Below are 115,343 nucleotides of genomic sequence, written 5' to 3' on the forward strand. Positions count from 1 at the left end.
CCACTACGTATTTTACTACTTTTATCCAAAAATTCAAAATCAGCATAAACATACGGTTCCAAAAACATTGATAAATACAAAGACTCCAAACCATTTTCTCCTGGCCTTTGATTGAATTAACTATGAGCATAAATAAAAAAACCGCGGCACAGTTGCCACGGTACTGATTTCAAACCCACAGTTAATAAAAAAAACCGTGTTTTCTAATTGCCTTCTCCAACTATACGCTTTTTAGTTGTGTAAGAACAACTATTTTTAAATTCCCTGGTACAAAGAGACCAACAGTAAACAAACCCACAAGTGCGAAACACACTATTTAAGATAACAGACACAAACACATACTGCCACCCTTGATTTCCATCTTTGTCAAAGGGAAATTCTTTCCTAAAGGTGTCGCACAGCTGGTACACCCCGAGACGTTGCAGATTTCTTAAGCAAAAAGCATTAGTTCTTCTTTCCAACACCTCACCTCAGCCTAAATACGTACCATTTTGTAAACAAGCCCGATGAAAAAAGCTGATGTTCCGAATATACGCAAACCTAAATTTACCTACTTAGTATATAACTAAAAAGCTCACATAAAAAACTCTTCGCTCTGTTATCTTGAGATAACTGCTTGGAGGTAGCCTGTATGTGTTTTACTAACGTGCTGAAGCAAAAGTCCATTTGCTGAGTATTCATAAATGGCGACTTTTACTCCGCCGATATAAATCCCTGTTTGGATTCCTCCAAATTGACCTTGCCCTTCAACAACCCATCTGAAACCTACCTCTGGTATGTTAACGATTTCTCCTTTAAGCAAATCTGGGTTGATGTATGAAGGACCTAAGACATTTGTCCCAAGAATCTGTTTTTGGGAACTTCCTAAGTTTGTAAGATTATTAACCATGAACGAATAAAATCCTTCAGAAATCGTTTTTGAGTAAACCACACTCATTTGTCCATACAGCATTGTCGCACCCGTCATCTGTTCTATTACAACATACTGATAACTAGGATTCGCCTTTATGAGATTCTCCGACAAACCACGGAACTTCAAATCTACATCTTTCACAAACACAAGCTCCATCTGACCAACAGAAGAACTCGAACCTGATTGTTCAAGGAAACCTGAAGACACTAAGATTCCTTCTCTATTAAATTTATAGTTATATCTCGTAAAGCCTTGGTAATCTCCACTTGCATATGCAAAGTAAAAACCTCCGTCGGGCAAGTACCCTCCTTGGACTTGTACACCATAGGGAGCTGTTTGAGAAAGGTCCGCGAGAAATTTTTCCAAAGAACTTAGTTCCACAAATTGTTCAGAGATGATTTGGCTTGTGTAGTCTATGTTCCCACGCAAATCTGACATTATCTTCCATTCGCAGACAGCAACATAATTCGAAGTCTTATCAATTCCGATAACCATTCTGATAACATACCCTTGTGTGGTGAAACCACTCTCTCCTTTTGTCCCAGCACCAACTTGCATCCTGTACACAAACGTCGTACCGACTTTGACCCAACTTGGTGGTAATGGCAATCTCCCGTTTGTTTTATAGTATTCTTGGATATAAAGACCCAGCGGCTCAGCTGCTTCTACCAAAGTCACGGTTGCAAGAAACAAAAAAAGAACGACGATTAATATCTCTTTCTCAAACAACTTCCAGGTCTTCATACCTCTCCCTCCTTCTACACCTGGATAATGTTAAGCATAGATCATTGAAACTTTCAAAAAACCTCATTATTCTTTAAAAAGTGATGCCACATCCAAATCTTAACAAAACCAAGTTTCCCAAGATAAATAACCAAACACCTTCTTGCCCAAAGTGCGATTTTCCTAACTTTAGCAATAAAGGTCGCTACAAATACAACAACCAGCAATCTAAGTTACTTCCTACTAATTAATTTGACTCTCAACACATACAAAAAGTTCAAAATCACCCGCAAAAGATGAAACAATCGCACTTTTCCTTGTCTTCCCAAACAGGTAAAACCTCTTTGCCCTTATTTGTCTTATCTGCCTTACTCACTTCTGCCTTTCGTCTTTCCTTTTCCATTGAGCACTTACGTATACTGTGGACTTATTAACCCTTATAGTTATTCCAGAAGCCTTGTCAGCGAAAGTTACTAAGGTACTACGAGAGTTTCCATCTCTTTCAGAGAGTAGTTCCTTCCTAAGAGTAGCCTTTCCAGGGTGCGCATAAATAGATATGTTCCGGAAGGCAATTTTTCCTAACTCCTAAGTTAGGCACTCTGAAAAATGTTTTGAATTGACTAATATTTGTGCTGAATCATTTATTCATGCAGATTTCCAACTGGTAAATCGACAAGTTCCTTATTGCATAGCTTAGATACGAGCTTTCTGTTATCTTTTCAATTTGAAATGTGGTGGTAACAATAGGTAGGGAAATTGGTGTTAGACGTTGTGTAAAATACGAAAATAGGCTTAATTTCTTGATTATTGAAAAATCTGCGGTGTGAAAATATGTTGTTTTCTCAGTAAAGTCAAGTGTAAGTAATCTGTAGTCATTCAACTGAGAGTGGTATACTTACCATTGGTTTTTGTTATCCGTCCTTCCTTAACTAACTCCTCCAACAGTGCCTCAAATGTTTTCATTCCTGAAGATTTTTCTTGTCTCCACGGGTACTTGCGCTCAATAGTTACTGCTTTTATTTGTTGCACGGTCATTGGCTTCTTATTCTTTTTCAATATGTTCACTAAGAAATTTTTATAATCGGACTCGTATTTATTGTTTTGCATTGTGCTTTTGGTTTTTGTTCCTATCTGTTCTGAAGTTTCCTTTCTCAAATTGATCGTTGCGTATACTATTTTCTTAATATTGTTTGCCTTGTATCTGCAGCTGTTTCCTTCATCTCCAACTTTGGTAAGTACTTTGTATCGAACAGCGTCTTCAAGCAGTTCTTCAAATTTTCTTTTTAGTTTTGATTTATGTGGTTCGTATATAAATCCATTATTCCTCATCATTAGTTTAATTGATAATGGTGTTTCTTCAGATTTTGTTTCGGATAGGATTTTATGTAGTTCTTTAATGTATTGAAATTCAAACTCCGAAAAGATATGTGAAGGAAGGTAAGCAACTGCCAATCCTGATTTGTTACTTTGTTTGTCATTTGCAATAATCTCTTTTTCTGTCGCTATTCTTTTGTTTATTATTCTCAGAAGCGTGGAATCTACGCTGTTGTGGAGTACATTCATCCAGTGTCCTCTAACATATTCAAATGAAAGCTTACAACCCAAATGCCTGACAATTTCACGAAATTGTGCGATTAGTGCTTCTTGGAATTTTTTCTCCTTAGTAGCATCAGAGTTTTTTTCACTACTATTTTTTTGGTCAATTGAGATATAAATTTGATTTTTAAATGCATTTCCATAAAAGTTTCGAACCTCGGTTAAATCTGAGGCAATTACTACTCGTTCCCCTTTCAACGAACAATATAATTCCTTCAGCTTCGTTAATGCAGCCATGACAGCAAGAAGTTCCGCCTCAACGTTTTTCAACGAAGTCTCTGGACGTCTTAAACACAGGTATTGGATAGTTTCCATCCCTCATAGTCACTTCTAAAACGATTTTAGAACATGTTGAATGGAGAACAAGTTCAATGGTCAGGTTTCCATCCCTCATAGTCACTTCTAAAACTAAATAATCCTGTCATCCTTAAACAGACTATACACAAATGTTTCCATCCCTCATAGTCACTTCTAAAACGGTTTGTAAGCGGATTCATCGGAGGATGGTATGCGTGTTTCCATCCCTCATAGTCACTTCTAAAACCTTACAATATTGGTTAACATAGATAAATATCTTCAACAAGTTTCCATCCCTCATAGTCACTTCTAAAACGGATATGATCAGAGGATCACTACTTGATAACGTATTTGTTTCCATCCCTCATAGTCACTTCTAAAACAAAGGTTCGGTATTGAATACCGGACCACACCAAGGAAGACTATAGTTTCCATCCCTCATAGTCACTTCTAAAACTGAGGAAGGTAAGATTCTCAATGAGGATGAGCTTAGAGTTTCCATCCCTCATAGTCACTTCTAAAACTTTTACAGTAAGGAATTATTCACAACAGTAAGTAGTTACATTGGTTTCCATCCCTCATAGTCACTTCTAAAACCCGTCAAAGAAGCGTTCTACTTTTTCGACTTGCATAAGCACGGGTTTCCATCCCTCATAGTCACTTCTAAAACCTGGAAGAAATCGCGGTTTGGTATGTTGGAGCAGTTGAAGAGTTTCCATCCCTCATAGTCACTTCTAAAACAGGTGGGTATTTAGAGGGTTTAATAAAGACTTCGGTAATTGGGCGTTTCCATCCCTCATAGTCACTTCTAAAACTTTCTTGCTTCTCTTTCTCAATCTTTCTCATCGCTTTGTTTCCATCCCTCATAGTCACTTCTAAAACAAAAAACTAGATGTAGATTTAGAAAAGTATGATATTTCAAGTTTCCATCCCTCATAGTCACTTCTAAAACCTCTATGCCTACGACGGAGAAAACGTCGTAGAAGTTCCACGTGTTTCCATCCCTCATAGTCACTTCTAAAACTCAAGTCAAGGCAAAAAAATCAGCTGTACGATTGGCTGTTTCCATCCCTCATAGTCACTTCTAAAACCGGACGGTATATGAGGGATAAAAGCGATTTCTTCAGGTACTAGTTTCCATCCCTCATAGTCACTTCTAAAACGAAAATACTTGAAGGGTTAAGAAGTTTAAAAAGTCAAAAAGCCAGTTTCCATCCCTCATAGTCACTTCTAAAACTTTCTTGCTTCTCTTTCTCAATCTTTCTCATCGCTTTGTTTCCATCCCTCATAGTCACTTCTAAAACAGTGGAAAATTCCAGGAAAGGAACAGCCAAAGCTAAGAATGTTTCCATCCCTCATAGTCACTTCTAAAACGATAGTATGGTGTTAGGAGGAAGAGTGTCGGTGGAAGTCTTGTTTCCATCCCTCATAGTCACTTCTAAAACTAAAAATGGCGAGGGTAAACTCGCCCTCGCCATGGCAATTCGTTTCCATCCCTCATAGTCACTTCTAAAACCCTGTACAGTGACAGCGAATTAGCTTTCGTAGACAATGTGTTTCCATCCCTCATAGTCACTTCTAAAACTGTATAGGGTGTTCAGTAAAAGATATTTTGATGTTGATAGTTTCCATCCCTCATAGTCACTTCTAAAACTGGTGTTGGGAGGTAGGATGGAGATCACAGTGAGATTTGTTTCCATCCCTCATAGTCACTTCTAAAACTGCCAAAGTCGAAAAGGAGGGCGAAAGTATGAAGATTACCGGTTTCCATCCCTCATAGTCACTTCTAAAACCTGATATACAAGCTATTGCAAACGAAACTTTTTACAACACAATGTTTCCATCCCTCATAGTCACTTCTAAAACGGTTGAAAACTACGGCTTGTTGTTAAATGAATGTGTAGATTTGTTTCCATCCCTCATAGTCACTTCTAAAACTGAAAACATACGGTTCGCTTGAATTTGGTCGCTACCAAGTGGAGTTTCCATCCCTCATAGTCACTTCTAAAACTTACAAGTGATAAGACAAATCAGTTAGGTATACTCGAAGCAACGGTTTCCATCCCTCATAGTCACTTCTAAAACGAAGGTAAAATCTGAAAATTATTTTGAAGTGAAAAAGCTTGTTTCCATCCCTCATAGTCACTTCTAAAACTTTCCCACTCATCATATTTGTCTGGGTCAATCCGTTTCCATCCCTCATAGTCACTTCTAAAACCAGTTGTTGCTTGCTTTCGCCGTCCTCCTCGGGTTAAGCCCTGAGTTTCCATCCCTCATAGTCACTTCTAAAACTAACCATTCGTTAAAATACCATAGTACGAAACCTACGGTTTCCATCCCTCATAGTCACTTCTAAAACGGTGACAAAGCGCTTTTGATTATTGATTCAATGTACTCAAGAGGTTTCCATCCCTCATAGTCACTTCTAAAACTAAAACTATAAGAACGAACTATTATGATTCAGCAAAACTTTATGTTTCCATCCCTCATAGTCACTTCTAAAACAACTAGTGTGTATCCCCGGGGAAAGATAATGGAATAGTCTGTTTCCATCCCTCATAGTCACTTCTAAAACAAGTTAATAGCTTAGCGATTTGAAACCTGCCGGATTTCTTGTTTCCATCCCTCATAGTCACTTCTAAAACGGTTGGCTCCAGCGAGAATATCGTGGTTTCCGAAAAGATGCGTTTCCATCCCTCATAGTCACTTCTAAAACGTGTGAGTGTGACTTCAAGGGAACTCAGGTTTTTAGAACGGTGTTTCCATCCCTCATAGTCACTTCTAAAACATGGAAGTTGAAGGTGCAAACTATCAAGGCTCAAGCAACATAGTTTCCATCCCTCATAGTCACTTCTAAAACTTTACGTGGTAGAAGGTAAGAACGGGGTGTATAGGTTTCCATCCCTCATAGTCACTTCTAAAACTTTGAAGATTTGGAGAGGGCTGTCGAGGTGAGTAATATGGGCTTGTTTCCATCCCTCATAGTCACTTCTAAAACTATCATTACGATTAGTGACGTTCAACAATTAAGAGTTTCCATCCCTCATAGTCACTTCTAAAACGTTATTGAAAAGACAAATGAAGGCTACGTTGTTCGTTTAGTTTCCATCCCTCATAGTCACTTCTAAAACTACAAATTGTCCGATAAGGTTTGAATGTGCGGAATTCGAGTTTCCATCCCTCATAGTCACTTCTAAAACTAGTAGGGGAGTTCGGCGTTTACAAACTACACAAAGAGTTTCCATCCCTCATAGTCACTTCTAAAACTGTATCTTCAAACAAGGAGGTGATTACATTGCGATTGTTTCCATCCCTCATAGTCACTTCTAAAACTGGATCTAAACGAGGAGGAAGAAAAGCAGTTAAACCTTGCGTTTCCATCCCTCATAGTCACTTCTAAAACGATTTTTTCTGGTTTGAAAGTGATACAATCGCTGAATGGTTAGGTTTCCATCCCTCATAGTCACTTCTAAAACAAAGAACTGGTACAACATACGTAAGTGAAGATGGTAGCGTTTTCGTTTCCATCCCTCATAGTCACTTCTAAAACTCATACGAAACTGGAATAAGCATTCAAAAAATCGAAAAAAGTTTCCATCCCTCATAGTCACTTCTAAAACTTGTTGAAAGTCTGAATCCTGCAACGCTTTCCGGAAAGCTTACGTTTCCATCCCTCATAGTCACTTCTAAAACACGAAGATACCAGAGTGTATGTAGAAGCGTACGTAAGTTTCCATCCCTCATAGTCACTTCTAAAACTTTGAAGCTTTACAAAGACGATGTTTATATTGACTTTTTCAAGTTTCCATCCCTCATAGTCACTTCTAAAACTTATTCCTAAGCCAGATGTTTCGGGTTGGAAGGGGGGAGTTTCCATCCCTCATAGTCACTTCTAAAACGGGCTATGTTTGGTTCTCTTGTGCAAGCGGCATATAGTAATTGTTTCCATCCCTCATAGTCACTTCTAAAACAGTTTTATGAAGCTGTTTTAAAGTATTTTGAGAATACCGAGTTTCCATCCCTCATAGTCACTTCTAAAACACCCCACGTCGGCGGCAGGACGTGGGGGGGTATGGGAAAGTTTCCATCCCTCATAGTCACTTCTAAAACCAAGTTGAATGCTGTGCTATCCTGCATTAATTGGTATGATAGTTTCCATCCCTCATAGTCACTTCTAAAACACACTTCTAAGCTTCGCGGCTTTGATAGAGTCAGCGTTAGTTTCCATCTCTCATAGTCACTTCTAAAACTGGAAAAGGTTCGAGTCAACACATTTTATGGCGAACTAAAGTTTCCATCCCTCATAGTCACTTCTAAAACGGGAGGTATGATTATGGAAGAAAAAGTTCAAGTGGAAAACACAGTTTCCATCCCTCATAGTCACTTCTAAAACTATACTCATGTCTTGTTACTCCCTAAATGCTTTATGAGTTTCCATCCCTCATAGTCACTTCTAAAACCAATCCCGAACTGAATAAAGTTTTGCCAATCATTGGTGTTTCTCGCAGTTTCCATCCCTCATAGTCACTTCTAAAACAAACGGGAGGTCGGAAAAATGTTGCAAATACCCATGAGTTTCCATCCCTCATAGTCACTTCTAAAACAAACGGGAGGTCGGGAAAATGTTGCAAATACCCATGAGTTTCCATCCCTCATAGTCACTTCTAAAACGAAGTTTTTATTTTTTTTACACACGTAATACACGTAATACGTTTCCATCCCTCATAGTCACTTCTAAAACGAAAACTTACTTATGTGCCCTTCCAAGCGGAGTTTGATGTTTCCATCCCTCATAGTCACTTCTAAAACGCATTTTATAGTTGGTTTGTGAATAACTATTTAAATGGCGTGTTTCCATCCCTCATAGTCACTTCTAAAACAGGTTGAGATGAAGTTGCATCACGATGGGGGGTTAAATTGTGAGTTTCCATCCCTCATAGTCACTTCTAAAACTATTACGTTGACGTTTAGAGATGATGTTTCAGATAGTGATGCGTTTCCATCCCTCATAGTCACTTCTAAAACTAGTTTCTCAGTTAAAGCCTGCTCCGTACAATCCAAGTTTCCATCCCTCATAGTCACTTCTAAAACCATCAACAATCAAATCAGCAATATAAAAGAAGGAAAATTTGGTTTCCATCCCTCATAGTCACTTCTAAAACGGTGATAATAGACGTCAAAACGTACTATCCGAGTAAAAGTTTCCATCCCTCATAGTCACTTCTAAAACCCTAACCAAAGAAAAAAAATGGAGGTGTTAAACATGGGTTTCCATCCCTCATAGTCACTTCTAAAACTCGTAAAACCCTCATAGATATTATACTACTATTTTTGTTAAATTTGACAGTTACATTTGTAAAAATTAAAAATCTCGTGTTTATGCGTTTTTAGGTTAATCGTGACCGGGAACTATCCCCCGAAAAAATGGCTAAATTTTGTGTGTTTACATAATCGTTACAATATGTGTTTTGGGCAAGTATTATTAGTGCGGTTTTAGGAATTTTATTAATGATATATGAAGGTAAGTTTGGAATTCCTGGCATTTTTTGTTTGCGTTTAAAATAACCTGTATTTTTAGTTGTATTGCAATTTTATGTATTATGGTATATGTTTTTTCGAATAAGCTGTATTTTCAAAGATTTTGGTAAATATGTTTTTCAGAATGTGAGAATGATTGTGTTACTGTTATGTTCTTTCGTGGTATGTAACAAAAAGATGTGATGTATACTAATAGTGTAATAAAAGCTACGTGCAAGGTGTAAATTTGTCAAGTGAGCTAAAGTAAAATGAAACTGAAGAAGAGCTCGGCAATTTACATTGCGCTTTTTTATATTGTCCAACACACCAACCGATATATTGCTGTTCGTTAATTAATATGCGCTTTATTTTGCGCTACACCTCGTGATTCTGGAACTGCCACAGATAACTTTAATGTTCATTGTTTATCCTCGGGTTTCATATTTCTTTCCCCAAGGTAGTTTTCCAAATTCAAGGTGAGATCTTGCACCCAGGTTCCTTTAGGTTTCCTCGCGTAAAGTACAACATTGCTTTTGGCAACGGTTCGCATTACAAAGCGGACTTTCTCTCTCAAAATGCTGTTTATTGTCAGGCATGCCAAATAAGTGGATGTTTAAATTATCCTTAATTAGTTCCTTTTTAAATGTGGATGGTAGAATAAAAAAACCCCAAGCCAGCATTGGCTGTAGAACACGCACTGGCTTGGGCATATAAGGAGTGGATTTTTAAAATGGGTTTTGGGATATTAATTTTCCGTTTGTGTTTCGAATCTGCCGTATCCGTAGTTTGTTTTAGCACCTATTCCATAGAGTTTTAGCATGTTTTTGAATTCAGTTTTTATTCTATTCTTTTCTTCCTCGGTAAAGTCGTTTTCTTTGTCTAGTAGTATTGTAAATCTGTAAGTCGATGCTCCTACGACAAAGTATTGAACTGGAACAGGGTTGTACCAATCGTTTGGTGGAAAGTCTTGACCCATATAATAAGGCTGGAAATGATTGTTTATTAAGTCAATCTCAAGTCTCAAATCTCCCTGTGGAAGTGCATCAAGAAATATGACTAATCCTCGCTGATTTTCTTTTGCGTTGTTCAAATCTGTTCCGAAGATTTTTTTGTAAAGTTCTTTTGTTATTGTTTTGTCTTCTTCCATTTTTTCTAAGAGGTAATGAGCAAAAGCACCTTTTATTGATGTTGCCGGTACAACTGGAATTCCATAGTTTCTTGATAGATGTATGCCTACATCTATTAACGACGGTAAGCCACTTCCAAGAAGTAGTTTGGTTTTTAGTTTGAATGTTCCGTCGATAAGCGTGTGTTTTTTACTATAATTTTTTACTATGTTATTTCTGCGTTCATTAAGTGATTTTATTGCCTGGTTGATTGTGTCATCAATTCTCATGTTATGGACAATCTCTTTAATTATTTCATTTTTCTGGAAATTCTCGATTATATCTTGGCGAAACTTTTTGTAGATTATTTTATCCCAATACAAACTTTTGTTTTTCACTACCTCGTTATTTTTGTTCCCGTGCACTTGTTGAGTCATCTTCTTCACCTCCAAGGTAGATGTCGGCGTATCTTCTAAGCCATTTCACCCCCTCGAGCGCTGCATATTGTATTTTGAAGTATTTTGAGTTCTGCTCAGCAGTACCATCGATAACTTGTTGAGAAAAGTTCTCTTCACCAGTTTGTATTTGTACAAGAGTATCTAGGTGTTTTATCAGTTCATCATGTCCCTTAACCTTTAGAAAGAGTATCGTGCCATACAGACCGTTCTGGATAATCATACTGCCTAAACCTTTAACTGTGCTAAGGTATTTGTCTTTCTTTTCTTTTGAGGATGTTTTATCTATTTCCCTTACACATTCCACAGCTTTTTTGATTACTTCTGTCATTGTCCATTCACCACCTTTAATGCAACTAATCCTTTTCCAACTGTTTCTTTTCCACCGATGTTTATAACTGCGTTGTCAATTTTGGTTTTCAGTTCGTCAAGTATATCTGAGTTGTCTGTCCCTTGTGCTTTTCTATTTGCATATAGTGTTTTTCTTGCTACGAAGTACATTACTGTGTCTTGTGGTAAGTATTCTTCGTACCAAAGCGCTCCAGTAGCAACTGTTCCTGTGTTTTTGTCAATTTTGATTCTTGGAATGATTTCTGTCATTGTTTCAACGATTGCAGAGAATATTTTGTCATTCACGAGAACTATGTCGGTTTTGAGTTTGTTTTTTATGTAATCAACTGTAGCTACATTTTTTGAAATGATTTCCGCAACTTCTTTTAATGTTTCATTCTTTACCGCTTTGAATTTGAAGTCTTCAAGCATTATTTCGTTCTGTCCTTCTGCTCCTATAACGAAAGCCGTTTCATCGTCAATATTCAAATTTTGAATTTTTTCGATTAAGACTGCTTTTCCGATTTCTCTTAGGAACCTTATTAATACAAGTGGTGATGTTACCCACACGAACAGTTTTTCAAGGTGTCTTACTGGGAAGAGTAAAATTTTCGCTTCCGAGAATGCGATTTGTCCGGGTGTTGATTCTTTGTTTTCGTCTGAAGTTGATGGATCACTGCCAAAAATGAGTACTTCTGTTCCTTTTTCGAATGCTAGATTTGATCTGAGAGAACCTTTGATGCCTTGAATTATTGGAAAGCCTGTGGTTCTTTCTCTTTGAATTGGTAAGTCTACGATTCCAACATCCATACCTTTTCCAGCATGAATTTGTGATTCAGCATACATAGTAACAACAACTTTCTCCAAGTTTTTGTTTTCCATACTTCCCAACCTCCTATTTATTGAATATTGGCTTTGAATTTTTCATATGTTGTATAAATGAAACTTCCAAAACCAAAAAGGTTATGCTTACTTTTTTTGATTACGTCTGTTTCTGACGGTATATTTTCAAGATAATACACGGTACCTGGCGCAACTGCATGATAAATAGGTTTTGGACGACCAAAAGCATAATCCCAACCAGAAATAACCATCTTTTTTCCAGAAGCTATGGCAAGTATCTGAGAGCTCCCAAATTTGAGGTCAGAAGGTGCGACACCCCCATCGTATATGGCCGGGGTAATGAGCATTATTGCTGTTTGTTCATAATCTGTGTTTTCAGGTTTGTCAAAAAGTGTTGTGGTTACTTTTTCTACACTTATTCTTGCCCATTTTTGTTTTGCCCCTAAGAATACTCCTTCAAGTTTTTCAAGCTCTTGAACTGTCTCTTTGCTATCAGTTATCATGAAGAATCCACCGTTTTTGAATCTGTAGACATTCATCGTATAAAGCATTGATTCTCTGACTTTTTTGTAGTCTTTTTCTAACGCAATGCCAACTTTTGATTCAATAACAAAATTCTTTGGTGAGCTCAGTTTGAAGCTTTGCCCTTGTTTGTATTTTTCGAGCTCTCTTAGTTCGATATATACTTCTTCTGCTTTTTCGATATTTATCATTTCCGGAATCCAAGCCAAGCCCTTCAATGTAAAATTTCCAACTTTTGTTTCAGCTTCAAAGTACTGCATTCTTTTGTACTGTTTCTCCTCGTTGTTCTGCTTGAGATATACATTCTTTGGTGCGGGGAAGTAATGTTTTTTCTGACCGTTTTCTTCGGAGTAAATAAACGGACCTATTAGTTTTATTTTCCCAGGGTTGTTCTCATCTCCAACGAGTTCTTGAAGTTGTTTTGGTATATTTGGTTTTTTATGATACTGTAGCTCGATACCATGGGCTTTTAGTATCGCACTACGTATTGCTCCATAGAATGGATAAGGTGATGGATACACTGTTTGTGCATAACCGCCTGAACCAAATTGTTTGACTTCACGAAATGCTACCCATTCTTCTGGTTCGAAGTAAACAAAATAGTATTCTTTACTCATTAATTACCACCTCGCTTATCTCCTCGTTTTGTAAATCTAACTGTTAGTATTAGGTCAAATGGATTGGATGGTTTTTCTAATATACTTGAAGTAGCGAACACCCTTTTCGCGTACTCCTTTAGTTCTTTTGTAAATCTTTTGAACTCTTCGGATTTTTTTGACTTGGCATCAGATTTTCTGAGTATATAATCAATAACCCGCTCAAGGAATCTTTCGTCTTCTTTAGCGAGTTCAAGATCACTTTCCAAGATTTTGTAAAATGAGCGATGCGATAGTTTGAATTGCTCTGATTTTTGATATAACTCATAAGATTTTTCTATGACATCCATACCATCTATTTCCCATTTTGAACCAACCTCTTGGATTTGCCCTGACCTTCTAACTATTGCTATGCTAAATGCGTTTCTGCCAAGTTTTTCTTTTGCTCTGTGTTCTTGTTTTCGTGCAAGTTCTATTGCTACTCTAAGTGGTGATTTGTGATTTATTATCGATATTCCAGCACTCATTGTTGCAGTTGGTCCCATCATTGTTGTGTATGGGATGTCATTTTTGTAAAGAATTCCGTTATCAAATTTGTACGTTGTGTTGTCTATTTTGAGTTCTACGTTTCCTATTCCTGAATACATTTTTCTTATTTTGTTTGCACACGGGAGTACTTTGTCTGCTGGCAAGATTGCAAGTACATCATCTCCACCTGCGTATATAAGCATTCCTTGGTATTCGTCTTCAACCACATATTGAACAAGTGAAGAGAAGATTCCAAGTGTTCTTGAAACAGCTTTTTGGTATGAAGGAGTTAATATCGGTTTATCAAAGAAAAAGATTTTGTCTGGGGTATTATTTTGAATTTCTTTCAGAGTTTGAACTGCTTTATCGTGTAGCATTTTGTCCATAGTTGGTGCACTTTCGCCAGAGACCAACTTTCCCATTCTGTCTCCATCCATCATGAGAACAGCAATGTATCCGTTTTTGAGCTTTTGCTGAGTTTCCACAGCGTCCAATTCCAATTCTCCAGATTCAACTTCTTCAGCTATTTCTTTGTTTACATCATTTTCTAATGCTATTTCAAGCACTGATTTAAACTTAACTCTCTCATCGAAAAGCTTTTTGCTTACTAATACATCCCTGAGGAATCTTTTGACCGTATTCACAGTTCCAAGGTAATCTATTTTTACCTCATTTCCTGCTGTATCTAAGACTTCTACACATGCCCTTACTCCAGCTCCAAAATCGTCTGGAATTCTCTGTGCCCCGATTTGTTCGTCACTTTGGTACGGATAGAAATACCTAATAGTTTTTATGGCATTTAATCTCGATGTTAGCACTTTGAACACGTAACGATAAAAACTACCGGCATTTATTTTGTAACCACCTTTTGACTCGATAAACTCAATGAATGAAATGTAGCTTTCAAATTCGCTTATGAAGTTTTCGTCGGTAGTTACGTATTCTATGATATTCCTTACTCCACTTACACTATCAGGTAATGGAATCATTGTTGAGTTGATTATCGGAAATAGTTCGATTTGTTTTTTGTATTCTTCAATATTTTTGAGCCCTATTGATTTTTCGTCTGGGTTTTTCAATCTTTTTTCTAAGACATCAGTTGCTAATTCTTCCCAGGATTTTTTCACAACTTCCTCGCACATATTTATTACTTTTTTTGCTTCCCAAGCCGGAACTATTGCAAGGAATACGTTAGGTATGGAAGCTATTTTTTCGTCCATGAGCGGTTCAGTAAATAGCGTAACACCTAGTCTTTGCAGAGTTCTATAAGCAAAAGCGTTTCCTCTTAAGTATGGATAGACGATATTGTCAAATCCGTAATTGATACCTATAAACTCAATTGCTTTATATGTCAGATAAGAAAGCAAGTAACTACCTGCCCATAAATCTACAGTTTTTCTTGCTTGAGCTATAAGTTCCTGGACTGGTCCTATTGCGAACATAACAAGAGCTGCATCGATTTGCGCACTTTTTTTGCATGATTGCAATGCTGCCGTTATTTCAAGGTGGTCAATGATTGAATGGTTGGGAACACGTGTGTCTGCAGGCATGAAACCAACAAAGTCTGTCAGATAACCAAGTTCCCACCAGAGTGCATGGTAAAATTTTTCATCATCGGTATTTTGCTCTCTTATCATTTTTATTTTGTTTTTAAGTTCTTCTGTGTGTTTTTTCTGTGAGTTTTCATCAGCTATCTTGGAATAAAGTTCTTGTTCTAAAACTGTGATTTTTTCTCCGCTTATTGGATGAATAAAGTATTTAAGTTCGTTCATACCTACTCTAATTTGTCTTCCATATAGTTCATTAGGTAATGGGATTCTGTCGAGTGAACTTCCAACTATGTCTTCTTGACCTCGAATGCTTGGAACACCTGCAATGCTACATAGCTCATTTGCAAGATTTTCATGCGATTTTATGTCAAACGCCTTGAAAACTGGGTCATGAAGTAAGGCTGCTGCTTTTTCTTTCCAATTAATTGCTGGCATTATTGTCACCTCCTAATGAAGAGTACATTTTCTTGAAATCTTTGATGGCTTGAACAAGTTCGTTCCAATCTGAATTTACATAAGCACTTCCCTTATCAATTAAAGTTTCTTTACGTTTCTTTGCCGTGAATCTTAGTTTATAGTACTGGTTAGATAAGACTGCTGAGATGTTACTTTTTAAAAGGATTCCATAAACAATGTATTGGTTATTGTCATTTTTCAGTACAGTGAACCTTATCGGACTCTGTTTTCTACCCACGTTATTTTCAGAATTATCGATGTAGGGTTCGAATTTTGCTGTTATTTTTGTTTCTGGGAAATAATATTGCAATGGCAAGCCAAGAAGTGCCGGTGGAATCTCTAAATGCTTGGTTTTCATTTTCAACATTTCAGGCTGGTCCAGAACACTTTTAAGTTCTTTTACACAATCAGAACCATCTTTTGTTCTTTTTCTCAGGTAATATTTCAATGCTTTGTACCATCCTACAGGTTGGCCTTTACTATTTTTGGAAATATCGAAAAGCTTAAAAAAAACATCAGGAATATTATTCGCTGTGATTTCTGTATTAACAACAACGAAAGCATCATCACACAAGTTTGGAAAATCCAGAAGTTCCTTCATTGGTTTATTAAGGAGTATGAGTACATTCTGAAGAGGTGTATTATTTGTTATTTTTTTGTATTTGATGAAATCTCTTAATGCTTGTTCAACTTCTGCTAAAGTTTCATCAATACGTTTCTCAAGCTTCACATCTTTTGGTAGTTTTTTCACAAACACTATTTCTTCCTTTGGTCCGACGATTTCAAAACCACCGAAACCATTCGTCGTCTTTGCACCAAAACCACCAAGTAAGCTTGTCAATTTTAAAAGGCTGAGTATAACTTTTTTTGTGAAGATGTCTTTAAATGTAAAGTTTAAGGTGAAGCTTTTGGATGGAACTAAGTAGTATGAAGTAACAGGGTTTTTCCTATCAATAATGCCGTACAATGCATAGTTTAATTTTCGTCCACCTAAATCTTTTGAGATGTTTAGACCGTTATTGAGTTGTTTCAAATCTGCCGTGTTATATTCCACCCAAACTCCAAATGGTGCTTTTTTCTTCTGGGAACCGAATATTTCATTTTCAAGTAGTTTCAGTCCAGCGTATTTTTCTTTTTCATAAGTTTGGTAAAGTTCATATAGTTCTTTGTTTTCTTTTGGAGATTTCGGTTTATTAACCTCGTTGAGTTTGTAGATATCAATAATCCTTGGTGCTACTGCTCGAAACCAAAAATGTAGAACGCCTTTAACACTTTGCCCTGTAAGGTCGAATTTTCCAGTTTGTGGGTCTTTTCGTGAAATGATAGGAGTTACAACTCTACACTTTACCTCGGTGTAAATCATATATTCACCTCCTATTTAGGCTAAATATTAACTTTTTAACTTTAGCTTAGTTGTCCGTTTTCTTTTTTTGTTTATCTTTCCATTTTTGGTATTCTTCGTACTCGTTTTTAAAAATCGCATAGACCACACTGCAATCCCTCCCCAATACTGATAGCTATCATGCGAACCAATTTTATTGTATCATTTTTTTGTAAAAACATTTACACTTTTTTGGAAAAAAGTGCGGCGGCGGAACCGCCGCAAAACCGGAAGTTTGTAGGTAACCCTTAGAAGGAGAACGCAAAATCAATTATTGGAAGTATGTAGATTGTGTAGAGTGAAAATGTAAAGCTGTTGTCGTTGTTTACGTATTCTGTCCCGATTCCAATGTAAGGTATAAAGAGAGCGATTGTTCCCCACTGCCAGAAGTTGTTCCAAGAACCTGGTTTCATTGGATTATAGTAGTTTCTACTAACGTATCCTAAAAGAGTAAAGCTGATACCTTTGTAGCCAATTGTCTCGCCTTGTGTGTTAGAAACTGGTGATAGATACGATAACGTCGGAAAGGTTAGTCTGTCTGGAGCACTTTTTGAAGCAATCACTGTCTCAAAATCAATTTCCATCTTTGCATACTTTTTGACGCTATTGATTTCATAGGCTATCATTAACGTTCTTTTTCTAATATTTCCGGAAATTCCGGTCACAAACCAACCGCTTGACGAAGAATACGTGATATGGCTTTGTGGAACGGCTAAGAACGATGCTCTTTCACCTGGTGGAAGTATTGAAGGAACTTGTGGTTGGTCCGATACTATAAACCTTTGCCCTTCTTTGATGAGTCTTGCTGGTTTTCCGTTGTTATCTGTGAAAACAGATTCGTCCCAAATGATTTTTATAGGAACTTCTTGTTTGTTAACGAAGGTAATCTTTAAAACTTTTTGCGCCAGTTGAATAAGGTTCGTGCTACCATAGTGCTGAAGCTCTACCAGTATTTGCAAGTCTTCGTTCTCGAAGATTGCTATGTACTTATCTTCTGAAGTTACGGAACTTGAAACGTTTGTTGCGCTTTGTGCCAAAACAAGTGCTGAAAACAAACCGAATAGGAATACTGCTAAGCTAACCTTCTTATCCACCATGTTAAAAATTCCACCTCCGCTTGATTTTAAGGTTTCTTATGAAAGCAATGTTTGATAACAAAAGTCGTTAACTCAATTTCTAAACTTGCTTCTTATAGTTTCTATCGCCTCCTTTGCTCCTTCGAGTGGAAATTCAAAATAAACCAATCCATTCCCATACCAGTCGAGTTCAAGTAATAGCCTTTTGTGTTGCATAATTTTGGAGATAGAATCGTCATAATTAGCAAAATGTAAGAAGTTTGAACCAACTTTTTGATAGAATGTGGTGTAATTTGGTTCCAACTCATCCCATTTAACTCTTGTAGTTATGATTAAATAACCGTTTCCAATGCTAAAGTCTTCAATATTTGGAATAGTGCTGAATCCAATGTAAATCCATTCGTTCGTTCCATCGTTTCCAATGCCTATCCAAGCTTCTGTGTCGTTGTAAGGGAAAGACATAGGTTTGAGTGATTTAACTTTCGGAGATATGGCGTACCAGACTTCCTTTCCGGTCATTGGGTCTTTTTCACTTACAATCTTCCATTGACTTGAAGAACCGTTACTTGGGGTTTGAACACACGACACCAATAACATAACTGTGAAAAATAATAACACCACAACAGCCCAAGCTTTTGACTTTATCACCGCAATCTACCTCCTTCAAACATACAAATAGTTGAGAAACAAGCCAACCGCACAAATCAGCCCGCAATTTCTAAAAAGTTTCCGTAAACTTCCCACCCCCTCCTATCACATATGAGGTATTCAACGTTTTCCGAGTAATATAACGTTTTGGAAGGAAGAATCTGACATATAAAAACAAAAAAGCCTGGCAAAAGCCAGGCCAGTTTTTTGAGTATTTATATCATTTTTCAATCGTTCATTTCACTTTCAAATCGTTCCGTTGATTCTATTCTTTTCGCTTGCCACAATCCCATAGTCACTTTGTAACCAACCCCTGAGTAAAAAGCGAATTGCGAAAGCACATTAGCAGCGACAAGAAGTTCATCGTCTGAAGGCACCCAGAATACAACTCATCCATTAATCTTTTTGCCTGCGTAAAAATTTATTGTTCCATCTTCTAGAGCTCTGAATTTTAAAATAGGACTCTAGAACATCCAAAATACCTTGCCTTTGTTAGACTTTTGAAATCATTTCGGTAATTCCAGAATGTTACCAACTATGTAAGGTTCCTTTCTCTGCTCATCGTAAGGTCTTTCGTCATATGCTATCACTGTTTTAATTTTCTTACCATACCTCACGTTGTCTCTAATTCTTTCAATCATATAATTCAAAAGTGTTGTGCCACCAGTTAGATTTATCACTAACTCTGTAGCGTCTTTCAACCTCTCAGTTGCTTGCTGAACAACTTTGCTGGTCTCATCCAAACCTTTGAACGGATCATTCACAAGTATCACGTGATACTCACCTTTGAATTCTGCTTTTTCAATAATCTCTGGCACAAGCTTTTCGCCCTGCTCGGATGTGACAATTACAAGTAAATCTCCAGGAATTGATTTCAGAACTGTATAAAGCGCGCCTGGTGTCGTTCCAAGTGGTGAAAGTATAGCTTTCAACTGTTTACTTGGCGTGTAATTCGAAACTATTGATTCGAAATCCTTTTCAATCAAATTTTGAATCTCTCTTTGAATATTCTGAGGGCTTGGCAACGAATCTTTGTTAAATCCAAAATGAGCTATGTGGTTTCGAGCCTGGGCTAAAGTATCATTACTAACCGAAATAGCTTCACGCTCTTCTACGTCGAACAATTTGTCGAATTTTCCCTCTTTGAAAAGCACAACGTTCTTCAAATATTCCCTTGCCAGTCTGGTTGCCATACCTAAATCGTTTGTTTCATAATAGAATTTAAGCAGCTCTCTTTCGGCATTTAATTCATTTTCGCTAAGCACAGGCTCATTTTTAGCGGAATCGCCAGGTGCAAAAAACTTTTCATACCTATCCACAATTGCATCAAAAAGCAAGTCAAACTGCGGGATGAATTCCCTGACGTCTTCACGAACAGCTGAGCCTTCTTCCTTCAGTAAACCCAAGAATTTATTCAAAGACTTGTGAATCATCCTTATTGAACCTAATCTGATTGCTTCAGATACAGACGTTATCGCATCAGCAAGGGACTTTAGCTTTCTGGGTTTTCTGTGTGAAGAGCCACCTTGCTTGTAATATCTTTCATTCCAACTCTTAATTTTGTTAGCCAGGATAGAAGCGTAACCAAACTCTTTAAAAAGCCTTGTAGCATAGATCCAGTCGGCTAAATCAATTAATTCGGTCATATCCTTACATTTCGTCATGTTTGTAGCCCTATCATACTTACCGTACAGAACCTTCATTTCAACATTCTTCAATTCGCGCAAGAACATATAAATAACAACTGCTGTCATGGTAATTGATCTAAAAGAATTGGTGACATCCAAAATAACCAGGTCTCCATCATCTATCAACTCCGCAGCCTTTCGTACAAAATCAGTTACGCTTTCATCTTCCGAAATTTTAATCTTCTGGACTTTGATGCCGTTTTCACTGCAAAACCGTTCAACATTGTACTTATCGTATGTTTTCATAGCTTCCTCAGTCAAGAAAAACGCAGCTGAGATATCCTTGCCTTCCTTCATCTTCAAAAATTCCAACAAAGCAAGTGGGAATAACTCCTGAGATGTTTCAAAATCATCAAACTTAACTATAGCCTTTTGATACGAACTTGTTCCCAAGAACGTAAGTACCTTTACCATATTCGATACCTCCACAGTTGGATTTACAAAACTCCTAACTTTCCATGCCTAAATCTTTCAACACAACCACACTCAAAACCTTCTTACCAAACACAACTGTTTTTGAAAAACGCGTGGAAAGAAACTTTTATCAAACGCCAGCCTGCGTCTATATACCTTATCCTGACTTCCAAAACGACACTCATTGCAAAACAAATAAAGGAAGCAATTTTGCTTGCTTCCCCTCTAGCCTCTTCTAAAACTGGACGTCAATATAAGGTGCTACTAATCATTATACTATATCGAGATTCCAACCCTCATAGTCACTTCTAAAACTTCAAATACTTCCGTTTTCCTCTTTTCTTCGTCTTAATAATGTTTCCATCCCTCATAGTCACTTCTAAAACAAAGTGCAAGGAAACTTAGGAATTTGGTAGAACAGGGAACAAAGTTTCCATCCCTCCTAGTCACTTCTAAAACATTGAGATAAACCTACTAGTTAAAGCTGTGAAAGTAACACCGCTTCCATCCCTCATAGTCACTTCTAAAACTCAAGAAGATGGCAAACAGGAAATACAAAGGGATTTGGAAGTTTCCATCTCTCATAGTCACTTCTAAAAAACCGTAAGACCCTCATAAGTATTATACCATTATTTTTGTTAAATTTGACAGTTACATTTGTAAAAATTGAAAAGCTCGTATTTATAACTATTTAGGTTGAACACGAATGGAAACTATCCCCCGAAAAAATGATTAATTTTTGTGAATTTACATAATCGCTACAAATGATATTTTAGACGTTTTGTATAGTGCAATTTTAGGATTGTGGCTAACGGCGTATGAATGTATCTTTTGAATGTGGTGCGTTTTTTTGTTTTCTTATTGGATAATTGTGATATTTATTTGTACATTGATTTGTCAAAACAGTTATTCTGAATTTTGGATATATGTGTTACTGTTGTGTGTTCACATAGTTAGTAACAAATAGGTGTTGATAATATTAATATTGTGATAACCAAAAGGGGTATGGTTTAAAGGATGGGATTCTGTGAAATGACTTAAGCGATCACAAAAAAAGCCAATCCATGAGGATTGGCTTTTATTTGTTTAAATTTTTCTAACCAGAGTTGCTTTTTACACAGTTACTAAAGGTTACTAATTTCATTAGCCTTCTTTTAGTTTGATTTGAAGTTTTTCTTTTAACAATGCCGAAGGGAAGTTATGCCCCACGGCAAATTTCACAGTGCCTGGTAGTTTTCCCGTGTAAATGAGTTTACCAGACAAGTATAGTTCTGCCTCTTTGCCAATAAGTTCATCAGGCAGATATAGGTTTGCAAAGCCATCAGATACTTCGATTATTATATTCTCATACTTATCAGAAGTCGATGCAGCAGCTATTGAAGGTAGGAGCTTTTCTAATTCTTCCTTTTTGAAAAATTTTGACAGGTCTATTATTTTTTCATCATCTTCATTTTCTGAATGTTCTTCATAGTTAATCATACTACTCAAAAATGCATCGTAAAATATTTTGATTCTATTTATTTCGAAGTTATAGAACTTCTTCCAAATACCTTTGTACCTATTTGCCATCTTCTTAAAATTATCGAGGATTTTTTCAAATTCATCTTTTTTTACCCTGCCGACAACTTCACAATACTTTGGACTAATATAAAAGTTTATTGGAGTTACTTTTAGACTTCTGACCATGTGGTCTATTTCAATTTTGTATCCTGCTCCCCCTAATACCAACTCTGTCGTCAGAAAGATTACATTGTACATCTCTCCGATTTTCTCAAAAACAAGTCCATATACTATGTCCTCACCATAGATAGCCACTATGTCCCCAATCTCTAATTTTTCTGTACCTTGTTCCAATAGTTTCCTAATTTTCTTTGCCCCTTTTTTATACTCTTCAAAAATTTGTTCAAGGTATTTCATTTCATTTCTATCGCTCATTTCTATCGCCTCCAATTTCTTGCAGAGTGTCTCAACAAATTCTTTTACACCGTTCACTTATTAAAACGAATATGGTCACATATTTCTGACTTGTATTTTTGTATTACGATTTTTACAACACTTGGACTGACATTCACAACTTCCTCAAAGAACTTCCTTATTCTTTCTCTTACCCGCTGGTGGGCTTTGTATCTTGCATCAGCGGACGGATATTCTCTAAACTGGGCATCCTTAGAGTAACCTGAGTAATAGATAAAATCGCATAAATCCAGTTCCTTCCCTTTCACGTAACTTTTAAATTCCTCAAAGATGTCTTGAGCTACCAATTTATCGAAGATTTCTTCTGATGTTAGAGCCGTATTGTCAGAAATCACCTCTGACAGCTCGAGCTCATCATCTTCCTCTTTAACGGTCACATCAATAGACAGAGGCTTTTTTTCGCTTGCTTTTCGAAAATCTTCTATTAGGTTGTCAACTATTCTGTTGAAATAAGTTGCTATTTGTAACGGTTCAAAATCCTTCAGTTTTTGCTTGAATTTGAGGATTCTTTCCATAGACTGTTGGTATACTTCATCAACAACTTCTTCCATTTGACCAAGTCCGAGATTTTCAGGTTTTCCGCATGTTTTTTTGTACACTTTCGCGGCAATAAACTCACGAACTTGCTTATCACACTGGGCGGAAAAAGTATTGTTGAACAGGCTCTTGACACACTTTCCCAACCTTGAAAGGTCATACTCTTTCCACACATTCATCACTCCAATTCTCCAAGTCTAACGCGCAACCACTTAGAAATTGTATTTTCTTTTGTCTTTTGTAGTTTTCAATTACGGGTGCTGGAAGTATGAAAACGTAACGTCCCCCGATATTCATAATTCGGCTCTCATTCATAAATATTCTCTCACTTGCGAAGGGGCAACATTCAAAGACTTTGAACACAGCATCTGAATACTTTTTCGTTGACAAGAAAGACACCAAGTAATGGAATCCTTTTTTTTGAATCAATCCTGGTCTTGAAGGACGTTCACCTTTGCGTGAATAATACAAGTCTTTGATTCCCAAATTTTTTGCTACAGTGTTTTTTATATCTGAAAATATAACAAGCTGCGATTTGAAGTTGTATTCATGGAGTTTTTTCATATGCCCTCCCCCAACATCATTGTTTGTTAATTCTAAACTTATTATAGCATTTTTTTAGATGTCAAATGAAGTAGTAATTTTTGTTTATATATCTGGAAGGATACTCAATTGCGTAGTTAAGGGGGATGAAACTAATGTATGTGATAATGGTATACGATGTAAACGTGAAAAGGGTTAACAAGGTTTTGAAAATAGGGCGAAAATATTTAAATTGGACTTTAAGGTCCGTGCTTGAGGGGCTTCTTACGGAGGAGTTGTACGAAAACCTGAAAGAAGAAATAATGAGGGTAATAAATACAGAGGAGGACGCTGTTTATTTCTATTTGATTGATACTTACAATGCGCCTCACAAAACTATTATTGGGGCGACACCAGGTGAGTTTAATTTCATTGAATAGTGTGTTTATTCAATGAAATTTGTTAAACTGTTAGCCTTGTCTTTTCCTATTATTTCCACTTTCAACTTTGTTCCCTTGGGTAGGGAGTATATTACCAATCCGTCGTCGTCTTCTTTGCGGATATACTTCGATACTCTTCTAATTAGTTCTTTTAGAGCTCCTCTTGGTAGATATCCCTCAAACGTTGAGTTCTGTTTCCAAACAAGGAATCTAAGTAGTAATTTGTGAACCTTTGCAACACGTTTCTCGTTTACATCGTACACTAATAAGTATCTTTTGCTCATCTTACTCCCTCCTAAAAAGTTGTCCAAATGAATCCTTCATATATCTAAACGCACAAACTTAGGCATCCTGACAAAGAGAGGATTTGTTTTGTTTTATACTATCTGTCAAAAATCTTTGTCGAATGCGTTTTCTATTTTGGAAAGGTTAAATTTCCAAAGTAGCTTTGGGAGGCGAAATACTATGCAAAAAGAGATTTGCAGATTTGTGGACTATATTATAGAGGTTGAGAACAAGAGGGCAGCGATTTACATCTCAGACGAGTTGGTGTATAAACCAGCTGTAGTAAGGTTCCATGGACAAGAAATCTATCGTGGAAGGCTTCCGTATGTTTTGTTTCTACAGTTACCAGCACACATGTCTCCGGAAGTCGTTGGTTTCCTGTTGCGCATTAAGACCGGCTCTGTTTTCAAAACTTAGGCATGCAAGTAAAAATGATGCCGAGAAGCTGGGAGAGTATCTTCTTTTCTGAAAAAGTCAGATAATATCTCTACCCACAAGCTCTATACAACCAAAACCTGCGGAATTTTTAGAACCAAGCCCTGCATCGTATGCTAATTTAAGGATTTCATAGTCCCCTTCCAGCTCAAGCACTGTTATCCAAGCATCTAACTTCCTTTCTTTGTACCCCACAACCACCCTCTTCGGATTTGGGGCAATGTTTTTTATTCTCAGTTGTCCCTGAAATTCTCTACCAAATGCCGCGTGAAATTTTCTTTTGAGGTTCTCCTCTAACAGTTTTGAAAAGATTTCATCGTGTGGTGAGTGATAAAGTGTGTATTTCTTTCCATCTTTGTCTACTGTCGAATAAACCGTAATTGGAGATTTTGTTGAAACTACGATGTGGTCAGTTTCTGGAAGTTCAAATATCTCAATCTTTGCTGGCACGACAAAATTCCTACCCAATCTAAGGTTTTCGAATCTGCCAACTCTGTCGACAACGAATTCTATTAGTCTTTCGTCTGCCGTCGATATGATAAGGACAACATGGTCAAAGAACTTTATTGTTTTGGTTTGACTATCTATTTGGAACCTTCCAAGAAGTCTGGAAAATGAGAACAGTTTATACAAACGCTTACCAAAGGTGTATCCTTTGTCATGCAAGAATTTTCTGTATTCTTCATCATCAATTAAGTTCAGAACAAATGCTTGCAAAATGTGATTGTATTCTGTTGGAAGTTCCAACTTGTCAAATGTAAAGTTAATGTACACTCTCAAGTTTACTACCTCCAATTTTTTGGGATAATTTAGTAATTAAATTTAGATCCGTGCTATCATACAAAAACAGACCAAAGTGGCCCACTCTTAATCCAACAGCGTTGGCTAAGGCTATCATTTCTTCTGAACCGAACAGCTCAACTTTGTAGATGCTCCTTTTGTAAGGTTTCACAACGGGAATTAAAGCATAGTTGATATTCTTGCCTTGGTAAATGTGCTGTGCCAAAGCAAAGTAGTATTCTTCAATAGCTCTTTGAATGCTTTCAATGGGCTGCTCTCCAAAGTTTTCGTTAGCAAGAACATAACATTCACTGAATGGTTGAAAGACTTTAACTGATGAATAATAAGGAAAAGCACCGCCCAAAGAGGTTTTGAGTAACCTCTTTAAGGCGGAGCCTACAGATTTTGTTGCTAATCGTACCTTTATAGTTGCATCCTTTACAATGTAATATCCATATTCGCTTGCGTATATTCTTTTTCCAAGCACGTGCGAAACGGAATGCGGAACATCTTCCAACATTTGGGATATTTGTTGGATAAGTTCCTCTGTTACTAACGTTGGTGATTTTAAGTCCCATCTCAAAACGATTTCCAGCAAAATTTTCACCTACTTTGCCTTGACAGAGTATGAAGACTTTTTAGTTTTCTAATCAAGAAGTTTTACTTTTATCCATCCAACTGGTAATATATCTTTTGGAGACTCCGATAATCTCACAATTCGCGTGGTTACTGGAAAGTTATTTTCCTTCACTTTTTTGTAGCCAAATAGAATTTTCAAAACCTTTACTTGATCACGTTTCAAAAATCCTCTGTAAGCTGTTTTTGAATAAAATCCACTGTGCCCACCAATTCTTAGAACGAATCCGTTCTCTGTTTCTTTGTTGATTTTAGAGAGTGTGTTATAGAAATTCAATAGCTCATTTTTCTGCTGATAGTTAGAAGCACTAATCTTTTGCTTTTCCATCTCTATTAATATTCGCGCTGCTTCTTTCATAGTATCGACGAAATTTTTTTCGCTTCCAAACACTTGCATTAAATAATCAACAGCTTCCTTCCTTGCACCGTTCTGTAGTAGTTTGCTCAATACGTCTGCTTTGAAAGTTATCCTGCTTTCGACTTTGTTTGAACCAGTGTTTCTCAGGTCATGCAACCATACTTCAAAAAACTGTGGAATACCTTGCTTGGGTCTTTCCAAATGGATTACTTCAACTTTTTTGAATTTTATGTAATTTTTGTCAATAAACGAGCTATCTGAGATTATCAGTGCTTTGAATGGTGATAGTTGCGCACTTCCAAAGACATTGTCTTCAATTTTATTAACTTCTGATTTTGATACGTTAGGTGTATTTAGTGCATTTTCAAAAGGTTCTGCAAATGCTTCATTAGCCTTTATTAGCGCCGTTCTTATTGCACCTTTGATGGAACTGCCAGGGATGTAAAATCTACCAGCGGTGTGGACGAATCTGCTAATTTGAAGAGTCTTTGGTTTTCCATTTTTGTCTTTTATTGTCGGGAATGATGTGTGACTGTAATCCCCGATATTAATTTTTAATTTATCAAATATTTCTTTCAAAGCACCATCTTTTGTTGATGGGTTTAATATTTCATCCATTTTTTCAACAAAGGACTCTACAAACTCATCATTTTCCATGAGCTTATCAAAGTTGAGAATATAGGTCTTACCGCCATCCACCAAAGTTTCAAATTTTCCCACTTTTTCTCCTGAACCAATAAAGACAGGAGAAATAGGTTCAATTATCATTCGCTTTGAAAATGTTGAATTTTTGTTCATACATTATTGCCCCCTTTGAACGGGAGTAAGAAAGCTTTACCATATCTGTAAACCCTATACCCATACGTTTTTTCAAATCCATCGGGAGTTATGTCTAAAATCTTGCCTCTTACCGGCTTTTTAAAAACAGAACCTTCTGTGAACATAACTACCCTTTTCGCCTTTTGGTCAGTTCCAAAGATGTAGCCTGTTCTGTATTTCAGTTCGTATGCATCAGAGATTTCCTTAGCAATTTCTTTGGATTCGTTTGTATAATCGTTCTTTGAGGGAATGTAAGGAGATAATAGCAAATACTTGTCTCCGACCACTGGTAGTTGTACTTCTTCTATTTTGTATTCAAAATTTCCAAATCCATAGGTTCTATCTCCGCCAAGACCTTCGTCAGCTAACAATTTCAGAGAAGCAAGTATTTCTTCCTTTAATTCCTTTCCAACTCTTAGATAGAACCACAGACCGCAGTTCGGAGCAAAGTGTACCTCTGAAAAGTAATAAAGGTTTGATTTCGAATTGATGCGGTTTATACCCGCCCTCGGACGCTCGAAGATTTCAACCGGTCCTTCGAAACCATTTGAGAATTGCACTTCGCTTTTGCTAAGAAATTGTCCATGAATATCTTTCTCTTCAACAGCTATGTTCTTGGTAACGATTTCTTCGTCGACAAATTTTATCTTCTTGAGTTTTTTAGGCTGAGATATTTTTTCTAAGTTAAAATTTTCACCCTTCGGTCTTGGTAAAAAGTATTTATCACCTACATAATAGAATGCTGAAGAGATGAGTAGTTCCGTTTCTTCTGTATTGTCTGAGATATTCTCAATTAGCTCTGCAGTTTTCTCAGAGCCAAAAAGTTTTGAATAAGCGCAAACTAAAGCGCTAAATAAGGTATCTGCGTGGACCATCCCCTCAGAGACTTCACCTACACCGTCGATAAAACCTATGTGTAATGGACCTTTAAATCTTATCTTAACCCGATAGTCCATAGGTATCACTTCCTTAGATAAAAGTTCGTTTACATGTGCCAACGGTTGAATTCAAACCCAGAGTTTATTTAAGTTCTTCAAGCGCTTTTTTCAGTGTTGAATATTCTCCGACTTTTTCCTCCTCTTTATTACCAAGGTAATAATCCCTTTCTCTCTTTAAAACTTTTATGTTTTTAAATTCAATCTTTCCATATCCTCTCGAACCGCTACCGCCAAGATAGTCGTCTTCGAGCAATTTCATAGCTAACAATAAGTTTTTCAGAAATTTATCCCCATCTCCATCGTAAATATCAACTACGAATTCTGCTTTGAATATCGCTCCAGCTGGTACACGTTCTTGTTGCCTTGGATTTGCTCTTGAAGTTACCCTGTTTATTGTGTTTTCGTATTTGAGTTCCGTCCATTTTGTTTCAAGGAAATCAGAAAGTGGTTCAAGGCTTTTTTCATCTAAGTATGCATCCCTAACGATTAGTCTTGTTCTGGCGAATGTGTTATCGGACTTGTTGTCAACAGATGTTCCAAATAATCCACAGACTGGGCAATTAGGATCCGTACATTTGTGAACATTTCCATCTTTACTGACTTTACCGTGGTAGAATTCACTAAGCACCCTCATTTTTCCTTTCAAGCTGCTACCAGGAATATATGGTCTACCCTTTGGATCCTTAATAACTGGGTTATCAAGACCGCCTATTTCCAAATCTTCTTTGCTAGTCCCAATGTGTAAACCCGTTTTAACTTCAATATCAGCAGTAACAATGTATTTACCAACGAAATCCTTTACTTCCATGCTTTATTCCCCCTTTATCGGCTTTTAGAATTGTTTATGGCTTCATAATACCTGTGATAAGCAACAAGTGCTTCAAAGAAGTCCGTGAAAAGATTATACGCTTTTTTTATCTCCACGCCATTTTTCTGTTTGACGACATCAACCACTTTTTTCATTCCTTCAGCAAGTTTTTTGAGCTGTTCCTGATTTCGTTCTTCCCTACCAACATCGTATAGCAAAACTGCCAAGAATTTGTTCAGTTCTCTTTTTAAAATCTTTTCAACATCGGCTTCTTCTAAACCCGAGACTTCAATTTTTTTGACATGGTTGTAGAATTTTCTAAGTTTCGTAGAATTAATCTGGATATTAGAAGCTATATTCCTTGCCTTTTCGTGCAATGTGTTGTAATCTTCTTGAAGATTAGCAATCAGTTCTTTAACTTTTTCAAACTCAGCTGCGACATTTGTACCTGCTCCAGCATTTCCCTGCACAAAACTACTAACCATCTTAACACCCCCAATTTTCAATGCTTTTATTAATGATTAGCCAAAGAAATCTCTTCTTGTTCTTCCTCTTCGCGTTCAACTTTTCTTGTTTCGTCGTGCACCCATCTTACAACTATGTCCAGTTTTGGATAAAGCTGGTTGTAGTTGACAAGTATTGAATCGAAAAAGTCCTTAATAGCCTTTTTTGTTTCTGCGTCTTTTCGTTCCATGAGTCTTCCAACGTAGTAATACAATCTCCAGATTTTGAGTCGTTCTTTTGGTCTGTTTGCGAATACGTCTAATACGTGTAATAAGTTCTTGGTAACATCATATTTTTCAATGAGTTCTTGTAGTTTGTCTTTGAGCTCCTTGGCTTTATCAAACTCTTCCCAGCCCATACACCCCCTTAAGAAATACAATGCAGCTTTTTCTTTGCCATTGCGCTTGTAAGATTTCGCCTTCTCATCAAGTAATTCCCCTGCAATTGTCCCAAGTTTGTATACTGGATATTTCTTGCTTGGAGCTATAGCTATTGCCATTGAAATGGAAAGTTCGTCATTCTTTGAGAACTCGAAAAATTTCTTGCGTATAGTGTCAGCAAGCAGAGGGAGTTCATTCCAAGGGCCTAAAATCATAAAGTCGTCGCCACCAGAGTAAATAACATTACAGTTTTCGTATTCTTCCCTAACAAACCTCTCTAACACCACGCTGAAGAACATTTCTAATTCAGAAGATAATGTGGCAACGTATGAAATTGGAGCACTCTTAACATTTTGCCCAAAGGTTCCCGATAAAGATTTGAATATGCTTCCAAGATTGTCAACGTCACCTCGTAATATTGCCCATCGTTTTACTCCCTTTGATTCATCTGCTATCGTTTCAAGGTCGGCTACAATTGGTTTATCATCTTTTCCAATGTATTTTCTTGAGACATAGCTTGCCATTTTTATAGGATACATCGCAGACATTGGGTCATATGTTCCTTCATGGCTTTTTTCTATTGCGTAAGCAAGCTTGTTAGGTTCATTGTCAAATTTTAATTCAAAGCCAAAGCTTCTGAAAACGTCAAAAACATCTCTTGGCTTTCGGGTAATTTCTGGAATTGGTTCGATAGTGAGATACTTACTGTTTGCCAAATTATATCCAACTTCTACAAACGATTCGCAAAATTCACATTCATATTCATCAGAGCCAACCTGATCCATCCTTCTACCACAATATGGACATCTTGGACCTGAGAAATCTTCGGGCAAGAACATCTCCAAATCGACAACCGTTGCGAATTTTTTGTTTTTCTTCTGTTCTAATAATCTTGCTAATTCATCATGAACATCGAAGTTTAGAAGCCTAGAGAAGTTGATTTTGATACCACCAAGTAAGACAGAGAGGTCCAGACCGAACGCATTGTAAATCTTTTTATCAATTTCGTTCTGGTATTCACCAAGCCTATCAATAGTGCTTGCCGGGACGAGCAGATAGAAATGTCCACCACCACAATAAAGGATGTTGGAATTGTAAAGCCCTTCTTTTCTCACAATGTACTTTGCTATAATTTCGGCAAGATAAGCTATGAAGAACGAACGTGCACGCAGTTTTTTAAGCCCGTTTTTGATTGATGTTTTGTAGATGAAGTCTTGTATACCGGAGATATCGCCTTTGATGACTCCGAAAAGTTCTGGGTCGTCGCTTGCTGGAACATTCTGATTGTTCTGAAGTCTCCTCACTAAATCTTCAATTCGAGAAAGCTCACTGGAAGCATAAACAAATCGGTCGTTTTGCTTTTCGAAAAGTTTATCCCCAAGTTGTGCGTACAAAGCAACGGCGATTGCGGCAGTTGAAGAGGCATGTGAGAAGAGTGATATATCTGGTTCGCTGTAGTAAAATGCAGACGGAACTGTTGAGGTGTATTCTTTGAGTAAGTAATAAAGCCTTTCGTAAACTCCTTCTGGATTTTCTTTCCAAAGATTCTCTAAATCACTATCTTTTAGAAGAGGTTCAAATTCTTTCCAAAGTTTTTCGTAGTGTTCTTCAGGAGTCCCTGTGAATTCTCCTGGCTGCTTTACGGACTCTGCTAATGAGAATCGTGAGAGAGGTCTGTAGTAATCTTCTTTTTGTCGGTTAGCTAAAGATACTCTGGAAATAATCGACTTCATGTATTTTATTTTTTCATCTTCAGGAACGCTGTAGTCGGTACGTTCATTTGAAGAAATTCTGTCGGCTATTGAGACTATCTTTGTCAGAATTTCGTATTCACTTACAAGATTCTGGAGATTATCATGGTGTTTGCTTATTATCGTTGAAACATCTTCGCGGTATGGCAACTTAGAATTCTTGTATATGTAGGCGCCAACAAATTGGTGGGCCAGCCCTGAGCTTGCAGTCTTGATTTCGTAGTTATATTCTTTCTTAATTGCCGATCTCAACTCTTCGCTCATCTTCCCTCTTTGTCTGAATTTACCTATATCGTGAAACAGACTTGCTAAATAAAGTACATCTTTCCATTTCTTATTCCCTTGTCCATTCACAGGCATATATACACCCCCATTTACCATCGGAAAGCAGTGTAAGCCTCTTCCTCTCGTAAGTGTCTAATTAGTTTGTAGCATTCATATCTTATCGCCGTTTTGTAAGACATTTTTTGTCCATTGCCGTAATCAAATGTTTCCTCAAGTCCGTTCTCAAATTCCTTTATGAACTTCTTTTTACCGTTTTCGTTTAAATATACACCCCCTTCAACTTGCCGGAAGTCTTCCTTTTTTATCATTGACTTGTTAACCATATTCAGAATAACTCTGTCAACAAGAATGGGTTTAAATATTTCAGAGATATCAAGTTGTAAAGAAAACTTTCTTTTGTTTGGTTCGTGTAGAAAACTGATAGATGGTTCCAAGGAAGTCTTAAAGATTTCTGACAGAACTACGTTATACAAAAGCGTATTGCCAAAGCTAATAAGTGCATTGATTTCATCTGCTGGAGGTCTCATAGTTCGTTCCTCAAACTTGAAGCCCTTACTCTCAAATATCTTTCCTAACGCCTCGTAGTAAATCTTTCTTATGTTTCCTTCTATTGCCATTAATGCAGCAATAGTTTCTTGGCGATAATACGTTTTTTTCAAAGACTCAATTTTTGATATATTCTCTTGAATCTGTGAATATTTATCCACATAACGTTTAATCAAAGACATCATGTTATCTGCTACTCCAAGCAGTATTTCACGAGCTATAACAATACGCTTTTCCAAGTCTTGATAGTGTTGGAATTGCAGTATCAACATTTCTCCAGTTTTGTTAGTTTCGACGGGATAAAAACATCCAACATATTCGCCGTTGTAATTGTAGAAAAACACTGGCACTTGAGAATTCGAAAATAGTTCAAGCGTTTTCTTATTAAGCTCAACTTCCGAAAAAACCATAAGACATGAAACATTTTTTAAAGGAACGTATACTGGCTTTTCCGTTTCAGATTTTGGTTCTATGTACAAAGCAGAACTCTTTTTTCTAAGATATGCATCTTTAAAAATGTAAACTGTTTGCATCTTTATCCCCCCTGGAGAGGATTTCTGAAGCGGTCCAATTAAAAAACGGGGATACCCAGTAAAATCTGACAGGAGTCAACTATGTAAAATTAAATTTTGAGTAGAAGACGAAAATGTATGATCGATGTTGAATTTCTCGCGCTTTTTCATCATAGCAAATATCGTCCTTAGCAATTTGTGCGCTACACTCATCATCGCTTTTTTGTATACTAACCCTTGCGCTCGTTTTCTTTGAAAATATGCTTTAAAATATTCGTTGTGTCTCACTACATTCACACTCATCAGCCAAATTATTCGTCTCAGGTGGGCATTGCCCCTTTTGGATATGCGGCTCATTTGTGTCTGCCTGATTCATCTACGCTTGGGTCAAGCCCACAATAGGCAATTAGTTTTTTGTATGTGCTAAATCTTGAAATATCGCCAACTTCGGCAAGAAAATACAGTGCGCTATTTTCACCAATTCCGTCAATGGACGTGAGTATTTCAACATCTTGATTAAGCGAAGCACATTTGCAATATTCTTTGAGCATCTCATCAAACTCATTAAGTTGCTCTTGTAAAAATCGAAGTTCCTTGATAGTTTGAATAAGAATCTTCTCTTTCACTGGCCAATACTGAGCGATGGAGTTGTTAGCAAGCTCTTTAAGAGTTTCTGGAGTAAGTTTTAACTTTCTACCGATTGTTTTTGAAAAGAAAACACGTAAAGAATCAATGGAGGCTTTTTGGATAGCTTTAGCAGAAGGGAAAGAAGAAAGCAAATCCAAGATAGCATCATTGTAGATGTTGGTCACTTTTTCAAGTTCAGGGAAGAGGAGAGAAAGAAGCTTTTCGATGTCGTTTTTGACTCTTGAGATTTGATGAGTGATGCTTTCCTTTTTCCTTGCAATATCCCGAAAATCTGAGTTGAGGAAAGAAGAAGTAGGAAGAATGTGATGGGTATAGAAGATGGTAAGAGCAATAGAGCGAGCATCGATTTTGTCAGTTTTAGTTTTCCTAAGCCCAACGGGAAGAGATTTGTTAACAAGCAAAGGATTAAGAACGACACAAGAGAAATCATTGAGAGAGAGGAAAGAAAGAAGGTTAAGATGGTAACAGCCAGTAGACTCCATAGCGATAAGGACAGAAGACTTAGGGAAAACGGAGAGCTTTTGAACAAAGGAGGAAAACCCTTGTTTGGACATATCGAAAGCAGATTCGAAGATGATAGAATTAGGATTTTGGATAGCACAGGCGTTGAACTTATGCTTGGAGATGTCAATACCGACAAAGATGGAGAAGTTTTGAGACATACTAAAACCTCCTTTCGATTGAATAGGTTAAAAGGCGAGGGCAGGGGCCTGCTGAACCAAACCTCCAGTGTGACGAGGGTTAAAAACCCAACCAACTTATCATGGTTAAAGGCAGGCGACAGACTCCCGTAATGGCTTGAAAGCCAAGGGACACTAAGTCGTCCTGCCCTGCCTATTTTTTGACTAAAATATTTATACCATACTTTTACGTAGGAGGGAAATAAGCTTTCTATCTCAAAATCTCGTTTATATCTAACACAGGAACATACCCTGCCTTTTTTGTTTTTCCACCCTTGAAGTAATTGTAAATCTTCCCTGGTACAAAATCTCCTAAAGCCATTCCAAAACCAAAAGCAATCGGGACAGGACAACTTAAAAATATATGGAGTTCGTCGTAGTAAAAGTCGGTGCGTACTATTTGTGTAATTGAAAACAACTCGGAAATAATTTTTTTCCAATCTCCAAGAGGTATATTACCTGAAGCTTCCATATTCTTTGGCATTACATGGATGATAAACCCATCTGAGATATTTTCTTTCGCATATTCTTTAACAGAAGATAACAATTTATGTGAAGCCAATTCGATAGCTAATATAGCTTTTCGTTTGTTTGTACTATATTCCAAAACTTCATATGTAAGTTCTTGCAACATCTCCTTGGACCTCGTAACAGTTTTTATTAACCTTAGATTTTGTTCTGTGGTTAAATTAAGAACAGGAAAGTAATCACCTTGATAATGATAAACTACGAGCTTGTCCTTCGCACCCAAAGCTATCCCAAGTCCGAGAGCAAACGCTGCAGGACCATTAATTGCTATATGCGGTATGCCTGAGTTATCTATCACATTTCTAATAATCCCATAAGACTTTTCAATATGCTCATAAAACTCATCTTCTGAAAGTTCTCTGTTAACTGAATAAGTAAGTGGAGCTCGGTATATTCTCTCAAACAAGTTACAATTTGACTCACAGTCTTTGCCTGAGAATGCTAAAACTCTTTCTTTCAACCTTTTCCACAAGCTTTCAATGTCTTGCGGTTTTGATGAAAATCTTAGCAATATAGGTATATGAAACTCTTTCTCATTCAAAAAATCAATAATTTCTCTTATGTAAGATACATTAATGTAGGAAATCAGTCCAATGTTGTTTTTATTGCAGTATGCTAATTTCTCGTCAAAGTTTTCGACTTTTAAAATCTTTCCATCTTCTGCCACTCGGCCAGTAAAAGCCAAATTTTCTGGTATGTGGTCTACAAGACGACCTACAGCAACTGCCAATTCAAAAGATTCACCTACAAAACCTCTGTCGAAAAGCACAGATATTTTGGCATTGATTTTCTTTTCGAGAACTGCCAAAATATCACTGACTTCTGGATTATTGCTAAACGAAAAATCAACTTTGAACACAAGACATCTTGCTAAAGTCACTTTATCAGCTTCGACGACAGGAAATTTTACCTCTACAAATTTGGACCAAACCAGCAAGTACGCCTCTTCTTTTTTAAGACCTAACGAGCCGTATTCTGTTATTAAAAGGTTAATAGCATGCTCTTTATAATTTTGCGAAAGCAAGAACTTGAAGATTTCGTAAACAATAAGCTTTCGTTGGGGTATATCCTTATCAAGTCGTGATAGGTCTACGGGTATCTCTCCTAAACTAATCTCACCTTTTTTTACAAAATCAAGATATTTTAAAACATCGTTTTTCAAGAGATTAGAATACGCCACGACAGAATCCTCCCAACTTGCACTTATTAAAGTTCTTAATGTGTAACTATAGTTTGAAGTAATTTTGATAATCCTTATATTTATTATATCATATTTGCCAAATATCCCGCCAACAAAAAAAGCGAAATTTAAAGACGAATTTTAGAGCTTCCTAGATAACATCGCTGTTAATCAAGAAAATCATAACAATTTATGTTGAATTTGAAATTAAATCATTCCGCACCACAAATAGTCCACACACCTCTCAAATAGAATACCAGCTTTAAGTCGCTATCATTTCTTCCGTTTTGTTAATACATTATTTATCTATACATCACCTATTTGTTACCTGATTTTTTCTTCTCATCTGTAATTTTTCTTATCCAACACTTAATTCAGATTTTTTATTTCATACCAGCTTTTTTAGCCATTATACATCAAATAATAAAATTTTATTAACTCCAAAACAATCTTTCTGCAATCTTTTTAAACCCTCTTTTCCCGTTTTTACTTCATATTTTATTAATATTTTTTCAAAATCCTCATAAATACATGCCGCATTTTCTGCCCTTTGTAACGATTATGTAAACTCACAAAAAATCACAGATTTTTCGGGGGATAGTTTCCATCTATGTTCAACCTAAATAGGCATAAATACGAGCTTTTTAATTTTTACAAATGTAACTGTCAAATTTAACAAAAATAATGGTATAATATCTATGAGGGTCTTACGAGTTTTAGAAGTGACTATGAGGGATGGAAACGAGTCCAAGAAATAGCTTTCAATAAGATTTACACTCTGGGTTTTAGAAGTGACTATGAGGGATGGAAACAACTGGCTCGTCAAGGACCATACCTCGATAATCAACTTTCCACGAGTTTTAGAAGTGACTATGAGGGATGGAAACTAGAATCCCCTCCTTCATAATCAATAGCCAGTTTTCGTTTTAGAAGTGACTATGAGGGATGGAAACCACTGTCTTTCATCTCCAAGCCGATGTAGATAGTTTTAGAAGTGACTATGAGGGATGGAAACGTGTAAAATCTGGTGGGATACGTTTTTGAACTCTTTCGTTTTAGAAGTGACTATGAGGGATGGAAACAAAAGTTACCGTCTGTGGCTCTACGCCGTACAATCTGTTTTAGAAGTGACTATGAGGGATGGAAACAGAATCCGTCTACCACTTTTATCTCCGAAACTCTGGTTTTAGAAGTGACTATGAGGGATGGAAACCTTTCACCACTATTTCGATGTACAGTCTCTTCATAATGTTTTAGAAGTGACTATGAGGGATGGAAACTTACCATACTGTCTCGCCTCAACCCCTACTCTAATTGAGGGTTTTAGAAGTGACTATGAGGGATGGAAACCATTCAAATTAATTTGTCAATAGTTTTTTACTTGTTTTTGGTTTTAGAAGTGACTATGAGGGATGGAAACAGCAGAGAGGATAGTGAAAAAAGGTGCCCTGCATAAGTTTTAGAAGTGACTATGAGGGATGGAAACCAACGTCCGACTCTCGCTTTTCTTCAAAGAAGTACGACTGGTTTTAGAAGTGACTATGAGGGATGGAAACCCCCTCCTTGAGGATAGTTTTTTCTTTTTTTGAAAAAAGGTTTTAGAAGTGACTATGAGGGATGGAAACCTCAGAAGACTATTCACTTTTCAAAGGCCCGCCCGTTCGTTTTAGAAGTGACTATGAGGGATGGAAACTAAAATTCGTGTTACCTTTAATTCTCTTTGCCATGTGGTACCGTTTTAGAAGTGACTATGAGGGATGGAAACCTGATTTGATTGTTGATGTACCGTTGCACTTCTTGCCGGGTTTTAGAAGTGACTATGAGGGATGGAAACTGTTGACCGTTCACCTTCACTGTAACTTCAAGATACAACGTTTTAGAAGTGACTATGAGGGATGGAAACTCTCATCAAACTCCGCTTGGAAGGGCACATAAGTGTTTTAGAAGTGACTATGAGGGATGGAAACATTTCACGAATGTCAGCAACGGTTGGCTGTTCTTTGAAGGTGGGTTTTAGAAGTGACTATGAGGGATGGAAACAAAGAACAGGATGTAAACATCCTTTTCTTCCCATAATACAAAGTTTTAGAAGTGACTATGAGGGATGGAAACCCGCCGCGTGGGGTGTCACCTCCTTCTTCTTTTTTTGTTTTAGAAGTGACTATGAGGGATGGAAACTAGCGTCAGTAACACGATAGTTGAATAACGGTCTTTTGTTGTTTTAGAAGTGACTATGAGGGATGGAAACGGCGTCAACCCGAGGACGATGGTGAAGGCGAGCAATAGTTTTAGAAGTGACTATGAGGGATGGAAACCCCAACCCTTCCAAACTTTTACCTTTGAGCTGTCCTCCAAGTTTTAGAAGTGACTATGAGGGATGGAAACAATCCACTTGACTTGACAAGTACACTTTTGTACTCATCGTTTTAGAAGTGACTATGAGGGATGGAAACAAAAAAGGCTGGCTTTCGCCAGCCTTCAATCTATCAAAGTTTTAGAAGTGACTATGAGGGATGGAAACCATACGGATAAACTGAAAATCTTTTGGGGTGCAGCTCTGTTAGTTTTAGAAGTGACTATGAGGGATGGAAACCGTGATCCGGAATATGCACTCTCATTCGCCTAAATGCTTGGTTTTAGAAGTGACTATGAGGGATGGAAACATAAAAAAAAGGCGACGCTTTACACGTCGCCTTCTTCAGCCTCCAGTTTTAGAAGTGACTATGAGGGATGGAAACAGGCTGTCCTTACTTTTTAATCCTGACATGATGAGCTTAGGAATGTTTTAGAAGTGACTATGAGGGATGGAAACTGTTGTTTTACTTCTTGTTTTATCTCTTCCTGTTTTGCTTGTACGTTTTAGAAGTGACTATGAGGGATGGAAACACAGATCGTAAAGTCTTTTCTTGATGTACATAACATACCAGTTTTAGAAGTGACTATGAGGGATGGAAACCCAACCGTGGATAATTCTCGAAAAAAACGCTGCCGATTGGGGTTTTAGAAGTGACTATGAGGGATGGAAACTTTTATCATCTGTTTTCGTTGTTTTGAATTTTAGGTATTCAGTTTTAGAAGTGACTATGAGGGATGGAAACTCGTCTAAAAACCACTTTTCACTAACAACTCCCATTGGTACAGTTTTAGAAGTGACTATGAGGGATGGAAACAAAAACCCCTTCTTTCTTTTTTTTACTCATCATCAATGAGTTTTAGAAGTGACTATGAGGGATGGAAACTCTGTAACACTCTTTGGTTTAAATCTTACAGCAATCAACAGGTTTTAGAAGTGACTATGAGGGATGGAAACACTTCAAACAGTTCCGCTACATTTTTCGGTTTGAATTTAACGTTTTAGAAGTGACTATGAGGGATGGAAACATAATCCTTTTTATAACTTCACTTTTCAACATACCTACCAGGTTTTAGAAGTGACTATGAGGGATGGAAACTTCGCTTCAGCGTTTGCTCTGACTGTTGGATTTATTTTTTGGTTTTAGAATTGACTATGAGGGATGGAAACATTATTCCGTCTGGAACTTGCCCTGTTTGATCGAAGTTTTAGAAGTGACTATGAGGAGTAGAGACAATCAACTGAAGCGCTCGTATGCTTAAACGTTATTTCAGCAGAAGGAATAAATAGAAACAAAAAAGACCTCTGCAAATGCAGAGGTGCAATTTTTTTTGTTCTTGAACTTGAATGTACAGTATTAAATAAAAAACCCCAGTGAGCTTTTGCCCACTGGGGTTTGTTTTTATTGTTTATTACATCTGCTCGCTTGTGTTTGTTCCACCTTGAGCTTGTTGTTTGTAGAGGTATTCGCCTATTTTCATGCTTTCTCTTTGCAAGTCGTCGAATAGTATCTTGACTTTTGCGATGTCGTCTCTGTTGATTGCATCTCTCAAGTCCCTAATGATTTCCTCTAACCTGTTCTTTGTATCTGCCGGTATCTTGTCGCCGTTTTCTTTGAGTACTTTTTCGATGTGGTAAGCAAGGTCGTCTGCTTTGTTCTTTAGTTCGACCTCTTCGCGTTTTCTTCTGTCTTGTTCTTCATACATTTGCGCTTCTCTAATCATTCTTTCGATATCTTCGCTGCTCAGTTGATGTCTACCTGTGACAACCATGGATTGTTCTTTTCCTGTGCCAAGGTCTTTTGCTGAGACGTGAACTATACCGTCAGCGTCGATGTCGAACGTAACTTCGATTTGAGGCACTCCTCTTGGTGCCGGTGGAATACCTACAAGCTGGAAGCTACCAAGGAATATGTTATCTCTTGCCATTGCACGTTCACCTTGATAGACTCTTACTTCAACACTTGTTTGACCATCTTCAGCTGTTGTGAATATTTTGCTCTTTCTAACGGGAATCGTTGTGTTCCTTGGAATTATTGGTTCCATCAATCCACCCTTGACTTCAACACCGAGTGTGAGTGGTGTAACGTCTACAAGTACTACGTCTTTGTCTTTTGCACCTTCAGTTCCTGCCAAAATTGCCGCTTGGATTGCCGCACCGATTGCAACAGCCTCGTCTGGGTTCACACTCTTGTTCGGTTCTTTTCCGAAAATTTCCTTGATGAACCTCTGCACCATCGGAACTCTTGTCATACCACCAACAAGAATGATTTCATCGATGTCCTGCGGTGAGAGTTTTGCATCGTTTAGTGCTCTTTCAATTGGTTCTCTTGTTTTTTCAACAAGGTCTCTTGTGAGTGATTCGAACATCGCTCTTGTAAGTTTCATTTCTAAGTGCAGTGGACCTTCAGCTGTAGCTGTTATATATGGCAAGCTTATGTCCGTCTCAAGTTTTGTAGACAATTCTATCTTTGCTTTTTCTGCAGCATCTCTGATTCTTTGGAGTGCTTGTTTGTCGTTTCTTAGGTCTACGCCATGTTGTTTTTTGAATTCGTCGATAATGTAGTCCATTATTCTTTGGTCGAAGTCGTCACCACCAAGATGGTTGTTACCACTTGTCGCGATAACTTGAATGACTCCTCCACCTATCTCAAGTATGGAGACGTCAAATGTTCCACCACCAAGGTCGTAGACAAGGACTTTTCTTTCGCCTTCCATTTTGTCAAGGCCGTAAGCCAATGCAGCAGCTGTTGGCTCGTTAATTATCCTGAGCACCTCAAGTCCAGCTATGATACCAGCCTCTTTTGTAGCTTGTCGTTGAGCGTCGTTGAAGTAAGCTGGACAAGTAATAACTGCCTTTTTAATTTCACCACCGAGATATTCTTCTGCATCTTTTTTGAGTTTCTTGAGTATGAGCGCACTGATTTCTTGAGGGGTGTACTCCTTGTCATCGATCCTCACCTTGTAGTCCGTTCCCATTTTTCTTTTAATGGATTTTATGGTCCTTTCTGAGTTCAAAATAAGCTGACGTTTTGCTGGTTCACCAACAATGATTTCTCCGGTTTTCGTAAACGAGACTATAGACGGTGTTGTACGACTTCCCTCTGCGTTTGGAATGACCTCGATTGTTCCATCCGGTTTCATCCAAGCGATAACTGAGTTGGTCGTACCAAGGTCAATTCCAACAACAAACTCTTTTTTCGCCATATATATCCACCTCCGTAAGATTTTTGTTTTTTTGTTTGCCGAATATATTCTACCAAATTAGCACTCTTTTGTCAAGAGTGATAATTAAAATTTTTAAAAAATTTTGGGGGTGACAGTACTAACCGAAATACAAATGCGACATGGTGTTAGGATTTATCCTATGTAGAATACTTTGTCTATCCTATTCAGCCAACCGTTTAAGTACTTGGGATTTTTGATACCAATGCGTTTGGCATGGTCTCTAAAGGTGAGTCTTAGTTTTTCGATAATTTTGGGAAAATCTGGGTCAGAATCACGTAATGTGATGAGCTTTTCCTTTGGAGTCACAGAATAGGCTATTGAGAAGGCTTTGTTACCGAATAGCACACACATGTGCATCAAAGCCACTTGCAGTCTTACACTTTGATATTTGTAAAGACCGTTGGGAAGGTAATAGCGAATGTATAAGATATTGAATGCGTCTTGCCTTGTAATATGGAAAACATCGATATCAGGGTTGTATTTAGAAGATATCCCATATCTTGTGAATCCTCCTGTTTCATCAAAAGTTAATGCTTCTCCTTCGTAGTCAACGACGCTGTAAATAACGTATTCAACAGTTCTGTCTCTTGCTAATGCCTGCCTTAGGCTTTTTAATTCTTCTTTCATTTGATTGTACCTCTCAATTAGTGTTACTGTGTCTTTTTGAGTGTCCGTCTCAAGCTCAATGTAAGCTTCTTCGACAAAACCTGTTGACTCTGTATTATGTTCAAGCGATGCAAAGTAAGGCTCACGTATGTCTACCCGGACATTTTGCGCTTGAGCCTGCGGCGTTTTGCTGTTTAATAACATACCTAAAACTGAAAAGATTATTAAGGAACTTCCAATAATGATGAAATAAAAAAGGATATTCTCAAGCTTTTTTAGGTTGAGCAACTTTCCGCCTCCGTTTTTCCAAAACTTACAAAGTGAATTATATCATATGGTCCTATCAAATGATTTTCAACCTATATTTTCCAATTTGAACGAAGCAACAAAGATTGCGGTCGTCTTAGCTTTGGTTTTCATCGTGCTATCATGCGTCCCAGTAACGTCACCTAGCACAGCAAAAGAAGTTGTTATCCAAATATCTAGACACGGGCATCTCACAAATGCTCACTTAGTATATACCAAAGATGGTTTGATAGGTCTTCCGTTTTATGTTGCCTCAAACAAAAGTGTTAAGGAGTTGTTCATTCCAACAGATGGAACGAAGATGCTAACGTTTGAATTCTTCTTCTAAAAAAATACGAAAGCGGCAGTCCAAGATGGCTGCCGCTTTTTTGTTTTTTACTATTAATCTTATTTATTTTCTTGAGTTATACACTTTTATTCCTTCACCAAGGATTTTAACCGCATCGGCGAGTTTGTCAGCTTCAAGAACGTATGCTATTCGAATTTCACTCATTCCGGCGCCAGGTGTTGCATAAAATCCACTCAGTGGGGAGACCATCGTTGTTTTGCCATCAACGTTGAATTCTTTGAGCATCCAAATGATGAAATCTTCCGCATTTTCAACAGGAAGTTTGGCTGATAGGTAGAATGCGCCTTCCGGTTTGTGGACTACAACACCAGGTATTTCTTTGAGAGATTCGTAGGTTGCATCTCTTCTTTTTTGGTATTCATCACGCACGGAGTTTGTGTAGTCTTCTCCAAGTGTGAGTAGCCCAATTGCTCCAAATTGTGTTGTTTCAGCAGGACAAAGTCTTGCTTGTGCAAATTTGAGTGCGTTTTTGTAGAATTCTTTGTTCTTTGTAACAAATGTGCCTATTCTTGCACCACAGGCGCTGTATCGTTTTGAGATGCTATCGACCATGATGACTTGTTGTTCGATACCTTCGAAGTGGAATATAGAGATGTGTTTTCTACCATCGAATGTGAATTCTCTGTAGACTTCATCAGAGATTATCACAAGATCGTGCTTTTTGGCAAATTCTACGATTGTTTTCATTTCTTCGTAGGTGTAGACAGTTCCTGTTGGGTTTGATGGGTTAGAAAAGAGTATCGCTTTTGTTTTTGGACTGACGACTTTTTCAAATTCGCTCATTGGTGGCAGTCTGTAGCCATCTTCAGGATGAGCTGTAACTGGAACGAGTTTTACGTTCAGGTATGAAGCAAATCCAAGGTAGTTTGCATAGAATGGTTCGATGGTTACAACCTCATCGCCAGGGTCACAAACAACGCCAAGTGCAAACATTATGGCTTCACTACCGCCATTGGTTACCATAATCTCGTCAGCTGTTACGTGTATGTTGTGTCGTTCGTAGTATTTAGAAAATGCTTCCCTTAGTTCCAAAAGACCTTGGGAGTGTGTATAAGCAACAACTTCTGGTTTGTATTTTTCTATATACTCGTACCAGACCTTTGGTGTCTTGATATCTGGCTGACCTATGTTAAGGTAATAAATCTGTATTCCCCTCTTTTTTGCCTCGTCAGCATAGGGAACTAATCTTCTTATGGGACTTGCCGGGGTTTCAAGTGCTCTTTTGGATATTTTTGAAACCATGTACAATTCCTCCTTATCTTATTATACGTATACCAATTGAGTGTCTACAACCTCTGGCATGTCCAATGGCTCGGAATGTATCAGTTCAATTAAAGCATATTCTTCGGTATACGAAATATCAAGTATGTTAACCCCTATATAGCTCAGTTGTTGCATTTTTTTACCGTACGAAAGGAAATCAATCTTTAATTTTTGCTTGTATACTCTTTTTTTCTCAATTATGCGTCCTTCACTCTGCGCTTTCTCTATTGCAATCTCAACTGCTTTAGAGTATGCATCTATCAGCCCTCTGACCCCAAGCTTTACTCCTCCGAAGTATCTAGTAACAACAACCACTACATTGAGCAGTTGATGTTTCCTGAGAGTGTTCAGCATAGGGAGTCCGGCCGTTCCTGAAGGCTCACCAGCATCGGAGGAAAATTCAAGAATGTTGCCACTGTAAATGACCCGGTAAGCTGGGCAGTTGTGGGTAGCATCTTGGTATTTTTTGTTTATTTCGCTAATAAAAGCTTTGGCTTCTTCTTCTGTTTGAACTCCTTTAAGTGTGGTGATGAATATAGAACGCTCTATGTTTAACTTTGTTTCTATTGTTCCTTCAATAGTTCGGAATCTTTCAATCTCCATTTTGTTTCAATGTACACCTGCCCATTGTCAAGGTTGTAGAAATTTGCTAAGAGCGTTTCTTCATCTACTTCAATTACCAAAACACTTCTCGGAGTGTTGTTTTTTGGGAGCGATGTGCTTCCCGGGTTCAACACATATTTTCCGCTTATTTCCTCTATTTTTGAAACATGCGTGTGACCGTGAACAATGAACTGAGCTTTTGTATCCCTTGCAAATTCTTCGATGTTGTTCTCTTCAAAGATTTCACCATGGACAAGAATGAAGGAGAAATCGCCGAAGTATTCCATAGAAATTTTCGGCATTTCAGGTATTTCTAATACTTTCAAATCAACATCTGCGTCACAGTTCCCACGTATATAGTTAATTCGATACTTTTTGAGCTTTTCGACCAATTCTTTTGGGTTGTACCCTTCCGGAAGAGGGTTCCTTGGACCGTGGTAAAGAATGTCGCCAAGGTGAAAAATACTTGTGAAAGAAGACAAATCAAATAGCTTTTCTAAATCTTCCCACGCTTTTACAGAACCATGTGTATCGCTTAATATCAATACTTTAACGCGTCCCATACCTTCATCCTCCTGTGCTAGGTGTTGTTTTATCATTTTGATTATTTTGTAAAATTTCCAACATTCTTCTGTATTTATTAACCGTTCTGCGCGATATTTGGATACCTGCTGATTTGAGTACAAGTGTAATGTGGGCATCTGTCAATTCACTGTCCAATTTGAGTAGTTTTTCGATTTCTTGCAGCACGATTTTTTTGTTGAGTATTCTTCCAAAAAAGAACCTTAGTGGAAGAATCCCTAGTGGTGTGCTAACGTGTTTATTTCTAACAGCTCTACTAATGGTCGAAACATGCACCCCTAAGAGTCTTGCCATGTATCTCATGGTAAATATCTGAGGGTATTTTCTGTAGCCTCTGAGAAAGTATTCATTTACCTTACGTATTTCTTCGCAAATTCTAAAGAGTGTTTCTTCTCTCATTTGTAACGCTTTAGCTATTATTGGGTCCTTTACTTCTATCTTTCGAACTTCTACCTTTTCTGGGGTCATTATTATATCCGGTTCGATGTACATGAGATTTTCATTAACTGTGTTTTGCTGAATCTCTTCCGCAAATTCTGTGAAAATTAGGTCAATAAGTTCTTTGGCTTGCTGAACTTGGATATTAAATTTTTCTGCCAGTTCCAAAGGTGTAATCCTTAGTTTTCCTGAACTGTCGATGTTGTAGATTATGTATTCAGCTACTTTCTCTTCTTGGTCGGTTAGTCCAAGGTATGGCAATAACTTAACTAAGACCCCGTGGAGGTCTTCAGAATATGGATGGTATGTGTCGTCTATTTCAACCACAGGCAAGTATTTCTCACGCAAGATGTGATACGGTAGCTCAAGTATGTTAAGATAGAACCTCTCCGTTTTTGTGAGTAATAGCTTTTGTTCTAACCTTGGAGTTTGAGAGTTGTTATTTCTTTTGCTATTTGGCATGCCAACCTCACATTGTTTTTCAAAAGTTCAATATTCGCTCTTAAGGTTTTGTAATTACTCAGCTGAGCTACACGCGAAAGAAGATATGGTGTGACTTGCTTACCTGTGATACCTTTCTCTTCGCATTCTTTTAACGCCTGTTTGATGTAAACTTCTACTTCGCTTTCTGATATAGCGTGCTCTTCAGGAATGGGATTTGCTACTAAGATAGTACCTTCTATGCCGAGTTCGGTCTTAGCCAAGTAAATTTTTGCAATTTCCTCTGGCTTTTCAACCACATGGTCTAATTTGTAGGAAGATAGACCTTCGTAGAATATAGGGAATTTATCTGTTCTGTATCCAAGCACGAGTATCTGGAACGTCTCCATGAATTCGATAGTTTTTTTCACATCAAGAATGGACTTACAACCTGCGCTTACAACTATCATATCTGTCTTCGACATCTCCGTTATATCCTGTGAAACATCCCAGTCACCTACGTGTACGCCACCAATCCCACCCGTTGCGAATACATCTATACCTGCCATTTTGGCTATACGCATCGTAGCACTGACCGTTGTTGCAGCACTTTTCTTCAATGCAACCACGTAAGGTATCTCACGTGTGCCTATTTTCAAGGGGTCATCCTCAAGCATATGGCTGATTTCTTCTTCTGTCATTCCCACTATGATTTCCCCTTTAAGAACCCCTATCGTTGCTGGAACAACACTATTTTCTGTGCAGATCTGTTCCAGAGCCTTTGCTGTTTCTATATTGTGCGGATACGGTAATCCGTGAGCAATCACAGTGCTCTCAAGGGCAACAATCGGTTTACGTTTTTCGAGTGCATCTTTGACTTTAGGTGATATCTTTAATTCATGCATCTTCCTCACTCCTGTTGGCTTAGCTGTGTTGTCTTGTTGTGTTCTGATGTTAATTATAACATACATAAAACACTTCGGCAAAAATTGAAAAAGAAGGAGCCAAATGTTTGACTCTTTGGCTCCCCAGATTAAAAGAATTAACTTCTTTTCGAACGATTTAGACGACTAGTTCCGCAGTTCTTCACTTCACACTGAAAACGGCCCTAAACTCACCTAAGTTTTTTATATCCACTATCACTTCATACATGCCAGATGGGAATTTACCAAGTTCTATTGTTTTTGTCGGTGTTGTGAAAGCCTGTGTTACCATATCACCGGGACCTGGTTTGTAAAACGTGCCTGTTACCGTAATTTTTCCAGGATTCTTACCAACCGGATAAACGATGTCTGGTTCGTTTAGCTCTATTTGATACCCACCTGTTGGGAATGTCCCTGCAATCACTTGAAGTAAAACAATGTCATCCTTTGATACTTCTTCACCTTCAGAAATTACTCTGTAACCTGCCTGGGTTCGAACCAATATTTTTATATTCGCACTCTCTTTATCACCATAAATTGGCACGCTTATTTCACCACCTGTAGTTGGTTTTGGTTGTTCAACGACTTGAGAATTGACATACAATGTATACTTTGCTGGAAGGATAACTAGTATCAAAGGTAGACGAATATAGTTTTTGTCACGTATCCCAGCAATTTCTTCTGTGTATTCTTTCTTACCATCAAAACTTACCGCACGGATTTTGAAAGAAGTATTAGCTTGCTGGGTTGATAGAGGTTGGAACACCCAGGCTTTGAGGATGTATCCTTTACTTTCATCATCTTCAAAGAGCTTTACATACTGAACAGAAAAAGTCTTTGTCCCAATCGATTTAAACAAATACTCAGGCAATGTTGTGGTAAGCTTCTTGACAAACAATTCTATTCCCTGAGCAAAAGAAAGTACAGAAAAGACTACGGTAATAGCTAAAACGATTAACAAACAGATGATTCCCTGTGTTCTTTTTGTTCTCATACCACATCCTCCTTTCTAAAGTTCGTGAAAAGCAAATCATAAACCGGATTTTTTGCTGTTCTGTGAGTATTTATAGATTTTCTGTTCATACATCTTTTTATCAGCTTCTTCGTATGCTTTGTCAAAATCTTCAAATTGTGCGTAACCATACGAAAAGCCAATGCCAAGTACATTTCTGCAATCGTTGTATAAGCGGTTTATAATCTTTAACACGTCATTTTCTTTTACAGATTTAAATATCAAACAAAATTCATCTCCACCCAATCGTATGAAATAATCCTGGCTTCTGATATGCGATTTTACAATTTCAGCAAACTTTTTCAGAACGCTGTCACCAAAAATATGACCGTATTTATCGTTGAGAACTTTGAAACCATCTAAGTCAAGTAGGACGAACGTTCCTCCTCTGGGAATTAGATCTATCACCTTTCGATTGTAAACGCCGGTTAAATGGTCGATAAGGTTCTCCTTCTTTAGTTTTTCGTGTGAAATAGATAGGTCCTTAAACTTCCTAATTGTTGCAGTTCCAACGAACACCAGAAAAACGAATCGACCATAATGGATTGTCAGTTCGTTTGTTTGGTTTGTGGCTAAAACATAAAATGTTTGGATTCCTGTGAAGTATAGGAACACGACAGGGAAATAGAATTCTATTAGTTTGTGCTTGAAGATGAAATAAAGTATGATAAACATTAAAACAAGGGAGTAAATCTGTGAGATTGTATCTGCAATGTGGATATATTTAACACTTGTGGAAAACATAGCCACGGATATTAAAATAACAGGTATGGTTTTGAGAATGTATTCAAATTTTTTGTTGAGCCAAGCATTCCCTGTTGAAATGATTAATATAGCAAAAAAGAGATATGTTAAAACAAATACCGGACCTGTTACAGCAAATTCCTCGAATAGGAGGTAAAGCTCTGGGCTGCCAGAGGATTCGCGGTAGGTGAATTGAACAAGTGAAGCTATCATGAAGGCAGAAGCAACTACCAAGTAAAGGTAAACCCTTTTTTCTCGTTCATTAGCACTTTGGTAAGCAATCAAGAGCAAGTAAATAATCAAAGCAGTGGCACCAATACCAGCAATGGTTATTTTGTCCCTGAATAAATCTATTAAGCCTACTCTTTGAATAGCATATTCATAGGTTGCTAAATAAGGTTTACCATACAAACCTACACCAACTAGGCCATGTAAAACAACAGTTATTCTGTTTGGTCTCTCTGGATACAATAAGACCTTTGGAACTCTAACTATTAAAGCCCTGGGCCAAAGATTTCCACTACCGTCCCCGAACGAGGCTGTAAGTACACCATTTACATAAACCTCGAACTTTGTAGCCAAAACTTTTTGGAAAACAATGCAGTTATTTATACCATCGTACTCAAAGGTTCCATTTAAAGTTACTTTCGAAGGTTTAGTTAGTTCAATATACTTCCCTATCTGAGCATCCCATTGTATAATTGGTCCAGCCGGTTCATTTATCAAACCGAGAACAAAATAAAGAACACCAGATAACAATCCAGCAAGTAAAATCAATAGTAAAGATTTTGTTTTAAACATGTTGTTTCTAACACCCCTTTTACTATTCCCACCCGGCATCACAAAAATGATAACAGCGCCTTAATAAATGTCCACACACGAAAATGTTCAAACCACTTTCATAGTGTATTATACCACTGTTAAGATATTTTTATCAAGCCTACTTTAAAAAAGAAAAAACAACAAAAAAACAAAAAAGCCTCTGCTTTTCGCAGAGGCTTTTTGAAGGGGTATTAGGAATCCTGGGCACTACCTACTCTCGCAAGGGGTCGCCCCCTTACTACCATCGGCCCGCGGTGGCTTAACGGCCAGGTTCGGAATGGAGCTGGGTGTTTCCCACCGCAGTATCGGCACCCAGGGTCATTCAAAAGTGCATAGGGTTAAGGTGAAGGATTCGGCCTATTAGTACCGGTTGGCTCCACACCTCTCGGTGCTCCCACCACCGGCCTATCTAGGTCCTCTTCTCGGACCGGCCTTGGAGGCCTCATCTTGGAGCGCGCTTCCCGCTTAGATGCTTTCAGCGGTTATCGCTCAGGAGCGTGGCTACCCAGCGTATGCCCTTGGCAGGACAGCTGGTACACCAGTGGCTCCCTCACCCTGGTCCTCTCGTACAAAGGGCGACCCTCCTCAAGCCTCCTACGCCCGCAGCAGATAGGGACCGACCTGTCTCACGACGGTCTGAACCCAGCTCACGTACCCCTTTAATAGGCGAACAGCCTAACCCTTGGGACCTGCTTCAGCCCCAGGATGGGATGAGCCGACATCGAGGTGCCGAGCCTAGCCGTCGATGTGAACTCTCGGGCTAGACTAGCCTGTTATCCCCGGGGTAACTTTTGTCCGTTGATCGACGACCCTTCCACTCAGTGTCGCCGGGTCACTAGGACCGGGTTTCCCCTCTGCTCGACCCGTCGGTCTCGCAGTCAGCCCGGCTTTTGCCCTTGCACTCTAACGGTGGATTTCCAACCCACCTGAGCCGAGCTTTGCGCGCCTCCGTTACCCTTTAGGAGGCGACCGCCCCAGTCAAACTGCCCACCTGGCACTGTCCCTCGCGTGCTCTCCACACGCGTAGGTTAGAACTCCGCTGCGACGAGGGTGGTATCCCACCGGCGGCTCCCCGGACCCTGGCGAGCCCGGTTCTCAGCCTCCCACCTATCCTGTACACGCCGCAGCAGAGCACAATACCAGGCTACAGTAAAGCTCCACGGGGTCTTTCCGTCTAGCTGCGGGTACTGGGCATCTTCACCCAGACTGAAATTTCACCGGGTCCCCTGCCGAGACAGTGCCCCAGTCGTTACGCCATTCATGCAGGTCGGAACTTACCCGACAAGGAATTTCGCTACCTTAGGACCGTTATAGTTACGGCCGCCGTTTACCGGGGCTTCGGTTCGGAGCTTGCACCCCTCCCCTTAACCTTCCGGCACCGGGCAGGCGTCAGTCCCTATACTTCCTCTCATCGAGTTGGCAGAGACCTGTGTTTTTGGTAAACAGTCGCCAGGGCCTTGTCACTGCGGCTACCTCGGCCTCCCCCAGTTTCCGCCTCGCGGCTTCCCCTGACTTCAACCTACCGTGGCACCCCTTCTCCCGAAGTTACGGGGTCAATTTGCCGAGTTCCTTGGCAAGGGTTATCCCGCTCCCCTTAGCTTTTTCAGCCCGCCTACCTGTGTCGGTTTGCGGAACGGGCACCTGCTAACCACTACACGCGGCTTTTCTTGGCAGTGTGGCGTCAGCTCCGTTGACCCCTTTCGGAGTCTCCCCTTCACGGCTCAGCTCAGACTGCGGACTTACCTACAGCCCTCTTCGCCTAACCGCTTGGAGGGATTTGCCACTTATCCCCAGAGCTTAGCCTCCTGCGTCCCCGCTTGCAGTATCGGTTAGCCGGTGGTACCGGAATATTAACCGGTTTCCCATCGGATACCCCTTTCGGGTTTTCCTTAGGTCCCGACTTACCCTGGGCGGACGACCCTTCCCCAGGTACCCTTAGGCTTTCGGGGGGATGGATTCTCACCATCCTCTCGTATACTCATGCCTGGATTCTCACTTCCGCTTCGTCCAGTAGCTCTCTCGAGTCTACCTTCTCCCTACCGCGGAACGCTCCCCTACCAACCTGCCTTTCGACAGGTTCCGTGGCGATAGTGTTAACTTGTAGTGATGAAAGAGTGTAATTGTGAAAGAATGCGATTGATATTGCCATTGTGCGTTTTCCAAAGATTCTTCACTACACAAAATCCTTGAATATATTTCGCTAAGTTCTTCGTATTCTTCAGCCCTCGCTTGAGTCGGAAAAAGTCTTTCAACAATGAAAACTTAGATTCACATTGATTGTTTTTACCGAGCGGTACCACTACGTGATTGATATTTCTGAACAACAGCTTTACTGCACTTTCATATGCACCAAGTCCATCAGTAATAAGTTCAATGTTTCTAGGTTTTGAATTACCAAAGAACTTCTCGAGCAATACTTTGACTTGTCCCATATCACGATACTTTGAGACATGCCAACAAAGAATTAAGTTAGTTTCGTGATCAACTAATAGCCAAACATAGTACTTTTGTTCTTTGAACACAAGAACAGTTTCATCAGCATGAACTGAGAAAACATTTTCGATGGTAAATGTTGGAAAAAGTACAGAGAATAAAGTACACAATTTAATAACCCATTTGTATATGGTGACATGAGATACTTTGATATTAAGAGAATGAGCAAGAGAGCGATAAGACATATTGTGTTTCATATACAAAACAAAAGCCTTTAAGACGAAAAAGATAGGGAAGCGGAAATATTTAAATTTCTCAGGAATAAGGGTGACTGGTTCGGGGAGGTTAAAAGGTACTCTATCTTTGGTACGACAAGCTCTACAACGGAAGACAACGAAAGAGCGACGGACTTTGTAAATTTGCATAGATTTACCACAAGAAGTGCATTTGGGATAAGGGAAAGGGAAGTTTTTGCGTTTTTGAGAATGGGAGAGTTTGAAAGAATGATGGCAGAGTTTGCAAAGGAATTGTTGGTTACCGTATTTGTCATGACCGTTTTTGTATAAGCTGGTGGAACCGCATTTTGGACAAGAGAGCGTTGAGTTGTTCATATCGGGATACCTCCTTTGTCGAGAGTTGGTTGGGGGGTGTCCCCTCTTTATAAGGATAATGCGGTTTTTGGAAAGTTTCAATACTTTTAGTTAACATTATCTTGAAGAACTGAGGAGGTGGATTTATTGGCACGATTAAGGGTATACGAATTGGCTAAGCAACTCGATATGGATACCAAGGAACTACTCCACGAATTGGAAGAGCTTGGTATCGAAGTAAAAAGCCACATGAGTTATATCGATGAGGAAACAGTTAACATTCTCCTTGATATATATAAAGAAACTCTCGATGAAGAGGAAGAACTTACACTCACTAAATCACGCGAACCTGTAAAAGAAAAAGTTGAAACCAAAAAGCCTCCAGTCCATATAACAGAGGCTGATCTTAAGCTTGATAAATTCGCCGAAAAAATAAAGGTACCTCAAAATAGAATTATACAAGATTTCTTCATGAAAGGCGAAGTTCTCCGCCCAGGTCAAGCTATTTCCGTATCCTTAGCGAAAAAGATCGCTAAGATGTACGACGTCAGGTTAACATTTGAAGAAGAGGAAACATCAGTAAAAGAAGTTGTTAAGCTAGAAAATCCTCTCGATGAACTCAAGAGAAAATTTACAGAAATATATGAAAATAACAAAGATAAACTGGTCAACAGACCTCCGGTTGTAACCGTTATGGGACACGTTGACCATGGTAAGACAACGTTACTTGACCACATCAGAAAGACACGCATTGCTGAAAAAGAAGAAGGCGGAATTACTCAAAGTATAGGTGCTTATCAAGTTATCGTCAATGGTAAAAAAATCACGTTTATAGACACTCCAGGACACGAAGTTTTTACTGAAATGCGAGCAAGAGGTGCACAGGCAACGGATATCGTTGTCTTAGTTGTTGCCGCTGACGATGGTGTAATGCCTCAAACGATAGAAGCATACAACCACGCAAAGTCTGCAAATGTACCTATAATTGTTGCAATTAATAAGATAGATAAGCCAAACGCAAATGTGGATCTCACAAAGCAAGATTTGGTAACTAAACTCAATCTCATCCCAGAAGATTGGGGTGGGGATACAATTGTCGTTCCAATTTCAGCAAGAAATGGAATCAATATCGATACTCTTCTTGAAATGATTCTTTTAGTTGCAGAAATGCAAGATATAAGATGTATACCGGATAGTCCTGTAAGAGCTGTAACCATCGAAACAAGACTCGATAAAGGTTATGGTCCAGTTGCAAACGCCGTTGTCAAAGACGGAGTTCTAAAAGTTGGAGACTACGTTGTAGCAGGTAAAGTATACGGAAAAGTTAAAGCGTTGATAGATGACAAAGGTAGGCGAATCAAAGAAGCTGAACCATCAACACCGGTTATGATAGTTGGCTTTGAAGAATTACCAGATCCACACAGTATCATTTACGTTGTTGATTCAAAAGAAGAAGCGATAGAAATCGTCGAAAAGATAAAAGAGATAGAAGCAAGAGAATTGAGAAAGAAACGCCAGATAAAACTTGAAGAGATACTCAAGAAGATGCAAGAAACCGAAAAGAAAGAAGTTAAACTTATTCTGAAAGCCGACACCGTTGGTTCATTGCAAGCACTTCAGAACGCTATAGCAAAACTTAGAACAAACGAAGTTGATATCGATGTTGTCCACGCAGCTGTTGGAGCTATCAATTCAAGTGACGTCATGTTGGCAAGTGCTTCTGAAGCAGTTATACTTGGCTTCAGAGTGAAAGCAGATAACCAAGCTTCAAAACTTGCAGAAACGGAGGGTGTACAGATAAAAACATATACAATCATATACAAATTACTCGAAGAACTCAAAGCCGCTCTCGAAGGAATGCTCGAACCTGAAGAAGTTGAAGAAAAGACCGGAACTGGAGAGATAAAGAAGGTATTCAAAATACACAAAGTTGGAAACATCGCTGGTGTACAGATGTACGATGGATACGTGGAAAAGAATGGTTTTGTAAGGATATACAGAAATGGCGCACTTGTATTCGAAGGTAAATTAGAATCGCTCAAGCACTATCAACAAGATGTGAACAAAGTCAGTGCACCTCAAGAATGCGGAATTAAGTTCTTGAATTTTGACGATATAAAAGAAGGAGATGAATTGGAATTTTACATAATCAAGAAAGTACCAAGAAAGCTAACAACTGTCACTGAACAAAAGCCTGAAGAAGAATTGGAAGCTGAATGAAGTGTAAAAATCCCCCAGATCGTATCCTGGGGGATTTTTTATCTGGTATTTTTGAGCATTTCTTCCATAAGCCTTAATTCGTATTCTCCATCTTTATCAAGCCAAACATTTTCAAAATCCCAGTTCTTCGACGAATCAGAGATATTTGCTTTTCTTTCAAAATTCACACCATCGTCTGAAAAAACGGATATACAATTTCCAAAGAGTGCTTTATCGGAAATATAATTCACAAAATAATTGAATCGTTCTTTTTGGTTCTTAAAAATCACCTTTGAAAAAACGTTATTTACCTCTCCGCCATCACCTAACTTGTATCCTATGTTATTTATATTTTTTGTATACACGTTAGCGTGAAAATAAACATCCTCTATCTTTCCAAAATTCTCGTAAAACACCCCATTCACGTTGTTATAACTTCTTATTTCCCCGTTGAAGAAACTTTCAAAAATCCTTCCTAAGTTTGATTCTACAATACCGCAAACTGAATTAAAAGCAGTTAAAGAACCAATCATCCCTGTCTTATCGACAAAACCTGTCTTCGAATTCACATAAACAATCCCAGCAACACTATTTCCTTCCATTTGTCCATTAAAAATGCTCCTTGAAATAGTTCCATCATTTCTAAAAACCAAACCAGCGGCATTTGCAAAATTTCCATCGGTTTTGATTTTAAAGGAAGAAGAACTATTTTTAATCATACCACCAGATTTATTCCATGTGCATATCCCAGCGATATCAACGGAATAAAATCTTTCAAATGTAATTTCACCGTAGGTTTTGCAATTATCTATCGTTCCATCTTTTTCATTTTCCACACAAATTCCACTTATCAGATATAGTCTCTCATCCTCAAAAATTTCCGATGCAATCTTTCCTGAAAAAGTACAATTTTCTATCTTACCTTGATTTACAGTCGCGATTCCACCAACTTTAATTGCCAAAATTGTTACTGTATTCGGATAATAATATCTAACCTCCGAACTTGCCTTTGGAGGTTCTTTAAAAAACAACTCAGCTGAAACTTTACAATCTTTGATTTCTCCTTGATTAAAAATAGAGATACTTGAAGATTTTGCTCCAGGTACTATCACCAAGTTTTCAAAAGTTAGGTTCTTTATCTGACCAGTTGGCAATATCTTCTCAAAAATGGCTGAATTACCATCTTTATTCGGTGCGATTTTCAAATTCTTGATAACATGTCCATTTCCGTCAAGTATACCGCCGAAAACTTTTATTGGTTTAAGCTCAACTCCTGAAAAATCTAAATCATTCCCCAAAATAAAAAACTTTCCCTTTGTTTGTATCTTTGAAAGCGAATTAAATTGCTTCACTGTTTTAATGACAAATGGTGAATCTTGTGTGCCGTTACCTTCGGTGAAAAATAACCGTGGATAGTATGTAAGAAATAAAAATAAAACAGACAGCAATACCAAAATTAATAACAATGTTTTCCTCACAACCTATTCCCCCTTTGAATTTTATTTTCATAAATGCTCGTTGTAATTATACATAGTATATTATTTAATGTAAAAGCAACTAAAACAATAAAATTGTAAGAAATCATGAGAAAAGAAAAGAAAAGAAAAGAAAAGAAAACTCTAAGAAACGGAAGAGATTTATCAATATCTCTAATTTAAAGAATTTTCAACAAAACAGTTGTTTTGATAAAATCTTGATTGAAAATGCTTGTAGATAGTGTTAACTTGTAGTGATGAAAGAGTGTAAGTGTGAAAGAATGAGATTGATATTACCATTGTGCGTTTTCCAAAGATTCTTCACTACACAAAATCCTTGAATATATTTCGCTAAATTCTTCGTATTCTTCAGCCCTCGCTTGAGTCGGAAAAAGTCTTTCAACAATGAAAACTTGGATTCGCATTGATTGTTTTTACCGAGCGGTACCACTACGTGATTGATATTTCTGAACAACAGCTTTACTGCACTTTCATATGCACCAAGTCCATCAGTAATAAGTTCAATGTTTCTAGGTTTTGAATTACCAAAGAACTTCTCGAGCAATACTTTGACTTGTCCCATATCACGATACTTTGAGACATGCCAACAAAGAATTAAGTTAGTTTCGTGATCAACTAATAGCCAAACATAGTACTTTTGTTCTTTGAACACAAGAACAGTTTCATCAGCATGAACTGAGAAAACATTTTCGATGGTAAATGTTGGAAAAAGTACAGAGAATAAAGTACACAATTTAATAACCCATTTGTATATGGTGACATGAGATACTTTGATATTAAGAGAATGAGCAAGAGAGCGATAAGACATATTGTGTTTCATATACAAAACGAAAGCCTTTAAGACGAAAAAGATAGGGAAGCGGAAGTATTTAAATTTCTCAGGAATAAGGGTGACTGGTTCGGGGAGGTTAAAAGGTACTCTATCTTTGGTACGACAAGCTCTACAACGGAAGACAACGAAAGAGCGACGGACTTTGTAAATTTGCATAGATTTACCACAAGAAGTGCATTTGGGATAAGGGAAAGAGAAGTTTTTGCGTTTGTGAGAATGGGAGAGTTTGAAAGAATGATGGCAGAGTTTGCAAAGGAATTGTTGGTTACCGTATTTGTCATGACCGTTTTTGTATAAGCTGGTGGAACCGCATTTTGGACAAGAGAGCGTTGAGTTGTTCATATCGGGATACCTCCTTTGTCGAGAGTTGGTTGGGGGGTGTCCCCTCTTTATAAGGATAATGCGGTTTTTGGAAAGTTTCAATACTTTTAGTTAACATTATCTGCTTGTACAAGGGGGGATTTAGATGGATATTTCAAGAATAGACGGAAGTGGATATCTTCCAAGATGGGAAGATGAAATGAGAAGAGCTGTTGCTCAGAAAAAAGCAAGTAACACGATAAAAGAAACAGATTCCAGATGGGAAGATAATCCTGATCCAGCAGGATGGTATGGAACTTCAAACTATACAAAAACTCGACATGAATTCGCAGGTAATTATTATTCAGAGCTTGAACCACAAGACAGAACATACATAACGTTTGGAGGCTATAACGAAGGGATAATATCAACCCAAATTGTAGAACCAGACATTAGAAAAGTAGCTGGTGGTGGAGCACCGTGTGAATTTGATTACGATTGGACAAGGAAATATACCAAATAACAAAGATATCGATTTCAAAAATTTAAAAATAGTACTGTTTTATAGCAATTGCACGGAAAATATTTCTTTCAAAGAATATTGGCTTAAGGTCAAAACAAACGATACTTACAAACTATTTTTGAACAACCAAGAAATATGTTATAATATTTTCGGAGATGAAAAAATAGAACTTGGTAAGAAAGTATTTTTTAAGAAAACATTGAGCAAAGACACAATATTAACTCAAAATTTCAAAATTGATCTTTTGATTTTTGATTCTAACGGTAGACAAAGAACAACTTTTATGCCAGAAATTGATGAAAAATTTACACTTTTAGTCTCTGGAAAGTTTTTCAATAATAGAAATTCACAGTTAAGAGAGACACTCTCTATTGTTCTTAGTATAGACAAAAGAATAGTTTTTCTCTTTACTAAAGAATTAGAAAGAGAATTTCATTTTGAAAAGGATTTCTATTTATTCCCAATTCTTCAAAGATTTCGTGAGAAAGGTAACTTAATTCCCATAGAAATCAAGTGTATGACATTACTCTCGGGAATTTGTCTTTTAGATAAAAATATAAAAGTAGGGAGATTGATTTATAAAAAATGAAAATTAACACTCATAAATTAGTTTTTCTTATCAAGTTCATCTCTATAATTATCGTTAATGAAATTATTTTTGTTTTAACAAGTAGAATATTTGCAAATAACTTTTTCAGATTAATGGCTGATATAGTATTGAATCCAGCAGTTAGGTATGAATTAGCTATTGAAAATAACTCTATTATTTATAAGTTTATGATAAGTTCATTTCTAAAATTTCTTGTGCTAATATCAACTATAAGTTTTTTCTCAAAACTTCTTTTCAAAGACGAAGAAATTTTCACGTTAATCAAAAAGAATTTAAAACTCATTCTCTACCTCACTATAACGATACCTTTTGTCTTTTCAATCTTATTATTTTTAAACTTTCTCATTCCAGATACTACAAAAATCTTTGTAAAATCAAATATAAATTTTTTGCCAACTAATGTTCAAATTGCTTTTCTTTTTCGCTTTTTTATGGGCGCTCTTTATCAAGAATTTTTTTATCGATTTGTATTGTATAAAAATTCAAGAAAGTTTTTCGGAGTTTTTTCGTCATGTTTAGTTGTTAATTTGATATTTGTTGGTGTTCATTTCTCTTCGTTTAATGTGAATCAATTGTTTTTGAAAAGTTTCCTGAGAACAGCCTTTGAAATCCTTATAATAGGTACATTAGTTACTATAATCTTCGAAAGCACAAAAAGCCTTTATTTAGCAACATTAATTCACTTTTTACATAACTTTTTTGGGGCTTGGTATTCGCAAAGGTTTAATTTTCTGATACATTCCAACTTATTCAATTTTATTTCACTGCAAAGTTGGATAGAGTTTTTTATATTACTCACAATTATTCTAATTATAAAACCAATAAAAATAGTTTTCCCAGCTGAGAAAATACGAAAAAATATGACTCCTTGACTTAAAATTTCTATAAGTTCTTCCGCCTGATTTTTTCAAAAGCTTCCAACGCCCTTTTTCTTGTTTCTTCTATCGAAGCCATGGGTAACGGATAATCTTTTCCAAGTTCTAAACCTATCATTTTAAGTAAATACACTGGTGCATTCCATGGCTCATGTATGTATTCGTCTGGAAGTTTTGCAAGTTCTGGTACCCACTTTCTGATGTACATACCCTTCGGATCAAACTTTTTCGATTGTAAAACAGGATTGAATATCCTAAAATACGGTGCCGCATCAGCGCCACAGCCAGCTGTCCATTGCCAACCTTGAACGTTGTTAGCAATATCAGCATCCACAAGTGTATCCCAAAACCATTCTTCTCCAATTTTCCAATGTATCAGAAGATTTTTCGTCAACCAAGAAGCCACTATCATGCGCACTCTGTTGTGCATCCAACCTGTTTTCCATAACTGACGCATACCAGCATCGATTATCGGAATTCCAGTCAAACCCTTTGTCCATTTCACATAATCATCTGTCTTATCCCATCTCCAAGGAAAAGCATCGAATTCCTTTTTCAAATTGGCATTTACCATATCAGGATTGTGATAAAGAACATGGTAAGAAAACTCTCTCCAAGCCAATTCACGCAAGAAAGCCTCCGCACCTTCTGAAACTCCATTCTTTTTACTATTTACAACCGAATGCCAAATCTGTCTTGGCGAAATCAAACCACTTGCAAGATACGGAGACATCAAGGACGTACCATCTAAATCTGGTCTATCCCTGTTTTCTCCATAACCATCCAAAGCATGTGAGATAAACCAATTTAGACGTTTCTGTGCATCTTGCTCACTAACACTCCAGAAATTTTCCATCTCAGCGTACCACTTTATTTTCGGTAACAAGTTCAAATCTTCTAAACGCTCTAAATGAACATCGAACTCCACACCTTGCAAACGCTCTGGTACAGGTAACGGTGCTGACACAACAATTTCGTTTTGGAATTTCTTCCAGAATGGGGTAAAAACACCGTATGGCTTTCCATCGGCGGTAAAGAAACTATTTGGATTATGCAATAAAAAGCCGTCAAAACATTCGACGTTTATCCCAGAAGAAATCAACTCTTTCTTTATATTCTCATCCCTTGATTTAGCCAATGGATCAAAACGTTTATTCCAATAAACCGAATCGGCGTGTACCTCACTGATTAGACTTTTCAAAACAGATGAAGAATCTTTCCCTTTTCTGATAATCAATTTTACTCCTAAACTTTTCAAACTTTCGATCAGACTTAAAAGGGACTTATGTAACCACCATTTCTTTGCTCCACCTAATTCTCTTACATTATCACTTGCATAAATAAACACTGGAACAACTCTTCCCTGTTTAGATGCATAATATAGAGCGGATTATCAGAAACCCTCAAATCATTCTCAAACCAAACAATAATTGTCCTCATACAAAAACCTCCAAAGATTTCCATTGTATCTTATTAACTCCTATTTTACCATAAATTCTTACTCTCTCTTTTTTAGGAAGACTTCATTTTGTTTTGTGATATAATAAAATAAGAATATCGTCAGAAAATTGAGAAACAATTTTTTACGGATTCCAGATCAGCAGATTCCGATGAAAACACTCGCAACCCGACACTCGGAACTTGCGACTTTAAAAGAGGTGTTCCGATGAGACGATTCTGCACCACAGGACCGGTCGATAAAGAAACTTGCTATTACGTTGAACGACCAGTTGAAATGCAAAAAGCTCTTGAATACATCGAAAATTATCGATACTTCACCATCTCTGCTCCCAGACAAACTGGGAAAACTACGTTTTTAAACGATGTAAGAGACAAAATCAAAGACAAATACCTTTCTATTTTTCTTTCCTTTGAAACCTATTTTACCAACAACAAAAATGAATTTCTCAAAGTATTTGTTGATGATATAAAACGAAGCATAAAATGGGATTATGGAAAAGATGTAGATATAGCTGTACCAGAAAATATGGAAGGCATAAAGGGATTGTTTGAAAGATTGTATGAAATTGAAGAAAAAGAGATAGTACTGATGATAGATGAATTTGAGCTGATGAATAATTCGGAAGTAATGAACAGCTTTTTACATGTGATAAGGGGGATATATCACAGAAAAAAAGAAGTGAAATTAAGAAGCGTGATACTGATAAGTGTAGGGTATTTAAGCGGGGTACTCTCAGATAACGCAAGTCCGTTCAATATAGCGGAACACCTTTGGCTTCCGTATTTTACCAAAGAACAAGTGTACGATTTACTCTCCCAACACGAAAACGAAACAGGGCAAATGTTCGATGAGCAAGTCAAAGAATTAATCTGGCACAACGCAGCTGGACAACCAGGATTAACAAACGCTCTTGCATACGATTTAGTCGAAAACAAAGCTAAGAATGAGAAAATCATTACCAAACAACACTTTGATAAAACACTATACGATTTCCTCAAAGTGTACATAAATAGAAACATGGAAAACATCGTTGCAAAGGCAAAAAAAGAACAAGAGATAATGCTCCGTATATTGTTTGACCCAAATAAGGTGGAGTTTGATATAAGCGATGAGAGGATAAAGTTTTTATACTTACACGGAGTGATAGACAACTGCGAAGGAGTATGCTGTGTCAAAGTACCGTTGTATTACAAAAAGCTTTATTCTTACTTCAAACCAAAAATTAATGGTGAGCGAGATTACATGATAACGCTCAAAGACACGATAAAAACGTACATAACCCAAGATGGTGGGATAGATTTAAACAAATTACTTGAACGATACATCCGATACATTGAGCAACGAGGCGGGATAATGTTCAATGGAAGAAATTACTACGAAGGCGTTTACCAATACAACTTGGATCAATTCTTGAGTACGTACGTTGAGATAATCGGAGGGAAAGTGTACCCAGAAGCACAAATATGTGGAGGACGAGTCGATTTACTTGTGAACGTGAACAACAAAGAATACCTGATAGAAGTAAAATCGAATATATGGTACGACGAATATGAGAAAGGGAAAAGGCAGTTGTTGGAATACATAAAAAGAAGAGGATTAAACGAAGGATGGTATGTGATATTTGAGAAAGAAATAGAAGAGAGTAAGTATGAGAAAGAAGAAATAGAAGGCAGAGTATTGCATATCTGGTGGATAAAGACAGGATATGAAAAACCGTCGAGAATGTAAGAAGTTTCGAGTGGCGAGTTACGAGTTGCGAGAAAGTGATTATTTTTTGTTTTTTCACTCGCAACCCGCAACTCAGAACTTGGCACTTGTACCTAAAAAACAAACACTCCCTGAGTATTTTTCAGGGAGTGGTTTGTTCATTTATCCTAAACCTGGGCACTACCTACTCTCGCAAGCGGTCGCCCGCTTACTACCATCGGCCCGCGGTGGCTTAACGGCCAGGTTCGGAATGGAGCTGGGTGTTTCCCACCGCAGTATCGGCACCCAGGGTCATTCAAAAGTGCATAGGGTTAAGGTGAAGGATTCGGCCTATTAGTACCGGTTGGCTCCACACCTCTCGGTGCTCCCACCACCGGCCTATCTAGGTCCTCTTCTCGGACCGGCCTTGGAGGCCTCATCTTGGAGCGCGCTTCCCGCTTAGATGCTTTCAGCGGTTATCGCTCAGGAGCGTGGCTACCCAGCGTATGCCCTTGGCAGGACAGCTGGTACACCAGTGGCTCCCTCACCCTGGTCCTCTCGTACAAAGGGCGACCCTCCTCAAGCCTCCTACGCCCGCAGCAGATAGGGACCGACCTGTCTCACGACGGTCTGAACCCAGCTCACGTACCCCTTTAATAGGCGAACAGCCTAACCCTTGGGACCTGCTTCAGCCCCAGGATGGGATGAGCCGACATCGAGGTGCCGAGCCTAGCCGTCGATGTGAACTCTCGGGCTAGACTAGCCTGTTATCCCCGGGGTAACTTTTGTCCGTTGATCGACGACCCTTCCACTCAGTGTCGCCGGGTCACTAGGACCGGGTTTCCCCTCTGCTCGACCCGTCGGTCTCGCAGTCAGCCCGGCTTTTGCCCTTGCACTCTAACGGTGGATTTCCAACCCACCTGAGCCGAGCTTTGCGCGCCTCCGTTACCCTTTAGGAGGCGACCGCCCCAGTCAAACTGCCCACCTGGCACTGTCCCTCGCGTGCTCTCCACACGCGTAGGTTAGAACTCCGCTGCGACGAGGGTGGTATCCCACCGGCGGCTCCCCGGACCCTGGCGAGCCCGGTTCTCAGCCTCCCACCTATCCTGTACACGCCGCAGCAGAGCACAATACCAGGCTACAGTAAAGCTCCACGGGGTCTTTCCGTCTAGCTGCGGGTACTGGGCATCTTCACCCAGACTGAAATTTCACCGGGTCCCCTGCCGAGACAGTGCCCCAGTCGTTACGCCATTCATGCAGGTCGGAACTTACCCGACAAGGAATTTCGCTACCTTAGGACCGTTATAGTTACGGCCGCCGTTTACCGGGGCTTCGGTTCGGAGCTTGCACCCCTCCCCTTAACCTTCCGGCACCGGGCAGGCGTCAGTCCCTATACTTCCTCTCATCGAGTTCGCAGAGACCTGTGTTTTTGGTAAACAGTCGCCAGGGCCTTGTCACTGCGGCTACCTCGGCCTCCCCCAGTTTCCGCCTCGCGGCTTCCCCTGGGTTCAACCTACCGTAGCACCCCTTCTCCCGAAGTTACGGGGCCAATTTGCCGAGTTCCTTGGCAAGGGTTATCCCGCTCCCCTTAGCTTTCTCAGCCCGCCTACCTGTGTCGGTTTGCGGAACGGGCACCCACGTATCACTGCACGCGGCTTTTCTCGGCAGTGTGGCGTCAGCTCCGTTGAGCCCTCTCGGGCTCTCCCCTTCACGGCTCAGCTCAGGCTGCGGACTTACCTACAGCCCTCTTCGCCTAACCGCTTGGAGGGATTTGCCACTTATCCCCGGAGCTTAGCCTCCTGCGTCCCCGCCTACAGTATCGATACGCAGGTGGTACCGGAATATTAACCGGTTTCCCATCGGGTACCCCTTTCGGGTTTCCCTTAGGTCCCGACTCACCCTGGGCGGACGAACCTTCCCCAGGTACCCTTAGGCTTTCGGGGGGATGGATTCTCACCATCCTCTCGTATACTCATGCCTGGATTCTCACTTCCGCCTCGTCCAGTAGCCCTCTCGGGTCTACCTTCTCCCTACCGCGGAACGCTCCCCTACCAACCAGCTTCCGCTGGTTCCGTGGCTTCGGGGGGTGGCTTCAGCCCCGCACATTTTCGGCGCAGTGCGTCTCGACCGGTGAGCTGTTACGCACTCTTTAAATGATGGCTGCTTCTAAGCCAACATCCCGGTTGTCTGGGACGCACCACATCCTTCCTCTTCACACTTAGCCACCTCTCCGGGCCCTTAGCCGACGGTCTGGGTTGTTCCCCTCTCGTCCGTGGAGCTTATCCCCCACGGGCTCACTCCCGGCATTAGTGTGGTGGCATTCGCAGTTTGACAGGGTTCGCAGGTAACCCCACTAGCCCTATCAGTGCTCTACCTCCACCACAGAACTGCCGAGGCTGCACCTCAATGCATTTCGGGGAGAACCAGCTATCACCGGGTTCGGTTAGCTTTTCACTCCTACCCACAGGTCATCCGAGGATTTTTCACGATCCACCGGTTCGGACCTCCAGTGGGTTTTACCCCACCTTCATCCTGCCCATGGGTAGCTCACCCGGCTTCGGGTCTACCGCACCTGACTCGCGCCCTCTTCGGACTCGCTTTCGCTTCGGCTCCGCCTCTACCGGCTTAACCTCGCCAGGTACGGTAACTCCCAGGCTCATTAATCAAAAGGCACATCGTCACCCTCTCGGGCTCCGACTTCTTGTAGGCACGCAGTTTCAGGTCTCTTTCACTCCCCTTCCGGGGTGCTTTTCACCTTTCCCTCACGGTACTGGTTGCGCTATCGGTCGGCAGGTAGTATTTAGCCTTGGAGGGTGGTCCCCCCTGATTCACGCGGGATTCCTCGAGTCCCGCGCTACTCGGGATCACAGCCACTCCTACGCGTTGCGTTTCGCCTACGGGGCTGTCACCCTCTACGGCCAGCCTTCCCAGACTGTTCGGCTACACAACGCCTCAGAGCGGTCTCAGCCTAGCTGTGTCCCACGACCCCAGCCTCTCGGCTGGTTTAGGCTCCTCCCCTTTCGATCGCCTCTACTCAGGGAATCTCGTTTGATTTCTTTTCCTCCGGGTACTGAGATGTTTCACTTCCCCGGGTATCGCACCCTTTCGGGCGCACGGGGTTTCCCCCGTGCAGGTTGCCCCATTCGGGAATCCTGGGATCAACGCCCGCTTGCGGCTCCCCCAGGCTTTTCGCAGCTTGCCACGCCCTTCTTCGCCTCCTGCCGCCTAGGCATCCACTGCGTGCCCTTAGTACCTTCACCTTACCCTATGCACTTTTCAATGACCCTCTCCCCATTGGTGGAGACAAGGGGATTCGAACCCCTGACCCCCTGCTTGCAAAGCAGGTGCTCTCCCAGCTGAGCTATGTCCCCACCCATGGTGGGCTCGGGAGGAATCGAACCTCCGACCTCACGCTTATCAGGCGTGCGCTCTGACCATCTGAGCTACGAGCCCAGTCACTCAAATCCGAATAGCAGCCACCACCCTCTCCTTAGAAAGGAGGTGATCCAGGCGCACCTTCCGGTACACCTACCTTGTTACGACTTAGCCCCCCTCACCACGTTCACCCTCAACGGCGCCCCTAAGGGTCACCGTCTTCGGGTGCCCGCGACTCGGGTGGCTTGACGGGCGGTGTGTACAAGGCCCGGGAACGTATTCACCGCGGCATGGCTGATCCGCGATTACTAGCGATTCCGGCTTCATGTGGGCGGGTTTCAGCCCACAATCTGAACTGGGGGGTGGTTTCAGGGATTTGCTCAGCATCGCTGCCTCGCTTCCCGCTGTCCACCCCATTGTAGCGCGTGTGTCGCCCAGGACATAAGGGGCACGAGTATCTGACGTCATCCCCTCCTTCCTCCGATAATGTTAACTAAAAGTATTGAAACTTTCCAAAAACCGCATTATCCTTATAAAGAGGGGACACCCCCCAACCAACTCTCGACAAAGGAGGTATCCCGATATGAACAACTCAACGCTCTCTTGTCCAAAATGCGGTTCCACCAGCTTATACAAAAACGGTCATGACAAATACGGTAACCAACAATTCCTTTGCAAACTCTGCCATCATTCTTTCAAACTCTCCCATTCTCAAAAACGCAAAAACTTCCCTTTCCCTTATCCCAAATGCACTTCTTGTGGTAAATCTATGCAAATTTACAAAGTCCGTCGCTCTTTCGTTGTCTTCCGTTGTAGAGCTTGTCGTACCAAAGATAGAGTACCTTTTAACCTCCCCGAACCAGTCACCCTTATTCCTGAGAAATTTAAATATTTCCGCTTCCCTATCTTTTTCGTCTTAAAGGCTTTTGTTTTGTATATGAAACACAATATGTCTTATCGCTCTCTTGCTCATTCTCTTAATATCAAAGTATCTCATGTCACCATATACAAATGGGTTATTAAATTGTGTACTTTATTCTCTGTACTTTTTCCAACATTTACCATCGAAAATGTTTTCTCAGTTCATGCTGATGAAACTGTTCTTGTGTTCAAAGAACAAAAGTACTATGTTTGGCTATTAGTTGATCACGAAACTAACTTAATTCTTTGTTGGCATGTCTCAAAGTATCGTGATATGGGACAAGTCAAAGTATTGCTCGAGAAGTTCTTTGGTAATTCAAAACCTAGAAACATTGAACTTATTACTGATGGACTTGGTGCATATGAAAGTGCAGTAAAGCTGTTGTTCAGAAATATCAATCACGTAGTGGTACCGCTCGGTAAAAACAATCAATGTGAATCTAAGTTTTCATTGTTGAAAGACTTTTTCCGACTCAAGCGAGGGCTGAAGAATACGAAGAACTTAGCGAAATATATTCAAGGATTTTGTGTAGTGAAGAATCTTTGGAAAACGCACAATGGCAATATCAATCGCATTCTTTCACAATTACACTCTTTCATCACTACAAGTTAACACTATCCTTCCTCCGGCTCGTCGCCGGCAGTCCCCTTAGAGTGCCCGGCCGAACCGCTGGCAACTAAGGGCAGGGGTTGCGCTCGTTGCGGGACTTAACCCAACACCTCACGGCACGAGCTGACGACGACCGTGCACCACCTGTGCTGGCTCCCTACCCAAAGGTAGGGTCCCTCACCTTTCGGCTCGGTACCACCAGCATGTCAAGCCCTGGTAAGGTTCTTGGCTTAGCTTCCAATTAAACCACACGCTCCACCGCTTGTGCGGGCCCCCGTCAATTCCTTTGAGTTTCACCCTTGCGGGCGTACTCCCCAGGCGGCTCACTTATCGCGTTTGCTTCAGCACGGAGGCTTCCGCCCCCACACCTAGTGAGCATCGTTTACGGCTAGGACTACCCGGGTATCTAATCCGGTTCGCTCCCCTAGCTTTCGTGCCTCAGCGTCGGTTACGGCCCAGCAGACCGACTTCTCCACCGGCGTTCCTGCTGATATCTACGGATTTCACCCCTACACCAGCAGTTCCGTCTGCCTCTGCCGCACCCAAGCCACGTAGTTTCCAGCGCATTCCCACGGTTGAGCCGTGGAATTTTACGCCAGACACACGCGGCCGCCTACGCACCCTTTACGCCCAGTGATTCCGGGTAACGCTCGCCCCCTACGTATTACCGCGGCTGCTGGCACGTAGTTAGCCGGGGCTTATTCGTCGGGTACCATCAGTCCTTTTTCCCCGACAAAAGGAGTTTACACCCCGAAGGGCTTCGTCCTCCACGCGGCGTCGCTGGATCAGGCTTTCGCCCATTGTCCAATATCCCCCACTGCTGCCTCCCGTAGGAGTAGGGCCCGTGTCTCAGTGCCCTTGTGGCCGGCCATCCTCTCAGACCGGCTACCCGTCGTAGGCTTGGTAGGCCATTACCCTACCAACTACCTGATGGGACGCAGGCCGCTCCCCTGGCGCCTTTCGGCCTTTACTCTCACGAGTCTATGGCGGTTTACCCGCAGTTTCCCGCGGCTATCCGCCTCCAGGGGGCACGTTCCTACGCGTTACGCACCCGTCCGCCGCTATGCAGCCTTCGGCCGAAGCCTCCAGCTGCACCGCTCGACTTGCATGTGTTAGGCACGCCGCCAGCGTTCACCCTGAGCCAGGATCAAACCCTCCAAGCTAATCCTCTTCAGGTTTAATCCTGCTCTTGTTTTTTCGGTGGCTGCTATTCGTATTTCAATGACCGGACTCTTTCTTCCCTTCATCGAGTCGGCTCTCCGTCGCGCTTTGGTAATTTACCACACGCTTTCACTTTTGTCAAGACCCGAAATTCTTTCGCTTAATCTTCCTTAAGCGTTCTTAACGCGTTTCTTAATTTACCACACTTCTTTTGCTTTGTCAACTGGTCTTTTTTTGCTTTGTCTGCTTCGTCCTTTTTTCGGACGGCGATTGCCATTTTACTATGCCTTGTGTTAACTGTAAAGTCCATTACAGTAACGGATTTGCTCTAATCTATGTTACACTATTCAAACATCCTCCTATCCCTCAGGCGTTTTGAAATAGAGTAAAATGCTATAATTTGTGATATTATATAAGCGTTGAAAGTTACAGTGAAGGTGGTTGCCATGGTTTTGTTCAAATATGAAGAGGAATTTTACTATTTTGTAGGTATAGACCCTTCATGGACTGGGCGAAAGCCAACCGCAGTCGTTGTAGTAAAACTAAACAACCAGGTGAAAAAGTTCGAATTACAACGATACATCTACACAAAGAATATTAAGGAAATAGTGGAGACTATCTCATCTTTGGAAAAGCCATCGGTGATAGGTGTCGACGCACCTTTGGTTATAACAAACATGTATGGACACAGAGAGAACGAACTTGAGTTTCTTAGAAAATATCCTATCAAAATCCCACTATATCCTGTAAATAGCAGTTTGTACAAATCGTTTTTCCCAACAACGTTGTACAAGGAGTTAAACAAAATCGGTTTTAGTTTTGAAAACCACAATATTTTCGAAGTATATCCACACGCTACGTTAGGAGCTTTATTTTTTGGAAGATTGTTTAGCTATAAAAGGGGCAAAAAGGAGGAAAGGCTGACAAGACTGAAAGTCATAGAAGAAAAAGTTTCCCAATATGTTGATTTTCCGAATATTTCCTTTAAGTCACTCAAAGAAAGAGAAGACTGTGATGATGCTCTAATCTGTGCTTTGACGGTTTTTCTTCCAACAACTGAAAATTCTCTAGTATTTGGCAGTTCTTCAGATGGTTTGTTGCTTGTACCTTTCCCAAGATTTACTCAAGAGAACAGAGAGGAGTTAGACAATTCATGAAGGGAGCCTATATTTTTGTGCTTACACTTGATAGCTCTGTTGAGCTAAACTTGAGAAAAAATCGTTGGAAATTAAATCCCGGCACATATGCGTACATCGGCTCAGGTATGGGAAGTCTTGAGAAGAGAGTAGAAAGGCATTTCTCGGTGAATAAGCGTGTGCGATGGCATATAGACTATCTAACTTGCTATGGAAAACCTCTTTTTGCGATATTGATTCCTTCAAAAGAAAAGATAGAAGAAAAGATTTCTTTAGCTTTCCAATCATACTTCAGGTGTGTTGAAGGATTCGGTGCTTCGGATTTGAAAGTGAAGTCTAACCTTTATATTATAGACGACTTTCAAAAATTTTCGGAGGTTGTAAATTATTTCCTTGCTCAAGGGGATGAAAAGTCATGAATAACGAAATTTTTTGTGACTTTCGACGAATTCGGGTTTTAAAGCAAGTAGAAAGCCATTTTTCACAAATTAAAGGTCCCGTCGTTTATTGGATGCAAAGAGACCAAAGAGCTTTTGACAATTGGGCTTTGTTATACGCTCAGCAACTAGCTTTAAAAAACAACGTCGGATTGTTAGTGGTTTTCAACATCGTGCCCTCTTTTCTTAACGCTCCTTTTAGGCATTACGATTTCATGCTCCAAGGTCTATTCCAAACAAAGGTTTTTTTAGAAGAGTTAAACGTTCCTTTGGTTTTCACTTTTGGAGAACCGGTTAGAGAGATTAGCAAGTTGATAAAAGAGGTTAACGCCTGCGCTTTAGTAACGGATTTCAACCCACTGAAGATAGTAAAAAATTGGAAAGAAAACCTAATTCGAGTATTGAATATTCCAGTGTACGAAGTCGATGCCCACAATATTGTTCCTGCTTTCTTCGTTTCTCAAAAACAAGAGTACGGAGCTTACACGTTAAGACCTAAGATAAAAAAGTATTTGAAAGAATTTCTAACATCTTTCCCAGCTCCTAAGAAGATGCCAGTATCGAATTTGGAGTTTGAAAAATTATCTGTGTTCAATAACTTTGAGGAGATTTTGAAAAGGTTAGATGTAGACGGAGCTGTTGCACCTGTGAATTGGCTAAAACCTGGATTTACCGAGGGTATGAGACTGTTTGAGGAGTTCTCAAGAAAGAAACTGAAGTTGTACAAGGACCTTCGAAACGACCCTACAAAGGATGTAACATCGAATCTTTCTGCTTATCTACACTTTGGGCAGATTGCTCCACAACGTGTAGCTCTGGAAATAATACAATACGAACGTTATTATCCAGAAAGTGTTGCAGATTTTTTAGAAGAGCTCATAGTTCGCAGAGAACTCGCTGATAATTTTTGTTTGTACAACGAAAATTACGATTCGTTCGACGGGTTTCCTGAATGGGCAAAGAAGTCCTTGAACGCACATAGGAACGATAAACGTGAGTATATCTATTCACTTGAAGAATTTGAAAAAGCAAAAACCCATGATGATTTGTGGAATGCAGCGCAAATTGAGATGGTAAAGAAAGGGAAAATGCATGGGTATTTGAGAATGTACTGGGCAAAGAAGATACTTGAATGGACACGCTCGCCAGAAGATGCTTTGAAATTTGCAATATATCTCAACGATAAATACGAACTAGACGGTAGGGACCCTAATGGATACACAGGAATTGCCTGGGCAATCGGCGGTGTTCACGATAGACCATGGGCAGAAAGACCCATCTTTGGGATGGTTAGATATATGAGCTACGAAGGGTGCAAAAGAAAGTTTAGCATTGAAAAATACATACAATACGTTGAAAACATTAAAAATGCTTAGCTTAACAACTTCAAAAAGAAATTGACAAAAACCGGAACTAGTAAAGAAACGATGAAACCATGTCCAAAGGAAACCAAAGCTGTTTCTCTATCGCTATACATTGCAATAATCCCAAGGAGTGTGTCCATGGACGTCGCACCAGCAACCGATATTGTTCCATAGCGCGAGCGCTTTAGTGCAAATGGGGAGATAACTATGGCTATAAGTTCTCTCAAAACATTTGCAAAGAACGAGATACTACCTATATAGGCACTGTAACTATTCGAAATTAATATCGCCGAAAGACTATACCAACCAAATCCGGATGCTGCAAGGAGTGTTTCAAGTTTTTTGAGAGGAATGAAAAATGATAGTACAAATGCGAAAAGAAGCGTTCCTAAAATTGTTGACAAGATCACAAGAACTATATCTTTAAAGAATCTTTTTTCTATTTTCTCTTTGCTCAAATCTAAACCAACGAGTGCAACAAGAATATACAAAACTACTTCAACAGACCCGGCAGGAAGTTGAAAATGCGCTATCCTACCTATGAGTAACCCAACTAAAACAGAACCAATAAGAAATAATACTGCCATTTATTTTCCTCCCCCACGTCGGAAATTTTTTATCGCTTCTCGTCACTTTTTGGTTTTGTATTTCCAAATGTCTTTTCAAAGAGAAAGCCAAAGATGAAACTTCCCAAACTTCCAGCAAATGCTATCAAAAGCCCGTAAAGCAGTATTGTATCGATTTTTCCGAAAAGTTCATCGTTGCTTCCAATTTCTAAACCGAGTGAAAATAATAGTAGCATTGTCAATACAAGGATGACTTTGTATTTACCTATCCAGTCAGTTTTTACAAATCTTCCCAGGAAAAAACCACCAAAAAATACTATCAGTACCCACCATATCATTCTTGATTCACCTCAGTTTGAATACTTTTTACAAAACGGGAGGCAAGGAGCCTCCCATTTTTGTTTTTTGTTTTTTTGTAAAGCCGGAAATTTTATACTTTATGTTCTTTAATCCTCGAATTTAAATTACGGATGTACTCTGTAAAGTGTTCTTGCAAATGGTATAGCTTCCCTTATGTGTTCTAAGCCTGCTATCCAAGCTATTGTTCTTTCCACACCTAGTCCAAATCCACTGTGTGGGACCGAGCCGAATTTCCTCAAGTCAAGATACCAGTCGTACTTTTCGACTGGCAGATTATTCTCTTTGAGCCTCTCGACTAACAAATCGTAATCATGGATACGCTGGGATGCACCGATTATTTCTCCGTATCCTTCCGGAGCAAGCAAGTCATCGCAGAGAACGACTTCTGGGTTTTCTGGATCAGGTTGCATATAGAACGCTTTTGCCTGTCTTGGGTAGTGGGTCACAAACAAAGGACTGTCGAATTGTTTCGCCAAAACTGTTTCCTCATCTCCACCAAAGTCGTCTCCCCATTTGATATCGAAACCCTGTTTTTGGAGGAATTTAACAGCTTCTGTGTAGGTCATTCTCGGGAATGGCTTTTGAACCTTTTCAAGTTTGGATACATCTCTTCCAATTGCGACAAGGTCATCGTATGCGTTGTTGAGCACGTATTGGACAATGTAGTAAACCAAATCTTCTTGTAATCTTACGTTGTCTTCATGTTCGTAATATGCAACTTCTGCTTCGTTCATCCAGAATTCAATAAGGTGTCTCCTTGTTTTTGATTTCTCCGCCCTGAAGGTTGGACCAAGGTTGTAAACTTTACCAAAAGCCATACAAGCGGCTTCCAAGTAGAGTTGACCAGTTTGTGTAAGGTAAACTTTACCGTAGTCAAAGTAATCTACTTCAAATAAGTTACCTGCTGTTTCACCGATAGCACCTGTAAAGATAGGAGTGTCTATCTGTATAAAGTCTCTTTCCCAGTAGAATTTCCTTATTGCCTTGATTACAGCATCCCTTATTCTCATGATGTGGAACTGACGTTTTGCTCTGAGCCAGAGATGGCGATGCTCCATGAGGTAGTCAATACTGTGGTCTGGTTTTTGGATTGGGAAATCTTCCGTAGGAATTTGAACGGGAATAACTTCTGTGGCAAGGATTTCAACTCCACTTGGTGCTCTTTCATCTTTTTTTACTTTACCCCTAACTATAAGTGAGGATTCTAATCTGAGCTTGTCAGCCTTCTCAAAGTTCTCATCACCGACTGTACTTTTTTCTACAACAACTTGGACAAAACCTGTTCCATCACGAAATTCTATGAACATTATCTTTCCACTGGATCTTTTTCTTCTAACCCAACCTCGCAGTTCAACTTCTTTATCGATGTAATCCTTCAAATCCTTTATGTATACCCATTCCATCATCAAAACCTCCTTGTCACAATTCTTATTCGAAACATTACACTTATTTTAGATTATACCATACAAGCATATTTTTCAACACGGAATGTGTGGTATTATGATATAATTGACCAGGAAAACTGATATCATTTTGGGAGGATAATTGTATGAACTCGATAAAGCGCCTTAAAAAATTCTCAGTTCTTTTTATTCTCATTATTTCTCTAACGTTTCTATCAACAAACTTTGCCTTCCAGATGCGGGAGTTGTCTGAAGGAGAAATAGAAAAGATGTTTTCTGAACTGAAAAGATTGCAAGGATTACCGTATATTTGGGGCGGAGCAAGCAATTTCGGGCTGGATTGTAGTGGTTTGGTAATCTACCTACTTAGAATGCTTGGTCACACTCAATTTGTTTATCAAAAATCTCTTGTTTTTGATGTTACTGCAGACAACCTGTATAAATACAACACCAAACCCATTGCCGACCTTAAGAGCTTGAAGAAGGGAGACTTAATTTTTTTCGATATGAATGAAGATAATGTATATGATCACGTTGTTATTTTTGAAAAATTCGACCAATACGGTAACATATGGGTCTGGGATGCCGCAGAAATGCCAGATGGGATACACCAAAACAAAGTCGATAGACGTCCGTTATCGTCGCTTCAAGCTAGGAAATATGCCTTTGGCAGAATTGTTGTTTTGGACAAGTAAACTATGTTCTAAAAAGACGCAGGAGACAAATGTGATGAATAGGCTGTGGGAATTAATTACGAGCTTCTTCGATTTGTTAACGAGTGCTTTTAAAAAGGCAAAAAATCTCTTGAAAAGGTTTGGTAAGAAAAGTAGTCAAATTCTTACGCTTGCCGTTATTCACTACGACGGACGAGGACTGCAATCAGTTCTAAAGGAATTTTCGCAGGAAGTCAATACAGCGGATGTGCTCATAGCAAGAAACATAACGCAAGATGAATTGAAGTTGGTAAAAAAGCTTTTGAAGAGAAACGTTGTCTTTTTGGATAAAAATGGAACGTTGACTTTTAAACATGGCAGCACTGTTAGCTTTGTACCTGACTTTGATGTTCAAAAGTTGAGGACTCTTGAAAAACACGGAACGAAAGTTATCGTTACTGTAGATAAGAAAGTTGCGTGGATGATTAGTCAGATGTTCCCATTTTATTGCGTTGTACCTGGTGAGCCGTTCCAAGAAACTGTTATAACCGCACCTATCCCTCTCACAAGGAATTCCGACGGTTTTTATTTTTCAAAGGTAGCCTACCGAAACCAGGTCACGATAATTGACCTAAACATTGAAATTCTGAAAGACTTCAAAGTACATTGATAACTTCCGCAAAATAATTTTCTCTCCCGCCATTTTCCACCCAAAAATAGCTTTTTTTAACCGGTTTGTGTAAAATTTTTCATTATGCTTTTGTAATGGCTGGTATGTTCTTGTATGCATTACATTGTAACAATTACTTATTTCGCTAACATGGTGCTACAATTTTATAGACAGGCTCAAAAAAGGGGGGGACTGTATGGAAAAGGAAATTACATTAGAACTTGTCAGAGTAACCGAGGCTGCCGCGTTGATGGCAAGTAGATACCTCGGACGTGGTGACAAAGAAATGGTTGACAAAATGGCTTCTGATGCAATGCGTGGTATGTTAGACTACATCGAGATGAGAGGAACTGTTGTGCTTGGCGAAGGTGAAAAAGACAAAGCACCTATGCTTTACATTGGTGAGCAAGTTGGAAGGTGGGCAGAAGATGACCCAGAGCTCGATATCGCTGTTGACCCTGTTGATGGAACAAGGCTTGTTGCGTTTGGTTTACCTAATGCGATAAGTGTTATCGCAGCAACGGAAAGGGGAGGTATTGAATATCTCCCAACGTATTACTCATACAAACTCGCTGTTGGACCTGAGCTTGCTGGAAAGTTGGATATTAATGCCTCTATAAGGGAGAATTTAAGAGTTGCTGCGGCAATTTTAGGAATGGATATCTCAGAGCTCACATGCGTTGTTCTGAATAGAGACAGACACAGAGAGATAATAGATGAGATAAGAAGAGTCGGGGCAAGGATAAAGTTGATAAGTGATGGTGATATAGCGGCGGCAATTGCAACGGCGCTTCCAGAAAGTAATGTGAATATCTACATCGGAATAGGTGGATCGCCTGAAGCTTTGCTGGCTGCTGCTGCTTTGAAATCTCTTGGTGGAGAAATTCAAGTAAAACTTTGGCCTATCGATGAAGAAGAAAGAACAAGGCTCGTAGAACAAGGATATGACTTAGAAAAAGTTTACAAAACAGATGACCTTATTAAATCCGACAATGTTATATTCGCAGCTACCGGAGTTACAGACGGAGATATGCTCAGAGGCGTTAGGTTCTACAAAAACACAGCAATCACTGAGTCGATAGTAATGAGGTCAAGAACAAGGACAATAAGACGAATTATCGCACAGCACAACCTGAACTACAAAACAATACCTCTCAAGAGTAGTGGCGAGGTAAGGTATATAAATAGTATCAAACGATAATTTTTTGGTGTTGTAAATAAAAGGGCTACCTTTTGGTAGCCCTTTGTTTTTCAGAAAGTAGATCACAATCTAAAGATGTTCTCGCCCGGTTTTACAATCTTTCTCTCACCTTTAATTTTGAGCTCAACTTCTGACGGCGAAGTAATTTGTATGCTGTCTTTTTTTATAAGAACATCTAAAGGTATACCGCGATAGTTAATTTTGAAGTTTACACTTTGCCATTTTTCTGGAAGCCATGGTGAAAAGTTTAATAGCTTATCGCTTTCTAGAGTCATTCCACCGAAACCATAGACGACACATTGCCATGCTCCTCCGGCACTCGCCGCATGGAATCCATTGTTTGTGTTCCCCTGGTTGTCCTCTAAATCAACTAACAATGTTTTCATAAAGTATTTGTAGGCATTGTGAGTGTCGCCTACCTTCAATCCCATGATTGAATACATAGAAGGGCTTAAAGAAGATTTGTGCATTGTTCTTTTCTCATAGTACTCATAGTTTACTTTCATTTCCTCTTCCGTGAATTCCTCAGGCAAAACAAGCAGCAGCATTACAACATCCGGTTGTTTTATCAGCTTTGTTTCACCCAATTTGGTCAAATCTAGACCTTTTGGCCATTTTGGAAGTCCGTTTTCATCCCATTCAGTGATTTCGTACTCCTTTAAACCGAAGTAACCTTCAAATTGTTCTATCAGTTTCTCTCCTTCTTTTCTTGGAATGTAGACTTTTTCAGCTAAGGTCTTCCAGCTACGTACCTCTTTTTCAGTAATTCCCAATATAGTTTTTAACTTCTCAAGTTTTATGGGATCCTTTTCTGAAAGCCATTCGTAATATTCTACAGCTTTCTCCAAGTTCCACTTGGCAAGGTAATTTGTGTAGACGTTGTTATCAACGTGTTCATGAAATTCATCCGGTCCGATTACCCTGCGTATCTCGTATCTATCCTTAATTTCATTGTATTCAAGTCTTGACGCCCAAAAGCGTCCGGTTTCAAGAAGCACTTCAACACCGTAATCTACCATGAATTGGTCATCACCAGTGACAGAGTGATAATGAACCAAAGCAACTGCGATGTCAGCGTTAATATGGAATTCTTCATCACCCGTCCAGATTCTCACAGGATTGCCAAGGTAATCTTCGCCCCACTTCGGAGTGACCTCCAGACCATCATCTGCCGATTCCCAAGGGAACTGAGCACCTTTGTAGCCATTCATTTGTGCGTTCTTTCTTGCACCATCAAGGGTGTTATACCTATAAAGAAGAAGATTTTTAGCGTATTCTGGAAGAGTGTATAAAAAGAACGGGAACATGAAAATCTCTGTGTCCCAAAATACATGACCCTTATATCCCTCACCATGTAACCCTCTTGCTCCTATGCTTACACGTTGGTCATCTGGAGCACAAGCATAAAGATGGAAAAGATTGAACCTGATTCCTTGTTGAGCAAGTTCGTCACCATCAATGAGTATATCCATCCTTTTCCAAACAGACTCCATATGCTCAGTGTGTGCCTTAAGTTCTGACTCAAAACCAGTTCTGATAAAATTGTTCAGTTCGTTCTCCACTTTTTCTCTAACAAAATCAACAACATCCTTGTCTTTGAGTTTTTCTGATTCTAAATCTCTTGATGTGTATACCACTCCGTATTTCTCTATAACAACTTGTTGCCCCTCGGTTAAAAAGATTGTATATCCTTCTTGCGGTATGTCTCCAATTTGCCTGAATTTACGATACCTCAGAACATTCTCCCCCTTATGGTCCTTAGCTAAAATGGCATTTGCCAAGACTATAATATGCCCTTTGTCGTGAGTTTTTACCGACGCGCTGACTCCGGGTTTTAAGTCTTCAACCCTAAGAACTCTGTAGTGCTGTATTTTGTTGTGAGGATCAAGGTAACCGTTGTAAGTTGTTGTGTCGATGCAATTTTCAACAACAATCTTTCCTGAAAAATTCACAGGTGTGATTGTGTATTGTATCCCAAAACGATGGATGTTTGGTCGGCTTACAAATCGTCTAGACTCTATTCTTATAATCTTCCCTTCGACGTTGAATTCATAGAGTGAATTAAGAATGCCTTGTTTCATATCTAGATACCGGTAGTACTTGGTAAGAGGCAAGTAATCAAGATTAAGTTCTTTGTTATCTAAGTAAATTTTGAATCCAAGAGGGTCGGGCAGATTTACAAGTTCTGTGACTTGAGCCAAATACTTGTCAAATATGCCTGCTACGTAAGAGCCTTTCATTGTAAGATTTGAAAATTCTTCCCGTCCTCGCAAGCTTAGATAACCGTTCGCCAATGTGAATATGGTCTCGTACACAAGATTTTCTACAGGATGATACTCTTTACGCTCAACAACCCACACGACTTCTCCCTCCACACAACAGATTAGTTTAGTTTTTTAGAATTCTATAAGCTCCAAAGTCTGGCCTTGAAAAGATTGTATGACTTTATCCGCATCTTTTAAAATCATTGGATCCCCAACACCTATGACCTTCATACCGGCGGATTTTGCTGCCTGAATGCCTGCAACAGCGTCCTCAAAGACACAGCATTCCTCGGGTCTAACATCCATTTCTTCAGCTGCTTTCAAAAAGATCTCAGGGTCAGGTTTAGCTTTTGAAATTTTTGTTCCATCAATTATTGCATCAAAAAAGTCTTTAAGGCCTATTCGTTCGAGTATAGTAATTGTATTTTTGCTTGCAGAACCTATTGCTATTTTTATTCCTGCGTTTTTAAGAAGACCTAAAAATTCCATGACACCAGGTAGGATTTCTTCTCTGGTTATTTGGTTTATGTATTCAACATACCATTTATTTTTCTTCTCAGCTAATTGCAACTTTGTATTTTCGTCTTCGATTCTTACACCACCAATTGAAAGGAGAATTTCCAAAGATTCCATACGACTAACTCCTTTTAAGCGCTCGTTGTCTTTTTCTGTAAATTCGAACCCAAGCTCATTTGCCAATCTTTTCCAAGCAAGATAATGGTACTTTGCTGTATCAACGATAACTCCATCAAGGTCAAAGATACAAGCCTTTGGCTTCATCAACAATCCTCCCTTTTATAACTATTCATTTTAACCTTTTACTGCCACCGCCTTTCCCGTTTCGATAAAGTAGCGCTGGAAAGCCAAGAATATGATAAGCATCGGTATTGTCATGAAGATAGATGCTGCCATCATGTACTGCCAATAAGTATAGTAGGAGGTTTTGAAGAAGTTAAGTCCCAAGGTTAGTGTGTACATCTCCTTGTTACTCATAATTATCAATGGCCATTGAAAGTCATTCCAAGCTCCTAAGAAAGTGTATATAGCAAGTGCACTGAGAGCTGGAAGAGCATTTGGGAGAACTATTTTAAAGTATGTCCTTAATATACCCGAACCATCTATTCGCGCAGCCTCTTCAAGCTCCTTTGGAAAATTCAAAAAGAACTGACGCATCAAAAACAAACCAAACACATTTGTTAGTTTTGGTAAAAACAGACCAGTATATGTGTTAACTAAGCCGTACTTAACGAGAAGATTGTATTGAGGTATCAATGTTACTTGACCTGGTACCATCATTGTTGCCAGAAACATTGTGAACCAAAAGTTTTTCAGCGGGAAGTTTAGTCTCGCAAAAGCGTAGCCACCCAGTGAATTTAAGATAATATTTCCAACTGTTAGCAAACCGGCGTAAATAATTGTATTCATAAGCCACCTTTTATACAGAGGTACAACTTCAAAAATCAGTTTGTAATTTTGAAATGTGAGAGGAGCTCCAAACGCTGACGGTTTTGGAAATAAGCGTATCCTTGGCGGCCAATCAAATATATTTATCCCTTTCTCGACTCCCCGAGCATCCGTGTAGGTTATGGGCGTGAGGGAAACTAACAGCGCCCAGGTAAAAGGAAAAAGTGTGGCAATTGCGTAGCTTATTAAGATGATGTACGATATAATCACGGAAGTTTTTGAAACGCTTCTTACAGAACCTTTCATTTATTTTCACCACCTAATTGTCAGTACTCTTCCTTTATTATCTTTCTCTGAACCAATGACAACACAAGAATTACACCAAAGAGAACTACGGCAAGAGCTGAAGCGTAACCCATTTTTCCGTATTCGAAAGCGTTTTTGTATATGTAGAAAGATATCGTAATATTCCTTAGGTTTCTGATAAGGAAGTAAATTTGATCAAAAACTTGCATACAACCTATTGTTCCCATGATTGAAACAAAAACTATCTGTGGCCTAAGCAAAGGTAAAGTTATCTTCCAGAAGATTTGCCAGCCGTTTGCCCCATCTATCCTTGCTGCTTCATAGATACTTGATGGAATATCTTGAAGACCTGCTAGGAATGTGACCATAAAATAACCAGCTGTCGACCATATATTCATAGCCATTATTGCGAAAAGTGCGATTCTTGGTTCGTTTAGATAATCTACAGGTTGAAATCCGAACCTACCAAAAAGAGCAATAAGTATCTTATTCAAGACCCCGGGTTTTGAGTAAATAAGCCAAAATATCATCGAAAGTGCTGCGGAAGAAGTTATCGCTGGCAAGAAAAAAACTGATTTAAAAAAGTTAACTCCTTTTATCTTGGAATTTGCCGCTACTGCCAAGATTATAGCCAAAAGTGTCTGAATAGGCACAACAATGACTGAATAAAGCAAGGCATTCCAGAATGATGTGTAAAAATACATATCCTTGAACATGTCTTTGAAGTTTTTTAATCCTACGAATCTTGGAATATATTTTGTAAACCTGTCGCCGTGTTTATTCATGTATCTTTTCATGAAATCTGCAATTTTAATTTCGTTAGGCAACTTTCCCTCCCTGTAGTCATTCAATAGATTTAACGAGTCAAAGTATTCCTTTATAAGTTCTTTCTCCTCCTCACTAAGTTTTACGCCAACGTCCAACTCGACAAAATTCACCGGATCGAAGTATTCTAACATTTCATCTATGGTATAGTTTTTCGCTTCTTCCCTCAAAATTCCAGTGTGAATTTCCAAAGCATCATAAGGATTAATTACGTAGGTGTATTTCCGAGCTTCCAGAGGTTGATAATCTGTAAGGCTATAGTAAAATGCAGCAATTATCGGATAAATAGTGAAGACTAAAACTGTTAATATTATTGGTGTTGCAAAAAGGTAACCCACCATCGCCTCTTTTGTTTTGTACTTCATAGCTCAGTCCTCCTGTTTAACAAAAGGGAGGCGAGCGCCTCCCTTTTGCTCGTGCAACCAATTACTTCTCTTTTCCTATCCATTTATTGTAATTTGTCTCAATAATCTTTATTGCTTCATCAACTGTAAGTTTCTGATAGAACAGGTCTTTCAGCAAGGAGTTAATCTGGTCGTTAGCAGTTGCGAACAAACCTGTCGGTGTTGAGACTTTCCAAGGCACACCATATTCTGCACCCTTGTAGAATACTTTCTTTACCGGGTCAGTATCCTTGGCTGCTATGGATTTTCTTGAAGCAAGCACACCTGCCCCTTCAACAAATATTTGTTGACCTTCCGTTACAAGGAATTTCAAGACTTCCCATGCTGCATCCTTGTTTGGTGTTGCTCTATTGATAGCCCAAGCAACTGTGTATATCATTGTTGCTTTCTTTATACCCTTTGGCATTTCAACGATACCCATCTTTTTGAATGTATCTGGGAATGAGCCTTTCATAAAGCCAATCGTCCAAGGTCCTTCCATGACAACAGCACATTTTTCTGTAGCAATTGCTTCACCGAGCCAACCAGAACCAAGTGCAGATGGTTCCTTGGCAACTTTGTATTTTGTAACTAAATCGATGTAAAATTGGAGAGCCTTTTTCGAATTTGGTTCACCAAGGGCTGTTGATAAATCGGGCTTTACAAGTCTTCCACCAAAGCTTATAATAAATGGTATGACCCTGTTGAAATCTGGTGCGAGCGCCAGAGGAGTTTCATAGCCTGCTGCTTTAAGCTGTTGGAGTTTCTTGAGGAAGGAGTCCCATGTCTCATCGTTGGTGAGATATGGGACTTTGTATTTGTCAAATATTTCTTTGTTAAACCAGACAGCGAGCGTTGAAAAGTCTTTAGCTATACCGTAAAGCCTGTTTTGGTACTTGAAAGCATCGATAAGCGACTTATAAAAATCGCTGAGGTCAAAGTTATCTCTCTTAACATACGTATCAAGTGGAAGTAGGACGTTTGCTTTTGCGAGTTCTTCGAATACGTAGACGTCAACATAGAAAATGTCAGGACCAGTTCCGCCAGAGAGCCTTGTCATAAGCACTTGTTTGTAGTCTCCAGCAATAGGTTCCCAAACAACTTCTATCCCTTTCTGCTTACCTATCGTGCTGTTAAACGTATCAACTGCTTTCTTAATGGCTCCTTCTTCAATGGGGTTGCCAGGCCAACCTGAAATAGTGATCTTCGTTACCGCAAAAAGTCCCACCGTCAAAACAACCGCTAGAAAAGCTATCAAAACTCTTTTCATACAAACCGACCTCCTTTTGTAGAGTTGAGGAACTTTTTAGTTCCTCTAACGACTAAATGCGTGCTGATAACTTCGGATTCCACCTGCTCACCTAAAACTAATTGATGAACTTTGTGCGCAACTTTTTCCCCTACCAAATGAATATTCTGGTCGATGGTTGTTATATTAGCGATTTCGGAAAGTAAAATGTTGTCAAATCCTATTAAAGGAATGTCGATGTTTTTTTGTTCGCAAACCCTTAAAGCAGCGTATGCCATAACATCGGAAGTGCAAAAAATTCCATCAATTTCATTTAAGTACTTCTCAACAATGTTTTGTACATTCTTCTCATCATAATTTGCGAAGGCTTTATATACCTTTCCACCAAAACCACTCAATCCATCAACGAACCCTCTAAAACGTTCTTTTTCAAATGGTAACGAAGCATCGCCACCTATGAAAAGAACATTCGTGCACCCAATTTCTTTCAAATGCTCACCCGCTTGACGCCCTCCTGTATAGTTATCTGTATCGACATAAATAAAGTTATTTTTGTTGTTTCGCCCAACACAGACGAAAGGAACGCCCAACTCGTTGAGTAACTCAACTCTTATATCATCATCTTTTATGTCCATAAGTATATATCCGTCAACGAGCTTTGATGAGACCAAGGTTTTATAGTAACTTTTAATGTCACCTTTGGTAAACACATCAATAATAAGCTTAAGCCCTTTTGATGAGAAATATCTCACCGCACCTCGCAAGAACTTGGAAACATATGAATCTTCAAAAACGCGTTCAACACCACTCATCACAGTGAGAGAATAAACACCTGTCCTTTTGGTTCTTAGTGATTTTGCTATAGCATGTGGCATGTATCCGTATTTTTTAGCTATTTCCAGAATCCTCTCCCTAGTTTCTGGCTTTACCTTTTCTGGTTCGTTGAATACTCTCGATACAGTTGCAACTGAGACACCACACAAATTGGCAATTTCTTTCACGGTCATTCTCTCACCTTCTTAGAGAGTTTCACAATAGTTTTTAATGTAATCGATTACAGTAATCGATTACATTAGGAATGTATCATTTTTTATCTTTAAAATAAAACTCGAAAATGTCTCAGAAAAACCAAGAGTCTTTTGCCTTTGAAAAATTTCTTGCTTTTCCTTTTATTATTTAATTTTTTTACCCTCTTTCATAGCATTCTGTTAGACAAGTAACAAGCTTCTTCCTTGCTTCACCCAATTAACGATGTATGGTATAATTTTAATGATGGAGTTTTATTATCCTCCTAATTCTTGTTTTTTATCAATTGACAAACGAGGTGATTTTTTTGGAAATCATAAGGAAGGCAGAAATTTCCGATGCAGATGTTGTTGCGAGTTTAATTCTTGAAACCGGACGTTCGTTTCTGCCGTTGCTTTTTGGCCCTTATGTGAAATTGATACTTGGTAGATTGGTCAAAACTCCCGGAACAGTCTTTTCTTTCGACAGTGCCTATGTTCTTGAAATCGACGAAGGAAAGGTTGTGGGAATAATCGTCATGTTCGATGGAAAAACTATCAGAAAGCGTGCTTTGAAGACCGCATTTGCTCTTTTTCAACTGATGGGTTTTGAGTTTTTTAAAAGACTTCCTTTATTCCGACTTGTCTGGCAACGAAATAAAATTCGAAACAATGAATTTTATGTTTCGCATGTTGCTGTTGATAAGAATTACCGAGGTATGGGATACGGACGAAAGCTGATGCTCTTCGCTGAAGAGGTGGCTAAGCAGAGAAACTTCAAAAAAATATGTTTAGATGTTGAGAATACAAATATACAAGCTGTTGAATTATACAAAAGGCTCGGGTACGTAGGAACCAGAGTAAACAGAATCAACATCAAGAACGTGCGTTTCGTGTTCATCAGAATGGAAAAGGTATTGGCAAGTTAAGTCATTATCTAGTTGAAGTTGAAATTGAGGCGGTGAAATGAATGTTAAAGTGTCCAGGCTGTGGTGCAGAAATTCAATTTGACCATCCCGGCAAACCAGGATTTATACCCTATGAAGTTTACACCAAACGACTAGAGGAAGGAAAAGAAATCGTTTGTCAACGATGCTTTAAGCTCAAGCATTACGGTATGCTTGTAAGTGAAGCCGACGAAGATGAAATAATGGAGTTTATAATGAAAGCTATTAAGAAATTTAAGCATATTGTCTATATCTTTGATGTGTTCGATTTCGAGGGTACGTATAGACCTGAGATTGTGGAGTTGTTGTCCGGTGCTAATGTGTTGTACGTTGCAAATAAGTTTGATACTTTACCAAAAACAGTTAGCGGGAGTCAATTAAAAGAATGGTTGAAACATCGAATACCTGCAAAGAGCTCAGAGATTTTTATCACAAGCACGAAAAATGGTTTCGGAATTAGCAAGCTGAAGAAAGAATTGGAAAATCTGAAAGGTAGCGCTTTGGTTCTGGGAGTTACAAACGTTGGTAAATCGTCTTTGCTTAAGGCTATCACAAACTCAAGTGCGACAATCTCACCTTACCCAGGAACAACCATAGGATTGATAGAACACAGATTAGGTAGTCTTAAGTTATTCGATTCACCTGGCATCGTCGTCAACGATAGAATGATAGACCTCTTCGACCCGGAATGTCAATCGAAAATATTGGCAAAGGGTGAGGTTACAAGGAAGACGTTTAAACCCTTTCCAGAAGAAACTATATTCGTTGGAGGATTGTGCCAAATAAAAGCTAAAATGAAAGATTCTAATTTAAGACCGATATTCCAAATTTTTGCACCAGAGAATGTTACGTTTCACAAGACGAAAAATCAGAACTTCTTGCAAAATTATCCTAAGCATTTCGGAAAGCTATTATTCCCACCTTGTGGTAAAATGGATGTTGAAAAGATATCATTTAAAGAAGAGAAGGTTGTTGTGGATATAGACCAGGAATTGTCTATTTCTGGTCTTTGTTGGATAAATGTGAAAAGAGGTCCTGTAGAGTTTACAATAACCGTTCCTGAAAATGTGAGAATTTATGTAAGAGAAGCTTTAATGAAGCCGAAAAGAAAAATTAACCAAAATTCCGAGAATTAAACTATGAGATTTCAGAGAGGAGGAGTATTATATGAAAAAGAAGGAGATACCTATCGTTGTTGGTGTTAGCAACAGACATGTTCATCTTTCAAGGGAAGATGTTGAGATACTTTTTGGAAAAGATTATCAACTTACCCCGATAAAAGACCTTGGGCAACCTGGTCAGTTTGCATGTAAGGAAACGGTTATCATTGTTGGTCCAAAGGGCGCTATTGAGAATGTCAGAGTGCTTGGACCTGAGAGAAAAGAAACTCAAGTTGAAATTTCTCTTACGGATGCCTTTAAACTAGGTATTATGCCTCCAGTTAGGGACAGTGGTGACCTTGAAGGAACACCTGGTATAGTCATCGTTGGTCCAAAAGGTTCTGTAATTAAGGAGAAAGGTGTAATAGTTGCAAAAAGACATATCCATATGCATACAACAGACGCTGAAAAGTTTGGAGTAAAAGACAAGGATATAGTCAAGGTTATTGTTGAAAAAGGTGACAGAAGGTTAATTTTTGATGATGTGCTTATCCGAGTTAGTGAAAAATTCGCACTTGAGTTCCATGTCGATACAGATGAAGCAAATGCAGCTATGCTAAAGACGGGCGACGTAGTGTATATTGTAGAAGAGATTTAACTTCGTTCAAGAAAAAGGAGCGAGGGAAAACTGTGAAGGTCTTTTACGAGTTCAAGACTTACGAATTCGATGAATCAATGCGAGGTTATGATTTATTGAAGAAATTAGGACTGAATCCTGAAGAGCATTTGATAATAGTGGATGGAGAACTTTACACCGAGGATAGGGTCATTAAAAAGGACAAAGAGGTAAAGATAGTTAAGGTTACAAGTAGTGGTTAGAAAAAAGAAATTTCTCGGTACTCTTTTGCCATTTTGACTCAGTAGAGTCTGCGGTTGGGAGGTCGCGGTGTGGAGATTCCAAATATTTTAACCTTAGCTTTGGGATTATCGGTAACAGCAAATGTTTTTCTCATATCGAAGTTGAAAAAAAGATCCAATCTGAACAAGTATCTTTCAACTCAGCTACAAAAATTTAAGGACCTTTCATCAAAACTCAGAGATATTGTTGTTCAAAGGGAAGAGACCTTCTATAAAAATTTGCATGATATCGCGATTGGTTTTCTGGACGAAGTTGAAAAAAGTTATTTCATAGTTTTTGATGGCGAATATGGAAATGTGGTATCTGTCTTTGGCGATGTCCCAAACAATATATCAAAACGAGTAAAAAAGACAGAACTTCCATTCGCAACTCAACGTGTTTACACTGTCGATAAAGAAAAATTAATAGGACTTTTTCCGAACTTAACGAAAGATGGTTCTGAGAAAACACAAGTTTTAGTCTCGGATATTTTTATTGGAGGGGAACTTAGAGCCAAAATTATCTTCGAACGAAAACGTAGTTTTTTGGATGAAGAAATGGATACCATTAAAAGTTTAGGTTCTTTCTTCACGTCTTTTATAGCAACTCACAGCTATGTGACAAACCAAGGAAAGTTTCAAAAAGACATGATTCTCACAATTATACGTATCCTGGAATACCATGACCCTTACACAAAAGGACACTCAAAAAATGTTGCAACGTTAGCTTCTCTTGTTGCTGAAAAAATGGGACTTCCTGATGAAATGATTAGAAAAACGTACTGGGCTGCTTTGGTGCACGATATTGGAAAGATAGTTATACCTTCAACGATACTAAACAAGGAAGGAAAACTGACACTTGAGGAATTTGAAATTATAAAGAAGCATCCTGTCTACGGTCATGATTTCCTTTCAACATCTTCCGAATTGAGAGAACTTGCCAAGTATGTTTATCATCATCATGAACGGTGGGATGGGAAGGGCTATCCTTCTGGACTTTCCGGAGAGGATATTCCTTTGATATCAAGGATTATAACAGTAGTAGATGCTTGGGACGCAATGAGAAGTGACAGACCCTACAGGAAAGGATTACCAAAAGAAGTTGCCCTAAAGGAATTGACAGAACATGCAGGTATGCAGTTCGATCCAAGTATTGTAAAAATCTTCGTAAGTTTAATCGAAGAACAAGGAATTGGATAGTGAATCTTTGAGAAAATAAACAAAAGGGGGAATTAGATGCTGAAGTTTGTCGTGAGTAAAGCGGAAATTCAAGAAAAGATTTCTATTGCGTCTTCCTCAATAGGTTCAAGAACAGTTGACCCTATCTTGCAGTGTTTACTCTTTAAACCCGTAAACGGCCATATCAATATTCATGCGACAGATTTACAGACATCTGTTATATCAACAGTAAAAGTTGGAGAATACGAAGGCAATGAAGCATTTGCAGTTGATGCTGATTTGATCGACGATATCGTAAAGAACTTGCCAGAAGACGAGGTCATATTCGAATACGCCAATGGCAAGCTTTTAGTAAAAAGCGGAAAGGCAAGATACAACCTTACAACGGTTTTAGATGTCGAAAGATTTCCGATAATAGAAACAGATGAAAGTGGTATAAAATTTAGCATAGATACCTCCATACTAGAGGAAATGCTCGACAGGGTTAGTTTCTGTGCTTCCAGCGAAAGCGCAATGAGGGCACTGAACGGCGTATATTGGGAAGTTCACGGCGGTTTCTTAAGACTTGTTGCAAGCGATGGTTACAGACTTGCATTGGCTGAGCAAAAGCTTGATATAGAAAATGAATTCGACTTCATCATAGCACTTAAAAGCGTAAAAGAACTGGGAAAGTTGCTTTCGAGCACTACTGAACCAACTATAAACATCACATATGACCATTCAATCGTTTCGTTCAATGCAGGAGATGTTACGATGATAGTCAGAACTGTTGAGGAGACATTCCCTGATTACAAACGAGTTCTTCCAAAAGCGTTTAAAACACGGGTTGTACTTAACGTTGATGACTTTGCAGAAGCACTAAAACGCGTTATGGTTATCGCAAAAAGAGGGACAGAAAAAGTGCAATTAAAAATTTCTGATGATGTCATGGAACTATCAAGCCAGAGTCCTGATTACGGTGAAGCAGTTGAAAATATTCCTGTGACAAAAGATGGAGAAGACTTGATTGTAAACTTCAATCCGAAATTCTTAAATGAAGCTATAAAACATATCGATGAAAAAGAAATGGAATTCAATTTTGTAGATAATCTGAGCCCACTTCAAATCAACCCAAGGAACGTAGAAGGATATATGTACATTGTCCTTCCAGTGAGGGCATAAGTTTTTAAAGAAAGAAGGAGGTAACTTTGAGGCGAGGTTTTACTCTCATTGAGTTACTCATAGTTATGTCGATTATCGCTGCGTTGATGTCAGTTGCAACACCTTTAGGTTTGAATGCTCTAGCACAAGCGAAGGCAACAAATGTTGCCGCGAATTTTCGCACACTCCAACAAGCATTAGTACAAATGATAGTGTTAGAACCAAATCCTCCAAAAAATCCAGATGCAGACATTCTGCAGTACCTTTACGAGCAAAAATATATATCAACAAAGCCTTTAGGATTCGAAGTTCGGTACAACGAAGAGAGAAAAGCTTACATAATAAAGTACACTCAGAGCGACATTGATCCACTCAAAGTTAAGAACGTATACAGCTCTATAGAAATCGATGACGCTACAGGACAGCTTGTTCTCTACGTGCCGCTACCATAAGCATTTGAAGGTGAATATATGATTAAATTTGAAAATATATCGCACCAGTTTAAAGATAAAAAGGCTCTTGAGAACATAAATGGAATCATAGACGACGGAGAGGTAGTTGCAATCATCGGTGAAAACGGCAGTGGAAAAAGTACACTGCTTAATGTTGTTGCTACGTTTATAAAACCTTCGAGTGGTAAGTTAATCTACAACGATATGAATGTGTTTGAAAGAAAAGAAAATATTGAAAAATTTAGAGAACTCATCTCTTACGTATCTGAAAAAAGCACTTTTATACCAGAGCTCACTCTCAGGGACAATCTATTATATTTCAAGTCTGTTTTTAGTTCGCAAAGATGCATACACGATATAGCCATGCACGTGAAGATAGATAATCTATTAGACGAAAATCCGAACAAACTTTCAAAAGGCCAAAAACAGAGGTTCGCATTGGCGATCAGTTTGCTTAAAGATGCCAAAATCATACTTTTGGATGAACCGGCGGAAGGACTCGATATCGAAACCAAACAGATTGTGAAAGATTTGGTCAAAGAATTCAAAGAAAAAAGTTGCACAGTCTTTTATGTTACACACGATGAAGATGAAGTGGAAGAAGTGTGCGATAAAATCATCGCTTTGAAAGATGGAAAGGTCAAGTTTTTCGGAACTGTTGACGAGTTTTGGAAAACCTATGAAAAGTTTTATTCGGTAACCTTCGAACCACTTGAGAATCCCGGTAAGAAATTGACTCGTATCATGAACATAGATGAGCTGAAAATAGCACAGGAAAAGATTCGGGTATTGCACATAAGGAATTTGGGATTGAGAGAGATTATCAACATAACTGAAAATGTGTATGTGGAACATAAAGCTACTCAACAGAGGTGAAAGAAATGAGAATGGAAGGGAAACTGGCAACACTAAGACCTATCGAAGTAACTGATGCCAAGAAATTCGTAGAACTCATCAATGACGAAAGAACAAAAGATTATCTCAGTGGTGTTTTTCCAATAAACGAATTCATGGAGGAAGAATGGATAAAAAAGAATGCCATCACCCATAACGCTGTGAATTTCGCAATAGAAGTGGGAAACAATCTTGTCGGCTCAACAGGTTTGATGGCAATTGATTGGGTTGCGCGAAGTGCAGAGTACGGCATAGCAATTTTCGACCCTGCTTATTGGGACAAAGGAATCGGAACGGAAGTTACTCACATGATGCTAAAATATGCATTTGAGTACTTGAATTTAAACAGGGTTTGGCTCCGGGTTTTTGAAAATAACCAAAGAGCTATAAGGGTATATGAAAAGTGTGGATTTATTCAAGAAGGAAGGATGAGACAGGCCAGATATTTAAAGGGGCAATATATAGATGTAATAATCATGGGGATTCTTTCCGATGAGTACTGGAGAATGAAATCGGAATTTTGAAAGGCTCTTTAGTCTCTGCTTTGTGGAAAAAATTTAGGTTTTGTGATATAATAATTTATAATTAGGAGGTGAAAAAATGTTCTGGTATGACCCAACGTTTATAATATTAGTGCCAGCGCTGTTATTGTCTTTATGGGCATCTATAACTGTCCAGTCACGGTTTGCACAGTACTCTCGAGTTAGGTCTAGAATTGGAATGACAGGGGTTGAACTTGCTAGGTTTATTCTCGACTCAGCTGGACTATACAATGTGCGTATAGAGAGAATTCATGGTTCGTTAACAGACCACTATGACCCTCGAGAAAAGGTTGTAAGACTCTCACAAGCAACATATAGTAGCGATTCTATTGCCGCACTTGGTGTTGTAGCACACGAAATCGGACACGCTATACAAGACGCGAAAGGATACACTCCACTTGTTATAAGAAATGCTATCGCACCTGTTGCTCAATTCTCCTCTAACCTCGCTTGGGTATTTTTCATAATAGGGCTTGTTACCGGTATGTTTGGTCTGGCAAAGTTTGGGATTATACTTTTCTCAATAGCTGTTCTGTTCACAATAATTACACTCCCTGTTGAATTTGACGCAAGTAGAAGAGCATTGCAGATTCTCGAAAAGAATTTGCTGATGCCCGCTGATGAACTTAAGGGTGTTAAAGCTGTGCTCTCTGCAGCTGCGATGACCTATGTTGCAGCTATGCTTATGGCTGTTTTGCAACTCATAAGGATGATACTGATAGCAAGAAGAGATTAAAATCAAAAGTAACAATCAAGAAGCCACCTCGAAACTGAGGTGGCTTCTTTTTATTGCTCGTTTAACTTTTTAAGAACCTTTACCATTATGTCGTAGAGTTCGGTGAATTCTGGAAAATATTCATCAAAGATTTTACCTTCCTGTTCTACAACTTCCCAATCTCCTCGTTTTACAGGACCAGTGAGTGCATCTTTTAAATTCTTAGAAGCAATATTTTGACTAACACTTTCAAAGAGTTTTGAAATAACCTTCCTTGAGAGTTCTTCTGAAAAACCAATATCTGTGTAAAGCCTTTGGGAAAGGTAAGCCAAAGCTATTGAAAAGTTGCTTGCAATAACTGCTGCCAAATGATATTCGGCTTTCCTTTCCTTTGGTATCACAACATACTTACCTCCAAGAAGCTCAACCAAGTTTTTTGCTAACTGGAGCCCTCTTTCCACTCCTTCGATACCAAATATCACGTCTCTAAAGTTATACCTTTCATTCGAAACTGCGCAGTTTGGATGCATAGAAACAGAAGACCAGCTCTCTGGTAATATATCAGAAGGCAAAAATCCACTGAAGTGTATCGCAACAATGTTTTTATCAACTTTCTTTTCAATCAGCTTGCAAACATCGGGCAAAGCAGAATCACTAACACCAAACAAGACAATTCCACTAAGTAAAAAATCATCCTCGTACGTTTTTGCTTCTGCACCTATTTCTTTTGCTAAATTCTCCGCTTTATTTTTGTCACGTGATATAACATAACCAAACTTTACCTTTCCAACAAGGTTTCTTGCTATTGAAGATGAAACACGGCCAACACCTATTATGTTAATCTTAATATCAGAAAGCTCCGAAATACTTCCGCTTAGAAGCATAATTTAAGATTTCCCCTCAATGCGTGAGTGCTTTTGGCAAAATTTTGCAATCACATCCCTTACAAGTTCTGAAACTTGTACAGTGTCTGTCAAATTCTGGTTCGATAGAATTTCAGCAATATCTTTGTTTATAATGACTTCAGCATGTTTCTTTATACGTCGCTTAGCTCTTTCATTTATTTCTCCTGTATCTTTCAATTTAATTCTATGGTTCTCGATTTCTCTGTGAAGTTCTTCAATTCCCTTCCCAGAAGTTGCAACCGTTAGTACTATGGGTTTTGAAGCCTCAGAAAACTGGAGAACCATCTCAAGGTTTACTTTAAGTATATGAGCACCTTCAAGGTCTGATTTGTTTATCACAAATATGTCAGCTATCTCCATAATACCAGCCTTCATGAGCTGAATTTCATCACCAGCAGCTGGAGAAAGGACTAACACAACCGTATCAGCAACATAAGCTATATCAACTTCACTTTGACCAGCGCCTACAGTCTCGATAATAATGTAATCAAACCCGTAGAGTTTGTACAGGGTAATTACTCCAAAAACTGCATCATTCAGTCCCCCAACGTTCCCTCGACTACCCATGCTTCTAATAAAGACATTATCATCGGTAAAATGTCGCTTCATTCTAATACGGTCACCCAAAAGTGCTCCTCCTGTGAACGGACTCGAAGGGTCTACGGCTATTATCCCAACCTTTTTGCCATCTGACCTTAGTTTAACAACGTAAGCGTCTGTTAATGTACTTTTCCCCGCACCTGGACTGCCTGTGAAACCAACTATGTGAGAACTGTTTTTAGATAGAATATCTTTGTATTTTTCTTCAATATAAAAAATGAGCTCTGGGTTGTTTTCGATAAGCGTGATAGCCCTTGAAAGAGCAAGCTGGTCCTGAACAATTATTCTGTTTGCCAAAGACAAAATGCTTTCAATTTGGTTGTTCACAAGGTCTTTCCATTTCTTCTCCATTTATCAAGCTACTCCTTGTCCGACAACTTCTTGAACTTTCTTGACAATTTCCGATATCGGAGTGCCAGGTCCAAAGACGGCAGCAATTCCCATCTTTAAAAGTTGTTCCGCATCGTCTGGAGGTATGATTCCGCCTACAAAGACTGGTACATGGAAGTTGTACTGTTCCATCAGCTCTAAAACCTTTTTGCATATGCTCATATGCGCACCTGATAATATCGACAAGCCTATTACATCTACATCCTCCTGAATAGCCGCTTTTACTATTTCTTCTGGTGTTTGACGTAAGCCTGTGTAAATTACCTCCATACCTGCATCTCTTAAACCTCTCGCGACAACTTTTGCACCTCTGTCATGACCATCAAGACCAGGTTTGGCTATGAGAACACGAATTTTTTTATCCATATCCCATCTCCCCTTTCTGCATAGGAAATCCACAATATTTTGATTTTTCTCTTTTTATTTTAGCACGAGCAATGATAATTTCAAACATTGTTGTCTGTAGGTCTAATGCTTTTCAAAAGCTGTGAAATCGAAAAAAGAAGAATTGCTTCTCTTTTCAGAAATTTAGCTATGCAAAGCAATATTTGAGATATTTTCGCTAATCTTCCAATTTCATTTACACATTTCTACAGCAGATGACCACAAGTGTCACTTTCTTAATAACAAATATAAGTTTACGTAAAGAAAATTTAATTATTGTCACGATGTAAATTAAAATTCTCACATTATAATACTATAAAAGTAAATTGTGCAAAAAGGGGGACATTTTATTATTATGTCTCATGGATGTTGTTTATTATCTATCACGGCACAGGGGGAGTGGTGACATTTGATTCATCTCTTGGGGGATTTTTACATCGATGAAGTTCCCGATTGTGAGCTCTCAAAAAGTGAGCTTATAGTTTTTTCTTATCTTATCGTAAAAAAACAAGCGTGGTTAACAGAGGTCCTCAACATCCTTCGAGCTAGTGATTATTATGATGAATCATATATTAGGAAGATATTAAAAAACTTAAATAGAAAATTGAACGGCTACTTTAAGATTGATTTGCTAAAACATTCAAAGATTATCATAAAACACTCTCTTAATGTTGATATTAACATCATTCAATCACAAATCGAGGCACTTAATACGAGAAAGCAAGAGTTTCAAGAAGCTGTTACACAAATCTTGGAACTTTACAAGGGAGATTTTTTACCATTTCTGCATAACCCATGGATAGTTTCTTTCAGAAATCTTTTGAGGTCTCTTGTTTTCTCTGTATTTTTGAAAGCTTATTTCGATTCCAGAATCCCTGATCACATAAAGATTAGATTTTTGAAAATTTTGCCAGAATCCTATCTCTCATTGGCGAATCCCGCCATTCCTAAGTTGATAGCTGAAGGATTTGAATTTTCTACAGTCGATAGAGTTTTCGACTTTTCAGAAGGTTTGGTTGCTGTTAAATTGAAAGTTAAAGAACTAGAGATTCTAAATCAGATACTTTCTAAATACGAAAAAGCTTCCATACTTAGTGATACTGAAATACTTCTTTTAGTTGAATCACAATTAGCCAAAGAAATTCTTACTCTTCACAGTGTTAAATAACAAATTAGAATTGCCGAGAAGTCAGAAAAGCGACAGAGGTGAGAACGTGCTTTATATCAAATTTTTCGGAGCTTGGAAAGTTTATAAAAATGGAAGTGAGTTTAACGATTTTACTTCGAGAAAGGCTTTAAAAATTTTGTTTTACATTCTGCTTTCTGATAGAAGTAAGGTTTCAGTTGAAGAGCTCTTGAGAACTTTTTGGCCCGGTTACACATATGAATATTCTAGAAAGAATTTGAATGCTCACCTTTACTATATCAGGAGAGATTTGGAAATTCCTTACGATTATTTGAAGAACGAAAGAGATTATGTATCTATTAATCTTAGCTATTTTCCAAGTGATTACAGTGAGTTTATGAAAGCTATCGATAACGCTGATGAAAAAAAGCTTCAGAGCTATACACAGGTTTCCTACTTGATGGTCTGGAAGATGATTGGATAAGGAAACACCGGGCTAAATGTCAAAGACTTTACGAAGAGCTTCTCAAAATAAGTTCCAAGACTCAGGAGAAAAACACAAAAGTCTATTCTTCAACACTGTTAAAAGTTAAGATATTGCTGGAACATCAAAAAACAACCCGTGAGAAGTATTTTATACCGCTTGCATTAAAAAAGGACTATGTTAAAGAAATCAAAGTGCGAAAAGGAGATATAGTTCTTGATTTAGGCGATAAACTTTTCTTGATACTTGAGCGAGGCACAAAAAGACCAGAAGAAGTAATTTTTGGTTTCGCTAAAAGGCTAGGAGTAGACCTAAGTCACGTAATCTTTCTTTCAGAAGAAGATGTTCTGAATCAACTCGATTCAAATATCGCGTAAGGGGATGGTGGAATGATTAGGAAGTTTGGTGGTTTTATTTTTGTGTTGTTTCTGGCAAAACTAGTATTCGCACTAGAAATATCTCCCAGCTTAATATATCAAATTGATACTTCGAAATATCAATTTACATACGAGTTCTTTGTAAAAAACGACATTCCTACCGAGTCACTCATAACAATAGAAATCATAGACTTTATAACTGACGGTAGGAGCTATTCGTTTGACGATCCTGATTACAAGTACAGTCTCAAAAAATACGTTCAAGTTAATGAGAAGTCTTTAATCTTGGCAGTTAATGAGCAAAGACCAATCAAGGTTGAGTTCAATGTTCCACAAAATTTCCCCGGTGCAACAGGTGTTTTCGCTCTCAAGATAACGCAAGAAAGTGTCTCAGGAGGAAGGATACAGGTTAGGTTGAATTATATTGTGCCGTTCTTTGTAAGGTTCACAAATATACCTGTGTATCAGTCCTTAGTTATCAATGATATATCCGTCAAAGACCTTCTGACTGAACCTGATGAAAAATACGGTGACTACGGTTCAATAATAACGTTGGAAATCGAGAACAAAGGTAACATCGCATTCATACCAAAAGGGAGTATTCAAATTTCATCCAGAACTCTAAGAACGATTATTGCAGAACTTCCCTTAGATTCGTTTGATTTTGTTGTCTTTCCTGAAAGAAAAACTTTTTACTCAGTATTCATACCGTACATTCTACCTTCAGGAACTATTGATGTTTTGCTCACCGGAAAATCTTACGGGCAGGATTTTAGTATAAGTGGGGCAAAAGAATTGAAGACAGAGAACCAGTTCCTACTTATCCAAACGGTGCCAGATATAGTCTTGTTTTCGGACAATACTAAGAGTGTTACACAGAGTCTGGTTTTAAAAAACCTCTCACCCTACAAAGAAACGTTGCAAGCTAGTATTTCCGAAAATTTTATCTCATTCTTACCAAAGAAATTTACAGTCTACCCATATAGAGAAGTCAACGTTAACATTAAAAATAACCTCAAAGATTTTAACTTCACAGGTGACAAGATATATTTGATTGAGCTCTCTATAGACTCGGGACGAAATATCAGAAATGTCTCGCCAAGTTATGTGGTACTACGTGGAAAGAGCATAACTCCATCATTAAAAGCCTCTCTTAACTCTTCTCAAACAAATTCCATACTCAGTGTTCAGAATACCGGAGACTGTCTTTTGCAGTTCAATGTTCTTTACAATAACCGAATGCTTAATGAAACACCCTTAACAATATTCCCAGGACAGACTATAAACTTGGATTTCGAAAGGTTTGTTAGGGGAAATCTTTTGAAAATAGAATATTTTCCATACGGAGACCAAAAGAAATACATCTTCGATGACTTTTGATAAATCCTTGTTTTGACAGATTGGGGGAACATAAATGAACAGGGGGTTTATATTGCTTTCTTTGTTAATCTTTTTTGCAACTAGGATTTTAGCAATCGAAATATCATTTTTCAATACAAATCTTAAAGATGCACTCAATATGCTTTCTGTAGATACAGGTGCTGTAATTATATATGAACCTTCAATAAGCGGTGCCATTAGTATACAAGTTGAGGCGGAATCTCTCGAAAAAGTTTTAGATCTTTTGTTAATGCCTTACAGCTACTATTGGACAAAAGTGGATGGTGTATATTTCGTAGGAAATTCAAATCCTAACTCCAGTGGTTTCACAAACGTTGCAAGAACCTATCAAATTCCTTTGAGATACAACTCCGCAGAAACAATTATGAAATCCCTTCCTAAGGCTTTCCAAGATTATATTCTCAATCCTGTCAACCAGAATAGCCTACTTGTCTATGCCCCTCCACCATTGGCTTCAAAAATAGCGTCCTTCATCTCCCAAATAGACTTACCAAGAAGGGGGGAAGAAGTGTACGTAAAAATAATAGATGTGAGCGAGCGCTTTCTGAATTCGTATCTAATTGACGTTGGAATACAACCTTCCGTTGCTGGTACAAGCTATATGCTAAACTTTTTTCAAATACCAGTTCTCAGCACAAATCTCTATTTCATTTTGAATCTATCAAATTCTAATATCGACGTTACTGATTTAGAAGTGCTCTATGAAGGAAGAATTAAAGCATTTGACAGCGTTCAAAGTAAGTTATCAGCTCAACGCAACTTCACAACCACGAGGTATGTAGATGGGAAATTAACAAGTGTAACGACTCAAGCTAACGTAGAACTTTCAATTGTTCCCAGATTCTTGTACAGCAACTGCGTGCTAGATTTATCAATCAGAATAGAAGGCTTCCCCTCTGTCAATGAACTGAATACTGAGACACGTGGGACTTCTTTACAAACTACTTTAGGTGTAGAATATAACAAACCTTACGTTGTCGGTACATTTAGTTACGAAAGAGTTATTCAGAAGGAAGGTGGTGTCAGCTTTTTAAAAGATTTACCCATTATCGGTTGGCTTTTTAAAAAGTTTTATAACGAATCTGAAAAGCGATACATTGTTTTCCTATTGTCCATAGGTTCAGACTTAGGAAAAAATAACTTGGTTGGTGATTCGAAATGAGGACTATTAAATTGACCATTTTAATTGTTTTTACCTTTTTTGTAATTTTTGATGCCACTGTTCTTGCTTTAACTGCTAATTTTTCAAATATACCTCTTTCTGAATTTTTGAATTACATATCATCTCAAGAAAAATTGAATTTTGTTTATCCATCCAAGCTGGGAAACGTACCAATCTCAGTTGACCTTCAAAATGTAGATGTCGAAACTGCCTTGAGAATGGTTTTATTACCGCTAAGATTTGACTATGAAAAGGTCAGTAACGATACTTATTTGATAATTGACCTCTCTTCCTATGCTCACATGCCAAATTATGTATCAGTATACGAACCACGTTACACAGACCCTAAAGCATTAAAAGTAATACTTCAAAAGATTGGAATTGAAAGTTTTCTTTTGAATGGCAAACTGGTCTACTACACAAGCACTAAAAATCAGCTATCACAAGTGGCTGATTTATTAGCCAATCTCGATGTAACTGAAAGTATTTCTTCGCACATGCTTTTGGTCAAATTTAGCTACTTTTCATTATCTGAATTCCACTTGTTGAAAGAAATTTCAGCGGAAGATTTCGGAAGAATACTTTTCAAGGAAAAATACAAAAGCCTTTTACAGGATACACATTATGTTTTGTTTAACTATTCTTCTGAAAAACAAAACTCCAATCTTGAAGAATTTTCGGCAAGAGAACCATCACATGAATCTATCCCAGAGTCGATTTTAGCAAATTTCGAATTTAACGAACATGATATTAAGATAAAGCTTGAACTTTTAAGAAAAAATGAGAGTACCATCTTGAAGGTTTCAAACGGCCTCACGGAATCTGAGTTACCACTTTCTGAAATAACGGATGGAGAAAACTTAAATGAAACTTTTGAAAATGTTGTGTTTTTAAAGTCAGGTAACTTCGTTGTTGGCATACAAGCTTACAAAATCGATGCTCGTTCTTTATTAACCAATGAAAATACAATATCTATGATTTCTAATAAGGATTTTAGAAAAATTCAGAGTAACGTTTTACAAAATTCGTTTGAAGTTACAATCAACGCATCCGTTACGGAAGTAACCATAGCAAACGAAAATAAGAGGTTCTATATAAAATTAACGAACAACTCGCAAAATGGATGGACAGACTGGAATGTACAATCCACAGGTGTTTTAGTAAAAATTTTGGATAAAACCTACGCCGGTGTTCTGTTTAACTTTTTTGATAACACTCTGTATTTAGTAATAGATGACGAAATCAATATTTTCAAACAATTCTCTTTAACACCTAGAATCTTGTTTAATGTCAATTCTGGTTCATTCTCAACTTCCATAGGTTCAGAATTTTCTCTATCTCTTTCCGGAGTATCAGTATTAATCAGTGGTAGAATATCGAAAGATTCTTCAGCAATTACACCCATCTTTAACTTCAAAGCTGCTCTGGGATTTAAATCAGGTCTTATCGAATACTGGGTAGGCGTTAATTTAGAGGACAATAAAACAGGATTTTACGGGGCTATTAAGTGGTAAACTAAAACAAAGTGTTTCGCAACCTCTACATTCAGAAAGGATAAAATGTGAATTCCAGTACAACAGGGAATTCTTCTGCTTGCAAGTTCTCCCAGTCTATTTCAAAAACTATTACCAAGTTGCCCTGTAAATTTTTAGGAGTTACCATAAGAACTTCACCAATGCCTATTGTTTCTGAGCCAATTTTCACTTGCTTTGGTACAACCAACGGTTGAATCGAAGTCTCGGCAACATAGACGTTCGCTGAAATCTTAAATTGCTTGTTTGAATATATTCTTATAAATCCAACCACCGATTCTGAATCTCCTCTATCTACGGCTATTGGCTGCGTTTCATCATACTGCCATTCTACCTTTACCGTTTGTTTTACTGTAAAGGTAAAGATTTGACTCCATGTCGTTCCACCGGGTTCAATAAGTGCGTAAAAGGTTCCAGATGCAAAGCTCTTTAAAGCAATCAGTGTAGTAATTAACACAAAGACTTTGAAAAGTTTTTGCTCCATTTTCGTTATCAGCTCCTTAGCAATAAAAGTTAAAGGGGTAAAAATACGAAGGTGAACTCTACTTTGAAGTCTTCAGGCGGTTCAATGTATGAAAAGTATATTACCATGGTTCCATAAACCCATTTGTTTGTGACAATTGTTGGGCTCGATGGATTCATAGATATAAATTGATTTTTTATTCTAACACCAGTTACGGTCACACCTTGAACGTCTAAAACCTTTGGAATTACATAAAATTTGAATTTTACGTTGGAGTATATGTATATCGTCCCTATACTTACTCTTTGGTAAATCTCATCTATAATGAAAGTAGTTCCTTCATCATAATACCATTCTATGTTAATTGTCTGCGATAAAGCAAGAGAACTAAAAATCAAAGCGAACAAAAAAACCAGAATTCTTCCAAATCCGAAAATGCTTACATGATTGTGTATTTTTAGCAGAATCCTCAACTTCTTCATCACCTCTACAAGATTATATCACAACTCATCTTAAAAATAAAAAAGGGGCAAACGCCCCTTTTTGCTTTTTTACTCTTAATCAATTGTTAGAATGGAAGGAATGTAAAGTCAAATTTTACTGAAAAGTCATTTTCTACATTTAATACTTCAGGGTTGAATCCAATCTCAAGTACTCCGCTCAACAGTTTTGTAGAAACTTCCGTCGGAGTTGTCGAAGAGTTTGACAAAACTACTGAACCTACTTTGACCGATACAACATTCACGCCTGATGGGAGTGTGTTACCAATACCATAGTAAAGTTTGAAGCTCTTGTTGGACTTAAATTCAATGTTTCCAACTGTTGCCGTATAGCTTGTGTCGTCAATTGCAAAAGCTTGCGTTTCATCGTAATCCCAAGTGACTCTTATCCACTGGCGAACAAAAAAGGTTAGCGTTTGACTCCAGCTTGCATTCGGGTTGAGTCTCAAGGAAACACTGCCTGCTGCGAAGATAAAACTTGCAAGAATCAATGTGACCAAAACAACAAACACTTTTCTCACAAAAATCCCTCCCTCATTTATATAGGTTGTAAACTTTCAAAGTCCACTTCAAATTATATGGGTTTTCTTGTGCATAACAAAGGAAAAATGATAAAATTTTGATAAAAAATAGTGAGCGGGGTTATCAACCATTGGTACGTTCAAAAAAAGTAAAAGATGTAAGCATAAGTGAGTTAACGCTTGCGTCTGGTTTTACGGGTATTTTATTTCCCAATATCTATATGTTCGTTGTGTTTTTCTATCCATAGCTGTATTGAAGATGCACCAATCTTACAATTTTAAGCATAATAAAAACACTGGTGGCTTTAACCACCAGTGTTTTGCCGATAAAAATATTGGAGTTGTAGCGTTTAAAATTTTTACTCTAATTCCACAAGCACTTGTCCTGTATCTACGTTGTCCCCTTCTTTTACGTATATCTTCTTCACAATACCTGGCTTGTCTGAAACTATATCATTTTCCATTTTCATAGCTTCAAGTATCACCAATTTTTGACCATATTCAACCTTTTGCCCCTCACTAACAAGAACTTTTAGTATGACACCTGACATAGGGGATACTATTTTTGCTCCACCACCAATTTCTGACACCGTTGAAACTGGGGCGCTCTCTTGTTTTACCGGTTTACTTTCAGGTTGAGTAGGTTTTGCTGACTGGACCTGTTGTTGTACAACAGGTTTTGGTTGTTCGAGAATTTGTGGTTGTTGCATCGCCTGGGCTGGTATGCCGAGTTCTTCAACTTCAACAATGTACTCTTTTCCATTAACCCTAACAACAAACTTTCTCACCATCTATTTCCACCTCGCCATCCGTATGTTCTCCATTCTTCCCAACCACGTTGACCTTTGGTTCTTGGTACATTCAGGGAAGCTCTGTTAATGGATCTAATTTTTATATTCGTTCCAAGCATGGCATAAATAGCCGCAAAAACAGCTGCTATTTCTTCTGTTTCATCTACTCCCTCTGGCATAGCTTCTTGACCTTGTTTTTTTGCAACCGATTGCATCAATCCTTCGTTTTGTACTTTAGCAACCTCTCCGGTCATTTTTGAGGACGGAGTTTTTATTCGCTTATTCTTACCTGTTCCAAAAACCTCCATCAATTTGAATATTGCGTAGAGTATTACGAAAACAAGAAAAACAGTACTTACTCCTACAATTGTAACCGTAACCTCTATCGGCAATGCCGTAGGAGTAGCACTATGAGCTACCGATTGGGCTGTTTGAGATAATGTAGTCGCAGTTTCATTGATTAGTTGTGTAGCAAGAACAGTTTGTGTTGCTTGTGCTGCCGTAGTTATTGTTGCTTCTATAGGCATCCGTTTATCACCTCGGAAAGTTTTAAATTACTTAAATCACAGCGGTATGTTTCCATGTTTTTTTCTAGGTCTTGATTCAACTTTCGTTGCGCTGTATTCAAGCGCTTTTATAATCCAGCTTCTCGTTTCTCTTGGGTCAATTACAGCATCTATATAACCTCTTGATGCTGCAACATACGGATTAGCAAAGAGTTGTCTGTATTCTTCTATCTTTTGTTTTCTGGTCTCCTCTGGATTCTCCGAAGCATCTATTTCCTTTTTGAATATGATGTTAGCTGCACCATCAGGACCCATGACAGCTATTTCTGCTGTTGGCCACGCTGCTACAAAATCTGCACCAAGGTGTTTGCTCCCCATCGCAATGTAAGCTCCTCCGTACGCTTTTCTGAGAATTATCGTTATCTTCGGAACCGTTGCTTCACTGTATGCATATAGCAACTTTGCTCCATGCCTAATTATTCCACCGTGTTCCTGTTTTACTCCAGGTAAATATCCCGGTGTATCAACAAATGTTACAATTGGTATGTTGAACGCATCGAGGAACCTTATGAACCTTGCTGCTTTGTCGGAAGAGTCTATGTCAAGCACCCCTGCAAGGTAATTTGGTTGATTTGCAACAATACCCACTGCTTTTCCATTAATTCTTGCAAATCCAATAACTATGCTCTTTGCGAAGTGCTCATGTACTTCAAAGAATGTCCCTTCATCAACGACTCTTCTTATAACATCGCGTACATCAAAACCTTTCTTTGCGTCGACAGGTACAACTGTTTGTATATCGGATGCATCTGGTTCGATTATTTGCTCTTCTACAGGAGGTTCTTCCATGTTGTTTTGTGGTATGTACGAAATGAGTTTCTTTACCAACTCTATAGCATGCCTATCGTCTGACGCTAAGAAATGTGCATTTCCACTCTTTGTGTTGTGAACCAATGCACCCCCAAGGTCTTCTTTTGATATATCTTCACCCGTAACTGCCTTAATAACATTTGGACCAGTAATGAACATTTGAGCTGTTTTGTCAACCATAATTACAAAGTCGGTTATCGCAGGTGAGTAAACTGCACCGCCAGCACATGGACCAGCTATAACTGTAATTTGTGGTATTACTCCAGAGGCTATCGTGTTTCTAAAGAATATCTCACCATACCCGTAAAGAGAGTCAACACCTTCCTGTATCCTTGCACCACCGGAATCGTTTATTCCAACAAGTGGGATTCCCATCTTTAAAGCCAAATCCATTACCTTCATTATTTTTTTCGCATGCATTTCGCCGAGTGAACCACCCATGACCGTAAAATCTTGTGAGAAGGCAGCTACGGGTCTTCCATTTACCTTGCCAATGCCAGTAACAACACCATCAGCAGGTAATTTCATTTTATCAAGCCCAAACATTGTATTTCTATGCTTTACGAATTTGTCCAGTTCTTCAAAGGTTCCTTCGTCAAATAACAACTGGAGCCTCTCGCGGGCCGTTAGTTTTCCTTCAGCATGCTGTTTGTCTATCTTTTCTTGACCTCCACCTAACTCTATTTCTGTTTCTAGGTTTTTCAGCTGCTGTATAAGTTCTTCCATTTCCATCTAATCCACCCCTTTTATCTATAGAAATTGAAGAAATTAATGTTCACCTTCAACAAGTTCAATTAAGACACCGCCTGTTGTCTTTGGGTGCAAAAACAAAACTTTTGTTCCACCAGCTCCCGGTTTTGGTTCTTCTGAGAGTGGCTGAAGCCCATGTGCTTTTGCTAAAGCTACTGCCTCATCGATACCATGAACGTTGAAAGCTATGTGATGTATGCCTTCTCCCTTCTTTTCAAGAAAACCAGAAACTTCGGAGTTTTCGCTCATCGGTTCTAATAATTCTATTCTCGTGTCGCCAACTTTTATAAAGTAAACCCTTAGGCCTCTTTCAGGTAACTCCTCTACTTCCGTAACTTCCAACCCAAGAAAGTCCTTGTAAAGTCTTAGTTTTTCTTTTGCATCCTTTACAGCTATCCCTATGTGGTCTATCCTGTTCGTATGCATAGTTTAATTCACCTCCGCATGGGCTTTACTTAATCTAAAAATTGGCTTAGAATTAATTTATTTACACTTCGTATTGTACAGCTTTTTTTAAACTTTTCAAACTTTTTTAAGCTTCTTCAAATCCAGCCTAAGGCTTTTGCAGTCCTTCTCATAAAGCTTTTGAGTGCTTCCTTTCCAACTTCAGTTTTTACATATATATCCTTGAATTCACTTTTCTCACATCTAATCACCTTCACATTACCCACAGCAATGCAGGTCTCCGTATATGGTTCATCAATTAACGCTTCAAGACCAAAAACGTCTGGAAGCTCCTCTGAAAGTAGTGCTTCGTACGTACCCAAAGAGACCTTTACCTTTCCAGATTTTATAATGTAAACGTATGGTTCTTGCTTCCCATTTTCAATTATTTTATATCCGTCTTCAAACTCAAGCGTTTCCACGCAGCATCACCTCTAAGACTTTCGCCATCTTTCCATATCGCCTGTATATTATGTTCCCTTCTTCTTTATATATACTTTCCAGTGTTTTTACCGCTTCGTAACAGTAATCTAAAAGATGAGGATAATAAAGTAAAACTTTTTTTAGCAAAGCTTTGGCAACATATCTATCGTTTAGCACGATGTAAACTTTTGCAGCTGTTTCAATAAGAAACTTTGCACCGATTTGTTCTTCTGGGAACCGCTCCACAAATTTTTTAACTAAATTGACTTTTGTGAATAGCTTGTCGTCTTCCAAACTCTCTATAAGCTCTATTGCCTTCTCTTTCTCCTCAGGTAGTTCTCCGCCTGATAGGGTTAAAAGAGACTCAACTTGGTTGAGATATTCATCTATATTCTCTGTCTCAAAGTTGAAATCATCGAGGACTAAATTTTCAAAATCTACGGATGTTTGGTATATAATTTTCCTGAGTGCCACAATATTTCGAATAATGTTTTCATAATCGTTCTCTATATCAGTTTCCACGAGTTCTGTTTCTTCTAAAGCTATTATATCGTCTTCCAAAGGAAGCCCGAGTAAATACTCTAAAAGTGCCACGTACTCACCTTTTGTTAAGTCATGGTAAGTGTTATTCCGAGTTTCTCGAACCGTTCCAGAAACTATTTTGAAAAGTGTCTTAGGTACTTCCCCTTTTTTGAAAATTACCCCTTCGATCCTCATTTCTTTCACTTCCCATCATTGCAAAAGTCTTCCATAAAAACCAACAAAGTCTTAACTTCTTTTTATCTTCAACTTTGGTTTTCTGTTGCCAGACTTTTCTCCCTTGCTCTCGTCAATGAGTTTGAATTCTTCGTGAATGGTACTGACTTTTGCAAGCTCTTTCTTTGATTCTTCCTCAGCTTTGTTGTCAACTCTTCTGAGGTTGAGCAGGTAAGAAACTGCCAGCTCGTAACTTCGCATCATCATTTCTGTGAACATCTGATAAGTCTCTTTTTTGAACTCCAAAACAGGGTCTTTTTGTCCGTAACTTCTCAGTCTGACAGACTCTTTGACGTGTTCAACTTCCTCAAGGTATTGTCTCCAATTTTCGTCTATTATTCTTAGCACAATAAATTTTGCGACATGTTCGAAATCTTCTCCGAATTCTTTTTTCTTTACTTCGTATGCTTGTTTTATCTGATTTACCAATTCCACCTTGAGTTTTTCCCTGTCATCAATTTTTTCTAAAAGTTCATCAACATTTACGTAGTCTTTTATAATAGCAAACGAATCTTTCAATCCTTCTTTGTTCCACTCAGGATTTGAACAGAACTCTTCCAATCTTGACTCAACAAAGTTTTCGATTGCTTCTTCCATGAAGTTGTCAACGTTATGTTCCAAAATATAGTCTCGATATCCGTAAACTGCTCGCCTTTGGGTATCTAAAACGCTATCTAGTTCAAGTAAGAACTTACGAACCCCAAAGTTTATGCCCTCTACTTTCTTTTGCACCTGTTCGATTAGTTTAGTCAGCAACGGATGATAAATAGGCTGACCTGGTTCAATTTTGACCATATCCATAACTTTTCGTAGCCTGTCTCCTCCGAATATTCTCATCAAATCATCTTCGAGAGAGAGGAAGAATATCGATTCGCCAGGGTCACCTTGCCTACCAGACCTCCCACGTAATTGGTTATCTATCCTTCGGCTTTCGTGCCTTTCTGTTCCTATAACTAACAGTCCCCCGAGCTCTTTGACACCAGGACCGAGTTTGATATCTGTTCCTCTACCTGCCATATTTGTTGCAATCGTAACCATACCTTTTTGACCTGCTTGTGCTATTATCTGCGCTTCTTTTTCGTGATACTTTGCATTCAAAACTTGATGAGGAATTTTTTCTTTTTTGAGCATTTCACTGAGTTTTTCACTTTTCTCAATCGATGTTGTTCCAACAAGAACAGGCTGACCTTTCTCGTATCTTTTCTTAATCTCTTCAACAATTGCTTTGTATTTCTCCTCGGTTGTTCTGTATATCAAATCGTCCCTATCTATCCTTATCATTGGTTTGTGAGTAGGTATAACCACGACATCTAAACCGTATATCGCTTTGAACTCTTCTTCTTCTGTCTTCGCAGTTCCAGTCATACCAGCGAGTTTTTCGTACATTCTGAAGTAATTTTGATAAGTTATAGTGGCGTACGTTATACTTTCTTCTTTTATCGGAACCCCCTCTTTTGCTTCGATTGCCTGATGTAATCCACCACTGTAACGTCTTCCTGGAAGAACACGACCTGTGAACTCATCAACAATCAAGACTTGCCCATTATGAACGATATAATCAACATCCTTTTTGAATAGGTGAATTGCTTTGAGAGAGTTGATTATGTGGTAAATGCTGTTGACATTCGCTGGGTCATACAGGTTGTCAACACCTAGTAATTTCTCAAGATAAGATATGCCTTCGTCAGTAAGAATTACCGAGCGATGTTCTTCATCCACTTTGAAATGTTTATCTCTTTCCAAACGTTTTGCAATTTGGTAAAAATGTTTATAAACCGCGGCATTGTTTTTCGACGGGCCACTGATTATCAGCGGTGTTCTTGCTTCATCTATAAGTATGCTATCAACTTCGTCAACAATAGCGTAAAAATGACCAGTTTGTACTTTGTCCTCCAAGGAGATAACAAGGTTATCCCTGAGGTAGTCGAATCCGAATTCTGAATTTGTTCCGTACGTTACATCACATCTGTAGGCTTCTTTTTTGCTAACTTCAATAACATCCACCTCAAACGCTTCAACCGCCTTTTTAACTTTTGCTTCGTCCGGTAGAAATTCTCCATCAAAATCCTCGGGCCAAACGCAGTAATTTTCTTCAAGACCTTTTTGGGCCAGCTCAGGATTTTTCCAGACCACTTCATAAGCTTTTCCGGATGTAGTTATGACCCCTACTCTTAAACCAAGAGCCAGATATATTGGACCCATCCACATGGCATCTCTTTTTGCAAGGTAATCGTTCACAGTGACCATGTGAATGTTTCTGTTCATAAGCGAATTCAAAACGACAGGTAGAGTTGCAACAAGCGTCTTACCTTCTCCTGTCTTCATTTCAGCTATCTTTCCTTTGTGGAGTACTATGCCACCTATCAGCTGGACATCAAAATGCCTCATTCCTACCGTTCTTCTTGCAACCTCTCGTGTGAATGCAAAAACATTTACCAGATGTTCATCAAGCTCATCCAAGCTTTGTAAAGTTCCCTTCTTGGAGAGTATGTAGTCTCGCATTTGGGAAAATGACATCTTTCGAACTTCCGGTTCGAGTCTATTTATTCGCTCGACTAACTTTTTCGCTTTCCTAAGCTCCATCTCATTTTTGTCAAATAACTTTTTCAGTTTTCCAAACACTTTTGTATTCCTCCCTACGTCTGCCAATTTTTTCACATCAACAATATTCTACCACAAAAAAGAAAAAGGTCATCCTGCCGTCGGGCAAGGATGACCAGAAAGAAATATTATATTAGAAGTCTATACCTTCGAGGAGCATGTTATTAAGTTCGTTCAATATCTCGTGAGGTGCTATAAGTTCGCCACTGACTTTACTAAGTAATCTCAGTTTTGTTCCAGGTTTTATTAGCTTCACTACTTCGCTTGCGTATTGACCCAAATTCATCTCAGCAACCAACACATTTTGAGCATTGGCAAGTCTTTTTCGCATTTTTTCTATCGGAATAGGCCATATAGTTATCGGTCTAAGCAATCCTACCTTTATTCCTTCTTTCCTTGCTATCAGCACAGCTTCTTTTGCAGACCTTGCCACGGAACCATAAGCTATTATTATCGTTTCAGCATCCTCAGTCATAAAGTCTTCGCACTCAGCAATCTTGTCTATGTGTAACTTTATTTTATTCACAAGTCTTCTGATAAGTTTTTCGGCAGTTTCCGCTGTCGCCATCGGAAATCCTGATTCATCGTGAACCAAACCAGACACATGGAAACGCGTCTTTCCCATTTCTACTAGCGATGGTGGAAGGTTTTCGGCATACTCACTTTCAGAGAACGGAACAAAGAGTTCTTCTTCCTCAAGCTCACGAGCAGAAATTCTCTCAACAACCTCTATCTCACTATCAGGTGGTAAGATGAAATTTTCGTACATATGTCCAAGCACTTCGTCCATCAAAAGTATGACAGGAGTTCTGTACTCTTCAGCCAAGTTAAACGCTTTTATGGTGTATTTGTAAACTTCTTCTACTGTCGAAGGATAAAGTGCGATAATTGCATGGTCACCGTGTGTTCCCCACCTTGCTTGCATAATGTCACCTTGTGAAGGTTTAGTTGGCATACCGGTTGAAGGTCCACCACGCATTACGTTGACAAATACTGTTGGTGTTTCAGTCATTATTGCATAACCTATCGCTTCCTGCATAAGGCTGAAACCTGGACCACTAGTTGCGGTCATAGATTTTACTCCAGCAAGCGATGCACCTATTATCGCAGCAGCACTTGCTATTTCATCTTCCATCTGGATAAATACGCCTCCAACTTTTGGTAATTCTCTTGCCATAGTTTCCGCTATCTCCGAAGAAGGAGTGATTGGATAACCTGCATAGAACCGGCAACCTGCTTTTATCGCACCGTATGCGCAAGCTTCGTTCCCTTGCCAAAAGACCATCCTAGGGTTTTTAGGCATTTTCAACACCTGCCTTGCTCTCTTCAGACACTTCAACAATATTTATAGCAAAGTCAGGGCAAAGATTTTCACACATCATACAACCAATGCATTTGCTATGGTCAGGAACTGCTGGCCTGTTCAGTTCTCCTTGGATAATGGTTTTTGTAGGACAAACATGATAACAAATACCACATGCCTTGCACCACTGATATTTTATCTCAACTCTGTACTGTTTTTTTGCCATTTTCTTACCTCCTCTAAGTCAACTCTTTGAACTACCTACCAAAAATAGCTAAGAAAACACCTGCTGCAACCGCCGAACCAATAACACCTGCAACGTTTGGGGACATGGCATGCATAAGAATGAAATTTGTTGGGTCTTCTTCTTGCGCTACTTTTTGGGCTACCCTTGCAGAATCAGGTACCGCCGAAACTCCAGCAGCACCAATAAGCGGGTTAATTTTATCTTTCAAGAAAAGGTTTAATAGTTTTGCAAACAAAATACCACTTGCCAGTGCTGAAATAAATGCAAACGCCCCCATGCCAAAAACAAGCAGAGATTGTGGAGTTAAGAAAATATCTGCCCTTGCGGATGCACCAACAGACAAGCAAAGCAAGATTGTCGTTGTGTCAAGAATATATTTGCTTGCTGCCTCAACAAGTCTTTTGACATTTCCAACCTCTCTGAGTAGATTACCAAACATGAGCGGACCTACTAAAGTTAGCGACTGAGGGACAATTAATGCAGTAACAAGTGTTGTAATGATTGAAAACACTATCTTCTCAGCTTTTGAGACCTTTCTCGGAGCTTTCATTCTTATTAATCTTTCTTTTCTAGTTGTAAGTAATTTAGAAACTGGTGGTTGAAGTATCGGGATAAGGGCAATATACGAATAAGCAGCAATTGCTATTATAGAGAGAAGCTCTGGTGCAAATTTTGTAGAAATATAAATAGATGTTGGTCCATCAGCACCTCCGATTATACCTATAGATGCAGCTTGTTTGAGTGTGAATCCGAAAGCACGCGCAAGAAGGAATGTTATAAATATACCAATCTGGGCAGCTCCACCAAGGAATATCGTGATTGGATACGAAAGCATAAACGAAAAGTCCGTAAGTGCTCCTATTCCCAAAAAAATGAGAGGTGGGTAAATACCAAGGTCAAGACCTTTTTTTATATAGTACATAAATCCTCCAGGAATAAACCTACCATCGGTGAAAGTTTGTGGAGGGTTCAATATGCCTGTTGCAATCGGTGGAATGTTGGAGAGAATGATACCGAAAGCGATAGGAATCAAAAGTAAAGGTTCCGCATCCTTTTTAACAGCAACATATATCAAGGCACCCGCTATCGCTATCATGAAAATGTTTCCGAGCGTCATCTGTGAAAATGCCGTTGTTTTCAAGAATGTAAAAAATTCTTCCAGCATTTGTCCTGGCCTCCTGATGCTTTATTATTCTTTTTTGGTTGTACTTTTCAATACCCAGTATACTATCACCACAAAGACTTTTCAACTACTAACTAATAGGAGAAAATAAAGTATATGAGAATATTCTTCTGAATTCTCTTAAAATTCAAAGTTTAAATTCTTCAATACTCCATCTTTCATCAGAAATTCGCCTTTAGATACCACACTGACGATTTCCAAATTTTCCTCATTTACCAAGATAAAATCAGCATCGTAGCCTTTTTCGATTCTTCCCTTACTTAGTTTAAAGACCTTGGCTGGGTTGATAGTTGAAACTTCTATAGCCTTTTCCAAAGGCAAGCCCCTTTCCACCACTTTGCGTATTGTATACCAAACTGAGCTAACACTCCCTACGCTGAGTCCTACGACCGTCCCCATTTCGTCAAACTTTGGAAGACTACCCTGTCCATCCGAGGAAATGGTTATATTCTCTAATAACTTATTTTCGTACGCTTTTAATATTGCATCGACTGTGTTAAATTCACGTTTGGAAGGTTCATCGTTTTCTGGTTGGAGAGCTGTTAAATCTATCATTCCACCTTTCGTAGCAAATTCTAATCCTTGTTCGAAAAGCCTTTCGTTTCTACTCATGTGTGTAGGGTACAAGTGATGAATCGGAATTTCTGTGTTTTTAATGATTTCAAAAAGATAATCAATTCCTCTTTTACCAGCACCCACATGGAAATTCACGATACCTGCTTTTCCAGAAATCATTCCACCTACCCTTGCATCTGCTACAATCCGCAAAATCTCCTCAAAAGTGGGCTGAGACGAACGATGATCGGATATGGCTATTTCCCCAACTCCAATAACTTTGTCAATTAAAACGATATCTTTTACCACACTACCAGTAAATGTTACAGGTGGAACACGGTAAGAACCTGTGTATATAAACGTGCTTAAACCCTCATTTTCGAGGGATTTTGCCTTTGCATATAAATTCTCAAGACTTCTAGTAACTCCGTCCGTTCCTAAACAACCAATAACCGTTGTTATTCCGTTCTTAATACAGTCTGAAATCTTCAATTCCGGGGTCCTGGTTTCAAACCCACCTTCTCCGCCTCCACCAGTTATATGCACGTGTGGGTCGATAAGTCCAGGTAATAACAACAAACCAGATGCATCGTAAATTTCTACTTCGAAGGGGAAGAAAAAAGGATTAATGTCTTTGCTTATGTGAATGATTCTATTGTGAAAGATAACATCTGCTTTCCCTACATACTTAGGGGCAAAGATTTTTGCGTTTTTTATAATTCTCACCACTTGGATTCCTCCTTCCTAACTAATAGAACCATCAATGGCTATCTTTTATCCCATACTTGAGTATGAATCCGGGATTCGTTGCAACCGCTTTTTCTATACTCTCAGTGGTCAAAGGAACGCTTTGGAAGTAGCCTCCCCTTCCATGGTCACAATTGTTTCACTCGGAATATAAAGCCTTGCCTTCTTGAAGAGATCCGAAATCTCCTGTTTTTCGCCACCTTTGTAGAAACTTACCAGAAACTGATAGGACAAACAATCCACACATCCTTTTGGATTCAAGCATCTAAAATGTATCTATGCCTTTTGCGGCTCCAAAAGCATACTGAGTAATGTGTGCCAAATAATCAATTCTTTTCTCAAATCCTCTGTAACCACTTGAGGCATCAGTCTCAGTATCAATTAAAAGTAGTTTTTTAGCAATCGAAGGAATTAGGTTTTTCAAAACTTTCTGCGTGTGTTCAAAATTAAAAATTTCTTCAGGTTTGATAGCGTAGAGCGTTACTTCGCTGGTTGAGGTCACCTGCTCTTGCAAAGGAAGATTGAAGAGCGACCATTCACCAAATGTGCCTGAATTAAACTCTTGAACCTTCCTAAAAAGTTTAGTTTAGTTTAGTTTCAAGTGTTCCATCCACCAAATAATACAAATATTTCGGGATTTCCGAATAACCGTATATCTTCATACCCGGCGAGAATACAATAATTTCCATAAATCCCCTTGGACTTTGGTTTGGAGACGGTTTGCCTAAAGAAAAACCGGGCACGGAATGTGCCCGGTCTAATTCTATCATATAACAGCCAATTTCTTTCCAACCTTTTCAAATTTTTCAAGTGCAAAGTCAAGGTCTTCCTTAGAATGCACCGCGCTTATCATTACCCTTATCCTTGCTTTCCCTTTTGGAACGGTCGGATAACCTATCGCTTGTGCAAATATGCCCTCTTCGAATAGTTCTTTACTGAACTGTGTCGCAATTTTTGCATCGTAGAGCATCACTGGTGTTATCGGTGTTTGGCTTACTCCAAGGTCGAATCCCAGTTTCTTCATTTCTGTCTTGAAGTAATTCGCGTTGTCCCAAAGTCTTTTAACTCGTTCATCACTTTCTTGGAGTATCTTTACTGCCTCTAGACAAGCTGCAACATCTGCCGGTGTAAGCCCTGTGCTGAAAAGGAACGGTCTTGCTTTTTGTTTTAGATATCTGACAAGTGTTTCACTCCCGGCAATATATCCGCCAAGCACTCCAAATGCTTTTGAAAGCGTTCCTATCTCCATATCTACTTTACCGTGTAACCCGAAGTGGTCAACAATGCCTCTTCCACCACGTCCTAACACACCTTCACCGTGTGCATCATCAACCATAACAGCAGCTTCATATTGTTCTGCCAGCTTTACAATATCGGGTAGTGGTGCGATATCTCCGTCCATACTGAATACACCGTCTGTAACTATTAGAATTCTTCTGGCTTTTTGAACATCTCTCGCTTCTTTAAGTCTTGCTTCAAGTTCGTTCATATCGTTGTGCTTATAGACATATCTTTTTGCTTTTGAAAGCCTAACACCATCTATAATACTTGCATGATTGAGTTCATCAGAGATAATTGCATCGTTTTCATCACCGAAAATTGTTGGTATGGCCGCTTGGTTTGCTACAAAACCTGACTGCAAGAAAATTGTTGCTTCTGCACCCTTGAACTCAGCAAGCGCTTTTTCAAGTTCTTCATGGATTTTCATAGTTCCAGCAATTGTTCTAACAGCACCTGGTCCAACACCCCATTCTTGAATAGCCTTTATCGCAGCTTGTTTAAGTCTTTCATCATTTGCGAACCCAAGGTAATTGTTTGAACAAAGGTTCAACACCCTTTTCCCGTTGACTACAATCCATGCCCCCTGCGGGGATTCAAGCGTGCGTATGTTGATGTAAAGACCTTCGTTTTTTAACATTTCCATTTCGTCTTCCAATATCTTGTAATTAAACATACTGTTCCCCCCTTCAAAACTAGTTTTTAATCATCAGTCTAAATTCAAAACAACTTTACCACATTGCTTATTTAACATAAGTTCGAAACCTTTTTCCCACTGATCAAATGGGAGAATATGGGTAACTACTTTTGAAAGGTCAACCTTCTTTGTTCGGAGCAATTCGTCCGCAATTCTCCAAGTTTCGAACATGCGTCTACCTGTTATACCGTAGACAGTTAGTCCTCGCATTGTAATTAAAGCATCAAAGTTTATTTCTATCTTCCCACCAAATATTCCAAGTACGGATACTTCTCCACCCATGGTAACACATTTCAGTCCATCTTCAAATGCCTTTCTGTTACCACTCATTTCGAGCAAAACGTCCACAC

Annotated in this window: 97 protein-coding genes, 2 tRNA genes, 3 rRNA genes, 2 pseudogenes, 2 CRISPR repeat arrays and 6 other annotated features (1 of these 112 cut by a window edge); of the genes and pseudogenes, 31 read left to right on the forward strand and 73 right to left on the reverse strand. The window is 38.8% G+C overall.

Going from position 1 to position 115,343, the window contains the following annotated elements:
- Positions 1–598 precede the first annotated feature (598 nt).
- The 15 genes from FERPE_RS07510 to FERPE_RS07575 all read right to left on the reverse strand — a co-directional run bounded on the left by FERPE_RS07510 (position 599) and on the right by FERPE_RS07575 (position 23,714).
- Complete coding sequence (locus tag FERPE_RS07510) at positions 599–1,657, reverse strand: hypothetical protein (protein WP_014452035.1); 1,059 nt, start codon at positions 1,655–1,657, stop codon at positions 599–601.
- A gap of 855 nt (positions 1,658–2,512) precedes the next feature.
- Entirely contained in the window at positions 2,513–3,502 is a 990-nt protein-coding gene (locus FERPE_RS10460; RefSeq protein ID WP_155804133.1) for a hypothetical protein, read from the reverse strand.
- 37 nt (positions 3,503–3,539) lie between these two features.
- Positions 3,540–8,826: a CRISPR direct-repeat array (repeat unit 30 nt; unit sequence GTTTCCATCCCTCATAGTCACTTCTAAAAC).
- Between the two features lie 965 nt (positions 8,827–9,791).
- Positions 9,792–10,589, reverse strand: coding sequence for a type III-B CRISPR module RAMP protein Cmr6 (cmr6, locus tag FERPE_RS07520; protein WP_014452036.1), 798 nt, complete (start codon positions 10,587–10,589; stop codon positions 9,792–9,794).
- The gene (cmr5, locus tag FERPE_RS07525; RefSeq protein ID WP_014452037.1) at positions 10,558–10,938 is read right to left on the reverse strand and encodes a type III-B CRISPR module-associated protein Cmr5; all 381 of its coding nucleotides are present in this window, start codon (positions 10,936–10,938) and stop codon (positions 10,558–10,560) included. The genes cmr6 and cmr5 overlap by 32 nt, the downstream gene beginning before the upstream one ends.
- The gene (gene cmr4, locus FERPE_RS07530; protein ID WP_014452038.1) at positions 10,935–11,819 is read right to left on the reverse strand and encodes a type III-B CRISPR module RAMP protein Cmr4; all 885 of its coding nucleotides are present in this window, start codon (positions 11,817–11,819) and stop codon (positions 10,935–10,937) included. Before cmr4 ends, cmr5 begins: the two co-directional genes overlap by 4 nt.
- Before the next feature lie 17 nt (positions 11,820–11,836).
- A complete protein-coding gene (gene cmr3, locus FERPE_RS07535) occupies positions 11,837–12,919 on the reverse strand; it encodes a type III-B CRISPR module-associated protein Cmr3 (RefSeq protein WP_014452039.1) in 1,083 nt (360 codons plus the stop codon).
- Complete coding sequence (gene cas10, locus FERPE_RS07540; protein WP_014452040.1) at positions 12,919–15,411, reverse strand: type III-B CRISPR-associated protein Cas10/Cmr2; 2,493 nt, start codon at positions 15,409–15,411, stop codon at positions 12,919–12,921. Before cas10 (FERPE_RS07540) ends, cmr3 begins: the two co-directional genes overlap by 1 nt.
- Complete coding sequence (cmr1, locus tag FERPE_RS07545; RefSeq protein ID WP_014452041.1) at positions 15,398–16,795, reverse strand: type III-B CRISPR module RAMP protein Cmr1; 1,398 nt, start codon at positions 16,793–16,795, stop codon at positions 15,398–15,400. The genes cas10 (FERPE_RS07540) and cmr1 overlap by 14 nt, the downstream gene beginning before the upstream one ends.
- Before the next feature lie 266 nt (positions 16,796–17,061).
- Positions 17,062–17,910 (reverse strand): hypothetical protein, encoded by an 849-nt coding sequence (locus tag FERPE_RS07550; protein WP_014452042.1) that lies wholly within the window; start codon positions 17,908–17,910, stop codon positions 17,062–17,064.
- Positions 17,911–17,982: 72 nt separating this feature from the next.
- Entirely contained in the window at positions 17,983–18,537 is a 555-nt protein-coding gene (locus FERPE_RS07555; RefSeq protein WP_014452043.1) for a hypothetical protein, read from the reverse strand.
- A gap of 227 nt (positions 18,538–18,764) precedes the next feature.
- Positions 18,765–18,914, reverse strand: coding sequence for a hypothetical protein (locus FERPE_RS10465; RefSeq protein WP_155804135.1), 150 nt, complete (start codon positions 18,912–18,914; stop codon positions 18,765–18,767).
- A gap of 129 nt (positions 18,915–19,043) precedes the next feature.
- On the reverse strand, positions 19,044–20,639 hold the full coding sequence (locus FERPE_RS07560; RefSeq protein ID WP_014452044.1) for a TM1812 family CRISPR-associated protein: 1,596 nt from the start codon (positions 20,637–20,639) through the stop codon (positions 19,044–19,046).
- Positions 20,640–21,782: 1,143 nt separating this feature from the next.
- Complete coding sequence (locus FERPE_RS07565) at positions 21,783–22,574, reverse strand: hypothetical protein (RefSeq protein WP_041262870.1); 792 nt, start codon at positions 22,572–22,574, stop codon at positions 21,783–21,785.
- 53 nt (positions 22,575–22,627) lie between these two features.
- A complete protein-coding gene (locus tag FERPE_RS07570) occupies positions 22,628–23,323 on the reverse strand; it encodes a hypothetical protein (protein WP_041262871.1) in 696 nt (231 codons plus the stop codon).
- Positions 23,307–23,714, reverse strand: a complete 408-nt coding sequence (locus FERPE_RS07575; RefSeq protein ID WP_014452047.1) for a hypothetical protein — start codon at positions 23,712–23,714, stop codon at positions 23,307–23,309. Before FERPE_RS07575 ends, FERPE_RS07570 begins: the two co-directional genes overlap by 17 nt.
- Before the next feature lie 134 nt (positions 23,715–23,848).
- Here FERPE_RS07575 and cas2 (FERPE_RS07580) point away from each other — a divergent pair, with 134 nt between their 5' ends.
- The gene (cas2, locus tag FERPE_RS07580; RefSeq protein ID WP_014452048.1) at positions 23,849–24,112 is read left to right on the forward strand and encodes a CRISPR-associated endonuclease Cas2; all 264 of its coding nucleotides are present in this window, start codon (positions 23,849–23,851) and stop codon (positions 24,110–24,112) included.
- A gap of 5 nt (positions 24,113–24,117) precedes the next feature.
- Here the strand turns inward: cas2 (FERPE_RS07580) and cas2 (FERPE_RS07585) are convergent, their stop codons facing one another.
- On the reverse strand, positions 24,118–24,396 hold the full coding sequence (gene cas2, locus FERPE_RS07585; protein WP_014452049.1) for a CRISPR-associated endonuclease Cas2: 279 nt from the start codon (positions 24,394–24,396) through the stop codon (positions 24,118–24,120).
- A 181-nt stretch (positions 24,397–24,577) separates the two neighbouring features.
- On the opposite strand from cas2 (FERPE_RS07585), the gene FERPE_RS07590 reads away from it, so the two are divergent.
- Positions 24,578–24,814, forward strand: coding sequence for a hypothetical protein (locus FERPE_RS07590; RefSeq protein ID WP_014452050.1), 237 nt, complete (start codon positions 24,578–24,580; stop codon positions 24,812–24,814).
- Positions 24,815–24,871: 57 nt separating this feature from the next.
- Here the strand turns inward: FERPE_RS07590 and cas6 are convergent, their stop codons facing one another.
- From cas6 to FERPE_RS07650, 12 genes and pseudogenes are all read right to left on the reverse strand, one after another.
- A complete protein-coding gene (cas6, locus tag FERPE_RS07595) occupies positions 24,872–25,606 on the reverse strand; it encodes a CRISPR-associated endoribonuclease Cas6 (RefSeq protein ID WP_245530453.1) in 735 nt (244 codons plus the stop codon).
- Positions 25,596–26,210 carry a hypothetical protein gene (locus tag FERPE_RS07600; protein WP_014452052.1) on the reverse strand — a complete coding sequence of 205 codons (615 nt, stop codon included), beginning with the start codon at positions 26,208–26,210 and terminating at the stop codon, positions 25,596–25,598. Before FERPE_RS07600 ends, cas6 begins: the two co-directional genes overlap by 11 nt.
- Before the next feature lie 48 nt (positions 26,211–26,258).
- A complete protein-coding gene (gene csm5, locus FERPE_RS07605) occupies positions 26,259–27,404 on the reverse strand; it encodes a type III-A CRISPR-associated RAMP protein Csm5 (protein ID WP_014452053.1) in 1,146 nt (381 codons plus the stop codon).
- Positions 27,401–28,381, reverse strand: coding sequence for a type III-A CRISPR-associated RAMP protein Csm4 (gene csm4, locus FERPE_RS07610; RefSeq protein ID WP_014452054.1), 981 nt, complete (start codon positions 28,379–28,381; stop codon positions 27,401–27,403). The genes csm5 and csm4 overlap by 4 nt, the downstream gene beginning before the upstream one ends.
- A gap of 64 nt (positions 28,382–28,445) precedes the next feature.
- Positions 28,446–29,171 (reverse strand): type III-A CRISPR-associated RAMP protein Csm3, encoded by a 726-nt coding sequence (csm3, locus tag FERPE_RS07615; protein WP_014452055.1) that lies wholly within the window; start codon positions 29,169–29,171, stop codon positions 28,446–28,448.
- 14 nt (positions 29,172–29,185) lie between these two features.
- Positions 29,186–29,656: a type III-A CRISPR-associated protein Csm2 gene (gene csm2, locus FERPE_RS07620; protein ID WP_014452056.1), complete on the reverse strand. Its 471-nt coding sequence runs from the start codon at positions 29,654–29,656 to the stop codon at positions 29,186–29,188.
- A gap of 29 nt (positions 29,657–29,685) precedes the next feature.
- Positions 29,686–32,166 carry a type III-A CRISPR-associated protein Cas10/Csm1 gene (gene cas10 / locus FERPE_RS07625; protein ID WP_014452057.1) on the reverse strand — a complete coding sequence of 827 codons (2,481 nt, stop codon included), beginning with the start codon at positions 32,164–32,166 and terminating at the stop codon, positions 29,686–29,688.
- Positions 32,167–32,180: 14 nt separating this feature from the next.
- On the reverse strand, positions 32,181–33,170 hold the full coding sequence (gene cas1b / locus FERPE_RS07630) for a type I-B CRISPR-associated endonuclease Cas1b (RefSeq protein WP_014452058.1): 990 nt from the start codon (positions 33,168–33,170) through the stop codon (positions 32,181–32,183).
- A 75-nt stretch (positions 33,171–33,245) separates the two neighbouring features.
- Positions 33,246–34,459: pseudogene (locus FERPE_RS07635) on the reverse strand (IS110 family RNA-guided transposase).
- 229 nt (positions 34,460–34,688) lie between these two features.
- Entirely contained in the window at positions 34,689–36,185 is a 1,497-nt protein-coding gene (locus tag FERPE_RS07640) for an SAVED domain-containing protein (protein ID WP_014452060.1), read from the reverse strand.
- A gap of 713 nt (positions 36,186–36,898) precedes the next feature.
- Positions 36,899–39,773: a CRISPR direct-repeat array (repeat unit 30 nt; unit sequence GTTTTAGAAGTGACTATGAGGGATGGAAAC).
- 177 nt (positions 39,774–39,950) lie between these two features.
- Positions 39,951–41,744, reverse strand: coding sequence for a molecular chaperone DnaK (gene dnaK, locus FERPE_RS07645; protein WP_014452061.1), 1,794 nt, complete (start codon positions 41,742–41,744; stop codon positions 39,951–39,953).
- A gap of 153 nt (positions 41,745–41,897) precedes the next feature.
- Entirely contained in the window at positions 41,898–42,659 is a 762-nt protein-coding gene (locus FERPE_RS07650) for a lysozyme family protein (protein ID WP_014452062.1), read from the reverse strand.
- Positions 42,660–42,705: 46 nt separating this feature from the next.
- On the opposite strand from FERPE_RS07650, the gene FERPE_RS07655 reads away from it, so the two are divergent.
- Positions 42,706–43,005: a hypothetical protein gene (locus tag FERPE_RS07655; protein ID WP_041262872.1), complete on the forward strand. Its 300-nt coding sequence runs from the start codon at positions 42,706–42,708 to the stop codon at positions 43,003–43,005.
- Between the two features lie 63 nt (positions 43,006–43,068).
- On the opposite strand, the gene FERPE_RS07660 is transcribed toward FERPE_RS07655, so the two are convergent.
- From FERPE_RS07660 to FERPE_RS10630, 9 genes are all read right to left on the reverse strand, one after another.
- A complete protein-coding gene (locus FERPE_RS07660; protein ID WP_014452063.1) occupies positions 43,069–44,268 on the reverse strand; it encodes a pyridoxal phosphate-dependent aminotransferase in 1,200 nt (399 codons plus the stop codon).
- A 21-nt stretch (positions 44,269–44,289) separates the two neighbouring features.
- Complete coding sequence (locus tag FERPE_RS07665) at positions 44,290–44,892, reverse strand: IMPACT family protein (protein WP_014452064.1); 603 nt, start codon at positions 44,890–44,892, stop codon at positions 44,290–44,292.
- On the reverse strand, positions 44,853–45,455 hold the full coding sequence (yfcE, locus tag FERPE_RS07670; protein WP_014452065.1) for a phosphodiesterase: 603 nt from the start codon (positions 45,453–45,455) through the stop codon (positions 44,853–44,855). Before yfcE ends, FERPE_RS07665 begins: the two co-directional genes overlap by 40 nt.
- A gap of 4 nt (positions 45,456–45,459) precedes the next feature.
- Positions 45,460–46,374 carry an RNA polymerase factor sigma-54 gene (locus FERPE_RS07675; protein WP_014452066.1) on the reverse strand — a complete coding sequence of 305 codons (915 nt, stop codon included), beginning with the start codon at positions 46,372–46,374 and terminating at the stop codon, positions 45,460–45,462.
- A complete protein-coding gene (locus FERPE_RS07680) occupies positions 46,329–47,237 on the reverse strand; it encodes a pseudouridine-5'-phosphate glycosidase (RefSeq protein ID WP_014452067.1) in 909 nt (302 codons plus the stop codon). Before FERPE_RS07680 ends, FERPE_RS07675 begins: the two co-directional genes overlap by 46 nt.
- A 181-nt stretch (positions 47,238–47,418) precedes the next feature.
- Positions 47,419–48,249 carry a protease complex subunit PrcB family protein gene (locus tag FERPE_RS07685; protein WP_014452068.1) on the reverse strand — a complete coding sequence of 277 codons (831 nt, stop codon included), beginning with the start codon at positions 48,247–48,249 and terminating at the stop codon, positions 47,419–47,421.
- Positions 48,250–48,285: 36 nt separating this feature from the next.
- Positions 48,286–49,812, reverse strand: coding sequence for a GGDEF domain-containing protein (locus tag FERPE_RS07690; protein WP_014452069.1), 1,527 nt, complete (start codon positions 49,810–49,812; stop codon positions 48,286–48,288).
- Between the two features lie 220 nt (positions 49,813–50,032).
- Positions 50,033–50,149 (reverse strand): 5S ribosomal RNA (gene rrf, locus FERPE_RS07695).
- Positions 50,150–50,186: 37 nt separating this feature from the next.
- Positions 50,187–51,041, reverse strand: a sequence feature (23S ribosomal RNA rRNA prediction is too short).
- Between the two features lie 2 nt (positions 51,042–51,043).
- Positions 51,044–51,815, reverse strand: a sequence feature (23S ribosomal RNA rRNA prediction is too short).
- A 111-nt stretch (positions 51,816–51,926) separates the two neighbouring features.
- Positions 51,927–52,877 carry a DDE-type integrase/transposase/recombinase gene (locus FERPE_RS10630; protein ID WP_011993230.1) on the reverse strand — a complete coding sequence of 317 codons (951 nt, stop codon included), beginning with the start codon at positions 52,875–52,877 and terminating at the stop codon, positions 51,927–51,929.
- Between the two features lie 126 nt (positions 52,878–53,003).
- On the opposite strand from FERPE_RS10630, the gene infB reads away from it, so the two are divergent.
- Positions 53,004–55,076 (forward strand): translation initiation factor IF-2, encoded by a 2,073-nt coding sequence (infB, locus tag FERPE_RS07710; RefSeq protein ID WP_014452071.1) that lies wholly within the window; start codon positions 53,004–53,006, stop codon positions 55,074–55,076.
- 38 nt (positions 55,077–55,114) lie between these two features.
- On the opposite strand, the gene FERPE_RS07715 is transcribed toward infB, so the two are convergent.
- Together FERPE_RS07715 and FERPE_RS10635 are read right to left on the reverse strand one after the other, a co-directional pair.
- Entirely contained in the window at positions 55,115–56,533 is a 1,419-nt protein-coding gene (locus FERPE_RS07715) for a M26 family metallopeptidase (RefSeq protein ID WP_014452072.1), read from the reverse strand.
- A 241-nt stretch (positions 56,534–56,774) separates the two neighbouring features.
- Positions 56,775–57,725, reverse strand: a complete 951-nt coding sequence (locus FERPE_RS10635) for a DDE-type integrase/transposase/recombinase (RefSeq protein ID WP_014452073.1) — start codon at positions 57,723–57,725, stop codon at positions 56,775–56,777.
- Positions 57,726–57,849: 124 nt separating this feature from the next.
- On the opposite strand from FERPE_RS10635, the gene FERPE_RS07725 reads away from it, so the two are divergent.
- The 3 genes from FERPE_RS07725 to FERPE_RS10845 all read left to right on the forward strand — a co-directional run bounded on the left by FERPE_RS07725 (position 57,850) and on the right by FERPE_RS10845 (position 59,688).
- On the forward strand, positions 57,850–58,206 hold the full coding sequence (locus FERPE_RS07725; protein ID WP_014452074.1) for a hypothetical protein: 357 nt from the start codon (positions 57,850–57,852) through the stop codon (positions 58,204–58,206).
- Positions 58,166–58,795, forward strand: a complete 630-nt coding sequence (locus FERPE_RS07730) for a hypothetical protein (protein WP_014452075.1) — start codon at positions 58,166–58,168, stop codon at positions 58,793–58,795. The genes FERPE_RS07725 and FERPE_RS07730 overlap by 41 nt, the downstream gene beginning before the upstream one ends.
- Before the next feature lie 188 nt (positions 58,796–58,983).
- Positions 58,984–59,688 carry a CPBP family intramembrane glutamic endopeptidase gene (locus FERPE_RS10845; protein WP_372590688.1) on the forward strand — a complete coding sequence of 235 codons (705 nt, stop codon included), beginning with the start codon at positions 58,984–58,986 and terminating at the stop codon, positions 59,686–59,688.
- A gap of 10 nt (positions 59,689–59,698) precedes the next feature.
- Here the strand turns inward: FERPE_RS10845 and FERPE_RS07740 are convergent, their stop codons facing one another.
- Entirely contained in the window at positions 59,699–61,039 is a 1,341-nt protein-coding gene (locus tag FERPE_RS07740) for a cryptochrome/photolyase family protein (protein ID WP_014452077.1), read from the reverse strand.
- 318 nt (positions 61,040–61,357) lie between these two features.
- Between FERPE_RS07740 and FERPE_RS07745 the strand changes: the two genes are divergently transcribed.
- Positions 61,358–62,881 carry an AAA-like domain-containing protein gene (locus tag FERPE_RS07745; RefSeq protein ID WP_014452079.1) on the forward strand — a complete coding sequence of 508 codons (1,524 nt, stop codon included), beginning with the start codon at positions 61,358–61,360 and terminating at the stop codon, positions 62,879–62,881.
- 151 nt (positions 62,882–63,032) lie between these two features.
- On the opposite strand, the gene rrf (FERPE_RS07750) is transcribed toward FERPE_RS07745, so the two are convergent.
- From rrf (FERPE_RS07750) to FERPE_RS07765, 4 genes are all read right to left on the reverse strand, one after another.
- Positions 63,033–63,149: ribosomal RNA gene (gene rrf / locus FERPE_RS07750) — 5S ribosomal RNA — on the reverse strand.
- A 24-nt stretch (positions 63,150–63,173) separates the two neighbouring features.
- A 23S ribosomal RNA gene (locus FERPE_RS07755) occupies positions 63,174–66,099 on the reverse strand.
- Between the two features lie 35 nt (positions 66,100–66,134).
- Positions 66,135–66,210: transfer RNA gene (locus FERPE_RS07760), tRNA-Ala, on the reverse strand.
- Between the two features lie 5 nt (positions 66,211–66,215).
- Positions 66,216–66,292: transfer RNA gene (locus FERPE_RS07765), tRNA-Ile, on the reverse strand.
- Between the two features lie 54 nt (positions 66,293–66,346).
- Positions 66,347–66,472: a sequence feature (16S ribosomal RNA rRNA prediction is too short), on the reverse strand.
- Between the two features lie 63 nt (positions 66,473–66,535).
- Positions 66,536–66,632: a sequence feature (16S ribosomal RNA rRNA prediction is too short), on the reverse strand.
- A 165-nt stretch (positions 66,633–66,797) separates the two neighbouring features.
- On the opposite strand from FERPE_RS07765, the pseudogene FERPE_RS10850 reads away from it, so the two are divergent.
- The 4 genes and pseudogenes from FERPE_RS10850 to FERPE_RS07790 all read left to right on the forward strand — a co-directional run.
- Positions 66,798–67,679, forward strand: a pseudogene (locus FERPE_RS10850) (DDE-type integrase/transposase/recombinase); the annotation flags it as partial.
- A gap of 42 nt (positions 67,680–67,721) precedes the next feature.
- Positions 67,722–67,991 (reverse strand) — a sequence feature (16S ribosomal RNA rRNA prediction is too short).
- Between the two features lie 71 nt (positions 67,992–68,062).
- Positions 68,063–68,900, reverse strand: a sequence feature (16S ribosomal RNA rRNA prediction is too short).
- Positions 68,901–69,352: 452 nt separating this feature from the next.
- A complete protein-coding gene (locus FERPE_RS07780) occupies positions 69,353–70,063 on the forward strand; it encodes a DUF429 domain-containing protein (RefSeq protein ID WP_014452081.1) in 711 nt (236 codons plus the stop codon).
- Positions 70,060–70,461 carry a GIY-YIG nuclease family protein gene (locus tag FERPE_RS07785; protein ID WP_014452082.1) on the forward strand — a complete coding sequence of 134 codons (402 nt, stop codon included), beginning with the start codon at positions 70,060–70,062 and terminating at the stop codon, positions 70,459–70,461. Before FERPE_RS07780 ends, FERPE_RS07785 begins: the two co-directional genes overlap by 4 nt.
- Complete coding sequence (locus FERPE_RS07790) at positions 70,458–71,855, forward strand: deoxyribodipyrimidine photo-lyase (protein ID WP_014452083.1); 1,398 nt, start codon at positions 70,458–70,460, stop codon at positions 71,853–71,855. The genes FERPE_RS07785 and FERPE_RS07790 overlap by 4 nt, the downstream gene beginning before the upstream one ends.
- On the opposite strand, the gene FERPE_RS07795 is transcribed toward FERPE_RS07790, so the two are convergent.
- From FERPE_RS07795 to asnS, 3 genes are all read right to left on the reverse strand, one after another.
- On the reverse strand, positions 71,852–72,430 hold the full coding sequence (locus FERPE_RS07795; protein ID WP_014452084.1) for a LysO family transporter: 579 nt from the start codon (positions 72,428–72,430) through the stop codon (positions 71,852–71,854). The genes FERPE_RS07790 and FERPE_RS07795 overlap by 4 nt on opposite strands.
- Positions 72,431–72,459: 29 nt before the next feature.
- Positions 72,460–72,747: a LysO family transporter gene (locus FERPE_RS07800; RefSeq protein WP_014452085.1), complete on the reverse strand. Its 288-nt coding sequence runs from the start codon at positions 72,745–72,747 to the stop codon at positions 72,460–72,462.
- Positions 72,748–72,873: 126 nt separating this feature from the next.
- The gene (gene asnS, locus FERPE_RS07805; protein ID WP_041262874.1) at positions 72,874–74,172 is read right to left on the reverse strand and encodes an asparagine--tRNA ligase; all 1,299 of its coding nucleotides are present in this window, start codon (positions 74,170–74,172) and stop codon (positions 72,874–72,876) included.
- 146 nt (positions 74,173–74,318) lie between these two features.
- Between asnS and FERPE_RS07810 the strand changes: the two genes are divergently transcribed.
- The 3 genes from FERPE_RS07810 to glpX all read left to right on the forward strand — a co-directional run bounded on the left by FERPE_RS07810 (position 74,319) and on the right by glpX (position 76,696).
- Positions 74,319–74,867, forward strand: a complete 549-nt coding sequence (locus FERPE_RS07810) for an NlpC/P60 family protein (RefSeq protein WP_014452087.1) — start codon at positions 74,319–74,321, stop codon at positions 74,865–74,867.
- A 34-nt stretch (positions 74,868–74,901) separates the two neighbouring features.
- Positions 74,902–75,495, forward strand: coding sequence for a hypothetical protein (locus FERPE_RS07815; protein ID WP_014452088.1), 594 nt, complete (start codon positions 74,902–74,904; stop codon positions 75,493–75,495).
- A gap of 196 nt (positions 75,496–75,691) precedes the next feature.
- Positions 75,692–76,696, forward strand: a complete 1,005-nt coding sequence (gene glpX / locus FERPE_RS07820; protein ID WP_014452089.1) for a class II fructose-bisphosphatase — start codon at positions 75,692–75,694, stop codon at positions 76,694–76,696.
- A 62-nt stretch (positions 76,697–76,758) separates the two neighbouring features.
- Here glpX and FERPE_RS07825 read toward each other — a convergent pair whose 3' ends face one another.
- The 6 genes from FERPE_RS07825 to FERPE_RS07850 all read right to left on the reverse strand — a co-directional run bounded on the left by FERPE_RS07825 (position 76,759) and on the right by FERPE_RS07850 (position 84,134).
- Positions 76,759–79,056 carry a glycoside hydrolase family 65 protein gene (locus FERPE_RS07825; protein ID WP_155804139.1) on the reverse strand — a complete coding sequence of 766 codons (2,298 nt, stop codon included), beginning with the start codon at positions 79,054–79,056 and terminating at the stop codon, positions 76,759–76,761.
- A 36-nt stretch (positions 79,057–79,092) separates the two neighbouring features.
- Positions 79,093–79,740 carry a beta-phosphoglucomutase gene (gene pgmB, locus FERPE_RS07830; protein ID WP_014452091.1) on the reverse strand — a complete coding sequence of 216 codons (648 nt, stop codon included), beginning with the start codon at positions 79,738–79,740 and terminating at the stop codon, positions 79,093–79,095.
- 30 nt (positions 79,741–79,770) lie between these two features.
- Positions 79,771–80,670: a carbohydrate ABC transporter permease gene (locus tag FERPE_RS07835; RefSeq protein ID WP_014452092.1), complete on the reverse strand. Its 900-nt coding sequence runs from the start codon at positions 80,668–80,670 to the stop codon at positions 79,771–79,773.
- Positions 80,671–80,690: 20 nt separating this feature from the next.
- Positions 80,691–81,860, reverse strand: a complete 1,170-nt coding sequence (locus tag FERPE_RS07840) for a carbohydrate ABC transporter permease (RefSeq protein ID WP_014452093.1) — start codon at positions 81,858–81,860, stop codon at positions 80,691–80,693.
- 61 nt (positions 81,861–81,921) lie between these two features.
- Positions 81,922–83,148, reverse strand: coding sequence for an ABC transporter substrate-binding protein (locus FERPE_RS07845; protein WP_014452094.1), 1,227 nt, complete (start codon positions 83,146–83,148; stop codon positions 81,922–81,924).
- The gene (locus tag FERPE_RS07850; RefSeq protein ID WP_014452095.1) at positions 83,145–84,134 is read right to left on the reverse strand and encodes a LacI family DNA-binding transcriptional regulator; all 990 of its coding nucleotides are present in this window, start codon (positions 84,132–84,134) and stop codon (positions 83,145–83,147) included. The genes FERPE_RS07845 and FERPE_RS07850 overlap by 4 nt, the downstream gene beginning before the upstream one ends.
- 317 nt (positions 84,135–84,451) lie before the next feature.
- On the opposite strand from FERPE_RS07850, the gene FERPE_RS07855 reads away from it, so the two are divergent.
- The 10 genes from FERPE_RS07855 to FERPE_RS07900 all read left to right on the forward strand — a co-directional run bounded on the left by FERPE_RS07855 (position 84,452) and on the right by FERPE_RS07900 (position 92,018).
- Positions 84,452–85,060, forward strand: coding sequence for a GNAT family N-acetyltransferase (locus FERPE_RS07855; RefSeq protein ID WP_372590689.1), 609 nt, complete (start codon positions 84,452–84,454; stop codon positions 85,058–85,060).
- A gap of 41 nt (positions 85,061–85,101) precedes the next feature.
- Entirely contained in the window at positions 85,102–86,214 is a 1,113-nt protein-coding gene (gene yqeH / locus FERPE_RS07860) for a ribosome biogenesis GTPase YqeH (RefSeq protein WP_014452097.1), read from the forward strand.
- A 31-nt stretch (positions 86,215–86,245) separates the two neighbouring features.
- Complete coding sequence (locus tag FERPE_RS07865; protein ID WP_014452098.1) at positions 86,246–86,836, forward strand: phosphate propanoyltransferase; 591 nt, start codon at positions 86,246–86,248, stop codon at positions 86,834–86,836.
- A gap of 32 nt (positions 86,837–86,868) precedes the next feature.
- A complete protein-coding gene (locus tag FERPE_RS07870; protein WP_014452099.1) occupies positions 86,869–87,057 on the forward strand; it encodes a ubiquitin family protein in 189 nt (62 codons plus the stop codon).
- A 69-nt stretch (positions 87,058–87,126) separates the two neighbouring features.
- The gene (locus FERPE_RS10735; protein WP_014452100.1) at positions 87,127–88,275 is read left to right on the forward strand and encodes an HD-GYP domain-containing protein; all 1,149 of its coding nucleotides are present in this window, start codon (positions 87,127–87,129) and stop codon (positions 88,273–88,275) included.
- Positions 88,276–88,311: 36 nt separating this feature from the next.
- On the forward strand, positions 88,312–89,415 hold the full coding sequence (gene dnaN, locus FERPE_RS07880) for a DNA polymerase III subunit beta (protein WP_014452101.1): 1,104 nt from the start codon (positions 88,312–88,314) through the stop codon (positions 89,413–89,415).
- A 26-nt stretch (positions 89,416–89,441) separates the two neighbouring features.
- Complete coding sequence (locus FERPE_RS07885; RefSeq protein WP_014452102.1) at positions 89,442–89,846, forward strand: type II secretion system protein; 405 nt, start codon at positions 89,442–89,444, stop codon at positions 89,844–89,846.
- 18 nt (positions 89,847–89,864) lie between these two features.
- A complete protein-coding gene (locus tag FERPE_RS07890) occupies positions 89,865–90,722 on the forward strand; it encodes an ABC transporter ATP-binding protein (RefSeq protein WP_014452103.1) in 858 nt (285 codons plus the stop codon).
- 5 nt (positions 90,723–90,727) lie between these two features.
- Complete coding sequence (locus FERPE_RS07895; RefSeq protein ID WP_014452104.1) at positions 90,728–91,264, forward strand: GNAT family N-acetyltransferase; 537 nt, start codon at positions 90,728–90,730, stop codon at positions 91,262–91,264.
- Positions 91,265–91,340: 76 nt separating this feature from the next.
- Positions 91,341–92,018 (forward strand): zinc metallopeptidase, encoded by a 678-nt coding sequence (locus FERPE_RS07900; protein WP_014452105.1) that lies wholly within the window; start codon positions 91,341–91,343, stop codon positions 92,016–92,018.
- Positions 92,019–92,068: 50 nt separating this feature from the next.
- Here the strand turns inward: FERPE_RS07900 and FERPE_RS07905 are convergent, their stop codons facing one another.
- From FERPE_RS07905 to FERPE_RS07915, 3 genes are read right to left on the reverse strand one after another with little or no spacing between them, the layout of a single operon-like run.
- Positions 92,069–92,881 (reverse strand): Rossmann-like and DUF2520 domain-containing protein, encoded by an 813-nt coding sequence (locus FERPE_RS07905; protein ID WP_014452106.1) that lies wholly within the window; start codon positions 92,879–92,881, stop codon positions 92,069–92,071.
- A gap of 3 nt (positions 92,882–92,884) precedes the next feature.
- Positions 92,885–93,853 carry a methylmalonyl Co-A mutase-associated GTPase MeaB gene (gene meaB / locus FERPE_RS07910; protein WP_014452107.1) on the reverse strand — a complete coding sequence of 323 codons (969 nt, stop codon included), beginning with the start codon at positions 93,851–93,853 and terminating at the stop codon, positions 92,885–92,887.
- A 3-nt stretch (positions 93,854–93,856) separates the two neighbouring features.
- Positions 93,857–94,258 (reverse strand): cobalamin B12-binding domain-containing protein, encoded by a 402-nt coding sequence (locus FERPE_RS07915; RefSeq protein WP_014452108.1) that lies wholly within the window; start codon positions 94,256–94,258, stop codon positions 93,857–93,859.
- A gap of 427 nt (positions 94,259–94,685) precedes the next feature.
- Between FERPE_RS07915 and FERPE_RS07920 the strand changes: the two genes are divergently transcribed.
- From FERPE_RS07920 to FERPE_RS07945, 6 genes are all read left to right on the forward strand, one after another.
- Positions 94,686–95,444: a hypothetical protein gene (locus FERPE_RS07920; RefSeq protein ID WP_014452109.1), complete on the forward strand. Its 759-nt coding sequence runs from the start codon at positions 94,686–94,688 to the stop codon at positions 95,442–95,444.
- 46 nt (positions 95,445–95,490) lie between these two features.
- Complete coding sequence (locus FERPE_RS07925) at positions 95,491–95,886, forward strand: AfsR/SARP family transcriptional regulator (RefSeq protein WP_041262877.1); 396 nt, start codon at positions 95,491–95,493, stop codon at positions 95,884–95,886.
- A gap of 113 nt (positions 95,887–95,999) precedes the next feature.
- Positions 96,000–96,263 (forward strand): hypothetical protein, encoded by a 264-nt coding sequence (locus FERPE_RS07930; protein ID WP_041262879.1) that lies wholly within the window; start codon positions 96,000–96,002, stop codon positions 96,261–96,263.
- Between the two features lie 12 nt (positions 96,264–96,275).
- Complete coding sequence (locus FERPE_RS07935; RefSeq protein WP_014452111.1) at positions 96,276–97,643, forward strand: hypothetical protein; 1,368 nt, start codon at positions 96,276–96,278, stop codon at positions 97,641–97,643.
- A 34-nt stretch (positions 97,644–97,677) separates the two neighbouring features.
- Positions 97,678–98,826 (forward strand): type II secretion system protein GspD, encoded by a 1,149-nt coding sequence (locus FERPE_RS07940; protein WP_014452112.1) that lies wholly within the window; start codon positions 97,678–97,680, stop codon positions 98,824–98,826.
- An 11-nt stretch (positions 98,827–98,837) separates the two neighbouring features.
- On the forward strand, positions 98,838–100,340 hold the full coding sequence (locus FERPE_RS07945) for an STN domain-containing protein (protein WP_041262880.1): 1,503 nt from the start codon (positions 98,838–98,840) through the stop codon (positions 100,338–100,340).
- A 31-nt stretch (positions 100,341–100,371) separates the two neighbouring features.
- Here FERPE_RS07945 and FERPE_RS07950 read toward each other — a convergent pair whose 3' ends face one another.
- The 17 genes from FERPE_RS07950 to tdh form a co-directional block, all read right to left on the reverse strand.
- On the reverse strand, positions 100,372–100,842 hold the full coding sequence (locus tag FERPE_RS07950) for a hypothetical protein (protein WP_014452114.1): 471 nt from the start codon (positions 100,840–100,842) through the stop codon (positions 100,372–100,374).
- A 29-nt stretch (positions 100,843–100,871) separates the two neighbouring features.
- On the reverse strand, positions 100,872–101,303 hold the full coding sequence (locus tag FERPE_RS07955; protein WP_041262881.1) for a hypothetical protein: 432 nt from the start codon (positions 101,301–101,303) through the stop codon (positions 100,872–100,874).
- A gap of 86 nt (positions 101,304–101,389) precedes the next feature.
- Positions 101,390–101,842 (reverse strand): hypothetical protein, encoded by a 453-nt coding sequence (locus FERPE_RS07960; RefSeq protein WP_014452116.1) that lies wholly within the window; start codon positions 101,840–101,842, stop codon positions 101,390–101,392.
- 359 nt (positions 101,843–102,201) lie between these two features.
- Entirely contained in the window at positions 102,202–102,633 is a 432-nt protein-coding gene (locus FERPE_RS07965; RefSeq protein WP_014452117.1) for a biotin/lipoyl-containing protein, read from the reverse strand.
- Positions 102,627–103,160, reverse strand: coding sequence for an OadG family protein (locus tag FERPE_RS07970; protein ID WP_014452118.1), 534 nt, complete (start codon positions 103,158–103,160; stop codon positions 102,627–102,629). The genes FERPE_RS07965 and FERPE_RS07970 overlap by 7 nt, the downstream gene beginning before the upstream one ends.
- 36 nt (positions 103,161–103,196) lie before the next feature.
- Positions 103,197–104,735 carry an acyl-CoA carboxylase subunit beta gene (locus tag FERPE_RS07975; protein ID WP_041263477.1) on the reverse strand — a complete coding sequence of 513 codons (1,539 nt, stop codon included), beginning with the start codon at positions 104,733–104,735 and terminating at the stop codon, positions 103,197–103,199.
- 42 nt (positions 104,736–104,777) lie between these two features.
- Complete coding sequence (gene mce / locus FERPE_RS07980) at positions 104,778–105,185, reverse strand: methylmalonyl-CoA epimerase (protein ID WP_014452120.1); 408 nt, start codon at positions 105,183–105,185, stop codon at positions 104,778–104,780.
- Between the two features lie 116 nt (positions 105,186–105,301).
- Positions 105,302–105,625 carry a cyclic nucleotide-binding domain-containing protein gene (locus FERPE_RS07985; protein WP_014452121.1) on the reverse strand — a complete coding sequence of 108 codons (324 nt, stop codon included), beginning with the start codon at positions 105,623–105,625 and terminating at the stop codon, positions 105,302–105,304.
- Complete coding sequence (locus FERPE_RS07990; protein WP_014452122.1) at positions 105,612–106,343, reverse strand: cyclic nucleotide-binding domain-containing protein; 732 nt, start codon at positions 106,341–106,343, stop codon at positions 105,612–105,614. The genes FERPE_RS07985 and FERPE_RS07990 overlap by 14 nt, the downstream gene beginning before the upstream one ends.
- 51 nt (positions 106,344–106,394) lie before the next feature.
- On the reverse strand, positions 106,395–109,004 hold the full coding sequence (gene secA, locus FERPE_RS07995; RefSeq protein ID WP_014452123.1) for a preprotein translocase subunit SecA: 2,610 nt from the start codon (positions 109,002–109,004) through the stop codon (positions 106,395–106,397).
- A gap of 112 nt (positions 109,005–109,116) precedes the next feature.
- On the reverse strand, positions 109,117–110,286 hold the full coding sequence (locus FERPE_RS08000) for a 2-oxoacid:acceptor oxidoreductase subunit alpha (RefSeq protein WP_014452124.1): 1,170 nt from the start codon (positions 110,284–110,286) through the stop codon (positions 109,117–109,119).
- A complete protein-coding gene (locus FERPE_RS08005) occupies positions 110,279–110,512 on the reverse strand; it encodes a ferredoxin family protein (protein ID WP_014452125.1) in 234 nt (77 codons plus the stop codon). Before FERPE_RS08005 ends, FERPE_RS08000 begins: the two co-directional genes overlap by 8 nt.
- Before the next feature lie 31 nt (positions 110,513–110,543).
- On the reverse strand, positions 110,544–111,698 hold the full coding sequence (locus tag FERPE_RS08010; RefSeq protein ID WP_014452126.1) for a sodium ion-translocating decarboxylase subunit beta: 1,155 nt from the start codon (positions 111,696–111,698) through the stop codon (positions 110,544–110,546).
- Between the two features lie 138 nt (positions 111,699–111,836).
- Complete coding sequence (gene iadA / locus FERPE_RS08015) at positions 111,837–112,997, reverse strand: beta-aspartyl-peptidase (RefSeq protein ID WP_014452127.1); 1,161 nt, start codon at positions 112,995–112,997, stop codon at positions 111,837–111,839.
- Positions 112,998–113,283: 286 nt separating this feature from the next.
- A complete protein-coding gene (locus tag FERPE_RS08020) occupies positions 113,284–113,520 on the reverse strand; it encodes a hypothetical protein (RefSeq protein WP_041262884.1) in 237 nt (78 codons plus the stop codon).
- A 264-nt stretch (positions 113,521–113,784) separates the two neighbouring features.
- The gene (locus FERPE_RS08030; protein WP_014452128.1) at positions 113,785–114,972 is read right to left on the reverse strand and encodes a glycine C-acetyltransferase; all 1,188 of its coding nucleotides are present in this window, start codon (positions 114,970–114,972) and stop codon (positions 113,785–113,787) included.
- A gap of 33 nt (positions 114,973–115,005) precedes the next feature.
- A protein-coding gene (tdh, locus tag FERPE_RS08035; protein WP_041263479.1) for an L-threonine 3-dehydrogenase crosses the window boundary here: on the reverse strand, positions 115,006–115,343 show its 3' end. The gene runs 700 nt beyond the window's last position; the window shows 338 of its 1,038 coding nt (coding positions 701–1,038); its start codon lies off the right edge, out of view — the gene reads right to left on this strand; the stop codon is at positions 115,006–115,008.

It is taken from the genome of Fervidobacterium pennivorans DSM 9078, assembly GCF_000235405.2.
Lineage (GTDB): Bacteria > Thermotogota > Thermotogae > Thermotogales > Fervidobacteriaceae > Fervidobacterium > Fervidobacterium pennivorans.

Coding starts and splice junctions, on each gene's coding strand:
- FERPE_RS07940 (WP_014452112.1), top strand. CDS start 97,678: ATGAACAGGGGGTTTATATTGCTTTCTTTGTTAATCTTTTTTGCAACT.
- FERPE_RS10845 (WP_372590688.1), top strand. CDS start 58,984: ATGATAAGTTCATTTCTAAAATTTCTTGTGCTAATATCAACTATAAGT.
- mce (WP_014452120.1), bottom strand. CDS start 105,185: ATGCATACGAACAGGATAGACCACATAGGGATAGCTGTAAAGGATGCA.
- FERPE_RS07565 (WP_041262870.1), bottom strand. CDS start 22,574: ATGAGCGATAGAAATGAAATGAAATACCTTGAACAAATTTTTGAAGAG.
- FERPE_RS08005 (WP_014452125.1), bottom strand. CDS start 110,512: ATGGCAAAAAAACAGTACAGAGTTGAGATAAAATATCAGTGGTGCAAG.
- FERPE_RS07575 (WP_014452047.1), bottom strand. CDS start 23,714: ATGAAAAAACTCCATGAATACAACTTCAAATCGCAGCTTGTTATATTT.
- FERPE_RS07975 (WP_041263477.1), bottom strand. CDS start 104,735: ATGGAAGAACTTATACAGCAGCTGAAAAACCTAGAAACAGAAATAGAG.
- dnaK (WP_014452061.1), bottom strand. CDS start 41,744: ATGGCGAAAAAAGAGTTTGTTGTTGGAATTGACCTTGGTACGACCAAC.
- FERPE_RS08010 (WP_014452126.1), bottom strand. CDS start 111,698: ATGCTGGAAGAATTTTTTACATTCTTGAAAACAACGGCATTTTCACAG.
- FERPE_RS07935 (WP_014452111.1), top strand. CDS start 96,276: ATGATTAGGAAGTTTGGTGGTTTTATTTTTGTGTTGTTTCTGGCAAAA.
- yfcE (WP_014452065.1), bottom strand. CDS start 45,455: ATGGGACGCGTTAAAGTATTGATATTAAGCGATACACATGGTTCTGTA.
- FERPE_RS07955 (WP_041262881.1), bottom strand. CDS start 101,303: ATGAAGAAGTTGAGGATTCTGCTAAAAATACACAATCATGTAAGCATT.
- cmr3 (WP_014452039.1), bottom strand. CDS start 12,919: ATGAGTAAAGAATACTATTTTGTTTACTTCGAACCAGAAGAATGGGTA.
- cas10 (WP_014452040.1), bottom strand. CDS start 15,411: ATGCCAGCAATTAATTGGAAAGAAAAAGCAGCAGCCTTACTTCATGAC.
- cas2 (WP_014452048.1), top strand. CDS start 23,849: ATGTATGTGATAATGGTATACGATGTAAACGTGAAAAGGGTTAACAAG.
- FERPE_RS07915 (WP_014452108.1), bottom strand. CDS start 94,258: ATGGATAAAAAAATTCGTGTTCTCATAGCCAAACCTGGTCTTGATGGT.
- dnaN (WP_014452101.1), top strand. CDS start 88,312: ATGCTGAAGTTTGTCGTGAGTAAAGCGGAAATTCAAGAAAAGATTTCT.
- FERPE_RS07835 (WP_014452092.1), bottom strand. CDS start 80,670: ATGAAAGGTTCTGTAAGAAGCGTTTCAAAAACTTCCGTGATTATATCG.
- FERPE_RS07890 (WP_014452103.1), top strand. CDS start 89,865: ATGATTAAATTTGAAAATATATCGCACCAGTTTAAAGATAAAAAGGCT.
- FERPE_RS07660 (WP_014452063.1), bottom strand. CDS start 44,268: ATGGTTTCAAAAATATCCAAAAGAGCACTTGAAACCCCGGCAAGTCCC.
- FERPE_RS10630 (WP_011993230.1), bottom strand. CDS start 52,877: ATGAACAACTCAACGCTCTCTTGTCCAAAATGCGGTTCCACCAGCTTA.
- cmr5 (WP_014452037.1), bottom strand. CDS start 10,938: ATGACAGAAGTAATCAAAAAAGCTGTGGAATGTGTAAGGGAAATAGAT.
- glpX (WP_014452089.1), top strand. CDS start 75,692: ATGGAAAAGGAAATTACATTAGAACTTGTCAGAGTAACCGAGGCTGCC.
- cmr1 (WP_014452041.1), bottom strand. CDS start 16,795: ATGATTTACACCGAGGTAAAGTGTAGAGTTGTAACTCCTATCATTTCA.
- FERPE_RS07810 (WP_014452087.1), top strand. CDS start 74,319: ATGAACTCGATAAAGCGCCTTAAAAAATTCTCAGTTCTTTTTATTCTC.
- csm3 (WP_014452055.1), bottom strand. CDS start 29,171: ATGGAAGTAAAGGATTTCGTTGGTAAATACATTGTTACTGCTGATATT.
- FERPE_RS07950 (WP_014452114.1), bottom strand. CDS start 100,842: ATGGAGCAAAAACTTTTCAAAGTCTTTGTGTTAATTACTACACTGATT.
- FERPE_RS07655 (WP_041262872.1), top strand. CDS start 42,706: ATGGTCCTATCAAATGATTTTCAACCTATATTTTCCAATTTGAACGAA.
- FERPE_RS07725 (WP_014452074.1), top strand. CDS start 57,850: ATGGATATTTCAAGAATAGACGGAAGTGGATATCTTCCAAGATGGGAA.
- FERPE_RS07680 (WP_014452067.1), bottom strand. CDS start 47,237: ATGCATGAATTAAAGATATCACCTAAAGTCAAAGATGCACTCGAAAAA.
- FERPE_RS07905 (WP_014452106.1), bottom strand. CDS start 92,881: ATGCTTCTAAGCGGAAGTATTTCGGAGCTTTCTGATATTAAGATTAAC.
- cmr4 (WP_014452038.1), bottom strand. CDS start 11,819: ATGGAAAACAAAAACTTGGAGAAAGTTGTTGTTACTATGTATGCTGAA.
- FERPE_RS07900 (WP_014452105.1), top strand. CDS start 91,341: ATGTTCTGGTATGACCCAACGTTTATAATATTAGTGCCAGCGCTGTTA.
- FERPE_RS07785 (WP_014452082.1), top strand. CDS start 70,060: ATGAAGGGAGCCTATATTTTTGTGCTTACACTTGATAGCTCTGTTGAG.
- FERPE_RS07780 (WP_014452081.1), top strand. CDS start 69,353: ATGGTTTTGTTCAAATATGAAGAGGAATTTTACTATTTTGTAGGTATA.
- FERPE_RS07675 (WP_014452066.1), bottom strand. CDS start 46,374: ATGCCAAATAGCAAAAGAAATAACAACTCTCAAACTCCAAGGTTAGAA.
- FERPE_RS07560 (WP_014452044.1), bottom strand. CDS start 20,639: ATGGTAAAGGTACTTACGTTCTTGGGAACAAGTTCGTATCAAAAGGCT.
- FERPE_RS07990 (WP_014452122.1), bottom strand. CDS start 106,343: ATGAGGATCGAAGGGGTAATTTTCAAAAAAGGGGAAGTACCTAAGACA.
- FERPE_RS07690 (WP_014452069.1), bottom strand. CDS start 49,812: ATGTTTAAAACAAAATCTTTACTATTGATTTTACTTGCTGGATTGTTA.
- FERPE_RS07865 (WP_014452098.1), top strand. CDS start 86,246: ATGAAAAAGAAGGAGATACCTATCGTTGTTGGTGTTAGCAACAGACAT.
- pgmB (WP_014452091.1), bottom strand. CDS start 79,740: ATGAAGCCAAAGGCTTGTATCTTTGACCTTGATGGAGTTATCGTTGAT.
- FERPE_RS07685 (WP_014452068.1), bottom strand. CDS start 48,249: ATGAGAACAAAAAGAACACAGGGAATCATCTGTTTGTTAATCGTTTTA.
- FERPE_RS07840 (WP_014452093.1), bottom strand. CDS start 81,860: ATGAAGTACAAAACAAAAGAGGCGATGGTGGGTTACCTTTTTGCAACA.
- FERPE_RS07965 (WP_014452117.1), bottom strand. CDS start 102,633: ATGGTGAGAAAGTTTGTTGTTAGGGTTAATGGAAAAGAGTACATTGTT.
- FERPE_RS07850 (WP_014452095.1), bottom strand. CDS start 84,134: ATGACCGTGAAAGAAATTGCCAATTTGTGTGGTGTCTCAGTTGCAACT.
- FERPE_RS07815 (WP_014452088.1), top strand. CDS start 74,902: ATGAATAGGCTGTGGGAATTAATTACGAGCTTCTTCGATTTGTTAACG.
- FERPE_RS07745 (WP_014452079.1), top strand. CDS start 61,358: ATGAGACGATTCTGCACCACAGGACCGGTCGATAAAGAAACTTGCTAT.
- FERPE_RS07510 (WP_014452035.1), bottom strand. CDS start 1,657: ATGAAGACCTGGAAGTTGTTTGAGAAAGAGATATTAATCGTCGTTCTT.
- FERPE_RS07665 (WP_014452064.1), bottom strand. CDS start 44,892: ATGGAGATTGAAAGATTCCGAACTATTGAAGGAACAATAGAAACAAAG.
- cmr6 (WP_014452036.1), bottom strand. CDS start 10,589: ATGACTCAACAAGTGCACGGGAACAAAAATAACGAGGTAGTGAAAAAC.
- FERPE_RS08030 (WP_014452128.1), bottom strand. CDS start 114,972: ATGTTTAATTACAAGATATTGGAAGACGAAATGGAAATGTTAAAAAAC.
- FERPE_RS07895 (WP_014452104.1), top strand. CDS start 90,728: ATGAGAATGGAAGGGAAACTGGCAACACTAAGACCTATCGAAGTAACT.
- meaB (WP_014452107.1), bottom strand. CDS start 93,853: ATGGAGAAGAAATGGAAAGACCTTGTGAACAACCAAATTGAAAGCATT.
- cas10 (WP_014452057.1), bottom strand. CDS start 32,166: ATGCCTGTGAATGGACAAGGGAATAAGAAATGGAAAGATGTACTTTAT.
- cas1b (WP_014452058.1), bottom strand. CDS start 33,170: ATGCAAACAGTTTACATTTTTAAAGATGCATATCTTAGAAAAAAGAGT.
- yqeH (WP_014452097.1), top strand. CDS start 85,102: ATGTTAAAGTGTCCAGGCTGTGGTGCAGAAATTCAATTTGACCATCCC.
- csm2 (WP_014452056.1), bottom strand. CDS start 29,656: ATGGTTAGTAGTTTTGTGCAGGGAAATGCTGGAGCAGGTACAAATGTC.
- FERPE_RS07795 (WP_014452084.1), bottom strand. CDS start 72,430: ATGGCAGTATTATTTCTTATTGGTTCTGTTTTAGTTGGGTTACTCATA.
- csm5 (WP_014452053.1), bottom strand. CDS start 27,404: ATGAACAAAAATTCAACATTTTCAAAGCGAATGATAATTGAACCTATT.
- cas2 (WP_014452049.1), bottom strand. CDS start 24,396: ATGAGCAAAAGATACTTATTAGTGTACGATGTAAACGAGAAACGTGTT.
- FERPE_RS07590 (WP_014452050.1), top strand. CDS start 24,578: ATGCAAAAAGAGATTTGCAGATTTGTGGACTATATTATAGAGGTTGAG.
- FERPE_RS07790 (WP_014452083.1), top strand. CDS start 70,458: ATGAATAACGAAATTTTTTGTGACTTTCGACGAATTCGGGTTTTAAAG.
- FERPE_RS07550 (WP_014452042.1), bottom strand. CDS start 17,910: ATGGTGGATAAGAAGGTTAGCTTAGCAGTATTCCTATTCGGTTTGTTT.
- FERPE_RS08000 (WP_014452124.1), bottom strand. CDS start 110,286: ATGCCTAAAAACCCTAGGATGGTCTTTTGGCAAGGGAACGAAGCTTGC.
- FERPE_RS07845 (WP_014452094.1), bottom strand. CDS start 83,148: ATGAAAAGAGTTTTGATAGCTTTTCTAGCGGTTGTTTTGACGGTGGGA.
- FERPE_RS07800 (WP_014452085.1), bottom strand. CDS start 72,747: ATGATATGGTGGGTACTGATAGTATTTTTTGGTGGTTTTTTCCTGGGA.
- csm4 (WP_014452054.1), bottom strand. CDS start 28,381: ATGGACTATCGGGTTAAGATAAGATTTAAAGGTCCATTACACATAGGT.
- FERPE_RS10635 (WP_014452073.1), bottom strand. CDS start 57,725: ATGAACAACTCAACGCTCTCTTGTCCAAAATGCGGTTCCACCAGCTTA.
- asnS (WP_041262874.1), bottom strand. CDS start 74,172: ATGGAATGGGTATACATAAAGGATTTGAAGGATTACATCGATAAAGAA.
- FERPE_RS07970 (WP_014452118.1), bottom strand. CDS start 103,160: ATGCCTATAGAAGCAACAATAACTACGGCAGCACAAGCAACACAAACT.